We start from the raw sequence: 115,343 nt of genomic DNA on the forward strand, positions 1-115,343 counted from the left end.
TTGAGACGTATATGATTCTTCCTGTTTCAAGAATTCAATGCCGTAAAATTCACAAAGATATTCTAGTTTTTCTTTTATGTTACCGAGAGGAATATTGACAAAGTTTTGATTTGTCTTTTTTCCTAGATTATTCTTCCTGTTTCAAGAATTCAATGCCGTAAAATTCACAAAGATATTCTAGTTTTTCTTTTATGTTACCGAGAGGAATATTGACAAAGTTTTGATTTGTCTTTTTTCCTAGATTCATATTGCGTTGTAATGTTTCCGCATAGCCAATGACAAGTTTGCCAATTTGATTTTCAATACAGTAGTTAATGATGTAACGGCAAGTCTTGTTGATATAATCATTCACTTTATTATTGCGATTCATAGATTCTCTTTGATCTTCAGGCATTTCATATTTGTACTGAATCTCAAAGAACCTGGCATGATGCTTAGGAATGATTTCAATCTGCTTAATCTTTTTGTCCAGTAACACAGGCGGAATCGTTATCGTGATGGGCTTGTGAGTCTTTTTAAATAGGCGAGAATACGGTATCGTGAATTTGTTGCCGTCTATACGAATCTGGCCAATGATCAGTGAATGAAAGCCATCTTTTTATATTGCGTTGTAATGTTTCCGCATAGCCAATGACAAGTTTGCCAATTTGATTTTCAATACAGTAGTTAATGATGTAACGGCAAGTCTTGTTGATATAATCATTCACTTTATTATTGCGATTCATAGCAAGCAAGCCTGTTTACGAGTCGTGCCTTTGATTTTTTGCTTATCTTTCATGCTTTGAAGTCTGGCATTTTCTTTGTTAAACCATTGATTTATACTTTTTAATCTCCGCCCATCAATGATGAATGATCTGCCGTCTGATGTGACACAAGTGGCAAGATTGTTTAATCCTAAATCAAGCCAGTGCTTTTTGGTCATTTAATTCTCTTTGATCTTCAGGCATTTCATATTTGTACTGAATCTCAAAGAACCTGGCATGATGCTTAGGAATGATTTCAATCTGCTTAATCTTTTTGTCCAGTAACACAGGCGGAATCGTTATCGTGATATTCTCTTTGATCTTCAGGCATTTCATATTTGTACTGAATCTCAAAGAACCTGGCATGATGCTTAGGAATGATTTCAATCTGCTTAATCTTTTTGTCCAGCAACACAGGCGGAATCGTTATCGTGATAGGCTTGTGAGTCTTTTTAAATAGGCGAGAATACGGTATCGTGAATTTGTTGCCGTCTATACGAATCTGGCCAATGATCAGTGAATGAAAGCCATCTTTTTTAAGATATTTTGGAATACTGATAGCCTTGTGTCATATTTTCCTTGTTTGGCAAGACTGATCAAACCAAAGAAAGATTTAAAGGCTTCATTGACCTTTTTTAAAATTTGCTGTGCCATGTTGCTGTTTAACAGCTTATAGTTTTCGTTAGTTTTTGCAAGATGATCGTTTTTCTCATAATTAAGAAATTCCTTGTGTTCAAAATAGTATTGTCTGACATTGTACAATCCGACGTTGTACATGTTCTTGGCAATATGGCACAGTTCTCGAAGAGTCAAGTATTCTTCTTTGGTCAAACCATTTAGCTGTTGTTTGATACAAAAATACATTTTTTCACCTCCCATCTAACTATATTATACTATATTTTACTGAATCTATCCTATTTTCAGCAAAATATAGAGTCAGTCAAGACTTTGTGGAGAACATTTTTTCGGTTCACTACGGGCGTTGTCAATCACTAGTTAGCGAACCATTTTCAGGAGTTGATATCGTAAGCGCTTTCGGACTCTCATCCCTCATCTTGAGGTGATGATATTTTGTTCCATTTTTTTACACCCAACCAAAATCCCGAAGCGCCGACAACGCTTGATGGATCGGCGTCCCGGATGACCGCTGCAGACACGGTAGATTCTGACGCACCACATCTGCCCACAACCGTCCGGCCTTCCGTTTGGCCTGTTCGATCCGCTTGGACTTTGTTGAGGCCGAGACGGCCGACTGGGGCTCTTGCTCCTCCCACCGTCCCTTTCTCCACCCGATCCCGTCGATTCGGGCTGCCATCGCCCTCAGAAACGCCCGAAGCCCTTGGTCTTTCCAGCTGCGGCGGGATTTCACCCGATGCGCAAACCGGCTCATCACGCTCTCGGCGTGGCCCATCGGACGCATGCCGGTCGTCTCCACCCCTTGCTCCGACAGCCACTCCCGATAGTCCCGGATGCATCCCGGCATTGACTCGATCCGGCGGATTATGGCAGCCATCTGCTTCTCTTTCGCTTCGTCCTCCAACGTGCCGACCGCGCTGTTCAGCTCCACCAGAAGCCCCTCTTCGTCTTGTTTCGCCAGCTTCTTCCGCACCTCCCGCCAACGCGGATGGCCGGACAGACACTGACGCAGCTCCCGCGCCACATGAAATCGATCCAGCTGAAAGCAGGCTCGCTTTCCAAAATACTCCCGGCAGGCTGTGATCCACGACGCCGCGTCGCCGTTGATGATCAAAAGGTCCCGGCACGGGTCATAGGCATATTCGTTCATCAGCCACTCTTCAAACCGTTCCCACACGTCTCCCACCCCTTCATGGAGGTAGTGGCGCCGGTTCACGAGCTTGAGCTGCGAACCGTTTCGTTTCCATCCCTCGTGAACCGCCAGGATTTTCTCTTCTTTCGCCCGTTTCCCTTTCCCCTGGCGGGAAATGAACAGCCCATCCGCCTCCACAAACAGCACTCGGCCGTGCCGTTGGGAAACAGGGTGGTGCAGCGAGACAGGGGCCTCCAGCACCAGTTGGCGAATCGCCTCGTGGCTTAGGACCGCATACCCCACGATCGACTCCAACGTACGGGCCGCTTTGCGGTAGGAAGAGCACTCTACGGCCAACTCGACCGCCGTTTCCTCGAGGCAAGGGCTGATCGACTGCGCTCCATCAAAGCCCAGTTCGGCATCCAGCAAGAAGGTATACGCCCCCGCCTGCCGATCATAGTAGTAGTTCCGTCGAAACGTCACTTCTCCAAACAGCGTTTGGATCGTGGTCGGCCGTTTGTCTTTCAGCTGATACCGGCGCTTGTCCCGCGCTTCCGCCAGTTGTTGATCAATCTCCTCCAAAAGGGTCGCCAACAAGACAGCGAACACCTTTTGAAGAGTTCTGACTAATTGTTCCTCCAGCTCTTTTAATAAAGGCCATTCTGTGGTAAGATGTTTCATGGACTCTCTCCCTCCTGTTTTATGTTGATGTTGGTCATCACCATCATAGCAGGGAGAGAGTCCTTTTTGCATGACATTTGCTTTTTTCTACCGCGCTTCGCTTGGTGGCCCCGACGAGCGTCGCGAACAAAAGTTCGCAACCCTCGTCGGGGAAATCTAGGAAAAAAGACAAATCAAAACTTTGTCAATATTCCTCTCGGTAACATAAAAGAAAAATTAGAATATCTTTGTGAATTTTACGGCATTGAATTCTTGAAACAGGAAGAATCATATACGTCTCAAGCCAGCTTTTTTGACGGCGATGAGATTCCTGAATATAATGCCGACAATCCAAAAGAATATAAGATGTTGACAATCACCATCATAGCAGGGAGAGAGTCCTTTTTGCATGACATTTGCTTTTTTCTACCGCGCTTCGCTTGGTGGCCCCGACGAGCGTCGCGAACAAAAGTTCGCAACCCTCGTCGGGGAATCATTCCTGAATGTCACCCACAAATATTTTACTCACACCAAAATATAGTTAAGGCGATTCATCTCCCACTTACTCCGCTTCGCTTTGTTGAAGTGGGAGTCTTCTCGCCTAATTAAGATAAAGAGGGCCGTTTCTCGCATTTCATGAACCGCTCTCCCGGTTGTTTTTTGTATCCTGCGCGCCGGCTTGTCCTATTTTGTAACCGTTTGTTACTCCGAAGAAACAATTGTTTTTCGCGTTCGTGGCGTTACAAAAAGCCGCCGCGCCCTTTACTTTTTGCATGAAACGCGGTTTATTGGTGATAGATAAAACGATTCAATCGACGGGGTTTGCTTTGGGAAAGGAGACGATTTGAATGGAGCATCGCCATCTGAAACCGTTCCCGCCTGAGTTTTTATGGGGCGCAGCATCAGCTGCGTATCAAGTCGAAGGGGCGTGGAACGAAGATGGAAAAGGATTATCGGTATGGGATGTGTTTGCCAAACAGCCGGGCCGAACGTTTAAGGGAACCAACGGCGACGTCGCTGTCGATCATTATCATCGCTATCAAGAAGATGTAGCGTTGATGGCGGAAATGGGGTTGAAAGCGTATCGGTTTTCGGTGTCGTGGAGCCGCGTGTTTCCGGATGGAAACGGGGCTGTCAACGAAAAAGGGCTTGATTTTTACGATCGCTTGATTGAGGAGCTGCGAAACCATGGGATCGAGCCGATTGTGACGTTATACCATTGGGATGTGCCGCAAGCCTTGATGGATGCCTATGGGGCATGGGAATCACGGCGCATCATTGATGATTTTGACCGGTATGCCGTGACATTGTTTCAACGGTTTGGCGACCGGGTCAAATATTGGGTGACACTCAATGAACAAAACATTTTCATTTCTTTTGGCTATCGTCTTGGCTTGCATCCGCCGGGCGTAAAAGACATGAAACGCATGTATGAGGCAAACCATATCGCCAATTTGGCGAATGCGAAAGTGATTCAATCGTTCCGTCATTACGTGCCTGACGGAAAAATCGGGCCGAGCTTTGCCTACTCGCCAATATACCCGTACGACAGCCGTCCGGAAAATGTGCTCGCTTTTGAAAACGCAGAAGAATTTCAAAACCATTGGTGGATGGATGTGTATGCGTGGGGCATGTACCCACAGGCGGCTTGGAACTATCTTGAATCGCAAGGGCTGGAGCCGACGGTGGCGCCGGGCGATTGGGAGCTGCTCCAAGCGGCGAAACCGGACTTTATGGGAGTCAACTATTACCAAACTACGACTGTGGAGCATAATCCGCCAGATGGCGTCGGAGAAGGCGTGATGAATACGACGGGAAAAAAAGGGACATCCACTTCGAGCGGCATTCCGGGACTGTTTAAAACCGTGCGCAATCCGCATGTCGATACGACGAACTGGGATTGGGCGATTGATCCGGTTGGCTTGCGTATTGGCCTGCGCCGCATTGCGAACCGTTACCAGCTGCCGATTTTGATTACAGAAAACGGCTTAGGTGAGTTCGATACGCTGGAGCCAGGCGATATCGTGAATGACGATTATCGAATCGACTACTTGCGCCGCCATGTTCAAGAAATTCAACGCGCCATCACGGATGGGGTGGACGTGCTCGGTTACTGTGCTTGGTCGTTCACCGATTTGCTCAGCTGGCTGAATGGCTACCAAAAACGGTACGGATTTGTGTACGTCAACCGTGACGATGAATCGGAAAAAGATTTGCGCCGCATCAAAAAGAAAAGCTTTTATTGGTATCAGCGTGTGATTAAGACGAACGGTGCCGAGCTGTAGCCTTGTCACCGCCCGCTCGGCCCGCGGTCAGTCTGCGCCGGCAGCAGCCGATACATTTCCTTCGCCAGCCGCTCAAGCAAATAAACGACCGGCAGCTGCGTTGTCACGTCCGTCTGTCCGATCCGCTCGGCGGTGGCATAATACGTCAAATTGTAGTCCGAGATGTTCGCGAGCGAACAATGTTTTCGGTTGGTGATGCTGATGATCGTGCCGCCCTTTTCCTTAAAACGGTGCACCTGGGCGAGCGTGTGCGGCGTTTCGCCGGACACCGACAAAGCGATCACGGCGCAGTTGTGGAAATAATGGCCGTAAATCGGAAAAAACGGGTCCTTGATGTAGACGGAAAACTTTTGCAAGGCAGAAAAATAGCGCGATCCGTATTCAGCCAAAATGCCGGAGCTGCCGGAGCCGACAAAAATCACGTGATCCGCTTGGGCGATCGCGGCGGCGGCATCAACAATGGCCCGCTCGTAATCGGCCGTCAGCGTCCGTTCGAAAAATTCCTTAAGCACCTCTTGACTGCTGATGATCGCGGTTCGCTTTGTCTCGCGTAAATACAGCTTCCATTTCGTTTTAAATTCACTGAACCCTTCGCAGCCGACCTTTTTGCAAAAGCGGAGCACAGTCGGCGGCGAGACATGGACGGCTTCGGCGAGCTCGCGGATGCGCATGTACGCGACTTCATGCGGATGTTTCATCACATAGTCGTAAATGGCGTAGTCGAGTTCGGAGAACTGAGCGATTTGTTCGGGAGTGAACATCGGGATACCTCGCTTTCATGGGACAGAACATGCGATAGCCGGGAAAGGATGGCGCTTTCAAGCCCACTGGTTGATTCCTACATTGATTATACCATGCCCAACTGGGCGAAAGGGGAAGAGGAGTATGGGGAAACGATTGAAAATGGCGACGATCGGCGGCGGGTCAAGCTACACGCCGGAATTGGTCGAAGGGTTGATCAAGCGTTATCATGAATTGCCGGTCGGGGAACTGTGGCTTGTCGATATTCCGGAAGGCAAAGAAAAACTCGAAATCGTCGGCGCCCTTGCCAAACGGATGGTCGAAAAAGCCGGTGTGCCGATCGAGATTCATTTGACTTTGGATCGCCGTCGGGCGCTAGAAGGAGCTGATTTTGTCACGACGCAGTTTCGCGTCGGCGGTCTTGAGGCGCGGGCGAAAGACGAGCGCATCCCGCTCCAATACGGGGTGATCGGCCAAGAGACAAATGGTCCGGGTGGATTGTTTAAAGGGCTGCGCACCATTCCGGTCATTTTGGACATCATTCGCGATATGGAAGAGCTTTGCCCCGATGCATGGCTGATCAACTTCACAAACCCGGCTGGAATGGTGACGGAAGCCGTCTTGCGCTACACGAAGCAGGAAAAAGTCGTCGGTTTGTGCAACGTGCCGATCGGCATGCGCATGGGCGTCGCCAAGCTGCTTGGCGTTGATGCCGACCGCGTGCACATTGATTTTGCCGGCTTGAACCATATGGTGTTTGGCTTGCACGTCTATCTGGACGGCGTCCGGGTGACGGAAAAGGTGATCGACCTCCTTGCCCATCCGGATCGTTCCGGTGTGACGATGAAAAATATCGTCGACCTTGGCTGGGAGCCGGATTTCCTAAAAGGGCTGAAAGTGCTGCCATGCCCGTACCACCGGTATTACTACCAAACAGACAAAATGCTCGCCGAGGAACTGGAAGCGGCGAAAACGAAAGGAACCCGCGCCGAAGTCGTCCAACAGCTCGAAAAAGAGCTGTTTGAGCTGTACAAAGACCCGAACTTGGCCATCAAGCCGCCGCAGCTCGAACAGCGCGGCGGGGCGTACTACAGCGACGCCGCCTGCAGCTTGATCAGCTCCATCTACAACGACAAGCGCGACATTCAGCCGGTCAACACGAGAAACAACGGCGCTATTGCCAGCATTCCGTCAGAATCGGCTGTTGAGGTCAACTGCGTCATTACAAAAGATGGGCCGAAACCGATCGCTGTCGGCGACTTGCCGGTTGCGGTGCGCGGCCTCGTCCAGCAAATCAAGTCGTTCGAGCGCGTCGCAGCCGAAGCGGCCGTGACCGGCGACTACCAAACCGCGCTCGTCGCCATGACGATCAATCCGCTTGTGCCGTCTGACACCATCGCCAAACAAATTTTGGACGAAATGCTTGAAGCGCATAAAGAACATTTGCCGCAGTTTTTTAAACAGGCCAAAACAGTAGCTGGAAACTAAATCGTTTGGAAAAGCGATTGACAAAGCCGCCTGTCGCCGGGGCGGCTTTGTCATTTCATCGTGAAAAGCCGCACAACACAAGGGCTTTCTTCCCGTTCACGTTCCCCTTATTTTAGACAAAATCAATGCTTTTCACCAGCCTTTTCGGCAGGATTTTGCCTAAGGCGCGGCGAAGAAAATAAAGGAAGTTCAAATATCACAAGGAGGGAGACCGTGTCCGAAACGCGAATCGACCATGATCGGCTGTTTAAGGAGTTGTTGTCGACGTTTTTTGAAGAGTTTTTGCTTCTGTTTTTCCCGCATGTGTATGAACAAGTCGACTTCCGCCACATCTCCTTTTTGTCCGAAGAGGTGTTTACGGATGTGGCAGCCGGCGAAAAGCACCGTGTCGATCTATTGGTGGAAACAAAGTTGAAGGGGGAAGACGGGCTGATCATCGTCCATATCGAGCACCAAAGCTACACGCAGCCGGCGTTTCCCGAGCGCATGTTCCTTTATGTCAGCCGTTTGTTTCAAAAATACCGCCGCCGCATTCTGCCCGTTGCCATCTTCAGCTATGACGCCATCCGCGATGAACCGTCCTCGTTCACCATCCAGTTTTCGTTCCTAACCGTTGTCGATTTCCGCTTTCTTACCGTTGAACTGCGCAAGTTGCCATGGCGCGAGTACATTCGCCGCGATAACCCGGTCGCCGCCGCTCTGTTAAGCAAAATGGGGTATAATGAAAGTGAAAGAGTGGCCGTGAAAAGAGAATTTTTGCGCATGCTCGTCCGTTTGGAGCTTGATGAAGCGAAACAGCGGCTGTTGTTTGGCTTTTTTGAGACGTATTTGCGGTTGTCCGAACAAGAGGAACTCGAATTGCGAAACGAGGTGAACGAAATGGAAACGAAGGAAGCGAAAAAAGTGATGGATCTCATCGTGTCGTACGAGCAACGGGGGGTGGAAAAGGGGATGGAAAAAGGCAAGATGGACGTTGCGAAACGGATGTTAGGGAAAGGATATGATGTGCCAACGATTTGTGAGTTGACCGGACTGCCAGTGGAGGCGGTGGAAAAGTTGAAAGAGTAAAAAATGGGGAGACGCCGTTCCAATGCAGCCAATCTGTTTCGGAACGGCGTTTTTTTTTTTTTGCTCGTTCTGCACTTGATGATGGGCATGGCCACCGCCGCATGGCGAATGATGACGGCCAGACTGACCCCTATTTGTATTTCATATAGATGCAATTTGAAGATTGACCATTTGCAGCTTTTATCGACTGTCGGGCGACCGAACAACGCCGCTTCCAGACCCATAGATGGGTCTGTGAAGCAGGTGGTTGTTCGGTCTTCCGTCACGCCTTGGCGTGACGGGGCAAGCCTTTGGCTTGCCTTCGACAGTCGAAAATGGACAAACCGCTTTTCCGTCAAGGATCTGTTCACCTTCTTCGTTGCATCTATATCTATACAAGCTTTTGCTGTCATCGAGAAGCAGAGGAGAGCGATGTGCGGCCGCGGCAGGCGGGAAGAAAGGAGAGACACGGCATCCATTTTCTTTTTTCTAGGCTAGCGCCCCGACGTTCGTGTACAATGGCGGTAGGAGGAATCAAGATGTGCGATTGGTGGAAACGGCTGTTTTACGGGGGCGGCATCGCGGCGCTGCTTGCAAGCGCTTCCTTCACCGCCTATTGCGCTTGGAACGTGTATGCGTATCCGAAATCAGAGAAGGAACGGGTTCCGGAAAAAACAAAAGAGGCATATCATTTCGTGCTTGTGCCCGAGGAGCTTGATAATGATTATTGGCGGCTCGTGGAAAAAGGAGCGAAAGCGGCAGCGAAGGAACTCGGCGTTGACCTTGAATACATTGGGCCGCGGCAGGCGAATATTGATGAGCATTTGCGCATTTTGAAAAAAGCCGCAGCAGCGAAAGTCGATGGGATTATCACACAAGGGTTGACGGAAGCGGAATTTGTCCCAGTGATTAACGAAATCACGGACAAGAATATTCCTGTGGTGACGATCGATACGGATGCCCCGACGAGCCGACGCGTCGCCTATGTGGGAACGGATAATTATTATGCCGGTTTTCTCGCGGGACGGGCGTTGGCTGAGGATACGAAGGGCAAAGCGACGGTCGCGATTATTACCGGCAGTTTGACGGCGGCGCACCAACAGCTGCGAGTGCGCGGATTTGAGGATGCGGTGAGACAGGAAAAAGGCATCCGCATCGTTGCCATCGAGGAGTCGCACATTACACGTGTACAAGCAGCCGAAAAAGCGTACACCATTTTGAAAAAACACCCGGACGTGAACGCCTTTTACGGAACGAGTGCGCTTGATGCGATCGGTATTGCCAAAGTGGTCGAACAGTTTCACCGCGAGCGGGAAACATATATTATCGGCTTTGACACGCTGCCGGAGACGATCGGGTATTTGCAAAAAGGGACGATTGAAGCGACGGTCGTCCAAGAACCGTATGAAATGGGATACCGGGCGGTGAAACTGATGGCTGCTATTGTCGCTGGCCATGACGTGCCGGAAGTGACGAACACAGAGACGAAGGTCATTCGAAAAGAAGATTTGCCGCTGCGCCCGGCGCGCAATTATGAAGTCAAGACACCTTGATGCTGGCATTTGCAGCTCCTATAGAAAACGAGTAAAAAAGTGTTTTTCTTGATCGTTCCTTGTGTGCAAAGAGGAGTCAACGCGATGCGGGTTTGGGAAACAGCACGTTCTATTCGAACAACAGCTTGGCAGGGTGAACGGAAAGCGGCGGAAGATGGGGGAGCGCCGTCAAAACGGTGGGGTGTGCGATGAAAATATGGATGGCTGTCGCATTCAAGTACGCCCATTTGAACGCGGCGGCGCCTTCATCGGTTCGATCAGCTTGACGTTGGAATCCGTTTTCGCTTGAAACGGCACGGGGATGGTGCAGACAACAAAGCGCTGGGGACAGCGGGGGGGAAAGCCAGGATGAACATCCGCACGAAGATGCTGCTTTGTTTTACCGTTTTTTTGCTTTTGTTAAATGGAGCGGTGTTTCTTTTGTACCAAACGAGCGAAGAGATGATGAGCGATTACGATCGCCGGATGCGCCGCTTGTTGTTGCTGAATGAAGTGTCGCAACGGACGAACCGATTGATGGAGCAGCTTAATGCGTATGTATCGGAAAAAGAGGGGCGATACGCGCGCGCCTATGAGCGGGAATTCCGCTGGTTGCAGCAACATCGCCGCCAAGTCGGCGCCATTTCGCCTGCTTTGTCCGACCGGTTGGCGGCAGAAAACTATGAACATATGATTGAAAGTTTGTTAGAGGAAGCGGCGCTCACGGTCTATCATTTTCAGGCCGGAAATATTGGTTTGTACTCATCCCATCTGCATGAAATGATGAATATCGCCTTATTTTTGCAAGAAGAAACGTTAAATTTAATTGATGATGAGTTAACGGCTTATCAACAGCGGTATGATGAAGTCGAGCGGCGCAACCGCTATTTCCGGTATATGGGGATGGGTTTGTTTGTGACAACAATCTGCCTCGGCGTGCTGCTCGCTGTGTTTTTCTCTGGCAGTTTGACGAAGCCGATCATCCACCTCGCGCATGCAGCCCGGGCCATCGGTGCCGGACGGCTCGATGGACCGGATGTGAAGCCGACAACGAACGATGAACTGCGGCTGCTTACGATCACATTTAATGATATGCGCCGCAATTTAAGGCAGTTGATCGAAGAAATGAAACAAAAAGCGGAGCTTGACCGGCTCGTCAAAGAACTAGAACTGAAAAGCTTGCAAAGTCAAATCAATCCGCACTTTTTGTTCAATACGCTCAACACCGTTTCCAAGATGGCGTATTTAGAAGAGGCTGAGCAAACATCAAGGCTCATCGAGGCAGTGGCGGCGATTTTGCGTTACAACTTAGGGGAGTTGCAGCGGACGGTGGCACTTGCTGATGAGGTACGCATCGCTCGCGAATATTTTTTCATCCAACAAACGCGCTTTTTCGATCGGATTAAGTTTTCCATTGAGGCGGAATCGTCCTGTCTTGACCAACGGCTTCCGCCCCTTACATTGCAGCCGCTGATTGAAAATGCGTTCATTCATGGCATCGAATCGTACGAACGGGGAGCCGAATTGACCGTATCCATTTATGAAAAAAACCATCGGGTCATCATCGAAGTGAAGGATAATGGCGTCGGCATGGACGAACGGATGAAAGCGGAACTGGAAGCGTTTATTCGCGGCGAAGAGACGCCGGCGCGCCGCGAGCAAAGGCGCGGCCATTCGACCGGCATCGGTCTGCGCAATGTCATCCGTCGGCTGCAATTGTTTTACGGAGTGACGGACGTGGCGGAAATTGAATCAGCGCCGGAAAAGGGGACAACCATTCGGTTATTATTGCCGCGATGGCAAGGAGGGATGAGCAGTGAAAGTAGCGATCGTGGATGATGAGGCGCTCGAACGGAAAGCGTTGCGCAAAATGATCGGCAGCCATCTCCCGCATGCTGAAGTCATAGCGGAAGGCGCCAACGGGCGTGAGGCCGTTGAGATTGCCAAACAATATCGCCCCGATGTGATGCTCATTGACATTAAAATGCCTGGCCTCGACGGGCTCGGGGCGATCGAGGCCATTCGGCAAACGGGGCTCGATCTTCAGTTTATTATTGTTTCGGCGTTTGATTTGTTCGACTATGCGAAGCAGGCGATGCGCTTTGGCGTCAAAGAATATTTGTTAAAGCCGAGCCGGAAAGAAGAGGTCATTTCCGCGTTAGAACGCGTCGGTGAAGAACTGGAAGCCAAACGGAAAACCGAGGAAAAGCACCGTAAGCTGCAAGAACGGATCGAGCAGCTGCAGATGCTCGTGGAGAAAGAATGGTTATCCGTTTTGATGATTGAAGACGTACCGGCCGACGAGTGGGAACAGTGGCAGGAACTGTTGCCGTTTTCAGTCGCTTCGGGCATGTTTATCGTCGTCCAATTTCCTAATGGCGGGCGGACGGAGGAATGGAAGCGGTGGGTAGAAGAACGACTTGGCGAGCGGGCCCCCGCACGCTATATCGTTGGCCGTCTGGCGAACCGGCGCCTGCCGGTGCTGTTGTTCCGCAGCCGTGATGATGGGGAAATCGCTTGGAAACCAACCGTTCAATCGTTTGCGCTTGATATAGCCAGCCAGTTTGCTCTTCGGCACGGCGCTCCGCTGTATATCGGACTCGGCTCGCCGGTTTCACGCCTTCATGAGCTCCGATCGTCGTATTACGAAGCGCTGTCCGCTGTCCATTATTACGCCGAACGGGAAAAAGCACGAGTCGGTTTTTTGCCGGCCAAGCCGGCGCGTGCCGAACGGGAGAAACAGCTGCTTGAGGCAGTACGCCTCGGCGACATCGGGCAGGCGCGGGCGATTGGTCTTGCGTACATCGACGAGCTCATTGCTTCCCACTCGTTATCCGCTGCCGGACGCAAAGTGGACGGGATGTTTGTTTCGCTTGCTCGCCTTCTTTCCGAGCTTGGCGTTCGTTATGAACGGACGGTGTCGTTTTCCTCTTGCCGTTCAGGAGCGGAACTGAAACAGACCGCCTTCGACGAGCTCGGCCGCATCGCCGCAGATCTCGAAGCATGGCGCCAGCAGCAAGCCCACGGTAAAATCGGCAAGGCGAAGGACTACATTGACCGCCATTACGCCGAGCCGCTGACGCTTGAAGAAGTGGCCGAACACGTTGGGATGAGCCCGTACTACTTCAGCAAACTGTTCAAGGAACATTTCGGCATCACGTTTATCGACTACGTGACGAACGTGCGCATCGAGCGGGCCAAAGAAGCGCTCGTTCGCACCGATTGCAGTTTAAAAGAAATTTGTTTTTCCGTTGGTTACAATGACCCCAACTATTTCAGCCGCGTGTTTAAAAAACAAACGGGCTGGTCGCCGAGCGAATATCGGAAACAGTTGCAGGTGCGATAACTGAAGCAGTCCCGCCATCAACTGATAGGAAAACGAGCTCGCCCTCTGATCGGGCGGGCTTTTTGGCGTTGCACGCTCATAGGTGGGGCGGATTCATTCAGCCACTGTTTTTTATGAACGAATAGAAATTGGTAAGCAGATGTCCCTATTTGCCACGGGTCGACTATGACAAGACTCGCCTTCTTGTTTGCGTACGTACGGGCGCCCCAGGGCAAAAAAGTGAAGAAAAACGCAAAAAAGTGAAGAAGTCAAGCCGTAATCAGGCGAGTCGCGCATGATACAATCATCAATGAAAGGGTTTTCAAAAAGGGTGAAGGGGGAGAAACATGAGAAAGAAAGCAGCTGTGTGGCTTTCGCTCGCTCTTGGGTTCGGTATGGCACTATCAGGCTGCAGCTCGAATTCAGTGTCCGATGACGCCAAACAAGGCAACCAAAAAGCGGGAGAAAAGCTCGAGATTTTCAGCTGGTGGACAGGAGCTGGTGAGGAAGACGGTCTCAAAGCGCTGATCAAGCTGTTCCAAGAAAAATATCCGGACATTGAAATCGAAAACGCGGCCGTCGCCGGCGGAGCCGGGACGAACGCCAAGGCGGTCTTAGCGAGCCGCATGCAAGGGGACGACCCCCCATCAACGTTCCAAGTGCACGGTGGGGCGGAGCTGAATGAAGGCTGGGTCGCTGCCGGCAAAATGGAGCCGCTCAACGACTTGTATGAACAAGAAGGCTGGATGGACAAATTCCCGAAAGCGCTCATTGACATGGTCAGCAAAGACGGCAACATTTACTCTGTTCCGGTGAATATCCACCGCGGCAATGTGCTTTGGTATAACAAAAAAGTGTTTGCTGACAATGGACTTCAGCCGCCAAAAACATTTGACGAGTTTTTCCAAGTGGCGGATCAGCTGAAGGCAAAAGGCGTTACGCCGCTCGCGCTTGGCGATAAAGAACCATGGACTGCAACGCATTTGTTTGAAACCGTTTTATTAGGGACGCTCGGAGCGGACGGCTACAAAAAGCTTTGGACCGGGGAATTGTCGTTTGATGATCCGAAAGTGAAACAGGCGGCTGAAACGTTTAAGAAAATGCTCGGCTATATTAACGAAGACCATAGCTCGCGCAACTGGCAAGACGCAGCTCAGCTCGTCGCTGAAGGAAAAGCAGCCATGTACGTGATGGGCGACTGGGCCAAAGGCTACTTTGTGAACGACTTACAATTAAACGTGAATGAAGATTTCGGCTACGTGCCGACACCGAATACCGATGGCAAGTTTATGGTCATTACCGACACGTTCGGGCTGCCAAAAGGGGTGAAAAACCCGGACGATGTGAAGAAGTTTTTGGCTTTGCTTGGTTCGGTTGAGGGGCAAGATGCGTTCAACCCATTGAAAGGATCAATCCCCGCCCGCATCGATGCTGATCCGTCGAAGTACGACGAATACGGCAAACAAACGATGGAAGATTTCAAGAACGCAGAATTGGCGCCAAGCTTAGCGCACGGCTCAGCGGCACCGGAAGGTTTTGTCACGAAAGTGAACCAGGCCATCAACATTTTTGTTACGCAAAAAGATGTCAACTCGTTTATTGGCACCCTTGTTTCAGCAGCGGCGGAACTGAAGAAGTAATGAATGAAAGGGGGACGGGAGCCATTCTCTTCCCCTTTTCGCATTCATCGTAAGGAGGGATGATGATGGAAACGGTAAAAATCGCCCCAGCGAAGGAAACAGCAGCCGTTCCTGCGGTGCGGAAAAAGCGGAAATGGACGGCCGACCACTGGCTGGCCGCCGCGTTTTTGGCGCCGTCGGTTGCGCTCATTTTCCTATTTGTCTATGGATTTATCGGCTGGACAGGATATGTTTCGGTAAGCAATTGGAATTCGCTCGTCCCAGACTGGTCGTTTGCCGGGCTGAAAAACTATCAGTACTTGTTCCAAGATTTCCGTTTCCAAGCCGATTTGCGCAATACGCTCGTATTTACGGTGCTGTTTATCGCGGTCGTTATTGTGCTCGGCCAATTGCTTGCCATTTTGCTTGACCAAAAGCTGCGCGGGGAATCGCTGTTTCGCAACATTTTCTTTTTCCCGATGGCTTTGTCCTTTGTCGTGACCGGGGTCGTGTGGCAATGGTTGTTCAACCCGTCGACGGGCGTAAATTTATTTTTAAAGCCGTTCGGCCTTGATTCGAAATGGTATACCGATACGACGATCGCGGCCGGTTTTCATTGGGGAAAAATCGAATTTGGCATTCCAGTCGCCATGATTGCGGTCGTGGTGGCAGCAGTCTGGCAAATGACCGGCTTTGCCGTTGCTATGTATTTGGCTGGCTTGCGTGCGATTCCGGATGAGGTGCGCGAAGCGGCGCGGATGGATGGAGCAACCGAGTTTCAATTGTATTGGAAAATCATTTTGCCGCTGTTGCGGCCGATTACGGTCAGTGTCATCATCATTATGGCGCATATTTCGCTGAAAATTTTCGATTTGATCTACGCCATGACCGGACCGGGGGCGAACTTTGTCACCGATGTGCCCGGGGTGTATATGTTTGAAACGACGTTCCGCGGCAATTATTATGCGAACGGGGCGGCGATCGCCATTGTGATGTTGCTGTCGGTCGCGATATTTATCGTTCCGTATCTCATCTCAAGCCGCAAGGGGGGATCGTAATGGCGAAACCGCTATGGGCGCGGCCGTTTTTGTATATGCTCGCACTGGCGATGAGCGCGTTTTTCCTATTGCCCGTGTATGTGATGATCGTGACGAGCTTAAAACCGCTCGATGAAGTGACGTTGGCGGACATGTGGAAGTTGCCGTCAACGGTCGATTGGAGCAGCTATGCGACCGCATTTGAAAAGCTGGCCCCGAACTTTTGGAACTCGATTTTGCTCGTCGTGCCGGCGACGCTGCTATCCGCGCTGCTGGGGGCGCTCAACGGCTATGTGCTGTCGAAGTGGAAGTTTAAAGGGGCGGATGCGTTATTTACGCTTATTTTGTTTGGCATGTTCATCCCATATCAAAGCATCTTAATCCCGTTGATCCAATTTTTGCGCGAAATCGGGCTGTACAACACGATTCCGGGGCTCGTGTTCGTCCATGTCGTCTACGGCATTCCGATCACGACGCTGATGTTCCGCAATTTTTACGCCGCCATTCCGGATGAGATGATCGAATCAGCGAAAATCGACGGCGCCGGGTTTGTCCGCATTTTCCGTTACATCATGCTTCCGTTGTCCGTCACCGGGTTTGTCGTTGTCGCCATTTGGCAGTTTACGAACATTTGGAACGAGTTTTTGTTTGCTGTGACGATCACGACGTCGGACAAACAACCGATCATGGTTGCTCTACAAAACTTATCCGGGAGCCAAATTGTCCAGTGGAACGTGCAAATGGCAGGAGCTTTGCTCGCCGCCTTGCCGACGTTGCTCGTTTATATCTTCCTTGGTAAATATTTTGTCCGCGGACTGCTTGCCGGCTCGGTAAAAGGATGAACAGACGGAAAGAACAACTTGGGCGTGATCGGAGGAGCTGCTTTGTTAGCGGCTCTTTTTTATTTGGCACAACGTTTCTTGTTTGCCGATGATATGGCTCTCTTTGTCATCAGGGAATAGGAAGGGAGAAGGGGCGAAAGAATGGCCAGTCGTGTTGACCGATGATGGCGGAAAAAGTGCGACCGGTGCACGTTTTCCGCTTATCGTTGAGCCTTCTTCGTCTTTCGATTAAGATAAAAACAGAATAGGTAAAGAAAGTGAGGCGTACCGCATGATTTTAGGAGCCATTGAAGCTGGAGGAACAAAATTTGTCTGTGCCATCGGCGATGAACAAGGAAACATCCATGAACGGGCGGTGTTTCCGACGACCGTGCCGGAGGAGACGATGGCCCATGTGATCGATTTTTTCCGCCCCCACCGTATCGAGGCGATCGGCGTCGGATCGTTCGGCCCGGTCGATTTGCATCCTGACAGCCCGACGTACGGCTATATTACGAGCACGCCGAAACAGGCGTGGGCGAATTTCAACGTTGTCGGCACGCTAAAACAAGCGTTCCCGGTGCCGGTCGGGTTTGATACGGATGTCAACGCCGCGGCGCTTGGCGAGCTGCGCTGGGGGGCGGCGCGAGGATTGGATAGCTGCCTATATATGACGGTCGGCACCGGCATCGGCGTTGGCGCGGTCGTGGAAGGGCGGCTGCTTCATGGGCTGCTTCATCCAGAAATGGGACATATGTTCGTCCGCCGTCATCCGGACGATGCGTTTGCCGGCATCTGCCCGTACCATGGCGACTGCCTGGAAGGGATGGCGTCCGGCCCCGCGATTGAGCGGCGCTGGGGGAAAAAGGGGGCGGAGCTGGCCGAACGGAAGGAGGTCTGGGAGCTCGAGGCGTTTTATCTCGCCCAAGCCATCGCCAACTATATCCTCATTTTATCACCGAAAAAGGTGATCACGGGCGGGGGCGTCATGAAGCAGACGCACGTGTTGCCGCTTGTGCGCCGACATGTGCAGGAGCTACTCAATGGGTATGTTCAGCACGAAGCGATTCTTGAGAAGATCGATGCGTACATCGTTCTTCCAGGGCTTGGCGACAATGCCGGCATTTCGGGCGCCTTGGCGCTCGCAGCGGCGGCGCTGGAATAAATGGAGTGGACGGCGGTTCATAGCCTTTTGTCAGACTATGGACCGCCGTTTTTTGTTGGTAATTTACCTTTTTTGACTGTTCGGTCAAAAAAAATGCTTATATCCATGACTTTATAGTCGAAAAACATTATTTTTTAGTTGTATAAATTGATAATCGTTGTTTATAATGATATTGACTGTTTGGTCATATGTATATGGAGGCGAGGGCAATGGCCGATATCCGGCAATTGATTGAACGGTTGCGCCAGCGCGGGGTGCGGGCCGATTTAGTGAAGCCGCGCGCGTTGTTGCCATCGTACCCGCAATGGGAAGCAGTGAATGGGAAGGGGATGGACTAGTGCCATGGATGAACGGCGTGTTCAATTTATCGAAATTGCGATGAAGCTGTTTGCCGAAAAAGGGTATCATGCGACATCGATCCAAGATTTGGTGGAAGCATGGGGCATTTCGAAAGGAGCGTTTTATCATCATTTTTCTTCAAAAGAGGAACTGTTGCTGGCGGTGTTGCAGCATTACAGCGAGAACATGATGGCCGATTTGACAGCAGCGGCCGGCGGCGGGTCAGAAAAAGAACAGTTCATCCGCCAGCTGGCTGCTCATTTTTCTCATGTCCGCCAATACAAGGAGTTTTTGCATATAGTCATGTCGGAACAGCTGCCAAAAGTCAATCCGGAGATTGAGCGGTATATGTTCCGTCAGCACGGCCGTCTTTTTTTATGGTATTGCACCCGTCTTGAAGAAGTGTATGGGGAGGCGATTCGGCCGTATGTGTATGATGCGGCCATGATGGTGAACGGCATCGTGCGCCAATATTTGTTTTACTTTTTCTTTCACCAAGAGACGGTTAACGCGGAAGAAGCCGCTCGTTTCCTCATGCGCCGCTTCGACGCGATCATCGACAGCTTTGCGGCAGGCGAACGTCCGCTGTTGACGAAGGAGTCACTAGCCCCATGGATGGAGCTGGAAGAGCGCGAGCGGCAGAGACAACGGGAACGGCTGGCCTCGGCGTTTTCCGCTGTCCGGGAGGCGGCGAAGGAACTTGGCGCAAAGCAGGTGGATGATGTGCTTGAGGCGGTAGCTGCGCTCGAGGAGGAGCTGCTCGAACGCCATGAACCGCCGCGCGTCTATCTAGTCGAGGCGCTGCTTCTGTATTTGCGCCATCAACAAGCGCCTTCGCTTGCGTCGGCCTTGGCCGCGCTCAGTCAAGAAATGGAGACCTATCGACAATGGAATGGATGGGAGAGAGGAACATGGAAAAAGCATTAGCGGCGCCGGCCAGCACGATTCGGCATCGCCCGCTGCTCATTACAGGACTTATTATCGCCATGTTGTTTGCGGCGCTCGACGGAACGATCGTTGGCACCGCGATGCCGCGCATCGTCGGGGAGCTCGGCGGGCTTGGGGTGATGACATGGCTGACGACGGCGTACATGTTAACGTCGACAACCGTCGTGCCGATCGCCGGGAAGCTTGCCGACTTGCTTGGGCGGCGTCTCGTGTATGTAAGCGGACTTGTCATTTTTATGGCCGGCTCCGCACTGTGCGGCATGGCAAACGATATGACCCAGCTCATTATTTACCGCGGCATTCAAGGAATCGGCGGCGGCATTATGATGCCGCTGGCAATGATTGTTATTGGCGACGTGTTTACGGGGAAAGAGCGCGCCAAATGGCAAGGGGTGTTCGGCGGTCTGTACGGCCTCGCTTCGGTGCTGGGCCCGCAAATCGGCGGCTTTATCGTCGACCATTTGAACTGGCGTTGGGTGTTTTATATTAACTTGCCGGTCGGCATTTTAGCGACAGTGCTGATCGCGATGGGGTTAAGCAAGTACAAAGCCGAAGGGGCGGTGAAATTTGACATCGCCGGGATGACGACGCTGACGGTAGGTGTCGTCAGCTTATTGCTTGGGCTGACGTTTGGCGGCGACCGATATGGGTGGGGTTCATGGCAAATCATCTCGCTGTTTGCGGCGGCGGTGATCTTTTTCGCCTTGTTCATTTGGGCAGAGAAACGAGCCGGCGAACCCATCATTCCGCTTTGGCTGTTTCGCAACCGGACGTTTACGCTGCTGAACGGCATCGGCTTTTTCATGAGCATCGGCATGTTCGGAGCCATTATGTTTGTCCCGTTTTTTATGCAAGGCGTAGTTGGAGTGAGCGCCACAGAGTCAGGGACGATTATGACACCGATGATGGTGACGATGATGATCGGCAGCATCGTTGGCGGCCGACTCGTCTATCGAATTGGCGTGAAAACGCAGCTGATCATCGGTATGGCCATTATGTTGGCGGCGTTCGGTTTGCTTGACACGATGGATGTCGACACATCGAAAGGGACGGCAACGATGTATATGATCGTGCTCGGGCTCGGCACGGGGCTTGTGATGCCGATTTTAACGTTCGCTTTGCAAGAAAGCTTTCCAAAATCGGAGCTTGGCGTCGTGACGTCTTCAAGCCAATTTTTCCGCTCGATCGGCGGGACGTTCGGCATGACTGTGCTTGGCGCCATCATGAACCATCGCTCAAGCGCTTTGCTTGATGAACGGCTGATGCCAAAGCTTGAAGCGCTGCCGGCGCAGGCAAACGGGCTTGTTGATCGCTTTGCCGACATGATTCACTCTGATCCGCAAGGGCTGTACTCCGTCTTGCTCAGCCCGGAAGCGATGAAGAGCATTCCGGCTGCACTGCGCGACATGTTCGTGCCGGTGTTGAAGCAGTCGCTCGTTGATTCATTGCAATCTGTCTTTTTGTTTGCGCTTGTGTTTATCTTAATTAGGCGAGAAGACTCCCACTTCAACGAAGCGAAGCGGAGTAAGTGGGAGATGAATCGCCTTAACTATATTTTGCTGAAAATAGGATAGATTCAGTAAAATATAGTATCATATAGTTAGATGGGAGGTGAAAACATGTATTTTTGTATCAACAATGGCGCATTAAACATCTTAAAGAAAAGTAAAGCTGTAGACCTGAGTGTCTTATGCTCTAGCGGCGAAGTGGACACGCCTCAAAGAATAAGGATTGCTTGAAGCAGTCAAACTTCTTTGGAAGCCCCCACTTCAAATTTTCGCTAGAAAATTAAGTGGGGGTAGTTCACTGCGGTCGGCTTATTGTTTGTGTTCGGTTTGAGACGGATTGAATTGTCCGATCGGACGGGGGCGAAACCAAAAGTAGACATGGCCGAGTGACGGTCCTCATCATAAAAACCCGGTGGAACGCGCCTCACTCAAGGCGGATCCGCCGGGTTTTTTTCGATGAGCAGCACAGCCCTCCACGAGGCGGGTGACTTGCGAGCCGCTATGCGTCTTCCGTCCCGGCGCTCTGTCCGAAGACGCGCGAGCGGGTGAGAAAGCGGACGCCTTCCGGACCTTCAAGCGAAAACATGCCGCCGCGCCCGGGAACGACGTCGATGATCAGTTGCGTGTGCTTCCAATATTCGTATTGCGCCTTGGCGATGTAAAACGGGCAGCCGCCGATTTCGCCAAGCAGGACGTCGGAATCGCCGACAATCAGCTCGCCGAGCGGATAGCACATCGGCGAGCTGCCGTCGCAGCACCCGCCCGATTGGTGGAACATGAGCGGGCCGTACTTTGCTTTCAGCTTTTCGATTAATGCCAACGCCGCTTCGGTGGCGATTACTTTCGGTTCATCGCCCATTACGTCCCCTCCTTATGCATTCGATTTCCGTTTTCGATATTGACGCTCGCCCGGCGGTCTGCCGAAGCGGGACAACAGCGGTGTCGCCAAAGGCAAAAGAGGGTGTCCCGGACAGGTCGGGACACCTCGTCAAAACGGCGGGTGCTTCGCCTCGAAAGGAAGAGGCGGGGTGGGTGAATATTAGAACAAGCCGAGTTTTTTCGGCGAATAGCTGACGAGCAAGTTTTTCGTTTGCTGGTAATGGTCAAGCATCATTTTGTGCGTTTCGCGGCCGATGCCGGACATTTTGTAGCCGCCGAACGCCGCGTGAGCCGGGTAGACGTGGTAGCAGTTCGTCCAAACGCGGCCGGCTTGAATGCCGCGGCCGAACCGGTACGCCGTGTTGATGTCGCGCGTCCAGACGCCGGCGCCAAGGCCATACAGCGTCTCATTGGCGATGGCGAGCGCTTCATCGTTGTCTTTGAACGTCGTGACGGCCAACACCGGCCCGAAAATTTCTTCTTGGAAAATGCGCATTTTGTTATGTCCTTTGAAAATCGTCGGTTTGACGTAATACCCGCCGGCAAACTCGCCTTCAAGCATGTTCCGCTCACCGCCGATCAACAGCTCGGCGCCTTCCTGTTTGCCGATGTCGATGTACGATAAAATTTTCTCGAGCTGCTCCGACGACGCTTGGGCGCCGATCATCGTTTCCGTGTCAAGCGGGTTGCCTTGTTTAATTTGTTTGACGCGTTCAAGCGCCCGTTCCATAAACGCATCGTAAATCGATTCGTGGATGATCGCGCGCGACGGGCATGTGCACACTTCGCCTTGGTTTAAGGCGAACATCGTCAACCCTTCGAGCGCTTTATCGAGAAACTCGTCATCTTTGTCCATCACATCAGGGAAGAAAATGTTCGGTGACTTGCCGCCAAGTTCAAGCGTAACCGGAACGATGTTTTGTGAGGCGTATTGCATGATGAGCCGTCCGGTCGTCGTTTCGCCGGTGAACGCCACTTTCGCCACGCGCGGATTTGAAGCGAGCGGCTTGCCGGCTTCTAAGCCAAAGCCGTTCACAACGTTGACGACGCCAGGTGGAAGCAAATCTTCGATGAGTTCGATGAGAACGAGGATTGACGTCGGCGTTTGCTCCGCCGGTTTCAACACGACGCAGTTGCCGGCCGCAAGCGCTGGCGCGAGTTTCCAAGCCGCCATTAAAATCGGGAAGTTCCACGGGATGATTTGCCCGACGACGCCGAGCGGTTCTTTGAAGTGATAGGCGACCGTGTCGTGATCGATTTCCGAAATCGTCCCTTCTTGGGCGCGAATGCAGCTGGCAAAATAGCGGAAATGATCGATGGCAAGCGGAATGTCAGCTGCCAACGTTTCGCGGATCGGCTTGCCGTTTTCCCACGTCTCCGCGACCGCGAGCCGTTCCAAGTTTTCTTCCATCCGATCGGCGATTTTGTTCAACAGGCGGGCGCGCTTGGCGGGTGAGGTGCGTCCCCATTCCTCTTTTGCCGCATGGGCAGCGTCAAGCGCCAGTTCGATATCAGCGGCTTTCGAGCGCGGCACTTCGCAATACGGCTGCCCGGTGATCGGCGTGATGTTTTCAAAATACTCGCCGTCCACCGGCGGCACCCATTTGCCGCCAATAAAGTTTTCATAGCGCTTTTTGAACGTGACAAGCGACCCCGGCTGGCCTGGTTGTGCGTAAATCATCCCCGATTCCCCTTTCATTTGAATATCTGTATACGCTTTCAATAGAAGGAATATTAGAAAAATTCCTCCCGATGATTAGATTAGCATGGCTGGACAATATTGTCAAGCGAGAAGCGTGCTGGCGGCGGGAATCGTTTGGAGGGGAGCAGGCGTTTCGCTGTCCCGCTCCTAGAAGAATGGTGTTCGAAAGCTGTGAACTGCTCACCGCTTAGCTAGCGCTTGAAGTAAGAGGTTCTCAGTTCCGCGACGAAAGACGGCTTTCGTCTCCCTGAGCGTGACTTCGGGTTGTTCTAACCCGAGGCAGCCGATGATTCGGAGTCCTGTCGTGCCTTGGATAGTTTACGCATGGAAGGCTTCGCTCGGCTTTCGCATTGGATGTTCTCCACGCCCCCCCTGCGATCCAGTTCGCCAAGAACATGATATGCATTGATTTTATCAAGTGTTTTGGCTGACGCCAGCCGACCTTCATCTCCCGCCTCCTTACTGGGCTATGGCCCTGCCCATTCCTTGAGGCGGGAGGCTTCTTTCGGAAATTACGTGAAATCATCATCCCTCGAAACGGGATTAATCCACCTCAAGCCCTTCAAGCCAGCGGCTTGCGTATACGCCGCAAAGGTGATGGAACACCTCGAGCAGTTCGTTCGGATCGGCGGCGAAAAATGTACGGGCGGCTGATTCGTTTTCCTCCCGGCCGAATTCGATTAAAAAATCGGTGGCGATCCGGTTGAACAAGAGCAGCGCGCTGTAAGAGCGCTCCAGTTGGCGTTTCCGTTCTGCCGCATCAGCGATGTCTGCAAACGGGCGTCCGTACCGCTCGACAAGCTCCGGAAGGCGACGGCGGATCGCCTGCTGGGCGTCAGTCAGCATCGCCTCGATCGTGCCTGGCGATAAAAACGTCTGCTCGCGCAGCATATAGCCCCAAATTTGTTTTAACGCGTGCGCCGATTCACTTGCAAAAGCGATATTGCTAAGCAAATCGTTCATATACCGTTCCTCGTCGGCTGCTTGAATGCGCAGTTTCATAATGATTTCAAGCACATCGGAATGGACTTTTTCTTTCCGCCATGGCTTCGTCAGTTCATGAAGCAAGATGGAAAGCAAACGAGCCGCTTCGTCTTTTGTCATCATCAGCCAATCCTTTCGTCGCAAAGTCATCGCTTTCATTTTACCATGACCACTTATGCGTCTCCTACCCTTGAAACAGTCGGGGATGCGGGAATGACTGACAGAAGGAAAGAAAGGGCGATCGTGCCCTTGGCGAAGCGCGGGAAAGAAGAGGGTTCTGAAATCGGCATTGCTGAAAGACCATCGTTCACGTATGATGATAAAGAGGAACATCGTCCAGAAGACTGGTGATTTCGTGCAAAACACGGTCGATCCCAGCTGTTTGTCAATGAGAGAACGCTTGCGAAATTTTGGGCCAAATGCCGCCCATTTGTGCGCGGCAGCCGTTTTTCACCGGCCTTCTAGAATATCCGGGCGAAAGAGAGGCATATTCGAGCGCGCCCGGCGCATGCTCGAACAAAGGAGAGGGAAGGGGAGAGAGGCATGAAACCGTTGCGCCTGCGCGGCCATCATTTGCTTTGTGTGCACGGATTCCGTGGCATGGGCTACAGCCCGTCGTTTGTCGCAAAAATGTGGGAGATCGTCAGGCGAATTCGCGATGAAGAGGACGATTTTCCGATTGAGGTGGTGGCGGCGCTTGATGAGGCGTGCCTCGCCTGTCCGCACCATGGCGAAACGACATGCGAAGCCGGCCCGAATTCCGATGACCACGTGCGGTCACTTGATGGAAACGTCATTCGCCATTTAGGTTTGAAGGCAGGGAACGTATATCAGAAATCGGAATTGATCCGGCGGACGGCGGAAATGGTTGAACCGGACGATTTGGACCATTTATGCCGCCATTGTTCATGGCTTCCGTATGGCGTCTGCAAAGAAGGAATCGCCAATGTCCGCCGCGGGAACATTGCCCAAATATAAATGATTTCGGTTATCACCGGCGTCACTGCTCCGGATCGGCAGGGATTTGCAACGTTCGCGGAAATTTCTAAAAAATGAATGATTCCACGAGCTGAAAAATGTGATATGATAAACAATTATAAAGACTTTCGACAGAAAGGGTCATGGAACATGAAAGTAGCCAAGTTCGGTGGAAGCTCGGTGGCGAGCGCCGTGCAATTCCGCAAAGTGGCTGATATTGTCAGTTCGGATATCGAACGCCGCATCGTCGTCGTATCGGCGCCTGGAAAGCGATACAAAGACGATGTGAAAGTGACGGACATGCTGATTCGGCTGGCTGAGCAAGTGTTGGCCGGTGAACCGTACGAGGAAACGATGCAGACGATCGCGAAACGGTACGCTGACATTGCCGATGAGCTCGAACTGGAAGCTGACGGGTTTTTGGCTGAGCTTGCGGATGATTTGCAGTCAAAAATTAGCGCCTATCGGAACGAGCCGGCCCGCCTGCTTGATGCCATCAAAGCGAGCGGGGAAGATCATAATGCGCGGCTGATGGCGCTCTATTTGCAAGATGTTGGGCTCGAAGCGAGCTATGTCAGCCCGCTTGAGGCCGGCATTGTCGTGACGGATGAACCGGGCAACGCCCAAGTGCTTCCGGAGTCGTATGAAAAGCTGCGGCAGCTGCGCGAACGCCGCGGTGTGCTCGTGATCCCGGGCTTTTTCGGCTATTCCCCATCCGGTCATATCGTCACCTTCCCGCGCGGCGGGTCGGATATTACCGGTTCGATCGTTGCCGCGGGCGTAAAAGCTGATGTATACGAAAACTTTACTGACGTTGATTCGATTTATTGCGTCAACCCGTCGATCGTCGCCGATGCACGCAAACTGAAAGAAATTACGTATCGGGAAATGCGCGAGCTGTCGTATTCCGGCTTTTCTGTCTTTCATGACGAGGCGCTCGAGCCGGTATATCGGGCCGGCATTCCGGTTTGTGTAAAAAATACGAACAATCCGGCCGCCCCAGGCACATGGATCGTCGCCAAACGCAACCATATCGACGAACCGGTCGCCGGCATTGCCAGCGACACCGGCTTTTGCAGCATCAACATTAGCAAATACTTAATGAACCGCGAAATCGGCTTTGGCCGGCGCGTGCTGCAAATTTTAGAAGACGAAGGCATTTCATACGAACATACGCCGTCAGGTATTGACAACATGTCGGTCATTTTGCGGGCAAGCCAGCTTGCCGACGGGAAAGATGAGCGCATTTTAGCCCGCATCCGCGAGGAGCTCGCTGTCGATGAAGTGACGATTGAGTACGGATTGGCGCTCATCATGGTCGTTGGCGAAGGGATGGAAAAAACGGTCGGAATGGCCGCAAAAGCGGCAACGGCGCTCGCTAACGCCAACATTAACTTAGAGATGATCAACCAAGGGTCATCGGAAGTCAGCATGATGTTTGGCGTCAAAGAGGACGTCGTCAACGAGGCGGTTCGCGCGCTATATCACGCCTACTTTCAAGAGCTGACCGTCAGTCAGCCGTCATAAGGAAAAGGATGTCCGGGCTTGCGGGCATCCTTTTTTCATTGTGTTCGTACGTTTGTTTCCGCCGTTGCTGTTTTTCATACATAGGAAGGAGACGTTCGGAAAATACTACCAATGTACGGAAACGGCAACGGAAAGGAGGAAACAATGGTGAAAAAATGGGTTATTGTGGCTGCTTCTTTGGTGACATTGGCGTTGTCCCCGGCCGGCGCCACAGCTGCCATCAACCGAGCAGAACTCGAACAGTACGCGGAAAGCGTCGGCTGGACGGTAAGCAACTTGCTTACTTATTTAGATCGGTACGGGCTGACCGTCGCCGATTTTCGCTCAATGGAGGAGCTGCAACGATGGCTTGGCACGCCGCTGACCGACGAGCGGCTCCATGCGGTGTTGCGTCGGCACGGGCTGACTGTCGAGGAGCTCGATGCGCTGCTCGGGCAGTTTGGCGAAACAGTGCAAGATTATACGTTCGTGGAAGACTTGGATCGCGCCATTCGTTTTTACTCCAAGCATAACGCCGCCATGCAGCAAATGAACGATTTGCTTGGAGCATTAGGAATGACGGAAAAGGAAGTGCGCGAGCTCACCCGTCATATCGCCTCGCTTGGCGATCCGCAGCTGCCTAGGCAGCTAGCGGCGCTCAGCGGGCGGCTGCGCCCGTTTGAAGAGACAGAGGGGCCATGGACCAACGAAGCGCGCCGCGAACTGCGGGCGATTTGGGACGAAGCGCTCGCCTTGCTGCAGCTTGAGGCCAAGCTTTATGTGGATGGGCGGGAAACGGGATGGTCAGAAGCGGCTGCGGCAGCTGCTGCAGAGCCGATCGTCGTCAAATTGTATAACCGCCAAGGTGAGGAAATCGCCGATATTGCCGTCACGAGGGAAATGTTAACATCCGGCTATATCGTCCGCGCCGGGGAGAAAGGGATTGATGCCGGGTTGTTGGCGCTTGAGATGAAAGGGATGATGTACGGGGAAAAACTGCCGGATACCGCGTCACCATACGCGGCGCACGCTCTCGCCGGACTGCTGCTCGCCTCGGCCGGTTTCTTTCTTTATCGGCGGGTGGGGCGGCTCAACGGATGAGGGCGGTAAGGCATAAGCAACGTATGGCCCGGCTTCCTTGGCAACAACGGGCTGCTTGCTGCGCGGCGTTTCTGCTTATGACCATCGGAGTCGCGATGGCCGGCTGGAACGGGTATTGGTACACCGTTGGCTGGAAGGCGGCAAAGCAAGACGGCGAAGCCCCCGCCACGATGCGGCATGCGCCCGGGCCGGAAGCGAAAACGCCCCCTCAGGCCGCTCATTCTTCCGGAAGTGGCGAAGCCTCCTCGCCTCCGCCGCTTGGTGCCTACCTCGGCGAGCTTGCCATTCCGAAGCTCGGGGTGGCGATTCCGGTGTATGAAGGGGTCCGCGAACAAGAACTGCGCCGCGGTGTCGGCCATTACCCGGCGAGCGCCTGGCCGGGCGGCAACGGGCATGTCGTGTTGTCCGGCCACCGCGACACCGTGTTCCGCCGCTTCGGAGAAATCGGTATCGGCGATGCGCTCATCATTCGGACGAACAGCGCAGCCGTCCATTATCGCGTCGTCAACATCCGCATCGTCGACGACGACGACCGCACGGTTTTAGTCGATAAAGCACGGCCGACGTTGACCGTCACGACGTGCTACCCGTTTCATCTCATCGGCCCCGCCCCGAAACGCTACATCGTCACCGCCCGTCCAGTCCGGATTGACACCGCCGCCCGTGAGCTGTTACCGGGGCATGTCGGCATGTGACTTCGTTTCGAAAGAACCGATCCGTCGAGCGGAACAGTGAACGGAAAAAGGCCAGAACCCATGGTTCTCGCTCCTCTTTATTGAAAAAGGCTAGAGAGTGCGCTCCCTAGCCTTTTATCTTTCCCGGTTGCTATGTGTTCTCGCGCTATGCCGTTCGTCCATTTGCTGGCGAAATTCCTTGAGCAGCGCTTCGCCTTGCAGCCCTTTCTCGACGAGGCCGGCCAGCACGACTTCAGCCAAGTGGGTCCGCCTTGGGATCATCAGTCCTTCCATTAGGACGCTAATATGGCCGTTCATTTTTGTGATCGAGCGGACGGCGACAAGCATGTTCGCTGGATCGTTGCCCGGATTGGTGATCGTCACTTGCAGCTGAAATTCCCGTTGTTCTTTCAAGCCGGCAAACATCGGCTCATAGTCATCATCCAAATACGCTTCAACAAGCCAGCGGTTTTGGCCATCCTCTTTATTGATAATCAAGCCGTCAATAAACGGGATGTCCCGGCGGCGCATTTCCCCATCAATGACCGAGAGCCCGACAAGCTTGAACGTTTTCATCTCGCCCACCTCATTACCGTTGTCTTACCCATGATTATAGCATAGGCAGCTAGGAGAAGAAAAACCGGATGATGCACCCGCGTCTGCAAAAGCTACCCACATTTTTTGCCGTGGAATGACAAAAACACCATTTTGCCGCATCATTGTTGACGCAACCTTCGCCTTTTTCGACGATTGTATGGATAGATTGCGCAGAAAAATGCAAAAATCGCGATTTTACGGCAAAAAACGCGATCATTTATGATAAGGATGCGGTGGACAGAAAGGGGGAATGCAACGGAACATGATCAATCAAGTCGTACTTGTCGGCCGGTTGACGAAGGACCCGGAGCTTCGCTACACGGCCGAGGGGGCGGCCGTGACAACCGTTACGCTGGCGGTAGCGAGAAATTTTCGCAATGCGGAAGGGGGGGTTGATGCCGATTTCATTCCGTGTGTTTTATGGCGGAAAACGGCGGAACATACCGCCAATTACTGCCGAAAAGGATCAATGGTGGCGGTAACGGGAAGAATTCAGACGCGCCGCTATGACAATAAAGATGGCCAGCGCGTCTATGTGACCGAAGTCGTCGCCGATTCCGTTCAGTTTCTCCACTCCGGCAAAGCGCGGGAATGGCCGGAGCATGTCTAGCTGTTTCCCCATTCATGCCTTTCTTAGCGAATCCCCAAGAGAAAGAACGTTTCCTCACAACTTCCCCAATGATGGCGCTAGCAACCGATGTTAGCGCTTTTTTCTGCTGGGCATGGTTGGGCAAGAGGGTGTCAGCCGATGGCTTCGGCACACTCCTTAATGATCGTCATCAACATCGTTTCGACATGTTTTCGCTTTTTCTCAGGCAATTTCGTCAGCGTGTACATCGCTTCACTCATATCTTGGTTTTGCAGCAAATAGTCAATCGCGGCGAGCGTCTTTTCGTTTATTTCCGTTGTTCCGTAAAGCCTTTTGACCTCACGCAGCACTTCCTGCCGTTGCACCTCGCTGCCAATTAGAAAATCAGCACTGACATGAAACAAACGGCATAACTTTTCAAGCGATTGGATATCCGGGAGCAAGCTGCCGTTTTCCCACTTGCTGATTTGCGAGCGGGATACGTTTAACTGCTCAGCCAGCTGCTCTTGGGTCCAGCGTTGCTGTTTCCGCAGCCTTTTCAGCATCTCACCGAGGTTTTTCATCGTTTGTCACCACGCTTTACATCATTATCTTAAAGATAGGAAAGCGCGGTGGTGAATTTTGTTCCTTTCCAGACCATTAACTATATACGTTCGTGATTAGAACGATATTGCATTTTCTACCAACGGTCGACATCTTTTTTCCTTCGGTTAGACATAGTACAATAAGTAAAAAAGGGTAAATATTTACTATTACTGTAGGAAAAAGAGGGATCGAAGTGAATATTTATCTCGCCGATTTCATTGTCCGTGAACGGAACGAAGCCAAAAAAGGGAAAAACATGTACCGCATATTTATTAAGGAAATGAAGAATCCATTCTCCATCCGATTGAAAACGATCGTCCCCACCAATTTCACTGATTCGCTCCGTTGCCTGAGAAGCGAAGAGGAGCCAGGGCGTTTTTCATTCGAAGGCGAGGCGCTGTTCCGCACGGTTGCCTGCTCGGATGAGGCTCAGCTTTATTTTGTGTTTAAATGTGTCAGCCAGCTTTACATGTTTATCGTCAAGCTCGATCTCCGCCTAAAAAAATTAGCCGTTGCCCTCTACGAATGGAATCAGCTCCAACAAAAATACATGTTAATCCGCACCAATGAATGGCTGGCCATGGAACGGCAGCTCATTGATGAAATTTTACAGTCGATCTATATTTGTGATCACCGCCGCATTTCTTATTTGTTTACATGTCCAGCCCGGAACAACCGTGAAAAGCGATAAGGGATCGTTGAGCCATCATTCATCCCTCCATTTCCCAATGAAAAAAAATGTTTCCTCCCAAGGTATATGTTCGTTATACTTAAAGCAAAGGGAAAACGTCGGTTTTTGCCGGAAAGTGTGCTCGATTTGTCGGTTTTCGCCGCAAAGTGACGCACTGGGCCAACGCCGGCGGCAGAAAAAAACGATCGAAACCAGGGAAGGGAGAGGGAACGAAAGTGAAGTCAAGTCATATCGTGTTAGCCACCGCCTTTGCCTCTGCGCTCTTTTTGGCGCCGGACGACGGGGAAGCAGCGGAATGGAAAGAAGGCATGAGTTCCCCAAAGGTGAAAGAGTTGCAGCAATTATTAAAGGAAAAAGGATTTTTTTCTTATCCGCAAGCTACGGGCTATTTTGGGCCCATTACGGAGGAGGCGGTGCGGGCGTTCCAACAAGCTGTCCATCTGCCAACAACCGGCGTCGTCGATGATGCGACTTACGCGAAGCTGCGTGCGTTCGTTCCAACGGCTCGCCCGTTATCCGTCGGCATGCGCGGCGACGATGTGAAAGTGCTTCAACAGCAGCTCAAACAGCTCGGTTATTTCCAATACCCACAGATTACCGGCTATTTCGGGACGGTGACCGAAGCGGCCGTGAAGCAGTTTCAACAAGCGAATGGGCTTCCCGCCACTGGAAAAGCCGATGCCGTGACAATCGAGCGCCTTCGGCAAGCGGCCAGCCAACGGACAACCGCCACATCGTCTTCATCGGCGACGCTCAGCATCGGTTCACGCGGTTCCAAGGTTAGCGAGCTGCAAAACAACTTAAAGCGCCTCGGCTATTTTACCTACCCGAAGATTACTGGCTACTATGGAACAGTGACAGCGGACGCCGTCCGCCGTTTCCAAAAGGATAACGGCTTGCCAGCGACCGGTTCGGCTGATTCAACAACGCTCACACGCATTGCCGATGCGGTGAAGAAAAAAATCGCACCGCCGGCTGAAGAAAACCGCCCTTCCATTTATTTGACGATCGGCGCGCGCGGTGAAGAGGTGAAGCGGGTTCAGACCAATTTAAAACAGCTTGGCTATTTTACATACTCGGAGATTACCGGCTATTACGGAACCATTACCGCTGACGCCGTCCGCCGTTTCCAGAAGGATGCCAAACTTCAGGCGACGGGTATCGTGGATGACGCCACGTACGAGCGTCTCATCGGACAAGCTCCAGCACCTAAAGGACAAGCTCCGGCATCCAAACTCGACGTCATCGAACTGATTGCTGATGCGGCTGAGCTGCTCGGCACGCCGTACGTTTGGGGCGGCGAAACTCCGGAAGCCGGCTTTGACTGCAGCGGTTTTCTTACATACGTGTTCAAGCAACAAGGTGTTTCATTGCCGCGGACGGTGGCGGACATCTGGAGCGCTGGGAAACCGGTCTCTTCTCCAGCCGTCGGGGACATCGTGTTTTTTGAGACCTACAAAAAAGGCCCTTCCCATGCTGGCATTTACATCGGCAACGGTCAGTTCGTCCATAGCGGCGCTTCAACAGGTGTGACGACTAGCCAATTAAACAACCCGTATTGGAAAGCCCGCTACTTAGGGGCAAAGCGGTATTAGTGCACACTAGGGCTTCTTCAAGGGCTGTTCAAAGCGCTCATGGCTCGGAAAATGAATGATGGGACTGGCAAAAACGATTCGTGGTTTCTATAGCCATGAATCGTTGGCGCGGGCGGACAGCCTTTCCGGAGGAGAAAGCGCGGCGCACCTGCGGCTCCGGCTAGGGGCGGCAACGCGATATGGCAAGAGGGGGCACGAACCGCTTAAACGGGGTCGTGCTCTTTCATTTAGCGGCCAACGGTTGTCGAGAAAGCGAACATCGCCTGTTCTTGATGACGGTCGTTTGGGAGAATCTTCAACATCAACAGCCCTCCTTTTTGCCCACTGTTTTTGATTCCATCATCATTTTGCTAGCACGGTGGTGATGGAACGAAACATCCTGGCTCGCAGCAATCAATATTTCTTCAGTGGAGAAACGTCATTACTCTAGCTTTTTGGTTTGCTTGGGTTTACTCGCCATATAAGTTGAAATTTCGTTTTACACCCAGCTGATCACTAGCCACGTTATATCATATCAGCTTGTATGTCGATGAAAACCGAAACGAAAAATCGGAAATTTTTTATGGCAACTTATAGATAGAGACCATCTTTTTTCACCATCTTGATCAGGCGAAAGGGAAACGATAGTGTTTCACCAGTCCTTCAACTCATGCCGATAAAAGAAAGTACGTTTCTGGGCCGCGAGTTTTTGGAAATGGACAACCGAAAGTTGAGGAAGCGCTTCGATTATGGTAATGTAATTTGTTGAGGTTTTCTTTACCGCAGACGAATCGGAATAAGCAGGTGAAATGATGGGAACAAAACGGAAAGTGATGACGATTTTCGGCACAAGGCCCGAAGCGATCAAAATGGCGCCGCTTGTGTTGGAGTTGCAAAAACAATCCGAGTGGATCGAACCGATTGTCACCGTTACGGCGCAACATCGGCAAATGCTGGATCAAGTATTGGATCTATTCGGCATTCGCCCGGATTACGACTTGAACATTATGAAAGACCGTCAGACGCTCGCCGGTATTACGACCCGCGCCTTAGAAGGGCTCGATGACATTATGCGGAAAGTCAAGCCGGATTTAGTGCTTGTCCATGGCGATACGACGACGACGTTTGTCGCCAGCCTCGCCGCTTTTTATCATCAAATTGCGATCGGCCATGTTGAGGCGGGGTTGCGCACGTGGAACAAATATTCTCCATTTCCAGAAGAAATGAACCGGCAACTGACCGGGGTGATGGCTGATCTTCACTTCGCACCGACGAAAAAAGCGTACGACAATTTAATCCGGGAGAATAAAAAACCGGAGTCGATTTTTATCACCGGCAACACGGCGATCGATGCGTTACAAACAACGGTGAAAGACGATTATCGTCATGACATTCTCGACCAAATCGGCGATGACCGGATGATTTTGCTGACGGCCCATCGCCGCGAAAACCTTGGCGAGACGATGCGGGGCATGTTCCGGGCCATTAAGCGCCTTGTCGAAACCTATGACGACATCCAAGTCGTCTATCCTGTCCATCTGAACCCGGCAGTAAGGGAAGCGGCGGCCGAAGTGCTCGGTGATGATCCGCGCATTCACTTAATCGAACCGCTTGATGTTTTCGATTTCCATAACTTTGCTGCGCGGGCGTACTTAATTTTGACCGATTCCGGCGGCGTGCAGGAAGAAGCTCCGTCTCTTGGCGTGCCTGTTCTTGTGCTGCGCGACACGACCGAACGGCCGGAAGGCATCGAAGCCGGGACGCTGAAGCTGGCCGGGACGGACGAAGAGACGATTTACCGCATGGCGTCAGAGCTGCTAACGAACCGAAGCGAATACGAGGCCATGGCGAAAGCATCCAACCCGTACGGAGACGGCCAGGCTTCGAAACGGATTGTCGACGCGATTTTATACTATTTCGGCTACACCGCACAGCGACCGGAGGCGTTTCATTCATAAATCGTTGTATATGTCTGCCTATGAAGGGAAAAATAGTCAAGAAGAATTGCTGGGAGAGAGGAGGTCAAAAGGCGCAACGATGTTGAACCATCTCCCAAAAGAAGTGAAAATCAGCGTGACAAGGTCGATTTCCGCTGCGTTTGAGAAATATATGGAATCGATCCAATGGGATGAGCAAAAATATGAAATGGACAAGTTTTTAACTTATTGGCGAGAATACGCGGAAAAACATGCCTCATGGTTTCGCCAGCTAGACGATGCGGTCAAGCGTGATCCGCGTTTTCATGAGGAACTGGCTGATAAAATTAACGAAGTGATCGGAAAAATATTGCGTGAGCCGCCATCGGAGCAAGACATCAGGACGTTAAATGAGCTCATCGGCCGACGAGGACTGACCGATATTGATTATACGTGTAAAATGGAGGCAAAGTACCATATTCGTCGATTAACGGAACAAGAATATCTTCCGCACGATAAAAACCGGAAGTATTAGGGAATGGGCTTTTCTTTGATATGTCCTTGTTCAACGTTGTTTCGGGATGACGGCTGCAAAATAAAATTTAGGAAAAGAGCAGGTTGACACACTCGAGCGAGGGCCGAACGGATATGGCCGTCGCTTTTTTTCGTCAAAAAATGCGCTTCAGTATCTATTCATGACGTATGGCATTTATGGTAGAATGAGAGAAAAATGCATCGAAAAGGGAGAAAGAATGTATGAAAAGGAAGATACTTGTCGCTTTTTGTCTTGTATTGTTGGCAGTGTGGCCGATGCCGATGAGTCATCCGCAGGCTGCGCCATATTTTTACGACGTAGGCACGACGCACAGGGCAAAAAACGAAATTTATTACTTAGCCGAAGGGGAAATTGTGCTAGGGAGTGTATCGGGACATTTTTATCCAGCGAAATATGTAACAAGGGCGGAAGCGGCCGCTATTATTGGGCGAACGTTAAACTTTGACGGGGGACAGCGGGACACTCGCTTTAAGGATGTCGGAAAAGGAAATTTTGCCTCTGGGTACATACAAGAAGCAGCTGAACGCAACATCATCAACGGCTACCAAGATGGGACGTTCCGACCTGACCAGTTTGTGACGCGCGGGGAAATGGCGTTGCTCATTAATCGGGCGTATTCGCTTGGCGGAACTACGCTCTCAACGGCGGTGCAACAGTTGAAAATCAAGGGAATCGCGGAAGGGAAAGCGGATGGCACATTCGGCGAAGACGAGCCGATTATTCGGGCGGATTTTGCCGTATTTGTTGCAAGAGCCATCAATCCGCAATATCGCGTGAATGGCCAGCTGACATCCACCGGACAAGCAGTGGTCAATGCTTCGGCGTTGAATGTCCGCCGTGGTCCGTCTACCGGTTATAGTGCCATTGGTCTATTGTATAAAGGGCAGTCTGTCGATGTTGTGCATATTGTTGGCAACTGGGCGTATGTTCGTGCATCAGACTTAGAAGGGTTCGTGAGCCGCAGTTATTTAGTGGATGCGGGAGTTTCACAACCTGATGAAGGAGATGCACTATCAAACTATGTAAAAACGCAGACGCTCATTATTGACCCTGGGCATGGTGGCAGTGACCCTGGCGCGGCGGCGAACGGTCTTGTGGAAAAAAACATTAATTTGAATGTTGCGTTGAAAGTAAAATCGCTGTTTGAAAATACGGGCTTTAACATCGCCCTAACGAGAGAAACAGACGTATTTGTTCCGCTCAGCGGGCGCGTTTCCTTTGCGAAAGAGAAGGGAGGAAACGTATTTGTCAGCATCCATACGAATGCCGGGGGCGGAACGGGGACAGAGACGTATTATTACAGCGCCGCGGGAACCAATCCATATGTCGAACAAAGCAAAAAGCTGGCACAATGCATTCAAAAACGGCTCGTTGAGGCGTGGAATGCTGTTGACCGTGGAGCAAAAAGAGGCAATTTGCACGTATTGCGCGAAAACAATATGCCCGCTGTATTAGTGGAGCTCGGCTTTATTGATCGCGCCGAAGATGCGGAGAAGCTCGGGTCGTCGTATTGGCAAGAACAAGCGGCTAAAGCCATTTATCTCGGCATTCTTGACTACTACGCCTCGGAAACAGGTTTGGATTTTCAGCCGTTATATGATCGTGTTCAATAGCCGCAAAGACCATGCGTCTCCCGCTTCATCAAAGTAGTTGGGCTGTGGAAACATGTGGCTCCGTTTGGCTGATGCGGGAGTTGGGGAGAGGGTTCAGATGATCAAAAAGTGGTGGATGTTTTCCATCTGTATCGTGTTGATCGTCGCAGCGGCGGTGCCGGTTCGCGCGGCCGCTGCTTCTCATCCGCTGTTTGTCCATGTCATTGTCGCTTTTCAACAACAAGTGGATGAACAAGCGGTGACAACGCTGCAAGGAAATGTCACCAAACGGTTTGACGTGATTCCTGCGGTGGCAGCGACGGTCCCGATTACGGCGGTCGAGCTGTTGCGTCGTTGGCCGGGGGTTGACTACGTACAACAAGACACGACGGTGGCCATTGATCGCCAAGTCATTGACTGGGGAGTGGAAAAGACGAAAGCGTCCGTGATGCACCCCCAAGGTGTAACAGGAAAAGGGGTGAAAATCGCGATTTTGGATACGGGTGTTGATCCTAGTCACCCGGATTTGCGTGTAGCGGGCGGCGTTTGCTTGTTGTCCTCTTGCCCTCATTCTTATCAAGACGATAACGGGCATGGTACTCACGTTGCTGGAATTATCGCGGCAAAAGACAACGAGATCGGGACGGTCGGGGTGGCGCCTGATGCAAGCATTTATGCCGTGAAGGTATTGGATCGCTACGGAGAAGGAAATGTATCAGCCGTTTTATCAGGCATCGAATGGGCGATTGAGCACGATATAGATATTATTAATTTAAGCTTAGCCGCTCCAGAAGATGCCCCTGCCCTGAAAGCGGCCATTCAGAAAGCATATGAAAGCGGGGTTTTAGTCGTTGCTGCGGCTGGCAACAACGGCTATGCCAACGGCGCAGGGGATACGGTCGAATATCCGGCGAAGTATGATAGTGCCATCGCTGTCGCTGCGGTGAATAAAGAAAATGTTCGGTTGCCATACTCGGCGACGGGACCCGCGATCGAAGTAGCGGCTCCTGGGGAGGATGTGTACAGCACCGTGCCGGTTGCTCTTGACCGTGATGGCGTTCGTGACGGGTATACGCGCATGTCTGGAACGTCAATGGCAGCGCCGTTTGTGTCAGGAGTGCTCGCTTTGTATAAGCAACAATACCCGGAACGGACGAATCTCGAACTGCGTCAAATGTTAAGAGGCCGTGCCTTGGATTTGGGGGCGGCCGGGAAGGATCCGTGGTACGGCTATGGGCTCGTGCAGGCCGTGTCCAACCAGGCGCCCGAGCTGACAGTGAAGCTGTTGTCAGTGAAAAAAGGAGAAGTTGCTTTTTCCGTTACCCCAACAGGAAACGCCGTGAAAGGGTATCGTGTATACCGAAATGGGAAACGGCTCGAAACGTTGCAAACAGCGGCCACGTATACGGATTATGTCGTTAAAGGAATATACGAGTACGAATTTGCGTCCATACGCAATGATGGGACGGAGTCCGCGTTATCGGCCCCCATCACGGTAAACGTACCGGATCCCGATTATAAAGATTTGTCAGCAAGCGCTTGGTATATGCCGGAGATCGTCTACTTATCAAGCCAAGGGATTGTGTCCGGCTATAACAATGGAACGATTCAGCCTTATCAAACGATTACACGCGCCGAAGTCGCCGTGATGCTCGGCCGGGCGCTGCATCTTGACGGGACCAAGCGAGCGACAGTGTTTCGTGATGTTTCTTCTTCTGACTTCGCCTCTGGCTACATTCAAGCTGCCTATGAGCACGGACTGATCGCCGGGTATCCGGATGGAACGTTCCGCCCGCAGCAGCCGATTACGCGCGCCGAGACAGCCATCATGTTATCGCGAGCGTATCCGCTGCCGGACGGTTCGTCTATGATGTTTAAAGATGTGACGACAAGAGTGACCGGGCATGAGGCGATCGCCAAGTTGGCTGCTGCCCGAATCACAGAAGGGTATCCGGACGGCACGTTTCGGCCATATCAATTTGTTAAGCGACTCGAATTTTTCGTTTTTACAGCCCGTGCGGCGAACGAGCGGTTCCGGTAAAACGAAGAGGTTAGTTTGATGTCGTTTCTTCTCGAAAATCGCTGATCGTTCCACCGCCCTAGCTTAATGCTCATAGACAGGAAAAAGGTGCCCCAGCTGCTTGGGACACCTTTTCTTGTCCGTCAGGAAGTGGCTGACGGCCGCTCGCTTTCCTTGTCTGTTAACGCTGTTGGATCACCAATTTATATGGGCTGACGCTTGCGTTGCCAAATGCATCTTCCACTTTAATGAAATAATTTCCTTTCGACAATTTGATGGTTAGGTATTCGTTATCGCCTTTGGTGTAATAGTCCCCTTTGGCGATCAGCTTTCCGTTAGCGTTATAGACCGTCACTACCCCGTCAAGATCGGAAGGAACGCGCAACTGTATCGTATATGTGGCTGTTTCGCGGGCGGTCAACTTGTAATAGTCGACATCCCCTTGGGATGATGACACATTCATATACCCGGTGTTATACCAAGTGCCTTGCTTCGGAGTCCGAAGCGATAGCGGCTTGGACGGCACGTTGTGACGCACGGTGGAGTGGCGGTCTTCGTCTTGCTGATCAGCCAATGCCAAGGAGAACACGTATGGCGTCACAGTTGTGTTACCGTAAAAGTCAGCCGTGACGATAAAATATCCTTTCGTTTTCTCTGCTCTCAGCGCGCCGCGCTCTTCATCATTAGACAGCCCATTGTCGATGATCCACAGGCGTCCTTCTTCTTCCGGATCCAACTTCTTGTTTTTGTTTGTATCTTCCACAATAAGGAGGATCGGATCGATCGGCATCCGTAATTCTGACGGCAAGGACGCATATTTCGATGGAATAGACGCCGGGGTGACGGCTAGTCCGTACAGCCCGTTTTTGTCCGGTCGAAAGTAATACGTGTCGATATCTTGCGCTGATGCGAAATTGCCAGTAATGGCTTTTAAGCCGATTGGCGTCGCATGATCAAAGTCATCATTGTTTTCAAATCGATCATTGACGTTTCCTGCTAGCAAGACAGACGTCATGGCATATGCTTTTACCGAAGGGCGATACATTTTTTCATTGAGCTGGATATAGTACGTTGTTCCTTTCTTTAAACCGACCGGGTAGCGGGCATTTGGTTCGAAGGTAAAAAGATCGTAACCGGCGTTGGAACCGATATAGGTGAACGTTTTTTCTTTTTCGTCATAGACGAAAAGCGTTGCCAGCGGCACATCGTGTTGCTCATCGGCTGCAAATCGGAATTCGTAAATGCCGTCTTGTTTCGGCGTAAAGGCGAGCCAGTCTTCATCCCCGCCATATTGGAAATATCCGCTCGCGGTTTGGCCGCTTTCATACGGTTTGGCTGCTTTGCGTACGGCCTCGCTCCAGTCATCATCACCATCGAACACGACAATGCCGGATGCGGCTTGTTGCCAACGTTGCTGCCATTCCTCTTTTTTCTTCATATATTCTTCGATAGTTCCAGTCTTCAAACTTTCTTCTAGTTGTTCGCCTGTCATCGGAAATCCGTCTTCATCTGCAGGCAATGTTACCGCATCAACGGTTAGCCCATAAGGCAAGTGGGATGAGAAGTTTCTTGTTAGGTCGATGCCTAGTTCATTCGTTAACGACAGCATAAACGGATCCCGGACAGGTTTATTCGTGACTTCGATGATATACTGCATGCCTGGTACGGCGTTAAAGGTCAGTTCTTCTCCTTCACCATACCCGTTCATGTTGGCAGAATCGATCGGCCATGGACTCATGGCAGGTTTTGCTTCTGGCGTTGAGATGGCTCCGTCGGACGGATTTGGCATCTCTTCGCCATTTTCCGGAGAAGGCATTTGCGGCTCAACAATGTACAAGTTTAAAGCAGAGTCGATGCCGGCTACTCCTGTCAATGAGATACGGACGGTTTGTTCGGACGATGGGACTGAATCAGGAAGCGAGAAAGAAAAGTAATCGCTATCCCCTGGTAATGACGTCGCATTTCCCCCTTGATCATTTCCATCAGACTGCTCATCTCCGGAGTCTGTCTCCTCTGCTGTTGGTTGGTCCGAGGAGTTGCCTAGTTGCTCGTTTGTAAAGAAGAGCGGGCCGTGTTCTTGAAGAGAACGGTATGGCAACGAACGGATCACAAACGGCTGCTCGGCGGTGTTGCCATCATCAAGTGCAGATGTCTCCCGGCTGACAAACAGCGTGTATTTGGATGCTCCGTTCTCATGGTAGTTGCCAAGGGCGTCTTTGACACCAATCGCGACCGTTCCGTCTTCCGGTGCGGTGAACAAATAGCCTTCCTCTTTTCCTTGGACCGTATCGTTCACAGATAGACGGGTTGATGCGGACGATTGTCCGTTTTGGAAAAAGAGAATGTCAAACTTATAGTCGTAGTCTGCGGTTCCATTCACCCTCACTTGAACGTATTCGCCCTTTTGGACAGGGAGCGCATACCAATGGGTTTCGCCGAGTTTTGTAATCGTCCCAGTTTGTGTCGTCGCCCGGGTCATATCGAGCCGCTTCGCTTTTTTCAAAATCTCCTGTTCGGCTATGGACGGAAGCGGCGGAACGTTTTTCGGATTGAACCATAGGGCGGCGACCGGGTTGACAAGGCCGTGTCCGTATTGCAAGTCGTAGCCTTTTCGTCCCAGATCGCTGGCAGTTTCGTTTAAAATATAGTGAATGTCATACGGAGTCAGTTTCGGATTTTTGGATAATAACATCGCAACCGTGGCCGTCACCATTGGCGTGGCCATTGACGTTCCGCTGAGTTCGGCAAACGTGGATTGCTTATCTACGTCATACACAGAGCTATAAATGTTTTCGCCAGGTGCGACAACGTCTACAGACGGTCCATAAGTAGAGAAGTCAGTCAGCTTCCGGTCGACATTGACTGCCCCAACCCCGATAACCCCCTCGTATGCAGCTGGATATTCATACATAGACGTTCCTGAGTTGCCGGCAGCAGCCACAACCGTAATGTTGGCCGCTAACGCTTTTTGAACCGCCTCCTCAACAATCGGAGAAGGGACAGAAGAACCTAAACTTAAGTTAATGACTTGTGCTTTTTGGCGGATGGCTTCTAAAATCCCTTCGGCGACAATATAGTCCGAACTAAAAAATGAACGGTTGAACACATCAATCGAAATGATTTGGGCGCGCGGAAAGACGCCGTGCGCACCGATGCCGTTGTCTTTCTCACCGGTGATAATCCCGGCAACGTGGGTGCCATGGACATCGACCGCTCCTTTTTGCAGCGGGTTCATTACATTGTAGTTGGCGATGATTTTTCCTTTCAGCTCTGGGTGATTCGCATCGATCCCTGTATCAACAACCGCCACTTTGACCGGATGCGGGCCAGCAAGCGAGAGAGCACGCTCGACTTGTAACGTTGTTAAATAGTACGCGTTCACCTTCTTCGGATCATTGACGGGAGCAGAAAACGGGACGAAACGGGCGCTGCGCGAGACGGATACAACATGACGGTTTTCCGCATACCGACGCATCGCTTCTTTGACATTCGTTTTCCCTGTTAGTTTGACGACATCATAACGTAAGGAAGCAATACGTTTAACTAGTTTTCCCCCTGCTTGTTGATGTTCTTGAGCGGAAAGGGGATGACGGTACTTAATGACCAGTTCATCGTTACTAAAAGCGGAGGATGGCTGCCCTTTTTTTTGTGCAGCTGTTTTCAATTTGTCTGACCGTTCGGAAAGACCGAGGCGGTCAAGTAGTAGGGAGGCGTCGGCTGAATGTTTTGTCATGGCTGCCGATGCCATAGTTGGCGAGCCGCTCCCCAACAAGGCGAGCGAAAAAGCCATTCCCAGCGATAGAAGAGTTCGAGAACGGTGTCGTTTTTTCAAAACCCTCTCTCCTTTTTTAAAAAATTAGGAACCATATAAAATATTACTATAAAATTGAAAAAAATTCCTCTATTTTTTCTATATGTTTTCAAAAATATTACACAAGTAATAAAAATGTAATGATAATGTAATACATAAATCGCCAATATTTGCTAGAATATGACTATGTCTATGTCGGAACGTTGGTTTTTTTGTCGCTGTCCCACAGACACCTTTCCATCTATGAATCTATAAACAAAATAAATGGGGGAGGGGAAATGGTTGCGTCGAATCGCTAGTCTTGTTCTCGTATTGAGTTTGTTGTTTGTAAACAGTTCCGTTTCGTTTGCTGATGATATCACCGGTATCGCGTTGGAGCAGGAAATGCGGGCCATGGTGAACCAAGGGATTGTTCAAGGGTATCCGGACGGTCAATATCGACCGAATGAGCCAGTAACGCGCGGTCAGTTTGCGACGTTCCTTGCGCGGGCGCTGCAGTTGCCTAAGGCGACAGGAACCGTTTCATTTTCTGACGTTTCGCCATCGTCAAAGCTGGCCGATGGCATTTACAAAGCAAGTGCAGCTGGCCTTGTTGAAGGGTATTCCAACGGTGCCTTCGGTACGTATAAACAAGTTACAAGAGAAGAAATGGCACTGATGATTGACCGTGTGTTCGATTACTTGGAAATCGAGAAACAAAGAGCGGATTTTTCTTCGTTTACTGATCTCGATCATCTTTCATCCACATCGCGGTTGGCGATTGCTAACAACATTTATTACGGCATTATCCGCGGGATTCCGAATGAGGATGGTACATCGTTCCGCTTCGACCCGAAAGCAGAGGCGACGCGGGCGCATGCGGCGGCGTTTTTGTACCGCCTGCTCGAAGTATGGGCCGAGCAAATGCCGGAAATGGCCTATCAAATTGGAGCGGTCGAAAAAGGGGAGCTTGTTGTTTGGCCAAAGCGGTATGCCACGTTCGCCCAAGCTGAGGCAGCCTTAACCAACCCGGCTTCTCAAGTGATCGTCCAAGGAACGAAAATCGTGAAAATGGCAAACGGCTATGCTGTTGCCCAACCAGCTCCAGGCAAATCAACGACAACCATTTATAACGCTGATTTTAGCGCTTCACTCACTTATGTGGCTCCAAATACGGAAATGAAATATTTAGGAGCCGACGAGGAAAAAGTAAACGTACAAATCGCCGACACCATCGGATATGTGAAGCAGGAAGATGTGTTGCTCGTGCCGGCAGCGCTTTTGCAAGGGCGCTCGTATTACAAAGTAGAAAACGGCCATCTCGTTCATGTCATTTACAACACGACGAGCAATACGTATGTGAGCTACCTATACGGAAAAGCGCCGTCTTTTATGCAAGCGGGGCAGAGATATTACAGTTGGGATGGCGATACGTTTTATAATGAAGCTGGTCAGCTCGTTGGGACGGCTTATCAATATTTCAACGTCCTGTCGTTGCGGACAAAAACGAATTATACCGCCGATGAGCTGAATCGGTTTGTCGCCGCCTATCGCTCCGCCAGCCCGTTGAAAGAACTCGGCGCGGCGTTTAAACAGGCGGAGGAAAAGTATCAAGTCAACGCTCTGTATTTGTTGGCTCATGCGATCTTGGAAAGCAATTGGGGTTTAAGTGAATTGGCGAAGACAAAGAACAACTTGTTTGGTATTAAAGCGTATGACAGCGATCCGCTGAGAAGCGCGGATTCGTTTGCTTCGTTTGAAGAGTGCATCGATTACATGGCGAAAACGATTGTCGCGGAGCGATACGCGAATCCGAGCGATTGGCGCTATAACGGTGCATTGCTTGGAGACAAATCGTTTGGTTTTAACGTTCGCTATGCGTCTGACCCGTATTGGGGGCAAAAAATTGCGGGTTGGATGTATCAAGCCGACCAATTTTTAGGTGGAAAAGACTACGGTCACTATACGGTGATGGCGACGAACACGGCAAGTGTCAATGTTCGACTGCAGCCAGCCGTTGTTCCGCCAGTTTGGTATGAATATAAGCAGGCGAACACGCCGGTGACGGTGGCAGGAGCAACAGCGAAACAGCCTGACGGCTACGTTTGGTATCAAATCGTTCCGGACGCGCCAACAGAAAAAGCGTATATTCGCGGTGATTTATTGTCGCCTCTGACCTTCGTGAAGTAAAAAGAAAGGTGTCTCGAAACGTTCGGGACACCTTTTCCTATGTCAGGAGAGCTTCTTTCTTCGTTTCAAGCCGGGGAACAAAGGGACATTATGCCGACGGTTTCGGTTTCCGCTTTGAGCGAATTGTGCGCAGCAACCGATAAAATCCTTCCCGATACAGGGCGTATACGCTCGCGATATAAATGGCTGCACCAAGCGGGACGAGCACGGCAAGCGCAAGAAGTGCGGGCCACTGGTGGATGCCGGCTGCTTCTTTCAGCCCATAGAGCAATCCCGCCATGATGGCTGTTGCACTGCCGACGCGAATCAACAAGGACAGCAATTTTTTCGCTTCCCCGCGCTCAAACTCTTTATAGACGGCGATCGAGCAGGCAGTGACGTAGTAGAGAGAAACGAGCGAGCTCGACAACGCAATCCCGGCATACCCGAACGATTGAACGAACAGATAGTTAAGGATGATGTTTAACACAATCGTCGTGACGCTAATCCGAAGTACGACCGCCGTTTTCCCTTTCGCATACATCGACTTGGCGACAATATATTGCAGCCCTTGGGTGACGATGAGCGGCAAATAAAAGAGCAGGGCGACATACGTGCGGTGTGTGTCCGTCTCCGTAAACTGGCCGCGTTCATAGACGAACGCAATCGCGGCATCACCAACCACCCACAGCCCAGCCGCGACCGGCATTAACGTGATGAAGGAGAGTTCCATGCCAGTGAAAAACGTTTGCTGAAATTGGCGCGGTTTGTCGACTTGCTCGGACAACAATGTGAACAAAATGGCCGCGACGGTCGTGCCGTAAATCGTATGCGGGATGCTGACGAGCAGCGAGGCATTGTTCAAATACGTGACCGCTCCTTCAATCGTGCCCGAAGCGAAGATTTTATCAATAAACATGTTCATTTGCCCGACAAACGCGTTCAATAGCGAAGGAATGAGCAAGCGCAAAAACGTCTGCCGAAAATCGGGATCGATGGCCAGCGTCGGTGTCCATCGATAACCGCTCCGATACAAATAAACAAACATCAGGACAATCCCTAACACAATTCCAAAAACAAATCCGTAAGCGAGGCTATAAATGCCCCACACATCGGAAAACAACAGAGCAAACACTGCGCCCATCAAAGTAGCCAGCAGCTTCGAAATTTGCGATGGAACAAAGATGCGCCTCCCTTGCAAATATGAATCTAAAATGCCGTTTAAGGCGATGGCGCCCATAAATAAAAAGAACATTTGCGTGATGTGGACCGCCACTGATTCGGTAACCGCGGCCATTCGCCCGAAAATAGCGGGGACGAATGTAGGAGCCAGCAAATAACCAAAAACGGCAACGAACAAAAAAATGAGGACAGTGGCGTTCATAATACCGTTCGCGTTTCGTTCTGCGGCTTTAGGATCGTTTTGTTTCGCCTGAACGTACAACGGAAGAAAGACGTTATTGAATCCGACTGAAATGACGGCCAGCACGAGCGTAATAAACGAAAACGCCAACAAGTAGCCGTCCGTATATTCATTGGCGCCAAACTGCTTGGCGATGATGCTTTCCCGCAAAAAACCGGCTACTTTGACAACGAGGGCAAGCAGCGTAATCCAAATCGCCGTCTGTTTTAATGATGGCATGCATGTCACTTCCTTCATTCAAAATCGAAAAAGGCCGCCCCTGATGACAAAGAGACGGCCATGGTGTTATGGCGCCAGCGCGGCTCGATAAATGTCTTCGTACTTTTTCGCTGCTGATAAGTGGGAATATTCGTCTTCGATTTTCCGGCGCGCTGCTTGTGCCAGTTGTTGCCCAAACTCCGGATGATCGAGCAGCTCGATGATCGCTTGAGCGAGTTCATCCACATTTTTTTCCTCGACGAGCAGGCCGTCTTGCCGATGGTTGACGATCTCTTTCAAGCCCCCAACCGCCGAGGCGATGAGCGGTGATCCTGATCCCATGGCTTCTAAGGCGGAAATGGATGTCGCCTCTTCCACTCCGGCGGAGTGGACGCTTGGAACAAGCACAATGTCCGAGAGGGCATAATACTCGGTCATCGTCTCATGCGGAATGGCGCCGAGCAGTTTGGCCTTTTCACTCAGTCCTCGCTGTTCGATGAGCGATTTCAGCTCGTCGTACGCTTCCCCCATCCCGGCATAAATGAGCATGGCGTTTGGGTATTTTTCCAAGACGTGCGGCAACGCAAGCGCTGGATAAATGACCCCGTTTTTTTTCGTCAACCGTCTCGGTACAAAAATGACGGCCGCATTCTCCGGCACCCCGTGTTTTTTTCGGTAGGCGAGCCGATTCGCTTTCTCTGGTTTGAAACGGTCAACGTCGATAAAGTTGCGGATGGCGGTCGCTTCCACCCCGGCTTTTTCCCGTACATACTCTTTAATGCGCTGGTCAACGGTAATAATTTTCCGCGTTTTCGTGTATGCCTCAATTTCTTTCTCCAACAAGTGCTGCGCCTGCCGGCTTCCTTCCACCACCGCTCCGCGGCTGATGGCTTCGTATGTCATGTAGCCGTGCACCGTCGTCACCGTGGGGATGCCAGATGGCAGCGCGGCCAACGTCGCAAACACTTCCTGGGCGTTGATCACATCATACCGCCTGCTGGCGGCTTTGTCGGCGATGAGACGGGAAAGAAGCCGCTGTCTCACAGCATGGCTCCAAAGAATGCCTGTTCCTTTCGACACTTTGTTCAGCAAAAAACTCGGTCCCTTAGCGAGCATCATTTGCATGGATCGGGGAACGTCGCTGAACGAAACGACGTCTACACGATGTCCCCGCGCCTCAAGCCCGGCCTTCAATGTAGTTACATGGGTGGATAATCCGCCGGCATGCGGATAATCGAAGACGGTCGCTAGCAAAATATTCATCGGCGATCTTCTCCTTGCGGGAAAAATTTTTCTTTCAACAGCCGAATGTTTTCCATGGCCTCTTGCCGCATTTGTTTGGCGTTGTTTTGAACAATCGCACGGACGGTTTCACGCTCAGCGAGCATAAAACGGGCGTTGTTCACGAGCTGGTCGACGTCGATCTCCTCAAGACGGAACGAATAATCCCACATGCCGGAGCGCTTCAGCAAACTCTCCACTTTCGGGTCATAACTGAGGCCGATATGCGGGACGCCTGCCAAGGCAGAAAAAATGAGCGAATGCAAGCGCATGCCGATCGTCAAACGGCAGCGGCTAATAAAATGCAAATATTGGTTCGGCGTAAAATCCGGGCCGAGAATGTGGCAAGCGGATCGATGATTCATTTGTTCGACGACTCGATCGGACGCACGCACATCATGATGTCCTTCCATCGGCACGAAGACCGGCGTAATGCCCTCAAGTTCGATCAACTGATCGAGCGCACGGGCGATTTTTCCATAATAGTCGCGCTGGTCAAGCCACGGGCGAACCGATATCGCCACAAGCTGTTCGTCACCGCGAAGCGGAAGGCTTTCAAGACAAGCATTATCTTCCTTATGATGAAAGGCAAAGACAATATCAGCAGTAACGACCGTTTCCGGTTTTGTCACACCCAGCTCATGAAGCAACTGTTTCGAATACGCATCGCGGACAGTGATAAAATCAGCCATGTTGGCAAACACTTTCATTAAAATCTTTCCCCACGTCGTATTCACCGGTCCGATCCCTTGCGAGAAAAACATGACTTTCGTCCCGCAAAGCTTGGCCAAAAACACAACCAATAAATAATAAGGAAGCGGACCGAACAAAAAGCGGGTCGGATACGTATCTTGAAGCAATCCCCCGCCGCCGCTGATTAATAAATCCGCTTCACGCAGCGCCCGAATTTTTCCTTTATTATCGTGGCGCCATCCACGGTATACACTTTTCACACCGTGTGCTTTCGCCGTTTGCTCAGGAGACAGGGAAAACACGGTAATATCCGGGTTTGGCAATTCGGCGCGAAGATTGTCGATAATCGCCTCTAAAATGGCTTCATCCCCCGTATTGCCCAATCCATAAAAGCCAGAGATGACAATGTTCAACGGCATAACTCCTCCTCTAAACGACATCGTTCCACAAAAATCAACCTTAATTGTAGCATTTGCCTATAGTAGATTCAATGATGCAAAATGAATCGCGGTTTGTTATACTATAACGTGATTGGTCGAAAAAGCTCGAAAACAAAGCAAGTCTAGTTTACAAAAAGAGAGGTTGTCACGATGAAAAAAGTATGTGTCGTCGGGCTAGGCTATATCGGACTTCCGACGTCAGCGATATTTGCCTCCGCCGGATTTGACGTCATCGGCGTGGATGTGAACGAAACCGTCGTTGCGACGATCAACAGCGGCGATATTCATATTGAAGAAACGGGGTTAGCCGAACTGGTGAACCGAGTCGTCAAAGAGGGGAAATTCCGGGCCCAGCTTGCCCCGGAAGAGGCGGATGTGTTCATCATCGCCGTTCCGACACCGATTCACGACGATTACACCGCCAACATCGACTACGTCATTGAAGCAACGAAATCGGTGGCGCCGTATTTGCGGAAAGGAAACGTCGTCATCGTTGAATCAACGATTCCACCGCGAACGATGGACGATGTCGTTGCCCCGATCATTCGTGAGCACGGCTTTGACCCGGAGCGGGATGTGTATTTGGCCCATTGCCCGGAACGCGTCCTGCCTGGCCGCATTTTAATCGAGCTCGTCGAAAACACGAGAATCGTCGGCGGCGTCACGAAAGAGGCGGCGAAACAAGCGGCCGACGTCTATCGGGCGATCGTCAAAGGCGAAGTGATTGAGACGGAAGCGGTGACCGCCGAAATGGCAAAATTAATGGAAAATACGTTCCGCGATGTCAACATCGCTTTAGCGAATGAACTCGTGAAAATCGCACAACGCATTGGCGTCAATGCCCATAAAGTCATCGAACTGGCCAATAAACATCCGCGCGTCAATATCCATCTACCAGGTCCCGGCGTCGGCGGCCATTGCTTGGCGGTGGATCCGTATTTTATCGTTGAAAAGGCGAAAGAAGAGTCGCAGCTCATCCAAACGGCGCGGCGCATTAACAACTCCATGCCGCACTTTGTCGTCGAGCAAATCAAACGAATGACCGCGGAACTCGAAGCGCCGGTCATCGCCGTATTCGGATTGACATACAAAGGCAATACGGACGATGTGCGCGAGAGTCCGGCCATTGAAATCTATGAAGAGCTATGTCGGAACGAGCGGTTTGATGTCCGTGCTTATGACCCGCACGTCAAGCCGTCGCAAGTGCCGTTCCCGCTCGCTACAAAAGAGGAAGCGCTCGATGGAGCGCACCTTGTCGTTGTCTTAGCTGACCATAACGAATTCAAAACATTAACGGCTGAGGAATTGGCGCCGATGAAAACCAAGGTCATTTTCGATACGAAACATTGCGTCCGTCTTGACGATGAAGATGTGACGGTTTATCAAATCGGCCATTTATCGGTCGTCCGTGCCATTCAAGAACATCCATCGGAGAGAGTATGATCAGCGATGCAAAAAGAGCAATACTTAGGAGTGTACGTCTCCACCTTACCATATGACGACATTCTGGCGGATATCGAGAAGCGGATGGCAGCCGGCCAAAAGTCGACGATTATTGCCGTCAATCCGGAAAAAGTGATCGCCGCGGGCAAAAATGAGGAGCTGAAACAGCTGATTAACGCGGCGACATACCAAATCCCCGACGGCATCGGCGTCGTGCTCGCTTCAAAACTAAAAGGCGGGCGCCTCGCATCAAGGGTGACGGGCATCGACTTGATGGAGCGGCTCATCGCTCGGGCAGCGGAAAAAGGGTATCGCGTCTTTTTGTACGGCGCCAAAGAAGAGGTCGTCAAAAAAGCGAAAGAAAATCTCGAGGCGAAATACCCTCGTCTTTGCATTGCCGGTTATATGAACGGGTATGTGAACGACGACGAAGCGGTCGTCCGCGCCATTAATGAGGCCAACGCCGATATGCTGTTTGTCGCGCTCGGCAGCCCGAGGCAGGAGCTATGGATCCGAGCGCATATGGATCGGCTCAACGTAAAAGTGTTTCAAGGAGTTGGCGGGAGCTTCGACGTGTTTGCCGGCCATGTCAAACGGGCGCCAAAGCTGTTCCGAACGCTCGGCCTCGAATGGCTGTATCGGCTCGTCACCGACCCGAAACGGTTCAAACGGCAACTCGCCTTGCCGAAATTTCTCTGGAGAGTACTGACCGAAAAACGCACAGCCGGCAAGTCCGGCTGCTAAGGAGAGATGACGGTGAACGTGTTGCACGTCATTAGCGGCGGGGAAACAGGAGGGTCGCGCAAACATGTCGTCACCCTCTTGTCCAAATTTGCCCCAGGCACCGCGACGCTCGTCGTGTTCCAGGACGGGCCGCTTGCTGCGGAGGCGCGCCAGGCGGGGATCGATGTGCGCCTCCTTACCCAGTCATCCCGCTACGATTTGTCCGTGCTGTCGAAGCTTGTCGCGCTCATTCGCCACGAACGTTTCGATCTTTTGCATACGCACGGGCCGCGCGCCAATTTGTACGGCGCGCTCATCAAACGGAACATCACCATCCCATGGATGACCACCGTCCATAGCGACCCGCGCCTTGACTTTATGAAATCAGGGTGGAAAGGAAAATGGTTCACCCGCCTCAACGTATGGGCGCTTCGGAAGGTAGACTATTTTTTTGCCGTCTCGGAGCGGTTTAAAGAAAGCTTGGTGGAGCTTGGCATCGCCGCTGAACGGATTCAAACGATTTACAACGGCATCGACTTCGATGATGCCCCCCGTCCACATACGTTGCGGCGCGCTGATCTTGGGCTTCGGGAAGACGACGTGGTGATCACGATGGTCGCCCGCCTCCACCCGATCAAAGGACATGCTCTTGTCTTTGACGCCCTCGCCTCGCTTTCCGATCCCGATATGAAGCTGCTTGTTGTCGGCGATGGCCCGCTGGCGGCCGAACTGCGTGAAAAAGCAGCGCAAAGCGGCATCGGGCGCCAAGTGCAGTTTCTCGGGTTTCGTCGCGATGTGGCGGACATTTACGCGCTGTCGGATGTGGCCTTAATGGCTTCCTATAGCGAAAGTTTCCCGCTCGCCTTGCTTGAGGCGGCCAATGAACGCTTGCCCGTCATTTCCACCGATGTCGGTGGGGTAAGACAACTCATCGCCTCTAGCGACATGGGGTGGATCGTTCCGGTAGGCGATCGCGCAGCTCTCGCCCAAGCGATGCGCGAGGCGCGCAGCCGAAAGCAGGAGCTGAAAACGATGGGGGAGCGGCTGTACGAGCACGCTTCCACCCACTTTTCTTTGCAGCGTTTATATGAAGAAACGGTGGCCACGTACGAACGTGTCTTAGCCATCCACCCAACTAGGAAAAAAGGAGTTTAAACGATGCGAGTTAGACAACCGTTGACCTATTACGCCGTCTTATGGGCGCTTTTTCTCATTCCGCTCGTTTCGTACAAAACGTATATCGGTCCGCTGCCGCTTTCCGCCGAGGTCGTAATGATTCCGCTCATCACGCTGGCGGCGCTCATCGATTATCGGCAGCGGCGCATTCAGTTGAACGATTTTCCGCTCAAGCCAATCGCGCTGGCGTTCGCCGCTTTTTTCATCATCGCCATCGTCTCGTTAGTGAAAGCGGTCAGCCTCGCTCCAGCCATAATGGAGCTCGCCCGCTATTTGTCGTATGTCGTTTTGTTTTTCATTGTCGTCAAAGTCCAATTCACCCGCGAGCAATACGTGCGCTTTGCCCAGTCGTTCGGCCTTTCCGCCCTGTTTGTCGGCTTGTACGGAGTGATCCAATACATTTTCGGCATTTCGCTTAACACAGCGGGGCTGTACGCCTTGAAAGAGGCCAAAGGGCGCGTGGACTCGACGCTCGTCAACCCGAACTATTACGCGTCGTTTCTCAATCTTGTCATCCCGGCGCTCCTTTTGTTCGCCGTCGTCTATTGGCGCGATAAAAAGGCGCAGTTGCTGATGTTTGCCGTGTACAGTATTTACGTCATCAACCTTGTCTTGACCTATACGCGCGCCGCTTGGGTCGCCATGCTCGGCGGATTGGCACTGGTGATCTTGCTTATGCCAAAAACGTTCATCAAACATGCCATTCGCCCGCATATGTTGATCTCGTTTGTCGTGCTGCTTACGATCGTCTATTTCATGCCAGACGTACAGTCGCGCACGTATTCGGCCGTCTATGCGATGGAAAAAATCATTAGCCGCCACATGCCAGGCGGCTTGGCTGACCATTTCGCCGGCGACAACGGTGATGAGGGCGGGGGATTTTTAGATGGTGATGAGGCTGATGAGGAAACGACTGAAGACGAAGCGACAACAAACCGCGCCGTCGTCTCCCGCGTCACCCTTTGGAAAACGGGCTGGGCAATGATGAAAGAAAATCCGGTCATCGGCGTTGGCATCGGCAATTATTTAGTCCGCTACAAAGAGTATGTCACGAAATATCCGGAACTGTATATCGGCCATGACCAATATTCCGTCCATAACTCGTACTTAAAAGTCGGGGCGGAAACGGGCTTCCTTGGCTTAATCGCCTTTGTCGCCATTTATGTTGTTTACTATGTGTACTTGCTTCGCCTTTACTTCGCATCATCTGATCGCCTGGGCAAGCTCATTATCGTCGCCTTGATCGCGGGCAGCGCCACCTTCATGGTGCAAAATCTATCGAACAACTTAATTTTCATCCCGCAGCTCAACACGATCTTTTGGCTTGTCTCAGGCCTGGCCATGGCATTCGTCCATCAGACCAGCGCTCGGCCATCAACCACGCAGGCATAACGCCTGCGTGGTTTTTGAGTAACTATTCACCCCAGTGCTAGTGTATAAAAAAGCCCAGCACAAATAGGGCATTTCGGTCATAGAAAATGCCCTAGGTAGCGGAAAGAACTCGATCGATCGTTTCGCCTGCCAACAGAAGACATAAGTAACTATTCACCCCAGTGCTAGTGTATAAAAAAGCCCAGCACAAATAGGGCATTTCGGTCATAGAAAATGCCCTAGGTAGCGGAAAGAACTCGATCGATCGTTTCGCCTGCCAACAGAAGACATAACGAATCCCACACGTTTTTTTCGTGTTTCGTCAGTGTGGAAACGATGCTTCTTGCGATGCAAAACGACTGCGCGAATGTTTCTTCGCGAAACGTACCCGAAATGTTCTCTTTGACTTTGACCATGCGAAGATCGCGTTCGGCTTGGTTGTTATCAAAGGGAACATGTACTTCACGTAAGAAACGCAGCGCTTCTTCCTTTCGTTTTTGAAGGCGTCGAACAAAAGCGAGTGCTTTTTTCGGAAGAGGCGTCATCGTTTCTAATCGGTGTTGTGCTCTTTCTAGGATGCGATCATACACTCGTTCCCACCGTCTCGCTTCTTCTTCGGAAAGTGCACCGTGATGGGCTTCGACGGCTTGCTTGGCGGCTAACAGAAACGTGGTCATGCGCATCGCCCACGTATGCCCGACATCAAACACTTGACGGATATCGACTTTGAACGGTTTGACTTCACGCAAAGAAGCTCCACATCCTTGACACGTATGCACACGGTGGACGACACGATGATGTGGATGTTCCACTTGACGGAGCGTCTTCCCCTCATGTCCCTCTTGCCCACCAGGCTTTTTGCCAGACGGCTCGCGGGAGGAACGTACCGAACGCATCGTGCATCATCGTCCCTTCATATCGGGGAAGAATCCCGATATCATCGGTCGCTTTTTTTCCACGAGAAGCGTGAGGAGCCAAGTATGTATATCTCGATGTACACGCGACATGCACCCATGCGAGTTTCCCATTGATGCGCAAACTCGTTTCATCGACATGCAGGATGTTGGATTCAAGTAAGGCGTCTTCGATGATGTCCATATTTGATTCCAGCGCTTCGCGTCCTCGTTTCACCATATTGGCAAGGGTTCCTGTACTAATCGAGTGTTGATATAACGCTTCGATTGTATCACTTAAACGCTTGTACGGGATCAATTGGATATGATGTAAATAAACAACGAGCGCCGTGAGCCGTGGACCGTATTGCACATGATTCGTGACATGGGATGGGAATTCGGCTTGTTGCACGCATCGACAATGTGGACACGATTTCACTTCACGTTCATGTTGTGTCACCTCGATCGCCACAGGAGGGACATCAAACACTTGACGGATATCGACTTTGAACGGTTTGACTTCACGCAAAGAAGCTCCACATCCTTGACACGTATGCACACGGTGGACGACACGATGATGTGGATGTTCCACTTGACGGAGCGTCTCGTGCGTGCTTCCAGCTCTTGAACACGGTACTTCAGTTGTTCATTTTCTTTGCGTAGCTGTTTGTTTTCTTTCAACAGTTGCTCAATGACTTGTTGTTGGTGAGTAATGAGCTGCTTTTGTTGTTGAACTTTGCCGATTAAGCTCTCAACTGTAAATACAGCTTGTTGTACCATCAACATGCGATTCACCTCCTTGTCTATCAATATTCACATCATAGACAAGGAAAGAAGAAAATATTCAGCTCACTTTATGATGTGGCTGAATAGTTACGCCCAAATCTGTATCAAGCTTGATTTCAAATATATATTATGATTTTGAACCTATCATCAAGCCTCAATTCCTTTCGGGGAATTGAGGCTATTTCTATTTTAGGAGGGAAAAGGATGAGCAAGTATCAAACCAACAACCACCAGCAGCTAGAGTTGCTAGAAAGAGAGGTGTTCATCAAGCAGCCAGCGAAGCGCATCAATATTGTAAGCCTGAAGCTCGTTCGGGAATCTAGTGTTCTCTACAAGGAGCGGCAAATCAAATCTCCGGAAGATGCGTACAAGCTGCTGAATCCGTTTCTTGTGGAAGCAGACCGTGAGAAGTTTGTAGTTGTCTGCCTTGACACGAAAAACCAGCCGACTGCCATCAACGTTTGCCATGTCGGGAGCCTGAACGCTAGTATCGTGCATCCGAGGGAGGTGATGAAGGCTGCTATTCTGTCAAACTCTGCTTTCATCATTGTCGCCCATAATCATCCCAGCGGTCAGAGTTCTGCAACGAAAAGTGCAGGGCCTACGGCAAAGAAAAAAGTTTGTTAGCTTCCCGATTTTTGTCATGAGAGCACGAAATAGGTGTGAAAAAGAAGGGATATGGTGAAGAATGGAGAAATAAGGATGATAGAGGCGATGAATGATATGGTCGCCGGTTAGGTGAAAGAATGTGCTCTTATGCATCAATGCATAAGAAGAATCACGAGGGGTGAATAGTTGTAATGGATGGTCGGGCAATAGCGTCGGAAGAAAGGGAGGGAGAAAAGGTGAACGTGCTCGAGTACCGATTTGCCATTACCCCCGTTTTTCATTTCATTGCCGCGAAATCGATGGAGGCAGGCTTGTATTTATGTGGTGGCTATGCCAAGCAAACCGTACAGTTATGGTTGAAAGATCCGACTGTTGAAAACGGGAAGAGGCGGATTGGAGCGATCCAATATGAAGGATCGAACGATTACACAGTGAAAGAACCAAGTATGGTTAGTTGGCGGTTTGAACGAGCGTTGCTTCCCGATGGGCTCAAACAAGAATTGGAAGCGACCTCAGCGTTTCGCAGGGATCGAAACGACGGGCCGCCCGTCAATCCGAGTGCTCAATCCATTGCTTTTAAGTTTGAAACATTGACAGACGCTGCCAAAGAGACCATAGAGAGGATTGCGGCTGTTCTTCAGCGGTACGCGTGAACACGGTCGCGCTTTGGGGCGTTTTTCGATCGGTGCGACGAGTGATTCGATCCATGATTTTTTTGCTTTTCCGCTTGCGATGATCCCAAGGAAGTCGCGCGGTGTTGACCGCGCCCGATGCCGAAGGGACCGGGTGAGTAAAACGGCGATGTTGCCGTTGGTGAGACATGCTGCGTATATGGAGTCGCTTGTCGAGTGGAATTTGCCAATCGAATAGAACATGCGTGAACCGTTTTTAGGTAGCATTCAGGTGCCCATCATAGCCATCAAGTTAAGAAAACAGGAATAAATCTATGCCTCATTTGACCATCCTTTTGAAGACTTCATCATGTCTTAGAAAGGGTGGTTTTTTTGAAGACGTCCTCATCTCTCCAAGAGGAAGGGCATTGTTTTTTAGAGGGTTTACCAAGCGTGTTATCGTGCGAAGAACGGGAACAGATGGCCCAAGATCATCCATTTATTCAACGAAAGGGGAAGTTGCGCGCCCATGATTTCGTGGCACTTTGCACATTTCTCCAGGAAGGAGGCGGTCAAAAATCATTGGTGTGGCTCTGCAGTGCTCTAGCTCTTAAGCAAAACACCTCTCTGAGTGCGAAAGGGCTCAATCAACGGTTTCATGAAAAAGCAGTGAGTTTCCTCAAAGCGGTGTTCGAAAAACCGCTTATTCATCAGACGCAGGAGGCCCGTCACGTGTGTCAAAGACATTCGCTGTTTCGCCGGATTCGCATTCTCGATTCCACGTCGTTTCAACTGCCTCCAGAGGTCCAAGGGATTTACGAGGGATGTACGGGGCCTGGGGTGAAAATTCAGTTAGAATATGAATGGCTAGAAGGGAAGTTTCTCCATGTGGACGTCGGGGATGCTCGTCGTCATGACGCCGCCTACGGAGCGTCCCTTCGATCGACCATTCAAGAAGGAGACCTTTGTGTGAAAGACTTAGCATGACATTCATACGCTGTATTCTCTTCGCTGGCAAATTGAGGTGATCGTTAAAACATGGAAATCCCTGTTTCACATTCATCGATTCAAACGGATGAAAGGGACTCGCTTTCAGTGCCACTTGTATGGAACGTTGATTGCCTTATTGATCAGCTCTACGGTCATGTTTGCCATGCGAGAATGGCTCTATCGAAAACAGAAAAAGGAATTGAGCGAATAGAAGGCGATGAGTATGATCAAGGAGTGGGGGATGGATTGATTTCAAGCCTTATGGGGTTCTGAGACTTAGCTATCCATCTCCTTTTCAAACTGTGTGACATGATCGCTCAACACGGAAAAAAATCAAGGCGTTATACAAAAAAGTGTTTTTTGCAAGCAAAAAGTGCAGAGAATTGCAAGAAAAAATACATAGGCTCGCCTGCTCCATGAATTTATCGTTCAACCGAGTGAGAAGGGGGCGACTGAACGGCAGAAAGCGCGTGCCGCAAGCGGTAGCTCTCTCCCGTAAACGCGAGAATGTGGGCGTGATGGACCAAACACGATCCACTCAAAATACTGCATCATCGTGCCGTTCAAAGGAGCGGCATCAGCCGATGGCGTTGGGCCGCCGAAGAACGAAAGGGCGAGCCAGCAGGTGATGAGCCATACCATCGCTTTTCGGCCTAATTTTTGAAACGCTTTCATGACATACTCTCCTCCTTTTCCTTATTACATTGGCTTGGGGCATCTGTGGAATAACCATTAGGGAAACGATTGCGCAAAAAAGACAAGGAAGGTAGCGATGTATTCAAGTATGTCTAACATTATAGTGAATGTTGAAAGCGTTTTCTACAATAGAATTTCAACAAATAAGTCAGTATTTTTCTTTTTTAAAAAACATGTTGAAATATTTAGTCGATTCTTATAATATGAGGTTGAGGAAAACGTTTTCCTTAATCTATTTGTGCAAACGTTAGCATAAAACAGAAAGGGGAGAAGGGATTTGGGAAGAGAATGGGGAAAAAGCGAGGTGTCCCGGTTTTGAAAGCGTGGAGGAGAAGGAGGATAGGATGGATTTTGACGGCCGTGTGGCTGGTTCTTTCCCCGTTCTGTTCGGCTGCTGCTTACGGGAATGGGAAGGGGCAGCCAGTTGTCAGTGCGGCTGGCTCTCCTGAGCGAACGGTCACGCTTGTCGGGACGCTGCAGGATGAGTTGGGGCATACGAAGGAATGGGATCCGTCGGCTGCAGCGACCGTGATGCATGATGAAGGCGACGGCCTTTATACATTAACGGGAACGTTGCCGGCGGGGACGTATGAGTACAAAATCGCCATCAACGGCAGCTGGGATGAAAACTACGGTGCTGGTGGGCGCAACGGCGGGAATCTTACATTGACATTGAACGAGCCGACAAAGGTAACGTTTTACTACCATGACCGCACTCATGCCATCGCTGACTCGACTTGGTATGCGCTGATTCCAAAGGAAAAACAGCCACGTCTGGTCGGAACCGTATTGCCAGCCATCGGTTATGAGACAGACAATAATGGTTGGACTCCGGCCACATCGACGGCCTTCCTCAAGGATGATGATTTTGACTCCGTTTATGCGTTGACGGCGCAGGTGCCGAAAGGATCTTATGAGTACAAAATCGTGCTTGGAACCAATTGGGATGAAAACTATCCGCAAGACAATGCACGGTTAAACGTGTTGGAGCCTTCGACTATCACGTTCTTTTTCAATGCGAAGACGAAAGAGGTCTATACCGATTACCGCCCGCAAGGTTCAGATGGAATCGTTCAAAAAGAGCGGCTCAAGCATAACACATGGGATGCGCTGTACCGCCAGCCGTTTGGGGCGGTGAAAGCGGGAACGAAGGTGACGCTTCGCTTAGCGGCGAAAAAAGGCGATTTGACGAAAGCGGATGTGTATGTGAAAAATACGACGACCGGCACGGCTAACGTCTACACGATGGAAAAAGTCGGCGTGCTCGGGGACGATGAATATTGGGAGGTGGCGTTCACCCCTTCTGCCTCAGGGGTGTACGGGTATAAATTTATAGCGCAAGACGCCGGAACGAAAGTGGAATACGGCGAAGATACGCAAGAAGGGCAATGGGGGAAAGCGGTGGACAGCCGCGCGGAGCTGTTTCAACTGACGGTGTATGATCCGGATTACAGGACGCCCGACTGGATGAAAGAAGCGGTGGTGTATCAAATTTTCCCGGATCGGTTCTTCAACGGCAATCCTTCCAACGACAACAGCAAGCAGCGGGCGCGCGGCACACAGCCGATTGAACATCGCGCTTGGTCGGAGTTGCCCGATAATCCGCGCTTGAAAGGGACGAGCGGCTACGATGGCGACGGCGAATGGTCGAACGACTTTTTCGGCGGCGACATCGCCGGAATTAGACAGAAGTTGGATTATTTGCAGTCGCTTGGGGTGAACACGATTTACTTAAACCCGATCGCCACGGCGCCCTCGAACCATAAATACGACGCAAGCAATTACAAAGAACTCGATCCGATGTTCGGGTCGCCGGAAGAGTTTCAGGCATTTGTTCAGGAACTGGCGCAACGAGGGATGCATCTTATCTTAGACGGGGTGTTTAACCACGTCTCTGATGATTCGATTTACTTTGACCGCTATCACCGTTATCCGACGGTCGGCGCCTATGAATATTGGGAAGCGGTGTACGATTTGATGAACGAAAAAGGATTGAGCGAGGAGGAAGCGCGGAAACAGGCGGAAGAGAAGTTCAAACAACAAGGGCAAACGTTCAGCCCGTATGGGTTTCATCTTTGGTTCAATATTGAAAACGAAAAAGTCGATGGTCGTTATAAGTATCAGTCATGGTGGGGCTATGACAGCTTGCCTGAGTTTAAGTCCGTGATAGGGGAGAAGGTATCGTATCCGAGTGAATTAAACAACGATGAGCTCGCGAACTACATTTTCCGCGAATCGGATTCGGTCGCGAAAAGCTGGATGGCCCGCGGCGCCTCTGGGTGGCGGCTCGATGTGGCCAACGAGGTGGATGCGGCGTTTTGGCGCGAGTTTCGTCAAGAGCTGCTTCAAGGATCGTACGACCGCGGCCCGACGTTAAAAGAAGGGGAGCAGCCGCTCATTTTAGGGGAAATTTGGGATGACGCATCGAAATATTTTCTAGGCGATCAGTACGATTCCGTGATGAACTACCGGTTCCGCGGGGCGGTGCTTGACTTTTTGCGAAATGGGAATGCAGAAGAGGCCGATCAGCGACTGACGGCCATAAGGGAAGACTACCCGAGCGAAGCGTTTTATGCGCTGATGAATTTGATCGGTTCGCATGACACGGCGCGGGCGGTCTTTCTGCTTGGGAACGGAACGGATTCATTCGAGCGGGCGGAGTTTGATCCGAATTATAATGAAGAACTTGGAAAAAAGCGGCTCAAGCTAGCGGCGATTTTGCAGATGGGATATCCGGGGGCGCCGACGATTTATCTTAATTAGGCGAGAAGACTCCCACTTCAACGAAGCGAAGCGGAGTAAGTGGGAGATGAATCGCCTTAACTATATTTTGCTGAAAATAGGATAGATTCAGTAAAATATAGTATCATATATATAGGTTGTAATAAAGAAATTCCGACCTCCATGTCCGTCTTTACTTTATCACCTAACAAGCTGGCACGGTGGCAAGAAGAGCGAACAATGCCATGTAAAACAAAATTGCAACTTATATAGTTAGATGGGAGGTGAAAACATGTATTTTTGTATCAAACAACAGCTAAATGGTTTGACCAAAGAAGAATACTTGACTCTTCGAGAACTGTGCCATATTGCCAAGAACATGTACAACGTCGGATTGTACAATGTCAGACAATACTATTTTGAACACAAGGAATTTCTTAATTATGAGAAAAACGATCATCTTGCAAAAACTAACGAAAACTATAAGCTGTTAAACAGCAACATGGCACAGCAAATTTTAAAAAAGGTTAATGAAGCCTTTAAATCTTTCTTTGGTTTGATCAGTCTTGCCAAACAAGGAAAATATGACTGTTACTGGACAAAAAGATTAAGCAGATTGAAATCATTCCTAAGCATCATGCCAGGTTCTTTGAGATTCAGTACAAATATGAAATGCCTGAAGATCAAAGAGAATTAAATGACCAAAAAGCACTGGCCATTGATTTAGGATTAAACAATTTTGCCACTTGTGTCACATCAGACGGCAGATCATTCATCATTGATGGGCGGAGATTAAAAAGTATAAATCAATGGTTTAACAAAGAAAATGCCAGACTTCAAAGCATGAAAGATAAGCAAAAAATCAAAGGCACGACTCGTAAACAGGCGTTGCTTGCTATGAATCGCAATAATAAAGTGAATGATTATATCAACAAGACTTGCCGTTACATCATTAACTACTGTATTGAAAATCAAATTGGCAAACTTGTCATTGGCTATGCGGAAACATGGCAACGCAATATTAATCTAGGAAAAAAGACAAATCAAAACTTTGTCAATATTCCTCTCGGTAACATAAAAGAAAAACTATATAAGTTGAAACTTTGTTTTACATCCAGTAGAGCGCCCACCGCATTCTATCAAAATGACTTGTTATGAAGGAAAACAGAATCGAACAATCGGAAAATCTTTATTGCAACTTATATAGAATATCTTTGTGAATTTTACGGCATTGAATTCTTGAAACAGGAAGAATCATATACGTCTCAAGCCAGCTTTTTTGACGGCGATGAGATTCCTGAATATAATGCCGACAATCCAAAAGAATATAAGTTCAGCGGCAAACGTATTAAGCGCGGCTTGTATCGAACAAAGTCTGGCAAACTAATTAATGCTGATGTCAATGGCGCATTAAACATCTTAAAGAAAAGTAAAGCTGTAGACCTGAGTGTCTTATGCTCTAGCGGCGAAGTGGACACGCCTCAAAGAATAAGGATTGCTTGAAGCAGTCAAACTTCTTTGGAAGCCCCCACTTCAAATTTTCGCTAGAAAATTAAGTGGGGGTAGTTCACTACGGCGATGAAGCAGGGGTAAGCGGCTCCAAAGATCCGGACAACCGTCGTACGTATCCGTGGGGTAAAGAAGATCAAAATCTGTTGGCGCACTATCGGAAAGTCGGTCAAATTCGCCAGCACCATCAAACGCTGTTGGCCCATGGCGACATCAAGACGTTGTATGCGCAAGGGGATGTATACGTCTTTGCCCGCCAGTACGGAAAGGAAGTGTCGCTCATTGCCGTCAACCGCGGTGATGCGGACAAAACGGTGACATTGGATGTCGCTTCTTTGCTTCCGAACGGCACCGTGCTGACGGATGAGTTGCATGACGGCGTAACGGCCGCAGTCGCCGGCGGAACATTGAAGGTCACTGTTCCGGCGATGGATGGGCGGATGATGTTTGGAACGGTAACTGTGGAAAAACCGGCGGCGGTCACGAATTTGCAGGCGAGCGCCGTGGTTGGTTGCGTGACGCTTACTTGGGAAGGGCAAGCGTCGAAGTATCGGGTGTACCAATCAACCATTCAAGGGGCTGGTTATACGTTAGCGGCGGAAACGAACGGGACTTCCGTGACGATCGATTCGTTGGCGAACGGGACCGCGTATTACTTTGCCGTTACCGCCGTCGATGAGAACGGGAATGAGTCGCCAAAGGTGGAAACGAATCGCGTCGTTCCTCATTATCCGCTGACGAGCGACAATGTCCAGTTCGTGACCACGTTAAGCGATGCCACACTCGATTTGTCCCAGCCGCAACAAATCGATGTCAAAGTGAACATCGACGGTGTGACAAGCAAAGGAGCAGCCGATGGATTGCAAGCGGTGCTGCAAGTGAAAGGGCCGCATGACGAAGCATGGAAAGAATATAGAGCGGTTTACCAAGGGCAAGATGGCGACGCTAATGTGTTCCGTGCCGCCTTCACCCCGCTTGTGGCAGGGACGTATACGTATCGCTACGCGCTGACGACCAACCTTGGCGAGGATTGGGTGTATACGGAAGCCAAACAAGTGACGTTTGCGGCCGACTCCAGCGACCAAAAAGCGCCGGCCGAGGCGATTGAGCTGACGCCGCCGCCTGTTGAGTCAGGGCAAGTTCATTTGTCATGGCAGTTTGTCGGAAAAGATGATGCGGATGCATACTTGCTAGTCATCGAACGCAATGGAACAGTCATTCATATGACGACATCCATCAGCACATCGTTCGTTGATTACGGGGTCGAAAACGGCACCGAGTATGCGTACGTTGTCAAGCTGTATGACCGCGCTGGAAATGTCACCGCGTCCAACACGGTCAAAGTGAAGCCGGACATTGTGATGGTGAAAGTCATTTTTAAAGTCAAAGCCCCAGACTATACGCCGTTAGATGCCCGAATTACGATTCCGAACAGTTTGAATGGCTGGAACACAGGGGCATGGGAAATGTCGCGCAACGGAGCGGTGACGCCTGATTGGCAATTTACAACTGAAGTGCAAGAAGGGGAAACGATCACGTATAAGTATGTGAAAGGCGGGTCGTGGGATCAGGAAGGACTGGCTGATCATACGCCCGCAGACAATGGGGATGATGATGTCAGTTATTATGGATACGGCTCGATCGGCACGGATTTGAAAGTGACCGTTCACAATGAAGGAAACAATACGATGGTTGTGGAAGACCGCATTTTGCGCTGGATTGATATGCCGGTGGTCATCGAAGAGGTGCAAAAACAAGGGAGTCAAGTGACGATCAAGGGCAATGCCATTAAAAACGGTGTTTTGACGATCAATGGCGAGCGGGTGCCGATCAATGATCAGATGGCATTTGTCTACACCTTTACGCCGGCTCCGCAGCAAAAAGAAGTGGCGATCCATATCGAACCGTCAGCGGAAAGCAAAGCAGCCGTGTTCAAAAACGACGGTGGAGCCATTGCGAAAAATACGAAAGATTACGTGCTAAATTTGGAGACGAAGCAGTTGCGTGAAGGAACGCTGTCGTTGCCGCCTTCCAACGGGGGAATGCCTGGAAGTGGAACGACACCGGGGGGCACAGCACCTGAAAACGGAGTGCCGACGGATGGAGAAGGGGTGCCGGTGAAAGTGGAAGACGGCAAAGTGATTGTGAAGCCCGCTATCGAAACGAAAGAGCAGAGTGGCAAAGTGACTGAAAAAACAGCATCGATTTCAGCTCGGGATGTCGACAATATGATTCGTCACTTATCAGAGCGGGAAAAAGAAATCGTCGTCTCAGTCGGCAAGATCGAAAAAGGGGAGAACGTGAACATTGTTGTCCCTGCGTCCTTCTTCCAACAGGCGAGCAAAAAAGTGAGCCGTGCGGTGATTGTAGCTGAAACGGACAAGGTGACGTATAAACTTCCAGTTGCCGAGATCCCAACACTGCTTTCAGATGTGGCCAAAGACTTTGGTGTTGATATCGGGAAGATCAATATTACAATAGGAATGACGGTCACTGAAGCGCCGACTTTGCCGTTTAATGTTGTATCCGATGCCGTGATATTTCATGTAATAGCCTCTGCAGGAGGAAAGGAAAAAAATATTGACCGATTTACCCAATATGTAGAGCGTGAAGTGACAGTGCAAAAGGCGTTCCAGCCAACGCGGGCAGTTGCCGTTCGTCTGCATGAAGATGGAACAGTAACCGCTGTGCCAACCTTGTTTGCTGGTAATAAAGCGGTCATAAAATCGCTGACGAACTCCACGTACGTCGTAGTAGAGGGGTCCGCGTCATTTAGGGACACGACAACCCACTGGGCAAGGCAATACATCGAAACGTTAGCCGCCAAACAAATGGTTAAAGGAATTTCGGTTACCACTTATGCACCAAATGCTGAGATGACACGTGCCCAGTTCGCCGTGCTCCTTGCCCGCGCACTCGGTTTACCTAGCGGCGTCTATGATGGGCGGTTTAAAGATGTAAAAGGGGAAGAATGGTTTGCCCGCACCGGGGAATGGATGGCAGCCGTACAATACGGCATTATTCAAGGAAAAAGAAATGGCACGTTTGGGCCGGATGAACCAATTACTCGGGCACAGGCGGCAGTGATGATTGAACGAGCGATGAAGCTCCCGTTTGTCCAATACGATTTTGCCCAACTCGATCGGAAGAAAACACTAGCTGACTTTAAAGATCAAGGACGAATCGGAGACTGGGCGAAAGAGGCCGTTGAAACAATCTATCAAGCAGGCATCGTCCATGGAAAAGGGAGTGGAGATTTTGGGCCAAATGAGAGTGTCACAAGGGGACAAATGGCGAAAATTCTTTACGGATTTTTGAAAAATGCCAAACTAATTCCATAAAGGGGCCTAAATCCATGGCAGTGTTGCGTGTTCTGATTTCTAAAATACAATAGCTCCATGCGATTTTTTCAAAACAAGGACCCGAGAGCGCTCACCTCGCTCTCGGGTCTGGTTTGTCTTTGTCCACTTAAAACGCCCTGAAAACCCCTTCTAAAAAATACTTCGCCATGTCCCGTTTCCGCACTTGTTGGATCGTTTCTTTCGATAGCTTGGTGATCTCGAGCGGCATCCATACGTTCATTCCTTGTTTGAGGTCGCGGCTCGAGCGGGTGATGACGTATTCCTCTCCTGTCAAACCTTGTTCGATCTCTTGGCGGTTGCCTTGTTTCATTCCTAAGGTGACGCGCCGCTTGTCAAGCTGGCCGTTGCGGATGAGATAGACGAATGCTTGGTTGTTTTCGCGCCATACGGCTTTAGTAGGAATGGTGATCGCCCCATTTTTTTCTTTTGTCACGATCGTGATGTCGACATGGTAGCCGAATGGCATCGATGGTTGCGGCTTAGGAGCACGTTCGGCTTGTTCAATCAGTTTTACAGTGAACGGATATTCGCTTTGTTGCCGGAAGCTTGGCTCGTTGATCGGAAATGGGCCGATATCGCTCACGGTGCCGCTTAGTTCGTTCGCTTCGTTCGGAAGGCGGATCGTGGCGGTTTGGTCGATGGCGAGCTTCCCGACGAGCGACTCGGTGATTTTTCCTTGAATGACGATCGTATGAGATGCGATCGTGATCAGCGGGCGGGACGGGTTCGATGGATTCGGATCGATGGCTTCGACGATGCCGTCCATCGTGCTTTCGACTGTTTGTTCCTCTTTTTGTTTAAGCAGTTCGGTCCGTTCTTGTTCATATTGTTGTTGCTGCCACTGTAATTCGGTTTTTTCGCGTTCCGCTTCTGTTGCTTTTTCTTCCCATTGCTGTTTTTCGAAGCTGTTTTCTGGCGCGGCAGCGGCCATGGACTGATAGTTTTGGATCTCTTCGGACAGTTGGCTAAGCCGCATGCTTAGTTGTTGTTGCTTCGACGTGAGCTGGGCCAGCTCACGGTCGATGGCGTCTGTGCGGTAGCGCAACAGCGGGGTGCCGGGCTGGACGGTTTGCCCTTTTTTCACGAGAATGTCATCGATGGCGCCGCGCTGCGGGTCGTAATAGATGAATGTCCGCTCTGCTGGGGCGGTAAAGCCCGTTGTTTTGATCGTTTCTTGCACGTTTTGTTGTGTTGGTTTCGTCCATTCGTTCGCGTAAGCCGATTTGGGCACACGGCTGTCATCGGCGAACGCTACGTAAAACTGGACGCCGATGAGGCCGATGGCCAAGACGGTGGTCAACGCTCGTTTCATGGTGACCTCTCCTTTCACGATGGGAACCATTCAAATGGAAATTCCGTACAGACGGCCGCGAAAAAGGCGAGCACGAGATCAACGGCGATGACTGTCGCAGTGATGCGGCCGATCGATTGGTCTGTGAGGATGCGCAAGGCAACCACTTGGATATAGACAGCCCAAACGGAAAACAGTGAGACGGATCGCAGCAGCGCCCATACGAGTCGGTCGTCCGTCAAATAAGGTCCCCAGACGCCGAGCGAAAACGGCGAGACCAGCGGATCAAGGCCAAACGCCCACTCTAATAGAAGCAACGCCGTTTCTCCTATGAGAAAAATGAGCCAAACAGGAAGCTGGGCGGCGATCAGTTTCGCCAAATCGGTTTCCTCAAACAAGGCGTAAAACACAAGCGAACTGATGAAGAAAAAGAGCAGTGGAACGACCATCCCGCCTACGATGTGTCCGGCAGCAAACAACAAGTGCAGCAGCGTCCGCTGCTCATCGGTATACTGGGGAAGATGTTTGGCCAACTCTTCTGTCCCGACGCCGATATAAGCGCGGACAAAGGAAAGAACAGCAGAGAAGAACAGAAAAAGCAAAAGGATCGGGATGATGCGTTTCACCCGTTCCGCTTCTTTTAGCTGCCAAAAAGCGATGTTCGGGTGAAGCAATTCCTTCCACGGATGACTTCGGTAAATCATTTCGTCTATTCCTCCATCAATCGTTGTAGGCATAATCATATTTTAGTATAAATAAAGTCGATATGTCACGATTGGACATTTTTTGCTAGATTGGTTTTTTCAGTGGGAAATTTGGTGATAAAATGGTAGGGACAGAGTCATAGTCAAATAGAAATAATAGAGAAATGGAGGGATGGATCTTTGAGGTATCGGTTCGTTTGGCTTGCTTTTTTTCTTTTTCTGCTTTTCGGATGGGAAAAAAGCGGGCAAGCGGCAACGACGGTCCCCTTATTTATTCAATCCAAAGGAGCATCGGCGCCGGTATACGCCTATGTGGCGAATGAGGTGCAACGAGTTGGAACGATGTATAGCGACAGGGTATTTGAAGTCATTGATGAAAATGAACACTATTTTTTCATCCAATACGGGTTTGTCAAAGGGATGGTTAAAAAGGACGAAGCGAAGCTTGGGCGCCCGTATGCGTTCACCCGCGGACCGGATCGGCTGCGAAAAAGTGTGATAACGACGCGAGAAGCGCAAGTGTATAGTTTTCAAAACGGAAAGAAACAGGCGATCGGTTCCATCCAGCCTGGAGTCCGTTATCCGATCAAAGCCGAGACCGCCTTGTTTTATTTGATTGAATTCGGCGGGCGGGACGGATACATTTATAAGCATGTGACGGAAAAGGATCACGGTGTGCCGGTGTTGTTGTATCATCATATATTGGATGATTCCGATGAACCGCTGTTTCGTTCGACAACAACGGTTCTGTTCAGCCAGTTTTTCAACGAAATGACATACTTAAAAGAGAACGGCTATACGGCGATTACTCCGGATCTGCTGCTTGCGTATGTGCGAAAGGAACGATTGCTGCCGCCGAAGTCGGTGCTCATTACGTTTGATGACGGGTTGAAGTCAACGTACATATATGCGTATCCATTGCTTAAGCAGTACGGCTTTCGGGCAACGGTGTTTATGATTACAGGGAGAATGCGTCCATCCCCGCAACCGTTCGACCCGACAGGCTTGCAGTTTTTAAGCAAACAAGAAATCGCCCAAATGCGCGATATCATTACGTTTGAAAGCCATACGAGCCATTTTCACTTGTCGGATAAAAAATATGGCCCGTATTTACTGTTTAAGCCGTATGAAGAAGTGATGGCTGATTTACTGGCAAGCAAAGAAAAAATCGGGGCGACGGCCCTCGCATATCCGTTTGGCGCTTATAACGAACGAGTCGTCGATATGGTGCAACAAGCGGGGTTTACCATGGCGTTTACGACGAAAAAAGGGACCGTTTATCCTGGAGATCCAGTGTTTGAGTTAAAACGGCAATGGGTGTATCCACGGATTTCGCTTCGTCAGTTTGAACAGTTATTGCAGCCGTAATCAAAAGCTGCCTCTTCCGCTGTTACGGAGAGGCAGCTTTTTTGCGGTTTGGACGCCATGCGATCGAAGAGAGAAACAGCCCGATCCATAAAAACAAAATCGGCATTAAGGGGAGATTGTATCTCGGGTAGGCGAAAAAGACATTGTTTAATGCCGTAAAGTAAGCGATGAGCAAAAGGAAAAACAATAGCTCGCGCCGCTGCCGTTTCAAGGTAAACAGGGCGAACAAAGCAGAGGCAAACGCCAGACGGATGATGCGCTGGTGCCAGGCGGTCATTTCTTGCTTCGAAACGCCGAAAATTTCGATCCAATAGAATGGCTGTTCCCATTGTGTTTTTGCTTTTTTGATCGTATAGCTCTCCCACCATTGTTTCGGGTTGGCGCGATACCACGTTTTGATTCGCTCGATGGCGATCGCTTTTTTCACCTTTTCTTTTTCATAATGGGTCATGGTAGGATGTTGTGTTTCGATCGTATTGACGACTTCTTTATACGATGGGCCGTACCGATAGCCGTACCCTTGATATGTACCAAGCAAGAGCGGGTCGCCGGAGCTTCCGGTCAGCGGGATGAACTCCCCGTAATGCATGTAGTTTCGCACCCACCATGGACTTAACGCGAGAACGACAAGTACGGCCGCTATGGCCGCTTGCTTGATTGCGAGCCGAAGCGGGTAGCGAATGAGCAAAAAATACGCGAGCAGCGCGAACGGAACGAGGGCGATCGTCGGCCGGAAAAACAGACAAAACAAATAGGCGGCCAACAGCTTATAAAAATCGGCCATGTGCCGATGGCGGCCAAGGCGAATGGCGAAACGGATGAACAACAGGAAGCCGAACAAAAACGGCGCCTCGGTCAGCGTTAAATTGTCGGTTTCGATCAAAGGGATAAACAACGCGGTGCCGAGGGCGGCGATCACACCCGCCCACGGGCGGCCGAGGTCGTTCCCGAGCAAATAAATCAAATAGACGCTTCCGGTGCCAAAGGCGATCATAACGAGTTTCGCTGCATACAGGCCGACATCTCCTGTACCGAATACGAAAAACAACGCCGCCAGCAACAGCGGCATGCCCGGCATAATGTGGACGGTCGGCTCATCGGGGCGATGATACGTAAGCATGCCCGTCTCAAGCAGCTGTTTCGCACTGCGGACATATCCCATATCGTCGCTGTCAAGCGTCAAATGCAGCCCGTACGTCCATAAAGCGAAAAGGCGCAAAGTGAAAGCAAGGAACACCACGAGCCAAGCGGCGATTTTTGGATGAAAGCGAAACGACATCGTTGCCACTCCTTCATTTGATCGTTACGAGCCATTGGCGGAAAAACCGATGAACGAGACCCCAAGCATAATGAGGATCACACCAATGAGTTTCGGGACAGAAAGCGGCTCGTGAAAGAACACATAGGCGCCGAACACCGCCAACACGTAGGCGATGCTTTGCAGCGGGTAGGCGACGCTAAGCGGAACGCGCGACAAAATGAACAGCCAAAGGATGGTTGCCGCTCCGTAAATGACCAATCCGAGCAAAATCCATGGCGAGAGCAATAGCTTGACGACGGAGATCACGTCTAGCTCGAACTTGTGTCGCGTCATGCCGTATTTCCATAAAAACTGGCCGGTGACAAGAAGAACGGTGTTGAGTCCGAGCCATAGCCAATTACTGATGTTCATCCTTTTCTTCCCCACGTTCATTTGTTTTCTGTTCATGGTCGATCCGGTGATGTCATGCCAAGCGCCGAAACCGAAAGGCAGGCTGATACGGTAGTATGGCTTAAACATGCAGAAATTATGCTTTTGACTATGGGATATAAAAAAATTGGATGGCAGAAATGACTGATCATTGTACAGAGAGCATCTAGAGATTTTCCTATTTTTCGATTACAATGGAAGCGATTAGGATTAACATCGGATGTACTAGAGGGGGAATGGACTTGGAAAGGAAGAGGAGACGGAGAAAGGCGGCGGCTGTTTGGTTATCCGCGCTGCTTGTTTTTGTTTGGGTTTGGGGGCCGTACGCCGGTCCGGCGCAGGCGGTGGAAAGCCGCGGCTTGTTTCCCGATGTGTCGACGGGGCGCGCGGAGGTGGAATATTTAGCAAATCTCGGCATCATTCAAGGTTATAAAGATGGGAAATTTCATCCTGAAGCGGTCTTGACTCGTGTGCAAGCGGTGCTAATGATCATCCGCCAACTTGGTCTTGACACGGAAGAAGAGCTGCCGATGCCATTTATGGATGTGAAACCAGGCAGCACTGGGTACAAGGAGATTGCGTTAGCGGCGAATCTTGGCATCGTCAGCGGGAAAACTGCGCAGTCGTTTGACCCATACGGGAAACTCACTCGAGCGCAAATGGCGAAAATTTTCGCTAATGCGTATCACTTAAGCGGAAGGATGGCAACCGATTTTACTGATGTCAGGCCGGACCATTGGGCGTATCCGTATGTGCACGCCTTAGCGGCCAACGAGGTAACGCTCGGTTACCCAGACGGCACCTTTCGGCCGAACGCGTCGCTGACCCGGCTGCAATTCGCCTTATTTATGGCGCGGTATATGAACGATGAGTTTAAACCGCCTTTGACGAAACAGCTTTCCCGTAAAGAGATTATTGCTAAAAAGGAAAGTGTCGTTACTGTCTATGTTTACGATGAAAACGGGAAAGAGCTGGCTCAAGGAAGCGGTTTTGCGGTTGCGAATGGGCTCATTGTCACCAATTTTCATGTCGTCAGCGGCGGATCCGCCTTTACCGTGTTAACAAGCGATGGGGAAGAGTATGAAATCGAAGGGGTCGTCGATTATGACCTCGATTTGGATGTGGCGCTGTTAAAGCCGACCGATTTATTGCCGTTGAAACCGTTGCGGCTTGGTTCGGTCGATATGGTAGAAGCGGGAGACGATATCGTGGCGATCGGGAGTCCGCTCGGGTTTTCTGATTCTGTCTCGACAGGGGTCGTGAGCGCCATTCGCACGTTGGAACTTGAGGAAGGGTACGCTGATTTCATTCAATTTACCGCCCCGGTGACAAACGGCAGTTCGGGCGGTCCTCTGCTCAATATGTACGGATATGTTGTTGGTCTTGTGTCGTTCGGCTTTGACCAAGGGGAATTAAACTTTGCATTGGCGGCTGACTATTTTAAAGAGGTGGTGCAGGCGTATGCGCAAGTGCCGTTTTATCAATTGCCGGTCATTCCAACTGATGAACTGCCGGTGTATGAGGACGATGAAGGCGATCCGGTGGCAACGGAGACATTTCGTCTTGAAGAGCCGCTTGTGGACGTTGTCGCTCATCCATCGCTGCCGATTTTATATGGAATTGATTATTCAAACCATGCGGTTGAAATCAACTATGAAACTCGCAATATAAGAAAAATTTCCTTGCCGCTTCCGGCCGAGCGGTTATCTTTCGCCAATGATGAGCTGTATATTACATTATTGAAAGGCGAACATAATCATTACTGGTGGAGCGAAGAGCAACAAGGGGCCATTGCGATCGTTGACACGAAAGAATTCAGACTGAAAGAAACGTTTGATATTGCCTTGGATCCATTTGATATTGCGGCCGATCAACGTTATATTTACGTTTCATCCGGATCCGGGCAACATACGTACATTAAAAGCTACGACCGTTTTACGAAACAGGAAGTCGCATCGGAGCGCATTTATGAAGCCAGCCGGATTGAAATGCATCCTAGCCAATCGATGATTTATGCCATTACGACGAATACCATTCCGATCACCATGTCCGTTTATCGGGTGGCTGACGGGCGGTTTGTCGAAACGTATCCATCTCCATATCATTCCGATTATGATTTGGAACCGGACCTGACGATTTCACCAGATGGAAAATACATTTTTAACGATGCTGGTTTTGTCTTTTATGCCGCAGCGCAAAAAGGCGTGAATATGACGTACGCGGCGACGATCGAGCCGTTTTCTGCCATCGCTTTCGATTTGCCGCGGGGCCGCGTGTATACGGCGCAAGGCCATCAAGTCACCGCGTACAATAGCACATCACTCAAAAAAGAGAAGCGGTGGGCCATCAGTGGCGAGATTGAGGCGATGATGGTACACAACGGAAACATCGTGTTGGTCACGAGACAATCACTCGATGACAGCGGAGTGAAGGTGCCGACGATTCAAATCTTCACTCCCATCTAAACAAAAAACCGGGCTTTATGCCCGGTTTTTTAGCAAAAAAAAGCGCCAGCCTTCTGCGAGAGAGACTGGCTTATCAACCTCAACCCTATCGACATCATTCTACATCTTTCGACAAAATCTGTCGACAAGTAATTTATTCATCGCGAGGATCACAATGGTGTAAGAGGGGGAACTTGGTGGCCACTGTTTTCATATTTTCATGAAAAGCTCATAACATTGGATGGATACCCAAAAACTAACATATCGGTGACTCGTTTCGTATAGATTCTAAATTTGGTATAATAAATAAGAATTCGTCATAGAGGAGCGAAATACGGATGCTTTCACTCTTAAAGAGAGCGATAGGGTATACCCATGAACGGCAGTTAAAAAAATATATGCAAGTGGTGGAGCAAATTAACCGGTTGGAATCACAAATAGAAAAACTGACCGATGCCGAGTTGCGTGGGAAGACGGATGAGTTGAAAGAACAGCTTGCTTCCGGCAAGTCGGTGAAGGACATTCAAGTGGAAGCGTTCGCGGTGGTCCGCGAAGCAGCGAAACGAGTGCTCGGGATGCGCCATTTTGACGTTCAGCTGATCGGCGGCCTCGTTTTAGCCGAGGGAAACATTGCGGAAATGGCAACAGGTGAGGGGAAAACGCTCGTCGCTTCCCTCCCAAGCTACTTGCGGGCGCTAGAAGGAAAAGGGGTACATGTCATTACCGTGAACGACTATTTGGCGAAGCGCGACCGGAATTTAATTGGCCAAATTCACGAGTTTCTCGGCCTCACTGTCGGGCTCAATTTGCCGCTCATGTCACCGCAGGAAAAAAAACGGGCGTATCAAGCCGACATTACATACGGCATCGGCACGGAGTTTGGGTTTGACTATTTGCGCGATCATATGGTGTACGATGCTTCAGACAAAGTGCAACGGCCATACCATTATGCGATCATCGACGAAATTGACAGCGTGTTAATCGATGAGGCAAAAACGCCGCTCATTATCGCCGGAAAAACGCGTTCAAACGCCGAGCTCCACTATATCGCGGCGCGATTAGTCAAGCGGTTTGAGCGGGAGGTCGATTACATATATGAAGGGGAGACGAAGACGGTTAACTTGACAGATGAAGGCATTGAAAAGGTAGAGAAAGCGTTTGGCGTTGATAACTTGTATGATATAGAGCATCAAGTGTTATATCACTATGTCATTCAGGCGTTGCGGGCGCACGTTTTATTTAAACGTGACGTGGATTACATCATCCGCGATGGAAAAGTATTGCTTGTTGACGCATTTACCGGACGCGTGATGGAAGGCCGCTCGTTAAGCGACGGCCTTCATCAAGCGATTGAAGCGAAAGAAGGGCTCGAGATTACGGAAGAGAACAAAACATACGCTTCCATTACGATTCAAAACTATTTTCGCATGTACCCGATTTTATCAGGAATGACGGGAACAGCGAAAACAGAAGAAAAAGAATTCCAACGCATTTATGGGATGGATGTCATTCCGATCCCGACTAACAAACCGAAAATCCGCATCGACCTGCCTGATCGGGTGTACATGACCCGCCACGATAAGTACGTTGCCGTAGCGAAAGAAGTGAAGCGCCGCCATGGGAGCGGGCAACCGGTGTTAATCGGGACTACGTCGATTTTGCAGTCAGAAGAAGTGGCGAAGTATTTAGATCAAGAGCAAGTTCCGTACGAATTGCTCAATGCGAAAACGGTTGAACAAGAGGCAGAAGTGATCGCCCGAGCCGGGCAACGCGGGCGGGTGACGATTGCCACGAACATCGCCGGCCGCGGGACGGACATTTTGCTTGGCGAAGGAGTCGATGAGCTTGGCGGGCTTCATGTTCTTGGCACAGAGCGGCATGAAAGCCGACGGATTGACAACCAATTGAAAGGGCGGGCCGGCCGCCAAGGGGACCCAGGGTCAAGCCAGTTTTTCATTTCCCTTGAGGATGACATGTTCCGGCGCTTTGCGGCCGAGGAAACGGAAAAGTTAAAGGCGAAGCTGAAAACGGATGAGACGGGATGCATTTTGAATAACGACGTTCATGAGTTTGTCGATAAAGTGCAGCGAATCGTGGAAGGAATCAATTTCTCGATCAGGGAGTATAACTTAAAGCTCGATGACGTGATGAATGAACAGCGCCATGTCATTTACCAAATCCGTGATCGGGTGCTCGAGGAAAGCGACCGCGTGGCGCTTGTCATTCCGATGATTCGCTCTGCTTGTGACCGAATGGTAGATGCGTACGCCTTGCGGGAACAAATCCCTGAGGAATGGGATATCGAACGTATGGCGGAAGAGTTGAACCGAATCGTATACCGAACGCCGATCCAATTTGACCGCCCACCGGCCGATGTGGAAGATGTCAAACGACAAGTTGCAGCAGCCGTTGATTCGTATATAGCGTTTCTTGAGAAGAAAAAAGCGCACGCCCAGCTGCAAACGTTGCTGAGAAGCGTTATGTTGACCGTCATTGATGATCATTGGATGCGCCATTTGGATCAGATGGCGCTGTTAAAAGAAGGAATCGGGTTGCGCCATTACCAACAAGAAGACCCTATTCGTCTATACCAAAAAGAGGGATTTGAGATGTTTCGAGCCATGTATGAAGTGATCGAAAAAGAGATCAGTGTTCATACGGCGCGATTGCTTCAATCGTTAGAGCAAGAAGAAAACCACGCATAAGGGGGAATGTTCGTTGTTTCCATTTTTTAAAAAAAAGAAAAAAAGCGGCGGTGATACAACCGTAGCGGCTCAAGAAATCATGGAAGAAGCAGGGGAAGTCACGAGCACGGAAGACGTATATCCCGAATTGTCGCTTCATCCATCTTGGAACGTGCCAGCCGAAGAGCAATACGTGCTTCGTTTTTTAAACAATGAACTGCCGCCGTTACAGCCTAACCAAATTTCGTTGTCGGGCATCAGCTGGTCAAAAGAAGTAGATGGAATCATCGTATCGGCGTTTGTGCGCCATAGCTTGCCGAAATCGATTCAAATCGGCCGTGTTCCTTTATTATTGCTTCGGGAGGATGGAAGCATTTTAGCCCGAAAAGAGTTTGATCTGCAGGAACTCGGAAGCCTTCCGCCAAAAACGAGCCGTCCGTGGCGCTTTATATTCGGCTATGAGACGTTGCGGACCGATGAGATCCCGAGGGAAGGGTGGAAGCTGGCGTTTGAACTGAAGCCGAAACATCGGCTTGAACTGGAGAAGAGTTGGGAAGAGGCGCTGCCGGAAGAAGAAAAAGAGAAGTTGCGGCGCATCGTCGACGAGCTAGGAGCGCCAAAAAGTGGCGAAGTGAACGTTTTTGGCCTCCAAGCCGCGATGAACGACGGGGAGTTGCGGGTGACGGTGCTGATTCGTAACGGCAGTGACAAAACGATTTATCTGGAGCAGCTGCCGCTTCAAGTAGAAGATGCGACAGGGGACGTTGTTGCTCGGGGAGGCTTTACGTTGGATCGCCTAGAGATCAAAGCGAACACAACCAAACCGTGGACATTCATTTTTCCCCCATCGCTCGTTCAAAAAGCAGAGCCGGATTTCAGTAGTTGGAAACTCAGCATTATCCAATCGTAATTTGCCGCTGATCCGCTATATATACGTTGCAATTTTGTTTTACATGGCATTGTTTACTCTTCCTGTCACCTTGTCAGGAGGTAAAGACTGGAGATCGCAAATTCTTTATTACAACCTATATAGATGCAAAAAGAACGTTCTGCCGCCTGGCAGAACGTTCTTTATTATGGAAAAAGGAAGATACCCGCATCAGCACGCAGATATCTTCCTCGGCCTCAACCCGTCCATCGCCCCTTCGACTATACCCATGCAAAACGGAGGACGGTCCTCATTATTTATTGTACCATAACCGACGTAGTAGACAAGCCAAAATGTGAAAATATTATACAAAATGCATGAATTATCCTCTATATCCATTCCTTTCATCCTAAAAAATGTAAATTAACTCCCCTTTTTTCATACGTTTTTGCGAACGATTATAAAAGAGAAGGCGGTTAACTAGTGAAAATTAAATATTTCATAGTTTTGTTGTCTATGATATAATCCTCAATGGTATGACTCTATTTTTTATAGTATTTTCTCTGTTCACCGCTTTTATGCACACGATTTGTTGTCGGTAGCCCAACATATTGCCAAACAATGAAAAAATCGATGGACAAGAAAATGAAATGAGTGGTTATGATAAGATTAAGGAGGATTTTTTATGGGTTACTTTTTGACCTTGTTGCTTTGCTTCTTTGCCTCCGTGACCATTACACCGCTGGTGAAAAAGCTGGCCTTTATCGTTGGCGCCACGGATCGGCCGAATCAGCGGAAAGTACATCAAAAAATTATGCCGCGTTTGGGCGGATTAGCCATATATATTGCCTTTGTGATCGGTGTGCTGGTTTTGGACCCAGATAACGCTGTAGAAATTCCCATTTTGTTAGGGAGTGTCATTATTATTATTACCGGTATGCTTGACGATTTAATCGAACTTTCCCCGAAACTCAAGCTGGCCGGTCAGCTGTTCGCCGCGTTTGTCGTTGTCGTATTTGGCGGGATTCAAGTGGAGTACATCAACTTGCCGTTTGGTTCCCAGTTGCACTTTGGCGTGCTTAGCATTCCGCTTACGATCCTTTGGATCGTTGGCATTACAAACGCCATTAACTTAATCGATGGCTTGGATGGCTTAGCGGCTGGCGTCTCTGCCATCGCTTTAGTCACCGTCACGTGGATGGCGTTTTTAAAAGGCGATTTGTTTGTCGCTGGCATGAGCATCATTTTAATTGGCAGCATCTTAGGGTTTTTAGTTTATAATTTCCATCCTGCCAAAATTTTCATGGGCGATACAGGGGCGCTCTTTTTAGGGTACATGATCTCTGTGTTGTCGTTGTTAGGGTTTAAAAACGTCACAGCGATTTCCTTTATTATCCCGGTGATCATTTTAGGCGTACCGATTTCCGATACGTTTTTCGCGATCATCCGCCGCTTGCTGAAACGGCAGCCGCTATCTGCGCCAGACAAGTCACACTTGCACCATTGCCTGCTGCGGCTCGGATACAGCCACCGCCAAACGGTGCTCATTATTTACGGTGTGAGCGCCTTGTTTGGATTGATCGCCGTCATTTTATCCAAAGCCGCCGCTTGGGTATCACTTATTATTTTGACCATTGTCGTGTTGGCGCTTGAGGTAATGGCAGAAAAAATTGGCTTAGTCGGCCATGATTACCGCCCAATTTTACGAATTGTCCAAGGCATTCGTTATGTAAACGGAAAAATGAAATAAACAGGCTGTCCCAAGAGGTGGGACAGCTATTTTTATACACAAGGAGGGAGTCAACGGGGCCAATCGTTGATAAGGAAGGCGGAGCGGAGCGATGGTCTTCCTTGAATAGGGAATATGATATAGTGTACCTAAAATAGGGGAATGTGAACTACTCCCACTTAGCTTCGCTTGAAGTGGGAGACTTCTTTCGGAATTATGTTAAAAAAAGGTGTCCCGCTGCGTCCGAGACACCCACTACACGTTTCAATTCCTCTCTTCGTTTCGTTGTTGTTCGGCTGATGCATGCAACTGGGAGCGAAGGGCATCGGATACTTCTTGCACCGATTCTTCATCCAACCGATAGTAATAAACCCCATCATTATCATCCGTTCCTTGTAAGACAAGCGATTCGGTTTGAAGCGGGTTGCCGGTTGATACATAGTAAATCAAGGCTTTGATGTCATCGAAGGTGAAGTTTGTTTTCATATTGTTTCCGATCGCTTCAATGACATCATCATATTTTGAAATGGAACCAGTGTGGCTCGCCTTTCTCAAGATGGCCTGCAAAATTTGCTGCTGTCGCTTGCCGCGTTCAATGTCGTTATCTTTTTTGCGCGTCCGCGCCAATGCTAAAGCTTCTTCCCCATTTAAGTGTTGGTATCCTTTTTTAAGGACAATGGCGTTTCGATGGTCTTCAGCATCTTTTTCCCGAATATCATATGGCACTTCCACTTCAATGCCGCCGAGTGCATCGACAACATCGATAAAGGCGTAAAAGTTCATCTTCACGTAATAATCAATCGGGACATCAAACAAATGTTCGACTGATTCAATGGTACATTTCGTCCCTCCGTAAGCATGGGCGTGAGTAATTTTATCGTACTGATCCTCGCAAGGAATGTATACATATGAATCGCGCGGGATGCTCACCATTTTGACTGATTGCGTATCAGCGTTAAACGCAGCCAAAATTAACGCATCAGACCGCGTATCACTCTGGAAGTTGCGCGTTTTGCTATCGTCAATGCCAATAAACAACACGGTGAAACTATCCTTTTTTGGGTCAAGGTGGTCGCCCATCGTTTCCTTTGTTCCAATTTCCTCATATGCCTCATTCATGGCTGTCTTCATTTTATGCATTAAAAAAGAAGCATAACCAAGACCACTGGCGACCAATACTAGAAAAAGCAACAGGCACCCGAACGCGAGACGTCGTCTTCGCTTTTTTTTCCTCATTTTCTTTCGATGAAGTTTTCGTTCGTTAGTCATCATGGAAGAGAGCTCCTTTTCAATCGTTTTCGTTCTTACGAACCCGAGGGAAGGGTAAATTCAACGTATTCCGTTTCCCCGGCTTGAATGTCCGCCCTTCCGTTCGTCAGTTCGGTCATCCATTCACTGAACGGGAGCTGGCTGTCCTCGGGAACGAGGACAGCAAAGGTGACGCGGTCGGCATAATGGATAGTTTTTATAGTATATACGGAAGAGCGCAATTCATTTTCCACTTTCCCAAGCCATGTATAGTCAATCGTCACGTTCATGATGCGCATGAGACGGCGTTCGACGATGCCCGCGGCGTTCAAGCCTTCGGAGACGGCGCGGCTGTAAGCGCGCACCAATCCGCCCGCACCGAGCTTAATGCCGCCGAAGTAGCGGGTGACGACCGCGACGGTGTCTTTCAACCCTTTTTTCTTCAGCACCTCAAGCATCGGCACACCTGCAGTGCCGCTCGGTTCGCCGTCGTCATTTGCCTTTTGGATTTGATCATGCTCGCCGATCAAATAGGCGGAGCAGTTGTGCGTCGCATCCCAATGTTTCTTTTTGATTTGTTGAATAAACGCGACCGCTTCCTCTTCCGTTTCAGCGCGGTTGATGTAGCAAATAAACCGTGATTTTTCGATCACGATTTCCCGCTCACCGTATCCTTTGACGGTGTAATATTTTTGTAACAAAGCAAAACACCTCGATCATTAAAAACGTGGAAACGGTTTACATTTGTTTATTTTTTGCATAAACAGCTAGCACTTTACCCTGACTATGGTAAACTGAAGGTAAAAGATTTATAGATAGGGCATGCTTTTACTATTATAAATCGACAACTTTTTTCCTTCAAATAAATTTTGTTGGCGCCCATGCATACTGCTTGGCAGCGCTGCTGGAGGTTGGCAAATGGCAGGGGAAAAACGTTGGGATGTGAAGCAGTTGGATGAAATTGTCGAAAAAATGATCGACACGGTTCAACATAGCAAAGATGAAATTTTCCATATCGGTGAGCAGTCGCGCCAGGAGCAAGACCGTTTGTTGCGCGAGTTAGAAGAGGTGAAGCGGCTGACCGTGCAGACGATTGAAGAGGCGGATCGGCTCGAAGCGCAAGCACGTCAGGCGCGCCGCCGCCTGTCGGAAGTGAGCCAAAACTTTTCGTCCCACTCGGAACAAGATATTCGCGAGGCGTATGAAGCAGCGCATGAACTGCACATGAAGCTGACGATGGTGCGCGAGCGCGAAAAGCAGCTGCGCCTGCGCCGCGACGAGCTTGAGCGGCGGCTGGCGAGCCTGCTGCAAATCATCGAGCGCGCCGATCATTTGGTCGGGCAAATTACGGTTGTGCTCAACTATTTAAACAGCGATTTCCGCCAAGTCAGCGAGATCATTGAAGGGGCAAAACAAAAACAAGAATTCGGTCTCAAAATCATTGAAGCCCAAGAAGAAGAGCGGCGTCGGCTGTCGCGGGAAATTCATGACGGCCCAGCGCAACTGCTCGCCCATGTGCTCCTTCGGTCAGATCTTGTGGAAAAGGTGATGAAAGACCGGGGGACTGAGGCGGCGATTGCCGAAATTCGCGATTTTCGCAAAATGGTGCGCTCCGCGTTGTCCGAGGTGCGCCGCATTATTTACGACTTGCGGCCGATGGCGCTTGATGATTTAGGATTAGTTCCGACACTTAAAAAATACTTGCAAACGACCGAAGAATATAATAAGGGAGTCCATATTTCCTTTGTACATATCGGGGAGGAAATTCGACTGCCGTCGCGGATGGAGGCGGCGGTGTTTCGGCTTGTCCAAGAGTCGGTGCAAAACGCCTTAAAACACGCCGAAGCGCGCCACATTGACGTCAAGATGGAAGTGACGTGCCGCCAGTTGCTTGTCAGTGTAAAAGACGACGGCAAAGGGTTCGACCCATCCATCAAAAAGGAAAATGCGTTCGGCTTGATCGGGATGCGGGAGCGGGTCGAGCTGCTCGGCGGCACGTTGGCGATCCGCTCGAAACCTGGCGGCGGCACAACCGTGTTCATCCGCGTCCCGCTTGACCGTTCAGCTCTAGAAACGAACAAGGAGGAGAGGAAATGATGAAAACACGCATCGCCATTATTGATGACCACCAGCTGTTCCGCGAAGGCATTAAGCGCATTTTAGAGTTTGAGGGCGATTTTGAAGTCGTGGCCGAAGGGAGCGATGGGTGCGAAGCGCTTTCGATCGTCGAAGAGCACCGGCCGGATCTGGTGCTGATGGATATTAACATGCCCGACACGAACGGGGTCGAGGCGACAAAACAGCTGATTGAGGCGTATCCCGATACGAAAGTCGTCGTCCTATCGATCCATGACGATGAAAACTATGTCATGCGCGCCTTGCAGACGGGGGCTACTGGATATTTGCTCAAAGAAATGGATGCCGACACACTCATTGAAGCGGTGAAAATCGTCGCTGAAGGCGGCTCGTACTTGCATCCGAAAGTGACGCACAATTTGATCCGCGAATACCGACGCCTGACGTCGGAAAGAGGCGGCGGCGTAGCGGTCAAACAAGAAGTGCGCCGTCCGCTCCATTTATTGACGCGGCGCGAATGCGAAGTGCTCCAGCTGCTGGCTGACGGCAAAAGCAACCGCGCCATCGGCGAAACGCTCTACATTAGCGAAAAAACGGTGAAAAACCATGTCAGCAGCATCCTGCAAAAGTTAAACGTTAACGACCGGACGCAAGCGGTTGTTGTGGCGATCAAAAACGGCTGGGTCGAAGTGCGCTAATGGCAATGCCCCTTCGTTTCCGCCTATTGTCGGCGGATTGGATGGGCGTCTGGCGGCTGGTGTTGAGGGGATCGAGGCAGCGATGCTTCGTTGTTGGTGTGTCCGTGGTGAGGACAAGCTGTTTTGTAGTTGGCGGCAAGCGGCTTTGTTTAGGTCCTTGCGGTGCGCTATCCTCCATTTGGATTCGTAAGTGGTGGGCGGTTTGTCTTTTTGGTATAATGGAAGAAAATTTGAAATCAGGAAGGAATGGCGTTCGTGAAAACGGCAATTGTCACCGACAGCACGGCCTACTTGCCGAAAGAGGTGCGCGAGAGGTTGGGCATTCGCCTGATTCCGCTCAGCGTCATTTTCGGGAATGAGACGTACCGCGAAGAGATTGATATGACGGCCGATGAATTTTTTGCCAAAATCAAGCAGCATCCGACGTTGCCGACGACGTCCCAACCGTCGGTCGGTGAGTTTGTTGACTTGTTCACCGCCATTCGCGAGGAAGGATACGAGGCGGTCGTCAGCATCCACCTCTCAAGCGGCATCAGCGGCACGTACCAAGGGGCGGTCACGGCAGGGACGATGGTGGACGGATTGCGTGTTTACGCATACGACTCGGAAATCAGCTGCATGGCACAAGGGTTTTACGCCATCGAAGCCGCCGAGATGGCGCAGGCGGGGAGGTCTCCTGAGGATATCATCGCTCGCTTGGATGAAATGAAACAAACGCTGCGCGCCTACTTTATGGTCGATGACTTGGCCCATCTGCAGCGGGGCGGACGGCTGACCGGGGCGCAGGCGTTCATCGGCGGCCTCCTGCAAATCAAGCCGCTTCTTCGCTTTGAAAACAAAGTGATCGTGCCGTTTGAAAAAATCCGCACGCGCAAAAAAGCGATCCACCGCATCGAAGAACTGTTCGCCGAAGACGCGGAAAAAGGCGTGCCGCTGAAAGCCGCCATCATCCATGCCAATCAGCCGGATGAAGCGAGCCGCTGGCGCGACGAGCTGTCCGCTCGCTATCCGCACGTCGAGTTTTGGATCAGCTATTTCGGCCCCGTCATCGCCACCCACGTCGGCGAAGGCGCGCTCGGACTCACTTGGTACCAACCGTAATGGCCGCAGGTTTAGCGGGCTTCGTCCGCATGCAGTCGTTCGTCAAAACAACCGCAAGGCGGTGCGGTTCCCGAGGTAGTTCATCGTGCACCGCCTTGCGTGGCGGCGAATGGCTATGATTCCATTTGTTGTGTTTGGCTTTTTTGTTTTGTCATGCTTCTAGAAGGCTGTTGAAAAACAGCGCTCGCCCCCTAACTAACGTCAGATGACGTGAAACGAGAAGCTGATGCCACAGGGTTTCTCCATTTGAGAAACAAGGCGGTAAAGCAACTTGCTCCTTTAATCACCAGCCTTCTAGGATTGTGTAGGAAAGATCCTCATCATGATCCGCAATTTTCTTCACTTGGATTGCCGCAATTTGTCGAGCTGTTTTCGTTCCTCGGAAACATTGTCAATATTTCCTCGGGAATTTTGTCGAAAAAGGCCAATTGCCGCAAGAATACGCCCCATATGTCGAACGAAAAGGAGGGATCGTGATTGTCTGTTTCCTCACCGCTTATGGCATGGCTATACGGCCAGCGGCTTCCGCGAGAACAACTCCCGTTTTCCTATGACGATATTGAGGCTGCCTTGCACGCCAGCTGGCTTCACGAACAGCCTGGACTCATCAAAATATCCCGTGGCTGGCGCTGTGTGCGCTGCGGAAATGACGATCAGGCATGGTTCGCTTCCTTTCCGTGCGCTCGCTGCGGGACGGATTGTTGCTATTGCCGCAAATGTTTAACGATGGGGCGCATCAGTTCCTGCACGCGCTTCGTGCATGTGACGAAGCCGCTTCCGTCAGAACGGTATGCGGCGCCGCTCGCTTGGAGCGGAACGCTGTCCGCCGCTCAGGAGGAGGCGGCGACGGAGATCAAACAGGCGGTTCTGAATGGAAGGGAGCTGCTTGTTTGGGCCGTATGCGGGGCGGGAAAAACAGAGATGTTGTTTCCTGCCATCGCCGCCGCATTGGAGGAAGGGTGGCGCATCTGCCTCGCCACGCCAAGAGTGGACGTCGTCCGCGAGCTCGCCCCCCGCTTTCGCCAGGCGTTTCCTCGCGTTCCGCTCGCGGTTTGGTACGGAGGAAGCGAGGAGCGCGGGCGAATCGCCCCGCTCGTTCTTTCCACTACCCACCAACTGTTGCGCGCGTACCGCGCGTTTGATGTCATGATCATCGATGAAGTCGATGCGTTTCCGTACTCGGTTGAACCGATGCTCGAATATGCCGTCAGTCAGGCACGAAAAGAACAATCGAGCCTCATTTATTTAACCGCCACTCCCTCCCGCGCTTGGCAACTCGACATTCAGCGCGGCAAGCGGCAAGCCGCTGTCATCCCCGCCCGCTACCACGGCCACCCCCTTCCCGTTCCGTCATTCGAATGGTGCGGGAACTGGCGCAAACGGCTCGAGCGCGGCCGTTTGCCCGAAAACGTCCTTGCTTGGGTTCTTCATCGTTTGGAACAAGGAAAACAAGCGTTTTTGTTCGTCCCGCACATTGATGAGCTAGAGGCGGTCACCCGCCTGTTGCAGCGGATGGACGCCCGCATCGTCGGCGTTCACGCCGAAGCTCCCTCTCGCGCTGAATATGTGCAGGCGTTTCGCGATGGGGACGTGCCGCTGTTAGTGACAACGACGATCCTTGAACGGGGGGTGACGGTGCCGAACATCGATGTCGCCGTCCTTGGCGCGGACGACCGCATTTTCACGGAAAGCGCCCTCGTCCAAATCGCGGGCCGTGTCGGAAGAAGCGCTGCGTTTCCTGACGGGGATGTCCGCTTTTTCCACCACGGAAAAACAACAGAGATGGTACGGGCGCGCCGCCACATTGTCCGCATGAATGAGACAGCGAAGAAAAGGGGGCTGCTGCATCGATGAACTGTCTTCTTTGCCATTCGCCGTACAACCCGATCGCCAGCTGGCGCCAGCTTCTTTTCCTCGAGGACGTGGACGTCCTTTGCCCGCGTTGCCGCAGTTCGTTTCTGTTCATTGACGGCCGCCTTTGCGAGACGTGTGGCCGCCCGCTCGACGAGGCGGCATCCTCGCCATGCACCGATTGCCTCCGCTGGCAAGAAGATGAGCAGTGGGGCGGAGTGGCTGTCAAAAACCGTTCCGTATACGTATACAACGACTGGATGAAAGAGGTCGTCGCCTTATGGAAGTTTCGCGGCGATTACGCCATCGTCAATGCATTCCGCCGCCCGTTTGTCCGTGCGTTTCACCGATCGTTCGGGCGCGAGTGGCACATCGTGCCGATTCCGCTCAGCCCCGAGCGCCTGTATGAGCGCGGGTTCAACCAAGCCGAAGCGCTCGCCCGCCTGCTTCCGTTCCCGTCTTTTCCTTGGCTTGCCCGCAAACACTCTGAAAAACAATCGAAAAAATCGCGCCGCGAGCGGCTTGAGACCGACAACCCGTTTTTTCTCTCCGCACATCCGCCCATCAATGGGAAACGAATCGTCCTCGTCGATGACATTTACACGACGGGCATCACCGTTCGCCACGCGGCCCGCGTGTTGCTTGAAGCGGGGGCGGCTGAAGTGGGGGCGTTGACGCTGGTGAGGGCGTGAGTGGGCTAAACATTTGCCTGAGGGATGCCGATATAAACAGTAGCAACCGATCGAGCGGAGAGTGAACGGAGATGGAAATTCGTAACATTTTTATGAAGCAAGCGATGATCGCACCTGACCAGCCAGTTGTGCTGCAAAAAGGTGAAACGTATGACGGGGTGGTCAAGGAGAAAAAAGGTGACGAAGCGGTCGTCCATCTCAAAGGAACGGATGTGCGGGTTCGGACAGAAGGAGAGTGGCCACAGGAAGGGCGTGTGACGATCAAGATCGTCGGTGAACAAGAGGGGGTCCCTGTGGCGCGGATCGTTCCCCGCCCGCCACAAGAGGCGAATGAACAGGCGGTTCGTTTTTCTGCCTCTGAACCGTTACCGACCGAGCTAAGGCAGGTCGACGCTTGGCTGCAAAAACAAGGGCAACCGCTCACGAAAGAGACCGTTTCTACCTTGCGAACGTTTTTCGCCGAAGCTTCAGGCACCGTCGAGCAAAAATTAGAAGCCGTTCGTGCTGTCATCAATAAAAAACTGGAACTCACGAGCACTCACCTTGCCGCTGTTCATGAGGCGCTGCACGGGAAACCGTTAGGGGAGCAATTCACTGAGATTGCCAACAGCCTCGATCCGACCTTTACGCTGGCTAAACGGGAAGAACAGAGCGCGACGAAAAAGGCACCGCAGAACCTAACCGTTGCGGCGGATCGATTCGACCGCCAAGCGGGACGGACGGGAAGAACGGGAGAATTGTCCAACGCTCCTCCTTCATTGGCAGCCGACCAGTCCGCCAAAGCGGGATCAACAGAAGGAACGAAGTCCTCAGAAATCAGCGGACGTAAAGCATTGGGGCACCGTCCCCTCGTACCGACATGGGATCATCTAGAACGCACGGTTCGGATGGAAACGGCACCAACTACCGGAACATCCACCCGCCTTCAACAAGTACGCGAACAAATCGCTCGTGAGCCGAACTTGTCGAAGGCGGTGGAATACGTCCGCCAACAAGTCGTTCACACGCCGAATGTAGACCGGGATGTGGCGGAACAAGTGGAACGCGCATTGCGCGAGGTTGCTCAACTGCAGCGTCAAGGGCGTGAAGGGGAAGCCCGAGCGCGGTTGAGTGAGGTGCTGGTAAAGGCGGAACAAGCGGCTCGCGCTTCGGAAACGGTCGTTCGATCCGTGAATGATATCTTCCAACCGTCACCAGAGTTAATGAAGCAACTTCGGGCCATCCGAACGGAAGTCGCTCGCACACCAAATTTGTCGAATACGCTGTCCCAAGTTCAAACACTGCTCGCTGAACACAGCGAGTTGCCAGGGGATGTCCGGCAAAAAATAGAAGCGGTGTTAAAAGAAACAATGCGGCTGCAACAAGCTGGCCAACATGCGGCAGCGAGAACCCATCTTGTCCGTCAACTCGATCAAATCGAGTCGATAGCAGCTAATACACGATCGTCAGTGGTCCAACCGCCGTCTCCTGTTAATGAGACGACAGCTCCATTCAAGATGCCAGCGGTTAACCATATATCGGTTTTATCGGGGATAACAGAAGCAGCAGGACAGGGAGGAATTTCACAGCGTTCCACCGCTCCAGTGGTCGAGCAGTCAGGTGATGACGGGATTGGAAACGGGGCGCGGCAGGTTATCTCTCCGGCGGACGGTCAAAACGAAGTGACAGCTGATGCGGCGAACGACAATCAACCGACCGAACAGCTGCGTGAGGCCATGCGCCGAGCAATCAAATCGTTGCAGCAAGAGCCCCGCTTGGAAAAAGCGTTGGACGCCGTTAGAGCGGATATCGCGGAAGCATTCCGCGCCCACCCTCACTGGGAACAAGCATGGGCCGACTCGCTTGCCAGTGCGCAAACGCTGATGGAAAAAGGGCGGGAGCTCGCTGCAAGGCAGACGGTGTTGAAAACGTTAAATGAGATCGAAGCGTCACTCCCGTCTGTGCCAACTGATCGCTCGCTGGATGTCGACAGCCTATTTGATGGGGCATGGCAAGCGGCTTTGTCGCTTGAATCCAAACAATTTCTCGTGCAAACGGTCACGAAAAAAATGGCGCAGGCTGCGCTTGATTTCAAAACGGTGAAGCGCGATGTGATGCGCCAGTTAGAGACGGTAGCGCAGTTGGCGGAAAACAAAAGCCCCGCCGCCCGCTTGCAAGCCACATCGATGTTGGAAATGGCGATCAAACAATTGGACAACGCCATTTTAAAAAGCGACATCATGCTGTTTACCGATATGGTGACGGAAAAACAGTTGATGAAAGCCAGCTCCGCGCTCGCTGAGGCAAAAAAACGGCTTCGCCAAGGTGACGCGGCTGGGGCGCGGAACATCGTGAACGAAGTGAAGAACATGCTAGCGAATATCGTGTTCAAACCGTCCAAGGCGAAGGTGAAACATTTTGTGAGGATGCACGGTGAAACAACAGCCGATTCATCCAAAGCGTTTCTTGAGCAAGTGAACCAGGTGATGCAACCGCCAGTGGATGGGCCATCAGCAAGGCACATGTTTGACACGATTCGCCGCCTCGGCTTAACGCATGATCATGAAGCCGCCGAATGGCTCGTATTGAAGGGAAACCAAGAAGAATCGGCGTTACAAAATATGAAGGAAGTGCTTTTGCGCCTAGCGCAAGGCGGAAGTGAATCGGTTGCTAGGCAAGCAGAGCAGGCGTTAACGAATTTGACCGGACAGCAGCTGCTAAACAAATGGGATGGCACGGCGGGGTGGCAAAGCTTTTTCTTCACCTTGCCGCTGTTATGGCAAAGCGAAGTGCAGAACGTTAACGTCTATATCAACGCCCGCCAACATGGTGAGCGAATCGACTGGGAAAACTGTCAATTGTATTTCCTGCTAGAAACGAGAAAGTTAGGAGATCTGGGCATTTTGCTTCACGCGAATGAGCGGAATTTATCGATTACGCTTCGCAACGACCGTGACGATTTTGCCGACAAAGCGAAGCCATTTATCGACAAGGCAAAAGAGAAATTGGAAGAGATCGGCTATCGGGTGGCAGCGGTGAACGTGACGAAGCTGACAAACGATGCCCAGCGGAAAGACGAACAACCTTCGCCAGCTCCATCGGCTCGCCCGTATCGACGATTTGCTGAAAGAGGGTATGATGTGACCATATGATGTCAGCCTATTTTAACCAAAAAAAGCGAAAACAAATGAACGGTCCAACGGCGGCGGTTGTTCGCTATGACGAAACGAACAGCCAGGCGCCGACTGTCGTTGCCCAAGGAAGCGGGCATGTGGCGCAAAAGATTATTGAACTCGCCAAACAACACCACGTTCATATTCAAGAAGATCCGCTGCTTGTACAACATTTAGTGCAGCTTGATCTCGGGGATCGCATCCCTCCGCAGCTGTACGCGGTCATTGCAGAAATTTTGATTTTGATTGGAGAAATTGAAAAAAACCATTAAACACTGGCTGATCGATGACCGATATAAATGACAGAGAGCCAATGGGGGTGCAGGGTGTTGGACTTTTTAACCGAGGAATGGATTTACCAGAAAAACTCGCAGCAACTGACGGCGTTGTTATATGAAGGACTGATGGAATGTTTGGAAGAGGCCATCGCGGCCATGAAACAAAAAGACCATTGGAAAGCGAACAAACAGCTGCAAAAAGGAAACGACATCCTTCGCCGCCTTGGCGCTGGACTGCGCTATGACGCTGGCATCATCGCCCATCAGTTGGATGCGCTCTATAACTATATGGCGGAGCGCCTCATTGAGGCCAATATGAAAAAAGACGTCACAGTTGCCCAAGAAGTGCTGCAACTGACGACCACGATCGCCACGGCGTGGAACGAAGCGCTAAAAAGCGGCGTTTCGCCAGTGCAGCCAGCGCACAAACAAAAAGCAGCGGCCTACGAACAATTCATTACCTATGAGAAATAAAAAACAAAGGAGCGAATGTCCATGCGAATCAACCATAACATTCAAGCGCTCAACGCCTACCGCAATTTGGCGGCCAATCAATCGAGCATTTCGAAAAACTTGGAGCGCCTCTCCTCCGGTTTGCGCATTAACCGTGCGGCTGACGACGCAGCGGGGCTTGCCATTTCGGAAAAAATGCGCTCGCAAATTCGCGGCCTGCAAATGGCAGAACGCAACGCGCTGGATGCCATCTCATTGATCCAAACGGCGGAAGGGGCGTTAAACGAAGTCCACAGCATCTTGCAGCGGATGCGCGAATTGGCGGTACAGGCGGCGAATGATACGAACACGGCCGAAGACCGAGAAGCCATCCAAAAAGAAATCAATCAGTTGACGTCTGAAATTAACCGGATTGCCAATTCTACCGAATACAACACGAAAAAATTACTCAATGAGTCGGTTTCCAGCCAAGCAAGAAGTGTACAAATTGCCGCGGGCAGCTTCTCAGCAGGCAGCACAGCCATCGATGGCACAAGTCTGCAGCTAGACCCAGAAAGCACGATCGTAGCTGGGAACTATAAAGTGAAAATTGAGGACGTTGCCACGAAATCCCTTCAAAGCACAGGACCGGTGGCCGGGGGCGTGCAACAAATCACGTTAGACCCGACATCCAACTTAACTGTCGGGGATACATATGGGATCAAAATCGATCAGCAAGATGTGAAAGTCATTACGAATAATCCGGAAACATCATCCGCCATTGATGCGGTATCGATTGCGCCGAACTCTCCCTTACTCGATGGCACAGTGAATTTATTGATTCGCCGCACGAACGATGTGAGTAGCTTCCAAGCAGGTGGGACTGGTTTAACGGGTGTACAACTGGCTACACCTAATGCGGATTTAAGTCCGTCAGATGCGTTTACCGTCCGGACAACGGCCGAAGCTTCTAATGTGCAAAATGGAACAGCCAATAGTGTATATATTACCAACGTTAATATTGATTCAAGCACGTTTTCGTCAACAGGGGAAGATTTCCGTCTCGTCTATGCAGAAACGTCACCATCGTCTGGCCAGTTTACCGTAACGTTACAAGATAAAAACGGAACTGCTTTATCTCAAGCGGTTATCCTTGACAATAACCAGCAAAACTACGAGTTTTATGATTTATCCGGCAACAAACTCGGCGTTTCCTTTACTACGATTTCCGGCATTAACGGAGCACTAGCTGGAGCTAGTGACGGTGGAAACTACAACGAGTTCGATGTCAACGTGGCGTTAGCGTTAGAGAAAAATGGCTCACAAATCGGAACCGCCACCATTACACCGACGGATGCGACCGCCGGCAACGTTACGATTAGTGGATCGGATGGGATTAATTACACAATCAGCCACAACGGATATGCCAACACGAACGTCAATCAAACGGCAACGTTCGGTGTGCAAAGCACGCTTGCGTATTCCACTGATGGAAGCAATTTTACAACATTTAACGCCGGTGACAATATTACGTTGAATGGCGGCATTTTCGTTGATACAGCCGACAATATCACCGACTATGCAACAGGAGATGCGACGGTACAGATCAACGTCGGCACAACGTCATCGTATACAGCCACACTGGTCGATGCATCAGGGAATGCCCTGTCTGGCGTACCGACGTTAATTGTGGGCAATAACGGTACGTACTCATTTGGCAGCGGCACAGGCGTTTCGTTTACGACGGATACACTTTCGGCTGGAACACGGACGTTTACGGTAGGGGCGACGGTCACAACGAAAGCAACGTTGAGCACGAACGGTGTCGATGTGGAAACATTAAACAACATTGCCCCGAATACGACATTGCGCTTCCATAACGGCGATCTCACGATGAACATTGGCGCGCTGACAAATGGCGAAGCTTCCTTTACGATCACAGGCGGAACGAATGACCAGTCGCTCAAAATTCAGATCGGAGCGAACGAAGGGCAAATGTTAAGCATTGGGATTGACGATATGCGGGCGTTCGCTCTGAAGCTTTCAAGCAACACCGCTGGTTCTTCGGTTTCATTTACGAACCATTTGGGGGAAACGATCACTGCCTATTACACGACTACAGCGAATGTCAATAATGGGGACGTTACGGAATACGGACTGGATGTAACGACCCATGAAAAGGCGACGGCAGCGGTGAAAGTTTATGACTATGCCATCGCCCAGGTATCGGCGCAACGTTCGAGCTTAGGTGCTGTGCAAAACCGCCTCGAACACACGATCAACAACTTAAAGACAGCTGAAGAAAACTTAACGTCATCCGAATCCCGCATCCGCGATACGGATATGGCGATGGAGATGGCGGAATTTACGAAAAACAACATCTTGACGCAAGCGGCGCAGGCGATGCTCGCGCAATCAAACCAGTTGCCGCAAGGGATTTTGCAGCTGCTGAAAAGCTAATTGAATCCGCGTTGGGCGGGGCAGGAACGCCTCGCCCTTTTGCTATGATTGTGCGATAATGGTGGTAACAAGAGGTGATGACGATGGAAGTGCAAAAAGTAACGCGCACGGGCATGACGAACGTCAGCCGCAAGGACGACAAGGCGATGGAATCGGTGTCGTTTACAGAAGTGATGGCGAAGACGCGTCGCGATGTCGTATGGGAGCGGATCAACGAGCAAGTCCGTCAAATCGAAGAACAAGGGAAAAAGCTCGCCGACTCGCGGACGGTGGAAGATTTGCGCAAATATAAGCAGCTCGTTCGGTCGTTTTTGGATGACGCGGTGAAACACGGTCTCCAGCTTGAGGAGCAGCGTGGGTTCAGCCGCGGCGGACGGGCGCGCATCTATAAACTAGTGAAAGAAGTCGACCAAAAGCTGATCGAATTGACGAATGAGGTGCTGAAACACGAACAAAAAGGGTTGGACATTTTGCGGCTTGTCGGCGAGATCCAAGGGCTCATTATTAATATTTATACGTAACCGTTTGATCGGGCAATCGGGAGGGGAAGACGGTGGCGGAATTGGCGAACTGTGCCAAATGCGGGCGGTTGTTTGTCAAACTATCGACGCGTGATGTTTGTGAATCGTGTTACCAAGAGGAAGAGCGGCAGTTTGAGCGTGTCTACGCCTTTTTGCGCAAGCGGGAAAACCGTACGGCGACGATGGCGCAAGTCGTTGACGCTACGGGGGTGGAAGAAAAGTTGATCATCCAATGGATTCGCGCGGGGCGGCTGCAGCTCGTTCATTTTCCAAATCTCGGCTACCCTTGCGACTCATGCGGGACGATGATCCGTGAAGGGCGGCTGTGCGCCAACTGCTTAGGCAAGCTGCAGGCGGATTTGCGCCAAGCGGAGGCGGAAAAGGAACGAAACATCCGTTCCCGCCGCGCCACTTATTACAGCCAAGATCATAAAGAGCGCTAAACATTTTCACCAATGTTCCGATATAAACAGTAGCACGATGGACGATGTGAACAGCGTCGGTCAAGCGAGGTGAACGCGATGAAAATCCATCATATCGGTCCGATGAACGTTAACCCGTATCAACGCCAGCTTGCCAAAACGGAGCGGCTAGCGGCGGGGAAGGCGTCTGGCGACCAAGTGGAAATTTCCAAAGAAGCAAAAGAGCTGCAAGAAGCGGCGAGCTGGGAACAGGCGCGGCAGGCGAAATTGGATGAGTTGCGCCAACAAATCGAAAACGGCACGTACACGGTCGACCCGAAGGAGGTTGCGAAACGGATGATCGACTATTACCGAAATCACCGATAAAGGAAGCGGTTCGCGATGACATTTGCGGAACTTATTCACCTATTGCGGGCGCAGGCCGAGCTGCATGAAAGCTTGGTAGCGCTGGCGCGGCGGAAAACGGAAGCGTTGAAGAAAAACGACATCGGGGCGCTGTCCGCGCTCTTGGCCGATGAACAAAAGCATCTTTTTGCCATCCGTCAACTCGAAGAACGGCGGCGGCGCTGGCTGAAGGAGAAGCTTGGTGACGAAACGGTGACAATCGCCGCGTGCCAAGCGATGGCGAAGGGAGAAGAGCGCCAACCGTTGCGCGAATGCGGGGAGCGGCTGATGGCAGCGGTCCACGCGCTGGCCGAGGCGAATGACTTAAACCGTCAGCTCATTGAGCAGTCGCTCCAGTTTGTCACGGCGATGATCGAGACGTTCGCCCCAACGCCGTCCACGTACAGCCGCACGCAAGAGTACGCACCATCGCCAGACCGCCCGCTGTTTGAATCGAAAGCGTAAGGGGGAGAACGATGCTTTCTACATTCCACGGACTAGAAGCCGCTCGGCGCGCCATGATGGCCCAGCAGGCGGCGTTGTATACAACAGGACATAACATCGCCAACGCCAATACGGAAGGGTACACACGCCAGCGCGTCCAACTCGAGGCGACGCCGCCGTTTCCGATACCTGGGCTCAATCGCCCGAACATCCCGGGACAAATGGGGACAGGGGTGGAAGCGAAATCGGTCGAACGGGTGCGGGAATATTTTCTCGACGTCCAATACCGCGGCGAAAACAGCAAGCTCGGCTATTGGGAAGCGCGCGCCGACGCGGTGGCGAAAATGGAAGATATAATGAACGAACCGTCCGACAGCGGACTCGCGAAAACGATGGACCAGTTTTGGCAAGCCCTCCAGGACTTAAGCACCCATCCGGAAAACGAAGGGGCGCGCTCTGTCGTCCGCCAACGCGGCTTGGCGGTCACCGAGACGTTTCATTATTTATCAAATTCACTCACGCAAATCCGCACGGACCTTGGCACGCAAATCGGGGTGACGGTGACGGAGGTCAATTCGCTTTTGAAGCAAATTAGCGATATCAACGCCCGAATCGCCGAGATCGAACCGAACGGCTATTTGCCGAACGACTTGTATGACGAGCGCGATCGGTTGGTGGATGAACTCTCGAAGTTCATCGACATTCAAGTGGAGAACCGCCCTGTTGGCGGCAACGCCTCGAAAGCGGCAGAAGGTATGTACGATGTATATATCCGCAACGGCAACGAAAAAGTGTATCTCGTCCAAGGGCGAAACGCTTCGTCCATTTCCTTCCCGGACGGAAGCGACGTGGATGGTGATAACGTAAACGAAGTGCCGCCTGATACAGGCGTTGGGGCGCTTGACATGGGTGGAACGACCGTTTCGGTTTCCTCCCTTCCGAACGGCAATCTGCGCGGGCTTGTGGAAGGGTACGGACATAAGGACGGAACCGATGCCAATGGCCAGCCGATCGTAAAAGGGTTATATCCGGGGATGCTCGCCAATTTGGACAAGCTCGCATATACGTTTGGCACGTTGTTTAACGCCGTGCATGAACAAGGCCATGGATTGAACGGAAACACGGGGATTGCGTTTTTTTCCGGACTCAATCAAGTGAACGGTGCGGCGAAAATGATCGATCTCGCTTCCGATATCGATGATTTGGCCAACATCGCCGCGGCGACAAAAGCAGGACAATCCGGAAACGGCAACAACGCCATCAACCTCGCCAACGTCCGCAGCTTGCTTTTATCCAACACGACCGTTTCACTGCAAGATGGGATCATGGTGAATCTCGCCTCGCTTCGGTTGCCGCTTACCTCAGGAACGGTCGAAACGAACTACCAAGGCTGGATCGGGCAGCTTGGCGTCGCTGGCGAGCAGGCAAACCGGATGAAAAGCAATAGTGAAATTCTGCGCCAGTCGGTGGAAGAAAAACGGCAATCGGTCAGTTCGGTGTCGCTGGACGAAGAGATGATGAACATGATCAAATTCCAGCACGCGTATAACGCCGCGGCTCGCCAAATTACGGTGATTGACGAGATGCTCGATAAAATCATCAACGGCATGGGTGTAGTCGGAAGGTAGGTGATGAGGATGCGCATTACACAAAGCATGTTAGCGAATAATATGTTGAAACAAATCACCCGCAGCTACGAAAAGTTAGATCAATATCAAACCCAATTGTCGACTGGGAAAAAAATCACCCGCCCGTCCGACGATCCGGTCGTGGCGATGAAAGGGATCGCCTACCGCTCGAATTTGGCCGAAGTCGAGCAGTTTAAACGCAATTTCTCGGAAGCGTACAACTGGGTCGAAAACTCCGACTCGGCCCTTGATAAGGCGACACAGGCGCTGCAGCGCATCCGTGAGCTCGTCGTCCAAGCAAGCAACGATACGTACGAAGAGACGCAGCGCCAGGCGATCGCCAAAGAAGTGCGTCAGCTGACCGAACATTTGGTGACGATCGCCAATACGAAAGTTGGCGACAAATACATTTTCAACGGCGCCCAAACGACCGAACCGCCCGTCACGGTGAACGCGGATGGAACGATCGCTGTGTCAACGAATGACCAACAATTGAACATCGAGCTGGCCAAAGGCGTTTACATCCCTGTCAACATTCCGCCCAGCACGGCGTTTGGGGCGGGCAACGGATTGTTTTCCGACTTGCAGGATCTGGCTGCTTCTTTAGAAAATCCGAGTACGACAGGGGATGAATTGACGGGCTATTTGGACAAGCTCGACAACCATTTGACCCATTTGCTTGGCGTCCGCGCCGAGCTTGGCGCGCGCATGAACCGGATCGAGCTGATGGAAGACCGCATCGACAGCCAACAAGTGATCGCGGAAAAAATGTTGTCGGACAATGAAGACGTCGACCTCGAGAAAGTGATCACCGACTTAAAAACGCAAGAAAGCGTCCATCGTGCGGCGCTGGCGGTCGGCGCGCGCGTCATTCAGCCGACGCTGGTCGACTTTTTGCGCTAAGCGAGCGGTTCGCTCGCTTTTTCACCCGACGGGCTGCCTAGTTAGGTCAGTCTAGCGGCCACCGTTTCTTTTCGTGCCGTGGTGTCCATCCCCCCTTCGAAAGGAGGAACGACATGCGCATCCCGCAACTAAGGATGGAAGCGACGTATGCGAGGCTAGCGATCTCGACGACACCCGCGCGGCTTGACATCACCCAACCGCCCGCCGAGCTGACGATCGAACAGCCGCCTGCGGAAATGAATATCACTCCCGTTCCTGCGCGCTTGACGATCGACCAGTCGCGGGCGTGGGCGGCGATGAACAATAAGCACGTGTTTGAGCTCATTCGCGATGGCGCCGAAGACGGGCGGCAAGCTGTGCTCGATGTGATCGCCCGCACCGCCATCCAAGGCGATGAGCTGATGCGCATTGAAAACGGCGGCAACCCGCTCGCCGACCAAGCCGCAGCCAACAGCGAAGGCCCGCCGCTTGAGTTCAATGTCGCCCTCGTTCCGCCGCCGTTTAGTGTCAAGATGGACTACGAACCTGGGCGGCTTGACATCGACTGGTACACCCAACCGCCGCGCATCGACGTGAGAACGCATGAACCGATCATCCGCTACCAGCGGGGAGCGGTCCGAATCGATCTCGCCCAACGTCCGTCGCTTCGCATTGACGTCGTCATTTGACAAAGCAGGAGGAACGATTCATGAACATCGACACCAAATATCACGGAACCGTGACGGTGAAGGAAGAAGACATCATCCGCTTTCCCCACGGCCTGCCCGGATTCGCAAACGAGAAGCGGTTCGTCCTTCTCCCGCTCGCCGACGCGCCGTTTGTCATCTTGCAGTCGGTCGACACGCCCGCGCTCGGATTTGTGCTGATCGAGCCGTTTTCCTACTTTCCGTCGTACGAGTTTGAACTCGACGAAGCAACGGTCGAACAGCTTGAGATCGAAAGCGAACGCGACATCGCGGTGTATGTCATCCTTACCGTCGCCGACCCGTTTGACAATACGACTGCCAACTTGCAGGCGCCTGTCGTCATCCACGTTCGCCAACGAACCGGCAAGCAAGTGATCTTAACGAACACCGCGTACAAAACGAAACATCGCCTCTTCCCGGATCAAGTGGCGACATAAAGGGGGCGGCCCGATGCTTGTCTTAACGCGCAAATTGAAAGAAGCGATCCAAATCGGCGATGACATCGAAATCACCGTTCTCGCCATCCAAGGTGATCAAGTAAAGCTTGGCATCAATGCGCCGAAACATGTCGAAATTCATCGGAAAGAAGTCTATCTCGCCATCCAAGCCGAAAATAACGCCGCCTCCCGCGCCTCCAAATCATCGATCGAGCGGTTGAATGAACAGCTGAAACAATGGAAAGGGGGGAAACAAGCATGAGCGTCAGCATCGGCGGAGTGCCAGTTCAAGGCGTCGTCGCACGCATTGTGCAAGATAATAAGGCCATTGCCGAACAAGCCTTAAACGAAATGATCAACAAACATAAAGACGACCCAGCGCGCATCATCAAAGAAATTCAGCAACCTTCGCCATTTTCCCAATTTCTCGACATCGAAATCTAAAAAAATTTGCACAACCTATTAAACTTCTAAAAAACAAACCGATATAAAAAGTGAATGCGGCATAGCGAAGAAAGGCGGCCGACTTTCTTCCTATCCGCGAATTGATCATTCCACAAGGACGTGGAAGAAAAAAATTTCAAGGAGGAAAAGAAGATGAGAATCAACCACAACATTGCGGCGTTGAATACGTATCGGCAACTGACGATCGGTCAAGGCGCCGCAGCGAAAAACATGGAAAAACTGTCTTCCGGTCTGCGCATCAACCGCGCGGGCGACGACGCGGCAGGTCTGGCCATCTCCGAAAAAATGCGCGGCCAAATTCGTGGGTTGGAGATGGCTGCTAAGAACTCGCAAGACGCGATCTCGTTGATCCAAACAGCAGAAGGGGCTTTAAATGAAACACATGCAATCCTTCAACGTATGCGCGAGTTAGCAGTGCAAGGTGCGAATGACACAAATACAACAATTGACCGCGATCAAATTCAAAAAGAATTAAACCAATTAATCTCTGAAATTGATCGTATTTCATCTACAACGCAATTTAACACAAAAAACTTGCTTGACGGTTCCCTAAACGCGACGTTCCAAGTAGGAGCGAATAGCAATCAAATTATTAACTTGACTATCAGTACAATGAGCTCTACCGCATTGACGTTGAATGGGACGAACATCTCTGTTGCTGATAACGCAAAGGCAAGTGATTCTATCTCTAAAATTGATGCTGCGATCAACGCTGTATCGCAAGAGCGTTCAAAACTCGGGGCGTTACAAAACCGCTTAGAGTATACAATTAACAATTTGTCGACTTCTGCAGAAAACTTAACAGCTGCAGAATCTCGTATTCGCGACGTAGATATGGCCAAAGAAATGATGGAGTTTACGAAAAACAACATTCTTACTCAAGCAGCACAGGCGATGTTGGCTCAATCAAACCAACTGCCGCAGGCGGTGTTGCAGCTGCTTCGGTAGGCTGGTTTGGCGGGCGTCTTAGCTGGAAACGGCTAAGAGGATGACTGGGTGAATTGCTGGGAAGCCCTGAGAGCCTTTGGCGCCACAACGGGGCTGGAAACGGCAGACGTGAGGGCGGAAAAAGCCGAAGGATTGGGCAATCAGCAGCCAAGCTCCTGTCCCGAAAGGGTGGAGAAGGTTCAACGACTAGGGCATACCACCTACGGCGAGTGCTATGGTGATGAAGCCCGTAGGGGAGGCCGAGGCCGACCCGAAGCGCCCAGCCCCTAACAGGTCAAGCTGAGGGTGAAGAGGTAGTCTACACAACGGTCGAAAGACGTTGCGGCATGGCAAGCCAACCAACAACCGCAAGGGGTATTGCAATTACTCCGTTAATAAAGCGAAAAGAGGTCTTAGGTTTTCTAAGGCCTCTTTTTTCGCTCTTTACATTTATAAACAACTGGCCAATCGCTACATTGAATCATATGACATATTGCTTTTTACCTTCCCCCTTCACATCCTTACCCTTTCATCCGATATAAACAGTAGATGAATACATGAATGAAGAAAGAAGGAAGAATGTGATGAAGCCATTTTTATCATTATGTATGATCGTGAAAAATGAAGAAAAAGTGTTACAACGTTGTTTAGATTCTGTATATGGAATTGTTGATGAAATTGTAATCGTTGATACAGGTTCAACTGATTCAACAAAAGAAATTGCGTTAAAATATACGGACAAAGTATATCATTTTGAGTGGACGAACAGCTTTGCCGCTGCGCGCAACTTTGCTCAACAACATGCGACAGGGAAGTGGATTCTCGTATTAGATGCAGATGAGTATGTTGATCGTACGAATTTGCAAGAAATGATACAAGTATTAAAACAGGCTGATAATGGTGTTGAAGCGTATGACGTGAACATCTATAACTTTATGGGGACATACGGTGAGCGTGTGCTTCAACATCGCCATACGCGTATTTATCGCAATTTGCCACATTTACAGTACGATCGTTCCATTCATGAGCAGTTGCGAAAGACGAATGGTGAATATGTTCAAGCTGAGCAAGGTATTTTAACCGTTTATCATACGGGGTATATGTCTCATGTAGTGACAGAGAAGAAAAAACATGATCGAAATGCTCCACTGATTGAGCGTGAAATACAAGCAGGTGACAGCGTTGCTTTCGATTACTTCAACTTGGGAAATGAACATCTTTCAAAAGGTGAAATAGAACAAGCGCTACAATCATTTATTCAGGCGTATCAACATAAAAAAGATATTCGGTTAAGTTGGGTTTCGTACTGTCTTGTGCAAATTATTTTATGCTTGAAATATTTGCAACGGTTTGATGACGCTTTGCGGGTTATTGCTGACGCTGAAAACTTATATAGCGAAACCGCTGATTTTCAATTTTTACGTGGGGAAATTTACTATTTGCAACATCGCTATGACGATGCTGTACAACAACTAGAGTACTTGCTTGAAAATAAAAACAAATATCCTTACACGATTAAAACAGTTGAATACGTCGAGTACGATCCGCATATGTTACTGGGTCATATTTACAAACATAAAGGAAATTCACAAAAAGCAATATACCATTTTTCTTGTGCGCTTTCATTTAATCGAAAAAGCTATGAAGCGCTTTACCACATATTGCAATTGCTCGCTCGCGCTCATAGTGAAGAGGAGATTGTCCAATTTATCAAAAGTAAACAATTAGCAAACGATTTATTCGCCGTTTCGCTAATTGCCCGCATTGCCTCGAATTTACATTTAGAAAAAGTGATGTGCTCGCTTGCAGCAAAACTAGGTGATGAGGTCATTCAGCGCGGGTTCGAAATTAAAGTCAATATATTACAAAAACGATATGACGAAGCGTTGCAGCAAATATTGAAAAGCTCTGTAGCTGATCTGCAGACATATGTTCGTTCAGGGAGTTTAGACTCGTATGATCTATTAGTAGCCGCGTTTAAAACGAATCAGCTCGATGTTGTTCGCCTCTTATTTCATCTTGTTTCTGAACACAGAGAAAAAGAGTTTTTATTGTTTATGATGAACGAGTATGAGGAAACGCCTGAACCGACGTTTTACCTGCTTTTACTTGAGAGGACGATTCAGTTAAAAGAGTATGAGCTATTTGAACAGCTTCTTGCCTTAAAAGGTAAATTTCCTGAGAATATTCATATTCAAATTGCCCATTTACTCCATCGTTATGAATTTATGGAGCTGGCGTTTCAATTGTACCGTTCAGTTGAGAATATGAACGAGTGGGATGCGGAGTCGTTTGTGAATGTGATCGAGGCTTTGGCAGTAAAAAATGAAGCCATAGAGGCAATGCAATATGGACTGTTAGCCATTAGCCTTGGTCATCACGATTTTCGGCTGTACAAATATGTTATTGAGTTAATGACCATATGTGGAATGGATGAGGAAAAAAAGAAAATGGTCCAACAAGCGAAACAGTCGTATCCAGATAGCGAATGGTTAAAGGAAAAAGAAAGATAAAAGGAAGAGGACAATGAAAACAAGTATCGTTATACTAACTCACAATAAGCTAGACTATACAAAACAATGTATAGAAAGCATTCGCCAATATACAAGAGAAGGTACGTACGAAATTATCGTTGTTGATAACCGTTCTACGGACGGAACGGTGGAATGGTTGCAGTCACAAAAAGATATACGAACAATTTTTAATGCTAAAAATGTTGGTTTCCCTAAAGGATGCAACCAGGGAATACAGATTGCAGAAGGGGAAAACATTCTTTTACTAAATAACGATGTGGTTGTGACAAAACATTGGCTTGATCATTTGTTAGCTTGTTTATACAGCGCTGATGATATTGGAGCGGTCGGGCCAGTTACAAATTCTGCGGCTTATTATTCAACCATTCCCGTTCGTTATACGTCGATCGATGAAATGCATGAGTTTGCTTCCCAACATAATGTTTTAGATCCAAATAAATGGGAAGAACGATTAAAGTTAATTGGATTCTGTTTGCTCATTAAAAAAGAGGCAATAGAGAAAGTCGGGTTGTTGGACGAGCGCTTTACCCCAGGAAACTTTGAAGATGACGATTATTCTGTTCGTTTGCGACAGGCCGGTTATCGCTTAATGCTTTGTAACGATACGTTTGTCCACCATTACGGTAGTGTATCATGGAAAGACGACAGTAGCGGTTATTCGAAGTTGTTGCGAGAAAATCAAAAGAAGTTTGAAAAGAAATGGGGTGTTGATATTGATGCGTACACTATCGATTTGGAGATGTTGAGTCGAGTTGGGATGGATCATCACCGTGCTATCAATGTGTTACACATCGGCTGTGGGGCAGGGGCAACGTTGTTAAAAATAAAACATGAATATCCTCAAGCAGCGCTGTATGGCGTAGAACAAAATGCATTTGCTATCAAAGAAGCACAGCGATATGCATATGTAGCTTGCGATTTAGACGATACTCAAATAAAAAAACAGATGTTTGATCTTATTTTATATAGTAGCCGCACGATCCCGTTAGATGATCATTTACTTTGTTTCGTTGTTGAACATTTAAAACAGGATGGACAGTTTTTGGCACATGTACAAAATACCGGATACGTTCAGTTGCTTGAACAATTGATTGTTGGACGAAATCCTTTTACGGGTGGGGATTTTTATAGTTTAGGCCAATTAGAGGATTTGTTTAAGTCGCATTCATTATCCATGTCTATTACAGGTTTACTTTCTCCGGAAAATGACATGAAACATCGGTTAGTTGATCATTTAAAAGTATTGTACGGAGAAAAAGTGCAATTTTTACTTGCTGCAAAATCGTTTCTCGTATGTGCCAATAAACAAAAAACAAATATAAGGGAACTCATTGGGGATTTTGTTTCTAAAAAAGATCGTCACCAAATCTTGGAGCAGTTAAATGATATTTCTATCACTGAAGTTGTCGCTACAATAAGGAATATGAACGAAGCAGTCGAACTGCTGAATGAACTGGCGATTGAAAATTTTGCACAAGGCAATCACGAACATGTTTTGCCGTACTTGCAAGCGGCGTTCGAGTTGTGTTCAGATGATACAGATACGTTATACAATCTAGCATTTGTGTTGAACTCCTATGGCGAAAAAGAGCTAGCGAATCACTATTTATCATTGATTCGTCAACCGGATGGCGAAGTGAAAAAACTGTTTGAGGAGATCAATGAACAATCGTTGAAAAAAGCACAACAACTTGCCTTTTTGTTGCGCCGCCTCGAATTTGATATTGACGTTGAAGAGACAAAGCAATCGCTTGTTAATCAGTTGGCTCGTGGCGAAATTAATGAGCAACTCATCAAGGAAGTTATTGAGACAAGCATTATTCATAAAGTAAAAGTACTTCAAGCAATTGCGATCACTTGTTTCGAACAAGGACTGCATGAACAGGTATTGCCGTATTTACAACTTGCTTATGTGCAAGAACCAGAGAACATAGATACGTTATACAATCTAGGTTATGTGCTTCTTACTTACGGAGAGTACGGATTAGCCAAAGTATTTTTGGAAAAAATTCGGCATCCGGATAAGGAAGTGTTACAACTACTCGAAATTGCAAAAGAGGAGAGTCTTCGTCATGAATGACAAAAAAGTCGCCTTTATTTATTGTGTGAATAACAGGCAAATGTATGAAGAATCTGTCCGTTACGTCGGATCGCTTCATGTTCCGGAAGGATATGAAATTGAAATTATTTCTATTGAAGGAGCGAAAAGCATCACGTCCGGATATAATGAAGCAATGAAAAGGATAGATGCAAAGTATAAAGTGTATTTGCATCAAGATGTGTTCATAGTTAACAAAAATTTCTTATATGATATTATTGCTCTTTTTGAAAAGTATCCTAAATTAGGGATGATTGGAGTAGTTGGAGCGAAAACAATTCCGAGAAATGGAATTTGGTGGGAGAGCACGCAACGATTTGGAAAGGTTTATGACAGTCATACTGGAGAAATGAAGTTATTAAGTTTTAAGGAAACAGAACTAGAATATGAACCCGTTCAAGCTATCAACGGGTTAATCATGATTACTCAATACGATATCCCATGGCGAGAAGATTTGTTTACGGGTTGGCATTTTTATGATCTCTCCGAGTGTCAAGAATTTTTATTAGCGGGTTACGATGTAGGGGTTGTGCGCCAAAACGTGCCATGGTGTGTTCATGACTGCGGTATAGCGAGTGCGGAAAACGGATTTGATAATGATCGAAAAAAATTTGTTGATGTTTATGGGGAAAATGTTCAGAGATTAAACAAGACATTTCTTCCCCTTGTAAGCATACTAATTCCTACTTACAATCGTCCGCATTATTTTGAGCTTGCTTTACAAAGCGCTTTAAATCAAACATATGAAAATATTGAAGTTATTGTATGTGATGATAGCACGAATGATGAAACAGAAAAGTTAGTCAAAAAATATACTGCTAAATATAATAATTTAACTTATATCAAAAATCCAACTAGATTGGGACAATTTGAAAATGATATTAAGTTATTTAACCTTGCCAATGGAGAATATATTAACTATTTAATGGATGATGATTTATTCCATCCTCAAAAAATTGAAAAGATGATGAACTACTACCTTAATGATCAAAAAAATGAAATAACGTTAGTTACATCTCATAGGCAATTGATAGATGGAAATGGGAATTTATTGAAAGATTTTACGAGTACTAAAAGGCTTTTTGAAACGGACGCTATTATAGATGGGAAAGTATTAGGGGAATATATATTAAAAACGTTAATAAATTGTATTGGTGAACCCACTACTGTATTGTTTAGAAAGCGTGATTTGGATGAGCCGTTCGGTACTTTTGGTGGAAGAAAATATTTATGTAATGTAGACTTAGCATCATGGTTTAACCTTTTATTTAAAGGAAAAGCAGTTTATATTAGTGAAACACTAAGTTATTTTAGAATCCACGACAATCAACAGCTTCAGTCAGCTGAAATGTTGTTAAATGGAACAATAGATTATGCGCATATGATTATGGAATCTAGAAAAAAAGGCTTATTGCAAAAAGATAGAAACTATGAATTAACGTTAAAGCATTGGTTCAATTATACAAAAACAATTGCAAATAAAATAATAAATTCAAATGATTTAGACATAATTAGTGAATTGCAAAATTATCATTTACTAATGGAAGAAGAATATAATAAATTTGTTCAACCTAAGATATCTGTAGCTCTTGAAACACTAAAGAATACGTATGATCCAAAGGAAAAAAATTTAATCATCTTTTTTGTGCCAGGAGAAGACGGAATAACAGGTGGAATATTATCCATTTATTCAATATACGAGGAAACTAAAAAATTAAAGCACATTCACAATTGTGAAACGATTATGTGCACACTGCCTAATGATACGATTTTACTAAAAAATACAAATTTCAAAAATGACGTACCTATCTATCCGTTTGAACTAGTTATGAGTTATTTTAAACAACTTGAAAAGTGTATAATTCATATTCCTGAATGTTATACTGACTTTTTCTTAGATAATATTTCAGATTATGATAAGAAGACGCTAAAACAAATTTCGGAATTACAAATTAATTTATTAATACAAAATATTGATTTAGCCCCTTCTAGAAATACAATTGCTAAACTTTTTGATTATACAAGGGATGTTACTTGTACAACTGCACATAGACAGTATTCAACTAGAGAATATAGGGAAAAATTCGGAATACCTTTACATTATTTATCAGTTTGGGTAAGTCAAGAACAGTATAAATTTAAGAACTACGAGGATAAAGAAAACTTAATGGTTGTCTCTCCAGATCCGCATCCTTTAAAAGAAGAGATACTGAATAGAATCAAAAAAAGGTTTCCTTCATTAGAAATAGTTATAATAAAAAATTTAAAATATGAGGAATATAAGGATATTATTTCGCGAGCAAAATGGGCTTTAACTTTTGGTGAAGGATTAGATGGATATTTTGTTGAAACTGTATTTAGTGGAGGCATAAGTTTTGCCGTATATAATTCAAGCTTTTTTACGAGTGAGTTTAAATATCTGAAAACCGTTTATCAAGATTATATTGATTTATTAAATAAAATATGTAGAGATATAGAAAATTTAGATAATAAAAGGGAATTTAAGAAATATCATGAACAACAATTAGATATTGTAAAAGACTTGTATAGTTACGATGTATATGTCCGAAATGTAGCTTCTTTTTATAAAAAGCAATATACTTTTAAATGATATTTCAATAATTACTGTAGATGAGCGAATTTCATTATTTACCATAATGAATAAAGGTACTCTTATGCCACTTGGATCTGTTTTTGAATGGAGTCTAGTGACATTCCTTGTTGGGTCTCATGATAAATAAATTTAATGAGGTGATGAATTTTTCTGGATCTTGCCTTGGCCATGCCTTTCAAAAAATCACTGAAATGCTTCATTATGCGATAGGCATAGGTAAACTGAACGATGATCCAATATCGTTTGACGTCTCGTTAGTGGTGAATTTGATATCGGTTCAGGCCCAACGTTCCTTTCGTTTACCAAAAATAACTTTTCATCTACCAACGTTTAGCGTAATCGTCTAGGATTTCTTTATCGCTGAGTACCGTGTCTGTTACTCTAAAAACAGCGCAAATGTTCCGTGGTCATCGGCTGATCGCTTTTCTAATCAAACAATACCATCACATTGGGAATGTCTTGAGTGCCCATTCATACGAATAAAACGTTAATCAGAGAGAAGTAGATATGGTTATCTTTCTGTTTATTATGTCCATTATATATGATAAATTAAAGAATTCTACTCGTTGGGTTTTACAAAAGTTATATTAATATGTTTGCTAAATTTCTTTATAAAAGTAATAAATTATTTGTTTGTTATCGGTTACGCTATTATTGAAATAGTGAATTAACATTCCATGAATCAAAGCCTATATATTACTACATAATTGAATTTTGTCCATTAAAAAATTGGAAGGTATTGGGGTATGAGTCGAAAAAATGTTCTTGTATTTCCAGGAGCTACTGAGATTGGTTTAGAGATTTGGAGAGCCTTAAAAGATTGTAAAGATATAATGCTTTTCTCTGCTGGTAGTGAAATTCCTAATCATGCACCATATGTTTATTATAATCATTTTATTGTTCCTGACGTTAATAGCAATAGTGATTGGATATCTACTTTAAACAAAATTATATTGGAGCATCAAGTAGATTATATTTATCCAGCTCATGATGATGTAATTGTGGCGTTAGCTCTAAATAAAGACAAGATCAAAACTAAGATAATCTCATCTCCACTTGAGACTTGCTTAATATGTAGATCTAAAACCAAAACATATAAAAGGTTCGCAAAGTTATTACCGGTTCCTAAAATGTATAAAAATATAGATGAAATCGAGAATTATCCAGTGTTTGTTAAGCCAGATAAAGGACAGGGTGCCAAGGATGCACAAAAAGTTAATGATAAAAAGAGTTTGCAGCTTTTGTTAGAGAAAATACCTGATCTTGTGGTTTTAGAATATTTAAGTGGTAAAGAATACACTGTAGATTGTTTTACGGATAGGGAGAAAGGACTATTATTCTGTAGTGGAAGAGAGAGAGTTAGAACAAAAAGTGGCATATCAATGAATAGCAAACCAGTTAGTGAAGAACTTAACAAAAAGTTTCGTGAATATGCAAACATTATTTGTAAAGAGTTAGATATTTATGGTGCTTGGTTTTTCCAGCTCAAATTGGATAGTATGGGAGTATTCAAATTACTCGAAATTGCTCCAAGGATTAGTGGAACGATGTGTACACATAGAGTGTTAGGGATTAATTTTCCGTTACTAAGTATCTATGAAGAGGAACGAGTAGACCTAAAAATTTTGAAAAATGAATATCAAGTAGAAGTTGATAGAGCGTTAGTTAATAGATATAAACATAATATTAATTTTAATAAAGTATATGTAGATTTAGATGATACAATTATTATAAATGATAAACTTAATATACAATTAATAAGTTTTTTGTTTCAATGTTTAAACAACGGATGCAAAATTATCTTAATTACAAAAACAAATAGCAATCTGAATGATGTTTTGAGTAAATGGAGAATAGCAGATATATTTGATGAAGTTATTTGGATAAAAAAGGATCAATCAAAGGCAGACTTTATAAATCCAGAAGATGCAATTTTCATAGATGATAGTTTTGCTGAAAGAAAATCTGTTTTTGATAGGCATAAAATACCTACTTTTGATTGCAATATGATTGAACTATTAACAGATGAAAGGGTATAAACGTATGGAATTTAGGAAAATAGAAAATGTAGTTGTTAGTGAATTTGACAAGAGTTGCTATAAATTAATTAGGGAAAATATTAAAAGTTTTTTAGAAGAAAGTGCAGCTCAATACGATAAACCAACAATACGTGTATTAGATATAGCACCGCAAATTCATGAAGGCGCTAAAGCGTATTTTAAAAAAGCGTTAGTTGAAACACTTGACATTGATGATTCCTCTGGAGCAACTTATATAGCTGATATTACAAAATATAATGAGTTTTTACCTAATGAATATTTTGACATAATTGTTTGTACAGAGGTTTTAGAACATACTTTGAATCCATTTAAAGCAATAGAAGAAATTTATAGGTTATTAAAACCTTCTGGCATTTTACTTTTGAGTGTACCATTCAATTTTAGAATTCATGGTCCGTTACCGGATTGTTGGCGTTTTACGGAATTTGGACTAAATGTTCTGCTAAAAGATTTTACTCAGGTAGAAATTACTTCTCTTGATACAGAAAAACGCGATTTAATGCCAATACACTATACAGTTAAAGCTATAAAATAAATGTTATTTTATTAATGAGGAATTAAGCCAGTCGAAAGAGTTTTTCTTAAGTTTTTATGTTATTAACTGTAGATGAGTATTTTTCATTACAGTAATTTCCATTCCCTAAGAGACAAACAGGGGACCCCTTAGGCGACATGGAGCTGTTTTTTGATCACATCAATGGGAATATCTTGCTTTGCGGCGTCATAGATGCCGGCGGAAAACAGCGAATGTTTTCTTTACGGGCTCACTCAGCTGTTTCGCCAAGCCGGAGGCGTCCCGAGAAAACTGCGCATCGACAATTTGGCGGCGGCGGTGGTTTCGATTCGAAAAGGAGGTACCGTCAAGAATTTTGTGTAATGTAAGATAGATAGAGGGATCTCTGAATAGATAGGGTACTCCTTTCTCTGGAATGTGTTATGGCTAAATCAGAGAATACCCTACCTTTTTTCTTTTGGTCTAGCAAAATGCTTTACACAAACTTTTATACATCATCGGGCTTTGTATACCAAAAAGAAATAGGAGCTGTAATTCAGGTTGAAGATTATGAAATATTTCTAAAATTATGAACTGTATTTTATTGTAAGAAAAAATGCAAACCCATAAAGACAGTTTTGCTTACTAGTTTTATAATTTGTCTGTCGGGCAATGTACGCCATCGATCATTTATGAAATATTTTATTTCCACATATAAAACTAAACAGTAGGGTGTTTGACGTGATGATTTATAAAAAATGGCTCTACCATATCACCCACTATAGCAACCTTCCATCGATCCTTTGTCACGGTGGATTAGTGGCAAATAACGTGGCGAAGGTGAAAAGTGTATCGTATGTCAATATTGCGCATACACGTATACAAGATAGAAGGTTAACCACATTGGTTCCGCTTCCTCCTTATGGCACCTTGCATTATTATGTTCCTTTTTACTTTGCACCTAGGTCACCGATGTTATATGCTATTAACAAAGGACGTGTAGACGGGTACACAAAAGGACAAGATGAGATTATTTATCTTGTGTCTAGGACAGATGTGATCCATCATAGAGGATTAGGTTATGTGTTTACGGATGGGCATGCCATTATGAAATTTACTGATTTTTATAACGATTTAAAGAATTTGGACAAAATCGACTGGAACGTCATGCACTCTCAATTTTGGTTTGAAACGGAAGAGGACCCCGATCGGGAAAGAAGAAGGCAAGCGGAGTTTTTAGTGTATCAATTTGTTCCTATTGATATGATTTTAGGCATCGGGGTTAAAAATGATAAAATGAAGCAAAAAGTTGAAGAGATTATGTACCAATGTCATTGCCATAAACCGATAGCTGTCCGGCCGCATTGGTACTACTGAAGGAGGTGACGCAATGATCATCCTAAAACAAGGTAACCTCTTAGAAGATGAAGCAGAAGCTTTAGTGAATACAGTAAATTGTGTCGGTGTGATGGGGAAAGGAATCGCACTGCAATTTAAGCAAGCTTATCCGGAAATGTTTTCAGAGTATGAAAAGGCTTGCCGCCGCAAGGAAGTGCAACCAGGCAAAATGCATGTCGTTTCCACTAAATCGTTGTTGAACCCAAAATATATTATTAATTTTCCTACAAAACGCCATTGGAAAAATAAATCCCGGATGGAAGATATTGAACTAGGGTTGGCGGATTTGATAAAGGTGGTTAAGGAGCTTAATATAAAATCGATTGCGCTTCCGCCGCTTGGCTGTGGAAATGGCGGGCTTAGATGGGATGAAGTACGTCCTAAAATTGAAGCGGCTTTTAAGCATTTAAAAGAGGTGGAAGTGCATTTGTATGAGCCTGCAGGGAGCCCTAACCCTGATCAAATCAAAATACGTACAAAACCTCCAAAGATGACAAGATCTCGAGCGTTATTGCTAATGTTAATGAATGATTATTCCATTCCGGGGTATAAGTTGTCATTGCTGGAAGTTCAGAAGTTGGCTTATTTTCTTCAGGTTGTCGGCGAACCAATGAGATTGCGATTTGAGAAAGGGAAATACGGTCCGTATGCGGACAACTTAAATCATGTGCTACTGCGTTTGGACGGTCATTTTATTCGAGGTTTTGGAGACCGCAATCGGGATGCGGAAATTTATTTGCTACCGAATGCGGTACAAGAAGCTGAACAGTATTTGCAGGGTGATTCCGAAGCTGATGAACATTTAGAAAAAGTGCGGAATGTCATTCAAGGGTTTGAAACTCCATATGGGCTGGAATTGCTTTCGACCGTACATTGGGTTGTGAAAGAAAATCCGGATATAAAAGACGATGTTCGTTCCATTATTGAAGAAATTCACAACTGGAACGAACGAAAGCGGAAGATATTTAAAGAAAAGCATATTACAAAAGCTTGGCAACATTTGAAGGGAATAGGGATGCTTAATTAATAAAAAAATGCTTGTAGATAAGCCTTGCTCATTTAGGGAGTGAGGCTTTTATTATCAGTGTAAACCTTAATTTTTAAGAGTTTTTCGTTTTTTGATTTTCCCTACAAAACTGCATTCTAAACCTTTTGACATCCTATTGTTAAAATGAAATTATCATAATCCCCTGATTTTTATATGGAGTGCTTTTATTTTTCTCTTCCCCTTCACAACTCCCCATCTCCATCCGATATAAAACATAGATAGTGTTCATGCAAAGGAGCGGACGTAATGACGGTAGAGCGCGTTTCTTCTCATTCACTTTCTTATTTGTATGAAAATATTCGCAATGAAAAAGCCAGCAGCATGATCGAACCCCAGCAGCAACATCATACGAACAATTCGGAAACAACAGCGCAAGACATTCCAAAAGAAAAACTAGAAGAAGTAGTGAAAGGCTTAAACGAATTCCTTCAGCCAAGCCATACGTCGTTAAAGTTTGAGCTGCATGACGAGCTGCAGGAATATTACGTACAAATCATTGATGAGCGAACGGATGAGGTTATTCGCGAAATTCCGCCGAAGAAGCTGTTGGATATGTACGCGGCGATGATGGAATTTGTCGGGTTGATTGTCGATAAAAAAATTTAATGGTGGTGAGTGAATTTGGCAAGCAACATGCGCATTAGCGGTTTGGCAAGCGGGATGGATATTGATCAAATCGTCAAAGATTTGATGAAAGCAGAGCGGATGCCGCTGGATAAGCTCCAGCAAAAAAAGCAGCTGCTCGAGTGGCAGCGCGATGATTACCGGGCGATGAACACGCTGCTGCAAGGGCTGGATGATTACCTGTTTTCCAACATCACCCTCCAAAGCAGCATGCTCAAAAAAACGGTCTCAAGCTCGAATGAAGCGGCCGTGACGGCGACCGCGAGCTCCAGCGCGGCGAACGTGGCGACGACGATTCAGGTGAGTCAAGTGGCCACCTCGGCCGTCTGGCTGTCCGATGCCGCGGTGAGGGTGGACAAGGCGAGTTTTTCCGTTGCCGCTGATACGACGTTGACGATCAATGTGACGAACGGGGATGGAAGCACGAAGCAGGCGACGATCACGGTAAAACAAGGAACGACGTTAGACGGGTTGATCGCCCAGCTCAACAACAATGCCGATCTTGGCGTCAGCGCGTTTTACGATGAGCAAACCGGGCGGATTTCGATCATGAAAAAAGAGACGGGGGCGCAGGCGAGCTTGGTGCTCGCTGATCAGACGACGGCTGACTTTTTCGCGCAAAAGCTTGGGTTTACGGGAGCTGCGGCAGGGCAGGATTTGACAGGAAAAACAGCAGGGCAAGACGCGCAAGTGACGTTGAACGGCTTGACGACGACCCGTTCGTCGAACACGTTTACGATTAATGGCGTGACGTATACCGTGAAGGGAACGGGGACAGCGACGGTGTCGGTTTCGACCGATGTCGACGCGATGGTGAACGCGATAAAAGGGTTTGTCGATAAATACAATGAAGTGATCGCCAAAATCAACGCCGAGTTGAAAGAAGAGCGCTACCGCGATTATCCGCCGCTCACCGATGAGCAAAAAGAAGCGATGACGGAAAAACAAGTGGAGCTGTGGGAAGAAAAGGCGCGGAGCGGGATGCTTCGCGGCGATTCGATTTTGTCGAGCGCCCTCAGCCAAATGCGGATGGACTTGTACACGAAAGTGGAAGGGGCGAATATCCCGAGCGGGTTTTCACAGCTGGCGCAGCTTGGCATCACGACGTCATCGAACTACCTTGATGGCGGGAAATTGATCATTGACGAGACGAAGCTGCGGGAGAAAATCAAAGAAAACCCGGAAGCGGTGTATCAGCTGTTTAACCAAGATAGCACGAATGAGGCCGAGAAAGGCCTTGCCCGCCGCTTGCGTGATACAATTAAAGAAACGATCGGAAAGATTGAGCAAAAGGCGGGGAAGACGATTTGGACGAACCAGCAGTTTGCGATCGGGCGCGATCTCATCCAAATTAATGACCAAATTGACCGGTTTGAGGACCGGCTGAAATTGATCGAAGACCGCTACTACCGGCAGTTTACAGCGATGGAAGAGGCGATTCAGCGCGCCAATCAGCAAAGCATGTATTTAATGAACGCCTTCTTCGGCGGCGGGCAATAACGAGTGAAGGAGTGAAAAGACATGGCAACGAACAACCCGTATCAACAATATCAAACGAACGCCGTGCAGACAGCGTCGCCCGGTGAGCTGACGCTCATGTTGTATAACGGCTGTTTGAAGTTTATCAAACTCGCGCGCCAGGCGATCGAGACGGGCGATGTGGCGGCGCGCAATGAGAACTTGATTAAAGCGCAAAACATCATTTTGGAACTGATGAAGACATTGAAGATGGAGTATGACGTCGCGAAATCGATGATGATGATGTATGACTACATCTACCGCCGCTTGGTTGAGGCGAATGTGAAACACGATGCGGCGATTTTGGATGAGGTGGAAGGGTATGTCACGGAGTTTCGCGATACGTGGAAGCAAGTGATTCAGCTGAATCGGCAGCGGCAATACGCGGAAGGCGGACAGGTGTAATGGGCGTGGTGCACGATGTTTGGTTGGTGACGAAGCAGCTGCTTGAAGCGACCGCGCTGCCGTGGCCAGCCGAGGAGCGCGAGGCGCGGCTTGTGCAAGTCGATGAGCTGCTTCGGCGGCGTGGGGAGTGGCTTCGGGAGTTGCGGCCGCCATACAGTGAGGAAGAGCAGCGGCTTGGCTGCGAGATCGTCGCCTGGAATCAGGAGATTGAGGCGCGGCTTCGTCAAGTGCGCGATGAGATTCGCGGCGACTTGCGGATGGCGGGGGCGAAACGGCAGGCGAACGCCCGCTATGTTCACCCGTACGAGCAGCCGCTTTCGTTTGACGGGATGTTTTACGATAAACGGCGATAGGTGGGATTTCAGATGGCGGAATTGACAAGCGCGGCGCTGAATATCATCCGCCAATACGCGGCGCTGCTTGAGACGATCGAAGAAGGGCTCGATTATGTGGAGGCGAGTTTTTCCGACCCGCAGCGGATGCATGCGGACGTGCTGCTTTCGGATGTGTTGCTGGCGCTTGGGAAAATCGGCGAGACGAACGTGTATCTAGAGCAGCTGTTCGCTGAGGAGAACGATTTCGTCCGTCATCTTGAACGGTTTGTCGATGTGCTCGACGCGGCCGCGGCACTTGACGGGCAGTTTTCTGATGCAGCGGCAAAGGAGCGGATTGTTTGCGGACGGTTGTCACCGGCGTTTCAAGCTTGGAAGGCGGCGGTTTCCGGCCGGTTGCGGCGGTATGTCGTGCAGTGAAGAACGAACGGCGGCGCTTTGGCAGCCATTCAAGCGAAAGCGGGTGTCCTCTTGATGGGTCGAGGGCACCCGCTTTTGTGCGGCAGGGCGAATGAGACAAAGCGTTCGTTCGCCTGTTTTTGCTGTGGGCGGCAAGGGGGTCAAATGGCCTTGACAATGGTGATGTTCATTTCTTTTCGCAAGTCAATCTCATAAGGGCTTTTCAGCTCCTCGCCCGCAGGGTTTTTGATGACACGGACGATCGGGCGGAGCGGAAAGCCTGGAAACACTTGCGAGACGACGCCGACGTACCCGGTGTTGAGCAGGACGGTTGTGGCGACCGGGTAAATGGCGATGTAGGAAAGAAAGAGCTTAATGAGTTC

88 protein-coding genes and 12 pseudogenes are annotated in these 115,343 nt (G+C 49.4%); 77 read left to right on the top strand and 23 right to left on the bottom strand.

The features are described from left to right. The 5 genes and pseudogenes from B9L21_RS18220 to B9L21_RS00025 all read right to left on the bottom strand — a co-directional run. Positions 1 to 129 (bottom strand): annotated as a pseudogene (locus tag B9L21_RS18220) (RNA-guided endonuclease TnpB family protein); the annotation flags it as partial. A 1-nt stretch (position 130) separates the two neighbouring features. Beyond that, a pseudogene (locus B9L21_RS00010) lies at positions 131 to 598 on the bottom strand (IS200/IS605 family accessory protein TnpB-related protein); the annotation flags it as partial. Position 599: 1 nt separating this feature from the next. Next, positions 600 to 1,052 (bottom strand): annotated as a pseudogene (locus B9L21_RS17775) (transposase); the annotation flags it as partial. Between the two features lie 13 nt (positions 1,053 to 1,065). Further along, positions 1,066 to 1,607, bottom strand: a pseudogene (locus tag B9L21_RS00020) (RNA-guided endonuclease TnpB family protein); the annotation flags it as partial. Positions 1,608 to 1,827: 220 nt separating this feature from the next. Then, positions 1,828 to 3,192, bottom strand: coding sequence for an ISLre2 family transposase (locus B9L21_RS00025; protein WP_089134969.1), 1,365 nt, complete (start codon positions 3,190 to 3,192; stop codon positions 1,828 to 1,830). A 144-nt stretch (positions 3,193 to 3,336) separates the two neighbouring features. On the opposite strand from B9L21_RS00025, the pseudogene B9L21_RS17780 reads away from it, so the two are divergent. Next, positions 3,337 to 3,537 (top strand): annotated as a pseudogene (locus B9L21_RS17780) (RNA-guided endonuclease TnpB family protein); the annotation flags it as partial. Between the two features lie 482 nt (positions 3,538 to 4,019). Continuing rightward, complete coding sequence (locus tag B9L21_RS00035) at positions 4,020 to 5,456, top strand: glycoside hydrolase family 1 protein (protein WP_063164674.1); 1,437 nt, start codon at positions 4,020 to 4,022, stop codon at positions 5,454 to 5,456. A gap of 5 nt (positions 5,457 to 5,461) precedes the next feature. Here the strand turns inward: B9L21_RS00035 and B9L21_RS00040 are convergent, their stop codons facing one another. Continuing rightward, positions 5,462 to 6,217, bottom strand: coding sequence for a MurR/RpiR family transcriptional regulator (locus B9L21_RS00040; protein WP_063164675.1), 756 nt, complete (start codon positions 6,215 to 6,217; stop codon positions 5,462 to 5,464). 124 nt (positions 6,218 to 6,341) lie between these two features. On the opposite strand from B9L21_RS00040, the gene B9L21_RS00045 reads away from it, so the two are divergent. From B9L21_RS00045 to B9L21_RS00095, 14 genes are all read left to right on the top strand, one after another. Continuing rightward, entirely contained in the window at positions 6,342 to 7,685 is a 1,344-nt protein-coding gene (locus B9L21_RS00045) for a 6-phospho-beta-glucosidase (protein WP_063164676.1), read from the top strand. Between the two features lie 213 nt (positions 7,686 to 7,898). Beyond that, the gene (locus B9L21_RS00050) at positions 7,899 to 8,753 is read left to right on the top strand and encodes an Rpn family recombination-promoting nuclease/putative transposase (RefSeq protein WP_063164677.1); all 855 of its coding nucleotides are present in this window, start codon (positions 7,899 to 7,901) and stop codon (positions 8,751 to 8,753) included. Between the two features lie 3 nt (positions 8,754 to 8,756). Further along, positions 8,757 to 9,230, top strand: coding sequence for a hypothetical protein (locus B9L21_RS17480; RefSeq protein WP_172796432.1), 474 nt, complete (start codon positions 8,757 to 8,759; stop codon positions 9,228 to 9,230). Positions 9,231 to 9,271: 41 nt separating this feature from the next. Then, positions 9,272 to 10,285: a sugar-binding protein gene (locus B9L21_RS00055; protein ID WP_063164678.1), complete on the top strand. Its 1,014-nt coding sequence runs from the start codon at positions 9,272 to 9,274 to the stop codon at positions 10,283 to 10,285. Between the two features lie 154 nt (positions 10,286 to 10,439). Beyond that, positions 10,440 to 10,574, top strand: coding sequence for a hypothetical protein (locus B9L21_RS18010; protein ID WP_257722314.1), 135 nt, complete (start codon positions 10,440 to 10,442; stop codon positions 10,572 to 10,574). A gap of 59 nt (positions 10,575 to 10,633) precedes the next feature. Beyond that, a complete protein-coding gene (locus B9L21_RS00060) occupies positions 10,634 to 12,103 on the top strand; it encodes a sensor histidine kinase (protein WP_063164679.1) in 1,470 nt (489 codons plus the stop codon). Beyond that, the gene (locus B9L21_RS00065; RefSeq protein ID WP_063164680.1) at positions 12,081 to 13,610 is read left to right on the top strand and encodes a response regulator transcription factor; all 1,530 of its coding nucleotides are present in this window, start codon (positions 12,081 to 12,083) and stop codon (positions 13,608 to 13,610) included. Before B9L21_RS00060 ends, B9L21_RS00065 begins: the two co-directional genes overlap by 23 nt. A 326-nt stretch (positions 13,611 to 13,936) precedes the next feature. After that, positions 13,937 to 15,229 (top strand): ABC transporter substrate-binding protein, encoded by a 1,293-nt coding sequence (locus tag B9L21_RS00070; RefSeq protein WP_063164681.1) that lies wholly within the window; start codon positions 13,937 to 13,939, stop codon positions 15,227 to 15,229. 65 nt (positions 15,230 to 15,294) lie between these two features. Further along, the gene (locus B9L21_RS00075) at positions 15,295 to 16,266 is read left to right on the top strand and encodes a carbohydrate ABC transporter permease (protein WP_063164682.1); all 972 of its coding nucleotides are present in this window, start codon (positions 15,295 to 15,297) and stop codon (positions 16,264 to 16,266) included. After that, entirely contained in the window at positions 16,266 to 17,087 is an 822-nt protein-coding gene (locus B9L21_RS00080) for a carbohydrate ABC transporter permease (protein ID WP_063164683.1), read from the top strand. The genes B9L21_RS00075 and B9L21_RS00080 overlap by 1 nt, the downstream gene beginning before the upstream one ends. Before the next feature lie 271 nt (positions 17,088 to 17,358). After that, positions 17,359 to 18,231, top strand: a complete 873-nt coding sequence (locus tag B9L21_RS00085) for an ROK family protein (protein ID WP_063164684.1) — start codon at positions 17,359 to 17,361, stop codon at positions 18,229 to 18,231. A gap of 209 nt (positions 18,232 to 18,440) precedes the next feature. Next, on the top strand, positions 18,441 to 18,569 hold the full coding sequence (locus tag B9L21_RS18015) for a hypothetical protein (protein ID WP_257722315.1): 129 nt from the start codon (positions 18,441 to 18,443) through the stop codon (positions 18,567 to 18,569). Positions 18,570 to 18,573: 4 nt separating this feature from the next. Further along, complete coding sequence (locus B9L21_RS00090) at positions 18,574 to 19,497, top strand: TetR/AcrR family transcriptional regulator (RefSeq protein WP_063164685.1); 924 nt, start codon at positions 18,574 to 18,576, stop codon at positions 19,495 to 19,497. Then, positions 19,482 to 21,092 (top strand): MDR family MFS transporter, encoded by a 1,611-nt coding sequence (locus B9L21_RS00095; RefSeq protein ID WP_269465520.1) that lies wholly within the window; start codon positions 19,482 to 19,484, stop codon positions 21,090 to 21,092. Before B9L21_RS00090 ends, B9L21_RS00095 begins: the two co-directional genes overlap by 16 nt. A gap of 433 nt (positions 21,093 to 21,525) precedes the next feature. On the opposite strand, the gene B9L21_RS00100 is transcribed toward B9L21_RS00095, so the two are convergent. The 3 genes from B9L21_RS00100 to B9L21_RS00110 all read right to left on the bottom strand — a co-directional run bounded on the left by B9L21_RS00100 (position 21,526) and on the right by B9L21_RS00110 (position 24,750). After that, positions 21,526 to 21,885, bottom strand: coding sequence for a DUF779 domain-containing protein (locus B9L21_RS00100; protein WP_063164686.1), 360 nt, complete (start codon positions 21,883 to 21,885; stop codon positions 21,526 to 21,528). A gap of 180 nt (positions 21,886 to 22,065) precedes the next feature. Beyond that, positions 22,066 to 23,586: an aldehyde dehydrogenase gene (adh, locus tag B9L21_RS00105; RefSeq protein ID WP_063164687.1), complete on the bottom strand. Its 1,521-nt coding sequence runs from the start codon at positions 23,584 to 23,586 to the stop codon at positions 22,066 to 22,068. A gap of 564 nt (positions 23,587 to 24,150) precedes the next feature. Continuing rightward, positions 24,151 to 24,750, bottom strand: coding sequence for a hypothetical protein (locus B9L21_RS00110; RefSeq protein ID WP_082816503.1), 600 nt, complete (start codon positions 24,748 to 24,750; stop codon positions 24,151 to 24,153). Positions 24,751 to 24,804: 54 nt separating this feature from the next. On the opposite strand from B9L21_RS00110, the gene B9L21_RS17485 reads away from it, so the two are divergent. From B9L21_RS17485 to B9L21_RS00130, 5 genes are all read left to right on the top strand, one after another. After that, positions 24,805 to 24,942 (top strand): hypothetical protein, encoded by a 138-nt coding sequence (locus B9L21_RS17485; RefSeq protein WP_156485815.1) that lies wholly within the window; start codon positions 24,805 to 24,807, stop codon positions 24,940 to 24,942. Positions 24,943 to 25,134: 192 nt separating this feature from the next. Continuing rightward, the gene (locus B9L21_RS00115; protein ID WP_063164688.1) at positions 25,135 to 25,569 is read left to right on the top strand and encodes a DUF1284 domain-containing protein; all 435 of its coding nucleotides are present in this window, start codon (positions 25,135 to 25,137) and stop codon (positions 25,567 to 25,569) included. 150 nt (positions 25,570 to 25,719) lie between these two features. Next, a complete protein-coding gene (locus B9L21_RS00120; RefSeq protein ID WP_063164689.1) occupies positions 25,720 to 27,096 on the top strand; it encodes an aspartate kinase in 1,377 nt (458 codons plus the stop codon). Positions 27,097 to 27,240: 144 nt separating this feature from the next. Next, positions 27,241 to 28,176, top strand: coding sequence for a processed acidic surface protein (locus B9L21_RS00125; RefSeq protein WP_413229262.1), 936 nt, complete (start codon positions 27,241 to 27,243; stop codon positions 28,174 to 28,176). 23 nt (positions 28,177 to 28,199) lie between these two features. Further along, the gene (locus B9L21_RS00130) at positions 28,200 to 28,871 is read left to right on the top strand and encodes a class D sortase (protein ID WP_063164691.1); all 672 of its coding nucleotides are present in this window, start codon (positions 28,200 to 28,202) and stop codon (positions 28,869 to 28,871) included. Between the two features lie 114 nt (positions 28,872 to 28,985). Here B9L21_RS00130 and B9L21_RS00135 read toward each other — a convergent pair whose 3' ends face one another. Beyond that, the gene (locus tag B9L21_RS00135; RefSeq protein WP_063164692.1) at positions 28,986 to 29,426 is read right to left on the bottom strand and encodes a YwpF-like family protein; all 441 of its coding nucleotides are present in this window, start codon (positions 29,424 to 29,426) and stop codon (positions 28,986 to 28,988) included. A 283-nt stretch (positions 29,427 to 29,709) separates the two neighbouring features. Between B9L21_RS00135 and ssb the strand changes: the two genes are divergently transcribed. Further along, on the top strand, positions 29,710 to 30,057 hold the full coding sequence (gene ssb, locus B9L21_RS00140; protein ID WP_063167257.1) for a single-stranded DNA-binding protein: 348 nt from the start codon (positions 29,710 to 29,712) through the stop codon (positions 30,055 to 30,057). Positions 30,058 to 30,188: 131 nt separating this feature from the next. On the opposite strand, the gene B9L21_RS00145 is transcribed toward ssb, so the two are convergent. Further along, positions 30,189 to 30,599, bottom strand: a complete 411-nt coding sequence (locus tag B9L21_RS00145; protein ID WP_063164693.1) for a helix-turn-helix domain-containing protein — start codon at positions 30,597 to 30,599, stop codon at positions 30,189 to 30,191. A gap of 215 nt (positions 30,600 to 30,814) precedes the next feature. Between B9L21_RS00145 and B9L21_RS00150 the strand changes: the two genes are divergently transcribed. From B9L21_RS00150 to B9L21_RS00175, 6 genes are all read left to right on the top strand, one after another. Next, a complete protein-coding gene (locus B9L21_RS00150; protein WP_082816505.1) occupies positions 30,815 to 31,312 on the top strand; it encodes a hypothetical protein in 498 nt (165 codons plus the stop codon). Positions 31,313 to 31,527: 215 nt separating this feature from the next. Continuing rightward, the gene (locus B9L21_RS00155; RefSeq protein WP_063164695.1) at positions 31,528 to 32,907 is read left to right on the top strand and encodes a peptidoglycan-binding protein; all 1,380 of its coding nucleotides are present in this window, start codon (positions 31,528 to 31,530) and stop codon (positions 32,905 to 32,907) included. 791 nt (positions 32,908 to 33,698) lie between these two features. After that, positions 33,699 to 34,844, top strand: coding sequence for a non-hydrolyzing UDP-N-acetylglucosamine 2-epimerase (gene wecB, locus B9L21_RS00160; protein WP_063164696.1), 1,146 nt, complete (start codon positions 33,699 to 33,701; stop codon positions 34,842 to 34,844). 79 nt (positions 34,845 to 34,923) lie between these two features. After that, positions 34,924 to 35,337 (top strand): hypothetical protein, encoded by a 414-nt coding sequence (locus tag B9L21_RS00165; RefSeq protein WP_063164697.1) that lies wholly within the window; start codon positions 34,924 to 34,926, stop codon positions 35,335 to 35,337. 221 nt (positions 35,338 to 35,558) lie between these two features. Continuing rightward, a complete protein-coding gene (locus tag B9L21_RS00170) occupies positions 35,559 to 36,971 on the top strand; it encodes an N-acetylmuramoyl-L-alanine amidase (protein WP_063164698.1) in 1,413 nt (470 codons plus the stop codon). Between the two features lie 97 nt (positions 36,972 to 37,068). Further along, complete coding sequence (locus B9L21_RS00175) at positions 37,069 to 38,991, top strand: S8 family peptidase (RefSeq protein WP_168157864.1); 1,923 nt, start codon at positions 37,069 to 37,071, stop codon at positions 38,989 to 38,991. Positions 38,992 to 39,151: 160 nt separating this feature from the next. On the opposite strand, the gene B9L21_RS00180 is transcribed toward B9L21_RS00175, so the two are convergent. Then, the gene (locus B9L21_RS00180) at positions 39,152 to 42,802 is read right to left on the bottom strand and encodes a S8 family serine peptidase (RefSeq protein ID WP_063164699.1); all 3,651 of its coding nucleotides are present in this window, start codon (positions 42,800 to 42,802) and stop codon (positions 39,152 to 39,154) included. Positions 42,803 to 43,063: 261 nt separating this feature from the next. On the opposite strand from B9L21_RS00180, the gene B9L21_RS18175 reads away from it, so the two are divergent. Beyond that, positions 43,064 to 44,950: an S-layer homology domain-containing protein gene (locus B9L21_RS18175; protein WP_063164700.1), complete on the top strand. Its 1,887-nt coding sequence runs from the start codon at positions 43,064 to 43,066 to the stop codon at positions 44,948 to 44,950. An 88-nt stretch (positions 44,951 to 45,038) separates the two neighbouring features. Here B9L21_RS18175 and murJ read toward each other — a convergent pair whose 3' ends face one another. The 3 genes from murJ to csaB form a co-directional block, all read right to left on the bottom strand. Further along, a complete protein-coding gene (gene murJ / locus B9L21_RS00190) occupies positions 45,039 to 46,571 on the bottom strand; it encodes a murein biosynthesis integral membrane protein MurJ (RefSeq protein WP_063164701.1) in 1,533 nt (510 codons plus the stop codon). 66 nt (positions 46,572 to 46,637) lie between these two features. Next, positions 46,638 to 47,813 carry a glycosyltransferase family 4 protein gene (locus B9L21_RS00195; protein ID WP_063164702.1) on the bottom strand — a complete coding sequence of 392 codons (1,176 nt, stop codon included), beginning with the start codon at positions 47,811 to 47,813 and terminating at the stop codon, positions 46,638 to 46,640. Then, entirely contained in the window at positions 47,810 to 48,943 is a 1,134-nt protein-coding gene (gene csaB, locus B9L21_RS00200; protein WP_063857317.1) for a polysaccharide pyruvyl transferase CsaB, read from the bottom strand. Before csaB ends, B9L21_RS00195 begins: the two co-directional genes overlap by 4 nt. A gap of 171 nt (positions 48,944 to 49,114) precedes the next feature. Between csaB and B9L21_RS00205 the strand changes: the two genes are divergently transcribed. Genes B9L21_RS00205 through B9L21_RS00220 form a run of 4 tightly spaced genes read left to right on the top strand, consistent with a single transcriptional unit; the run spans position 49,115 to position 53,698 of the window. Then, complete coding sequence (locus B9L21_RS00205) at positions 49,115 to 50,407, top strand: nucleotide sugar dehydrogenase (RefSeq protein WP_063164703.1); 1,293 nt, start codon at positions 49,115 to 49,117, stop codon at positions 50,405 to 50,407. Between the two features lie 6 nt (positions 50,408 to 50,413). Continuing rightward, positions 50,414 to 51,151 (top strand): WecB/TagA/CpsF family glycosyltransferase, encoded by a 738-nt coding sequence (locus B9L21_RS00210; RefSeq protein WP_063164704.1) that lies wholly within the window; start codon positions 50,414 to 50,416, stop codon positions 51,149 to 51,151. Positions 51,152 to 51,163: 12 nt separating this feature from the next. After that, entirely contained in the window at positions 51,164 to 52,285 is a 1,122-nt protein-coding gene (locus tag B9L21_RS00215; RefSeq protein WP_063164705.1) for a glycosyltransferase family 4 protein, read from the top strand. Between the two features lie 3 nt (positions 52,286 to 52,288). Next, complete coding sequence (locus tag B9L21_RS00220; RefSeq protein WP_063164706.1) at positions 52,289 to 53,698, top strand: O-antigen ligase family protein; 1,410 nt, start codon at positions 52,289 to 52,291, stop codon at positions 53,696 to 53,698. 218 nt (positions 53,699 to 53,916) lie between these two features. Here B9L21_RS00220 and tnpC read toward each other — a convergent pair. Continuing rightward, a pseudogene (gene tnpC, locus B9L21_RS00225) lies at positions 53,917 to 55,356 on the bottom strand (IS66 family transposase). 204 nt (positions 55,357 to 55,560) lie between these two features. On the opposite strand from tnpC, the pseudogene B9L21_RS00230 reads away from it, so the two are divergent. The 3 genes and pseudogenes from B9L21_RS00230 to B9L21_RS00245 all read left to right on the top strand — a co-directional run. Next, positions 55,561 to 55,971: pseudogene (locus tag B9L21_RS00230) on the top strand (JAB domain-containing protein); the annotation flags it as partial. 230 nt (positions 55,972 to 56,201) lie between these two features. After that, a complete protein-coding gene (locus tag B9L21_RS00235; protein WP_063167260.1) occupies positions 56,202 to 56,618 on the top strand; it encodes a hypothetical protein in 417 nt (138 codons plus the stop codon). 351 nt (positions 56,619 to 56,969) lie between these two features. Beyond that, a pseudogene (locus B9L21_RS00245) lies at positions 56,970 to 57,986 on the top strand (IS4 family transposase). 2 nt (positions 57,987 to 57,988) lie between these two features. Here the strand turns inward: B9L21_RS00245 and B9L21_RS17795 are convergent. Next, a pseudogene (locus tag B9L21_RS17795) lies at positions 57,989 to 58,093 on the bottom strand (ATP-binding protein); the annotation flags it as partial. Between the two features lie 520 nt (positions 58,094 to 58,613). Between B9L21_RS17795 and B9L21_RS00250 the strand changes: the two are divergent. From B9L21_RS00250 to B9L21_RS00265, 4 genes and pseudogenes are all read left to right on the top strand, one after another. Next, complete coding sequence (locus tag B9L21_RS00250) at positions 58,614 to 61,025, top strand: alpha-amylase family glycosyl hydrolase (RefSeq protein ID WP_413229263.1); 2,412 nt, start codon at positions 58,614 to 58,616, stop codon at positions 61,023 to 61,025. Between the two features lie 250 nt (positions 61,026 to 61,275). Then, positions 61,276 to 62,072, top strand: a pseudogene (locus B9L21_RS00255) (RNA-guided endonuclease InsQ/TnpB family protein); the annotation flags it as partial. A gap of 117 nt (positions 62,073 to 62,189) precedes the next feature. Further along, positions 62,190 to 62,486 (top strand): annotated as a pseudogene (locus tag B9L21_RS00260) (zinc ribbon domain-containing protein); the annotation flags it as partial. A 62-nt stretch (positions 62,487 to 62,548) separates the two neighbouring features. Beyond that, positions 62,549 to 65,833 (top strand): annotated as a pseudogene (locus B9L21_RS00265) (S-layer homology domain-containing protein); the annotation flags it as partial. A gap of 127 nt (positions 65,834 to 65,960) precedes the next feature. Here the strand turns inward: B9L21_RS00265 and B9L21_RS00270 are convergent. Next, on the bottom strand, positions 65,961 to 67,166 hold the full coding sequence (locus tag B9L21_RS00270) for an efflux RND transporter periplasmic adaptor subunit (RefSeq protein WP_063164710.1): 1,206 nt from the start codon (positions 67,164 to 67,166) through the stop codon (positions 65,961 to 65,963). Positions 67,167 to 67,180: 14 nt separating this feature from the next. After that, entirely contained in the window at positions 67,181 to 67,849 is a 669-nt protein-coding gene (locus B9L21_RS00275; protein WP_063164711.1) for a hypothetical protein, read from the bottom strand. Positions 67,850 to 68,029: 180 nt separating this feature from the next. Between B9L21_RS00275 and B9L21_RS00280 the strand changes: the two genes are divergently transcribed. Beyond that, the gene (locus B9L21_RS00280) at positions 68,030 to 69,217 is read left to right on the top strand and encodes a polysaccharide deacetylase family protein (protein ID WP_082816508.1); all 1,188 of its coding nucleotides are present in this window, start codon (positions 68,030 to 68,032) and stop codon (positions 69,215 to 69,217) included. Positions 69,218 to 69,239: 22 nt separating this feature from the next. Here the strand turns inward: B9L21_RS00280 and B9L21_RS00285 are convergent, their stop codons facing one another. Together B9L21_RS00285 and B9L21_RS00290 are read right to left on the bottom strand one after the other, a co-directional pair. Next, entirely contained in the window at positions 69,240 to 70,496 is a 1,257-nt protein-coding gene (locus B9L21_RS00285; RefSeq protein ID WP_063164712.1) for an ArnT family glycosyltransferase, read from the bottom strand. A gap of 24 nt (positions 70,497 to 70,520) precedes the next feature. Beyond that, positions 70,521 to 70,889 carry an SMR family transporter gene (locus B9L21_RS00290; protein ID WP_063164713.1) on the bottom strand — a complete coding sequence of 123 codons (369 nt, stop codon included), beginning with the start codon at positions 70,887 to 70,889 and terminating at the stop codon, positions 70,521 to 70,523. Between the two features lie 260 nt (positions 70,890 to 71,149). Between B9L21_RS00290 and B9L21_RS00295 the strand changes: the two genes are divergently transcribed. From B9L21_RS00295 to B9L21_RS00310, 4 genes are all read left to right on the top strand, one after another. Then, positions 71,150 to 73,372 carry an S-layer homology domain-containing protein gene (locus tag B9L21_RS00295; RefSeq protein ID WP_063164714.1) on the top strand — a complete coding sequence of 741 codons (2,223 nt, stop codon included), beginning with the start codon at positions 71,150 to 71,152 and terminating at the stop codon, positions 73,370 to 73,372. 317 nt (positions 73,373 to 73,689) lie between these two features. Then, positions 73,690 to 76,056 (top strand): accessory Sec system translocase SecA2, encoded by a 2,367-nt coding sequence (gene secA2, locus B9L21_RS00300; RefSeq protein WP_063164715.1) that lies wholly within the window; start codon positions 73,690 to 73,692, stop codon positions 76,054 to 76,056. A gap of 13 nt (positions 76,057 to 76,069) precedes the next feature. Further along, positions 76,070 to 76,945 carry an accessory Sec system S-layer assembly protein gene (locus B9L21_RS00305; protein WP_063164716.1) on the top strand — a complete coding sequence of 292 codons (876 nt, stop codon included), beginning with the start codon at positions 76,070 to 76,072 and terminating at the stop codon, positions 76,943 to 76,945. A 643-nt stretch (positions 76,946 to 77,588) separates the two neighbouring features. Next, complete coding sequence (locus B9L21_RS00310; protein WP_063164717.1) at positions 77,589 to 78,653, top strand: glycosyltransferase family 4 protein; 1,065 nt, start codon at positions 77,589 to 77,591, stop codon at positions 78,651 to 78,653. Positions 78,654 to 78,896: 243 nt separating this feature from the next. Here B9L21_RS00310 and B9L21_RS00315 read toward each other — a convergent pair whose 3' ends face one another. Continuing rightward, on the bottom strand, positions 78,897 to 79,901 hold the full coding sequence (locus B9L21_RS00315; RefSeq protein ID WP_063167262.1) for an LCP family protein: 1,005 nt from the start codon (positions 79,899 to 79,901) through the stop codon (positions 78,897 to 78,899). A gap of 35 nt (positions 79,902 to 79,936) precedes the next feature. Further along, positions 79,937 to 80,581, bottom strand: coding sequence for a YigZ family protein (locus tag B9L21_RS00320; RefSeq protein ID WP_063164718.1), 645 nt, complete (start codon positions 80,579 to 80,581; stop codon positions 79,937 to 79,939). Between the two features lie 217 nt (positions 80,582 to 80,798). On the opposite strand from B9L21_RS00320, the gene B9L21_RS00325 reads away from it, so the two are divergent. The 32 genes from B9L21_RS00325 (at position 80,799) to B9L21_RS00480 (ending at position 114,981) form a co-directional block, all read left to right on the top strand. Continuing rightward, positions 80,799 to 81,977 carry a sensor histidine kinase gene (locus B9L21_RS00325; protein WP_063164719.1) on the top strand — a complete coding sequence of 393 codons (1,179 nt, stop codon included), beginning with the start codon at positions 80,799 to 80,801 and terminating at the stop codon, positions 81,975 to 81,977. Next, a complete protein-coding gene (locus tag B9L21_RS00330) occupies positions 81,977 to 82,654 on the top strand; it encodes a response regulator (RefSeq protein WP_063167263.1) in 678 nt (225 codons plus the stop codon). Before B9L21_RS00325 ends, B9L21_RS00330 begins: the two co-directional genes overlap by 1 nt. A 255-nt stretch (positions 82,655 to 82,909) precedes the next feature. Beyond that, the gene (locus B9L21_RS00335; RefSeq protein WP_063167264.1) at positions 82,910 to 83,755 is read left to right on the top strand and encodes a DegV family protein; all 846 of its coding nucleotides are present in this window, start codon (positions 82,910 to 82,912) and stop codon (positions 83,753 to 83,755) included. A gap of 498 nt (positions 83,756 to 84,253) precedes the next feature. Next, positions 84,254 to 85,609, top strand: a complete 1,356-nt coding sequence (locus B9L21_RS00340) for a DEAD/DEAH box helicase (protein ID WP_063164720.1) — start codon at positions 84,254 to 84,256, stop codon at positions 85,607 to 85,609. Beyond that, on the top strand, positions 85,606 to 86,298 hold the full coding sequence (locus B9L21_RS00345; protein ID WP_063164721.1) for a ComF family protein: 693 nt from the start codon (positions 85,606 to 85,608) through the stop codon (positions 86,296 to 86,298). Before B9L21_RS00340 ends, B9L21_RS00345 begins: the two co-directional genes overlap by 4 nt. Before the next feature lie 71 nt (positions 86,299 to 86,369). Then, a complete protein-coding gene (locus B9L21_RS17800) occupies positions 86,370 to 89,429 on the top strand; it encodes a hypothetical protein (RefSeq protein WP_063164722.1) in 3,060 nt (1,019 codons plus the stop codon). Further along, positions 89,426 to 89,722: an EscU/YscU/HrcU family type III secretion system export apparatus switch protein gene (locus tag B9L21_RS00355; RefSeq protein ID WP_063164723.1), complete on the top strand. Its 297-nt coding sequence runs from the start codon at positions 89,426 to 89,428 to the stop codon at positions 89,720 to 89,722. Before B9L21_RS17800 ends, B9L21_RS00355 begins: the two co-directional genes overlap by 4 nt. Positions 89,723 to 89,779: 57 nt before the next feature. After that, the gene (fliS, locus tag B9L21_RS00360) at positions 89,780 to 90,202 is read left to right on the top strand and encodes a flagellar export chaperone FliS (protein WP_063167265.1); all 423 of its coding nucleotides are present in this window, start codon (positions 89,780 to 89,782) and stop codon (positions 90,200 to 90,202) included. A 21-nt stretch (positions 90,203 to 90,223) separates the two neighbouring features. Then, a complete protein-coding gene (locus tag B9L21_RS00365; protein WP_063164724.1) occupies positions 90,224 to 92,620 on the top strand; it encodes a flagellin in 2,397 nt (798 codons plus the stop codon). An 83-nt stretch (positions 92,621 to 92,703) separates the two neighbouring features. Then, positions 92,704 to 93,141, top strand: coding sequence for a YaaR family protein (locus B9L21_RS00370; protein ID WP_063164725.1), 438 nt, complete (start codon positions 92,704 to 92,706; stop codon positions 93,139 to 93,141). 32 nt (positions 93,142 to 93,173) lie between these two features. Next, the gene (locus B9L21_RS00375) at positions 93,174 to 93,584 is read left to right on the top strand and encodes a TIGR03826 family flagellar region protein (protein WP_063164726.1); all 411 of its coding nucleotides are present in this window, start codon (positions 93,174 to 93,176) and stop codon (positions 93,582 to 93,584) included. A 78-nt stretch (positions 93,585 to 93,662) separates the two neighbouring features. Then, a complete protein-coding gene (flgM, locus tag B9L21_RS00380; RefSeq protein WP_063164727.1) occupies positions 93,663 to 93,929 on the top strand; it encodes a flagellar biosynthesis anti-sigma factor FlgM in 267 nt (88 codons plus the stop codon). 15 nt (positions 93,930 to 93,944) lie between these two features. Further along, positions 93,945 to 94,412, top strand: a complete 468-nt coding sequence (locus tag B9L21_RS00385; protein ID WP_063164728.1) for a flagellar protein FlgN — start codon at positions 93,945 to 93,947, stop codon at positions 94,410 to 94,412. Between the two features lie 11 nt (positions 94,413 to 94,423). Further along, positions 94,424 to 96,019, top strand: coding sequence for a flagellar hook-associated protein FlgK (gene flgK / locus B9L21_RS00390; RefSeq protein WP_063164729.1), 1,596 nt, complete (start codon positions 94,424 to 94,426; stop codon positions 96,017 to 96,019). 9 nt (positions 96,020 to 96,028) lie between these two features. Beyond that, positions 96,029 to 96,922, top strand: a complete 894-nt coding sequence (gene flgL / locus B9L21_RS00395) for a flagellar hook-associated protein FlgL (protein ID WP_063164730.1) — start codon at positions 96,029 to 96,031, stop codon at positions 96,920 to 96,922. Positions 96,923 to 97,035: 113 nt separating this feature from the next. Continuing rightward, positions 97,036 to 97,590, top strand: a complete 555-nt coding sequence (locus B9L21_RS00400; RefSeq protein WP_063164731.1) for a DUF6470 family protein — start codon at positions 97,036 to 97,038, stop codon at positions 97,588 to 97,590. Positions 97,591 to 97,610: 20 nt separating this feature from the next. Beyond that, positions 97,611 to 98,045: a flagellar assembly protein FliW gene (gene fliW / locus B9L21_RS00405; RefSeq protein ID WP_063164732.1), complete on the top strand. Its 435-nt coding sequence runs from the start codon at positions 97,611 to 97,613 to the stop codon at positions 98,043 to 98,045. Between the two features lie 13 nt (positions 98,046 to 98,058). After that, entirely contained in the window at positions 98,059 to 98,307 is a 249-nt protein-coding gene (gene csrA, locus B9L21_RS00410) for a carbon storage regulator CsrA (protein ID WP_063164733.1), read from the top strand. Beyond that, positions 98,304 to 98,489 carry a hypothetical protein gene (locus B9L21_RS00415; protein WP_063164734.1) on the top strand — a complete coding sequence of 62 codons (186 nt, stop codon included), beginning with the start codon at positions 98,304 to 98,306 and terminating at the stop codon, positions 98,487 to 98,489. The genes csrA and B9L21_RS00415 overlap by 4 nt, the downstream gene beginning before the upstream one ends. Positions 98,490 to 98,642: 153 nt before the next feature. After that, complete coding sequence (gene hag / locus B9L21_RS00420) at positions 98,643 to 99,458, top strand: flagellin Hag (RefSeq protein WP_063164735.1); 816 nt, start codon at positions 98,643 to 98,645, stop codon at positions 99,456 to 99,458. 563 nt (positions 99,459 to 100,021) lie between these two features. After that, positions 100,022 to 101,950, top strand: coding sequence for a glycosyltransferase (locus tag B9L21_RS00425; protein ID WP_225995599.1), 1,929 nt, complete (start codon positions 100,022 to 100,024; stop codon positions 101,948 to 101,950). Positions 101,951 to 101,963: 13 nt separating this feature from the next. After that, complete coding sequence (locus tag B9L21_RS00430) at positions 101,964 to 104,051, top strand: glycosyltransferase (RefSeq protein WP_063164738.1); 2,088 nt, start codon at positions 101,964 to 101,966, stop codon at positions 104,049 to 104,051. Beyond that, positions 104,044 to 106,680 (top strand): glycosyltransferase, encoded by a 2,637-nt coding sequence (locus tag B9L21_RS00435; RefSeq protein WP_063164739.1) that lies wholly within the window; start codon positions 104,044 to 104,046, stop codon positions 106,678 to 106,680. The genes B9L21_RS00430 and B9L21_RS00435 overlap by 8 nt, the downstream gene beginning before the upstream one ends. A gap of 749 nt (positions 106,681 to 107,429) precedes the next feature. Continuing rightward, a complete protein-coding gene (locus B9L21_RS00440) occupies positions 107,430 to 108,722 on the top strand; it encodes an ATP-grasp domain-containing protein (RefSeq protein ID WP_063164740.1) in 1,293 nt (430 codons plus the stop codon). A 4-nt stretch (positions 108,723 to 108,726) separates the two neighbouring features. Continuing rightward, positions 108,727 to 109,278 (top strand): class I SAM-dependent methyltransferase, encoded by a 552-nt coding sequence (locus tag B9L21_RS00445; RefSeq protein WP_063857325.1) that lies wholly within the window; start codon positions 108,727 to 108,729, stop codon positions 109,276 to 109,278. Positions 109,279 to 109,980: 702 nt separating this feature from the next. After that, complete coding sequence (locus tag B9L21_RS00450; protein ID WP_063164748.1) at positions 109,981 to 110,613, top strand: DUF4433 domain-containing protein; 633 nt, start codon at positions 109,981 to 109,983, stop codon at positions 110,611 to 110,613. A 13-nt stretch (positions 110,614 to 110,626) separates the two neighbouring features. Next, positions 110,627 to 111,661 (top strand): macro domain-containing protein, encoded by a 1,035-nt coding sequence (locus B9L21_RS00455; protein WP_011232587.1) that lies wholly within the window; start codon positions 110,627 to 110,629, stop codon positions 111,659 to 111,661. Between the two features lie 267 nt (positions 111,662 to 111,928). Then, positions 111,929 to 112,288 (top strand): flagellar protein FlaG, encoded by a 360-nt coding sequence (gene flaG, locus B9L21_RS00460; RefSeq protein ID WP_050367809.1) that lies wholly within the window; start codon positions 111,929 to 111,931, stop codon positions 112,286 to 112,288. 15 nt (positions 112,289 to 112,303) lie between these two features. Next, the gene (locus B9L21_RS00465) at positions 112,304 to 113,806 is read left to right on the top strand and encodes a flagellar hook-associated protein 2 (RefSeq protein ID WP_063164749.1); all 1,503 of its coding nucleotides are present in this window, start codon (positions 112,304 to 112,306) and stop codon (positions 113,804 to 113,806) included. A 21-nt stretch (positions 113,807 to 113,827) separates the two neighbouring features. Beyond that, entirely contained in the window at positions 113,828 to 114,229 is a 402-nt protein-coding gene (gene fliS / locus B9L21_RS00470; protein ID WP_063164750.1) for a flagellar export chaperone FliS, read from the top strand. Further along, entirely contained in the window at positions 114,229 to 114,582 is a 354-nt protein-coding gene (locus B9L21_RS00475; RefSeq protein ID WP_063164751.1) for a flagellar protein FliT, read from the top strand. Before fliS (B9L21_RS00470) ends, B9L21_RS00475 begins: the two co-directional genes overlap by 1 nt. A 12-nt stretch (positions 114,583 to 114,594) precedes the next feature. Further along, positions 114,595 to 114,981 (top strand): hypothetical protein, encoded by a 387-nt coding sequence (locus B9L21_RS00480; RefSeq protein ID WP_063164752.1) that lies wholly within the window; start codon positions 114,595 to 114,597, stop codon positions 114,979 to 114,981. Positions 114,982 to 115,343: the final 362 nt, after the last annotated feature.

This window comes from Geobacillus uzenensis (assembly GCF_002217665.1).
GTDB classification, from domain to species: Bacteria; Bacillota; Bacilli; order Bacillales; family Anoxybacillaceae; genus Geobacillus; species Geobacillus subterraneus.

What these genes read in the sequence shown, in the direction of transcription:
- B9L21_RS00475 (WP_063164751.1), top strand. Translation starts at nt 114,229, where the DNA reads ATGGGCGTGGTGCACGATGTTTGGTTGGTGACGAAGCAGCTGCTTGAA.
- B9L21_RS00270 (WP_063164710.1), bottom strand. Translation starts at nt 67,166, where the DNA reads ATGAAACGAGCGTTGACCACCGTCTTGGCCATCGGCCTCATCGGCGTC.
- B9L21_RS00450 (WP_063164748.1), top strand. Translation starts at nt 109,981, where the DNA reads ATGATTTATAAAAAATGGCTCTACCATATCACCCACTATAGCAACCTT.
- flgK (WP_063164729.1), top strand. Translation starts at nt 94,424, where the DNA reads ATGCTTTCTACATTCCACGGACTAGAAGCCGCTCGGCGCGCCATGATG.
- B9L21_RS00035 (WP_063164674.1), top strand. Translation starts at nt 4,020, where the DNA reads ATGGAGCATCGCCATCTGAAACCGTTCCCGCCTGAGTTTTTATGGGGC.
- B9L21_RS00355 (WP_063164723.1), top strand. Translation starts at nt 89,426, where the DNA reads ATGATGTCAGCCTATTTTAACCAAAAAAAGCGAAAACAAATGAACGGT.
- B9L21_RS00175 (WP_168157864.1), top strand. Translation starts at nt 37,069, where the DNA reads ATGATCAAAAAGTGGTGGATGTTTTCCATCTGTATCGTGTTGATCGTC.
- B9L21_RS00110 (WP_082816503.1), bottom strand. Translation starts at nt 24,750, where the DNA reads ATGAAAGCGATGACTTTGCGACGAAAGGATTGGCTGATGATGACAAAA.
- B9L21_RS00040 (WP_063164675.1), bottom strand. Translation starts at nt 6,217, where the DNA reads ATGTTCACTCCCGAACAAATCGCTCAGTTCTCCGAACTCGACTACGCC.
- B9L21_RS00290 (WP_063164713.1), bottom strand. Translation starts at nt 70,889, where the DNA reads ATGAACATCAGTAATTGGCTATGGCTCGGACTCAACACCGTTCTTCTT.
- B9L21_RS00385 (WP_063164728.1), top strand. Translation starts at nt 93,945, where the DNA reads ATGACATTTGCGGAACTTATTCACCTATTGCGGGCGCAGGCCGAGCTG.
- B9L21_RS00165 (WP_063164697.1), top strand. Translation starts at nt 34,924, where the DNA reads ATGTTGAACCATCTCCCAAAAGAAGTGAAAATCAGCGTGACAAGGTCG.
- B9L21_RS00210 (WP_063164704.1), top strand. Translation starts at nt 50,414, where the DNA reads ATGCAAAAAGAGCAATACTTAGGAGTGTACGTCTCCACCTTACCATAT.
- B9L21_RS00130 (WP_063164691.1), top strand. Translation starts at nt 28,200, where the DNA reads ATGGCCCGGCTTCCTTGGCAACAACGGGCTGCTTGCTGCGCGGCGTTT.
- wecB (WP_063164696.1), top strand. Translation starts at nt 33,699, where the DNA reads ATGGGAACAAAACGGAAAGTGATGACGATTTTCGGCACAAGGCCCGAA.
- B9L21_RS00315 (WP_063167262.1), bottom strand. Translation starts at nt 79,901, where the DNA reads ATGACTAACGAACGAAAACTTCATCGAAAGAAAATGAGGAAAAAAAAG.
- flaG (WP_050367809.1), top strand. Translation starts at nt 111,929, where the DNA reads ATGACGGTAGAGCGCGTTTCTTCTCATTCACTTTCTTATTTGTATGAA.
- B9L21_RS00330 (WP_063167263.1), top strand. Translation starts at nt 81,977, where the DNA reads ATGAAAACACGCATCGCCATTATTGATGACCACCAGCTGTTCCGCGAA.
- B9L21_RS00325 (WP_063164719.1), top strand. Translation starts at nt 80,799, where the DNA reads ATGGCAGGGGAAAAACGTTGGGATGTGAAGCAGTTGGATGAAATTGTC.
- B9L21_RS00075 (WP_063164682.1), top strand. Translation starts at nt 15,295, where the DNA reads ATGGAAACGGTAAAAATCGCCCCAGCGAAGGAAACAGCAGCCGTTCCT.
- B9L21_RS00070 (WP_063164681.1), top strand. Translation starts at nt 13,937, where the DNA reads ATGAGAAAGAAAGCAGCTGTGTGGCTTTCGCTCGCTCTTGGGTTCGGT.
- csrA (WP_063164733.1), top strand. Translation starts at nt 98,059, where the DNA reads ATGCTTGTCTTAACGCGCAAATTGAAAGAAGCGATCCAAATCGGCGAT.
- hag (WP_063164735.1), top strand. Translation starts at nt 98,643, where the DNA reads ATGAGAATCAACCACAACATTGCGGCGTTGAATACGTATCGGCAACTG.
- B9L21_RS00085 (WP_063164684.1), top strand. Translation starts at nt 17,359, where the DNA reads ATGATTTTAGGAGCCATTGAAGCTGGAGGAACAAAATTTGTCTGTGCC.
- B9L21_RS00115 (WP_063164688.1), top strand. Translation starts at nt 25,135, where the DNA reads ATGAAACCGTTGCGCCTGCGCGGCCATCATTTGCTTTGTGTGCACGGA.
- B9L21_RS00205 (WP_063164703.1), top strand. Translation starts at nt 49,115, where the DNA reads ATGAAAAAAGTATGTGTCGTCGGGCTAGGCTATATCGGACTTCCGACG.
- murJ (WP_063164701.1), bottom strand. Translation starts at nt 46,571, where the DNA reads ATGCCATCATTAAAACAGACGGCGATTTGGATTACGCTGCTTGCCCTC.
- B9L21_RS00275 (WP_063164711.1), bottom strand. Translation starts at nt 67,849, where the DNA reads ATGATTTACCGAAGTCATCCGTGGAAGGAATTGCTTCACCCGAACATC.
- B9L21_RS00090 (WP_063164685.1), top strand. Translation starts at nt 18,574, where the DNA reads ATGGATGAACGGCGTGTTCAATTTATCGAAATTGCGATGAAGCTGTTT.
- B9L21_RS00125 (WP_413229262.1), top strand. Translation starts at nt 27,241, where the DNA reads ATGGTGAAAAAATGGGTTATTGTGGCTGCTTCTTTGGTGACATTGGCG.
- secA2 (WP_063164715.1), top strand. Translation starts at nt 73,690, where the DNA reads ATGCTTTCACTCTTAAAGAGAGCGATAGGGTATACCCATGAACGGCAG.
- B9L21_RS00345 (WP_063164721.1), top strand. Translation starts at nt 85,606, where the DNA reads ATGAACTGTCTTCTTTGCCATTCGCCGTACAACCCGATCGCCAGCTGG.
- B9L21_RS18015 (WP_257722315.1), top strand. Translation starts at nt 18,441, where the DNA reads ATGGCCGATATCCGGCAATTGATTGAACGGTTGCGCCAGCGCGGGGTG.
- flgM (WP_063164727.1), top strand. Translation starts at nt 93,663, where the DNA reads ATGAAAATCCATCATATCGGTCCGATGAACGTTAACCCGTATCAACGC.
- B9L21_RS00120 (WP_063164689.1), top strand. Translation starts at nt 25,720, where the DNA reads ATGAAAGTAGCCAAGTTCGGTGGAAGCTCGGTGGCGAGCGCCGTGCAA.
- flgL (WP_063164730.1), top strand. Translation starts at nt 96,029, where the DNA reads ATGCGCATTACACAAAGCATGTTAGCGAATAATATGTTGAAACAAATC.
- B9L21_RS00445 (WP_063857325.1), top strand. Translation starts at nt 108,727, where the DNA reads ATGGAATTTAGGAAAATAGAAAATGTAGTTGTTAGTGAATTTGACAAG.
- B9L21_RS17480 (WP_172796432.1), top strand. Translation starts at nt 8,757, where the DNA reads ATGGGGAGACGCCGTTCCAATGCAGCCAATCTGTTTCGGAACGGCGTT.
- B9L21_RS00365 (WP_063164724.1), top strand. Translation starts at nt 90,224, where the DNA reads ATGCGAATCAACCATAACATTCAAGCGCTCAACGCCTACCGCAATTTG.
- B9L21_RS00435 (WP_063164739.1), top strand. Translation starts at nt 104,044, where the DNA reads ATGAATGACAAAAAAGTCGCCTTTATTTATTGTGTGAATAACAGGCAA.
- B9L21_RS00095 (WP_269465520.1), top strand. Translation starts at nt 19,482, where the DNA reads ATGGAAAAAGCATTAGCGGCGCCGGCCAGCACGATTCGGCATCGCCCG.
- B9L21_RS00080 (WP_063164683.1), top strand. Translation starts at nt 16,266, where the DNA reads ATGGCGAAACCGCTATGGGCGCGGCCGTTTTTGTATATGCTCGCACTG.
- B9L21_RS00310 (WP_063164717.1), top strand. Translation starts at nt 77,589, where the DNA reads ATGGGTTACTTTTTGACCTTGTTGCTTTGCTTCTTTGCCTCCGTGACC.
- B9L21_RS00480 (WP_063164752.1), top strand. Translation starts at nt 114,595, where the DNA reads ATGGCGGAATTGACAAGCGCGGCGCTGAATATCATCCGCCAATACGCG.
- csaB (WP_063857317.1), bottom strand. Translation starts at nt 48,943, where the DNA reads ATGCCGTTGAACATTGTCATCTCTGGCTTTTATGGATTGGGCAATACG.
- B9L21_RS00170 (WP_063164698.1), top strand. Translation starts at nt 35,559, where the DNA reads ATGAAAAGGAAGATACTTGTCGCTTTTTGTCTTGTATTGTTGGCAGTG.
- ssb (WP_063167257.1), top strand. Translation starts at nt 29,710, where the DNA reads ATGATCAATCAAGTCGTACTTGTCGGCCGGTTGACGAAGGACCCGGAG.
- fliS (WP_063164750.1), top strand. Translation starts at nt 113,828, where the DNA reads ATGGCAACGAACAACCCGTATCAACAATATCAAACGAACGCCGTGCAG.
- B9L21_RS00195 (WP_063164702.1), bottom strand. Translation starts at nt 47,813, where the DNA reads ATGAATATTTTGCTAGCGACCGTCTTCGATTATCCGCATGCCGGCGGA.
- B9L21_RS00430 (WP_063164738.1), top strand. Translation starts at nt 101,964, where the DNA reads ATGAAAACAAGTATCGTTATACTAACTCACAATAAGCTAGACTATACA.
- adh (WP_063164687.1), bottom strand. Translation starts at nt 23,586, where the DNA reads ATGATTTACGCACAACCAGGCCAGCCGGGGTCGCTTGTCACGTTCAAA.
- B9L21_RS00425 (WP_225995599.1), top strand. Translation starts at nt 100,022, where the DNA reads ATGAAGCCATTTTTATCATTATGTATGATCGTGAAAAATGAAGAAAAA.
- fliW (WP_063164732.1), top strand. Translation starts at nt 97,611, where the DNA reads ATGAACATCGACACCAAATATCACGGAACCGTGACGGTGAAGGAAGAA.
- B9L21_RS00440 (WP_063164740.1), top strand. Translation starts at nt 107,430, where the DNA reads ATGAGTCGAAAAAATGTTCTTGTATTTCCAGGAGCTACTGAGATTGGT.
- B9L21_RS00415 (WP_063164734.1), top strand. Translation starts at nt 98,304, where the DNA reads ATGAGCGTCAGCATCGGCGGAGTGCCAGTTCAAGGCGTCGTCGCACGC.
- B9L21_RS18010 (WP_257722314.1), top strand. Translation starts at nt 10,440, where the DNA reads ATGGGGGAGCGCCGTCAAAACGGTGGGGTGTGCGATGAAAATATGGAT.
- B9L21_RS00055 (WP_063164678.1), top strand. Translation starts at nt 9,272, where the DNA reads ATGTGCGATTGGTGGAAACGGCTGTTTTACGGGGGCGGCATCGCGGCG.
- B9L21_RS00340 (WP_063164720.1), top strand. Translation starts at nt 84,254, where the DNA reads ATGGCATGGCTATACGGCCAGCGGCTTCCGCGAGAACAACTCCCGTTT.
- B9L21_RS00060 (WP_063164679.1), top strand. Translation starts at nt 10,634, where the DNA reads ATGAACATCCGCACGAAGATGCTGCTTTGTTTTACCGTTTTTTTGCTT.
- B9L21_RS00370 (WP_063164725.1), top strand. Translation starts at nt 92,704, where the DNA reads ATGGAAGTGCAAAAAGTAACGCGCACGGGCATGACGAACGTCAGCCGC.
- B9L21_RS00045 (WP_063164676.1), top strand. Translation starts at nt 6,342, where the DNA reads ATGGGGAAACGATTGAAAATGGCGACGATCGGCGGCGGGTCAAGCTAC.
- B9L21_RS00220 (WP_063164706.1), top strand. Translation starts at nt 52,289, where the DNA reads ATGCGAGTTAGACAACCGTTGACCTATTACGCCGTCTTATGGGCGCTT.
- B9L21_RS17800 (WP_063164722.1), top strand. Translation starts at nt 86,370, where the DNA reads ATGGAAATTCGTAACATTTTTATGAAGCAAGCGATGATCGCACCTGAC.
- B9L21_RS00400 (WP_063164731.1), top strand. Translation starts at nt 97,036, where the DNA reads ATGCGCATCCCGCAACTAAGGATGGAAGCGACGTATGCGAGGCTAGCG.
- B9L21_RS00285 (WP_063164712.1), bottom strand. Translation starts at nt 70,496, where the DNA reads ATGTCGTTTCGCTTTCATCCAAAAATCGCCGCTTGGCTCGTGGTGTTC.
- B9L21_RS00025 (WP_089134969.1), bottom strand. Translation starts at nt 3,192, where the DNA reads ATGAAACATCTTACCACAGAATGGCCTTTATTAAAAGAGCTGGAGGAA.
- B9L21_RS00100 (WP_063164686.1), bottom strand. Translation starts at nt 21,885, where the DNA reads ATGGGCGATGAACCGAAAGTAATCGCCACCGAAGCGGCGTTGGCATTA.
- B9L21_RS00145 (WP_063164693.1), bottom strand. Translation starts at nt 30,599, where the DNA reads ATGAAAAACCTCGGTGAGATGCTGAAAAGGCTGCGGAAACAGCAACGC.
- B9L21_RS00135 (WP_063164692.1), bottom strand. Translation starts at nt 29,426, where the DNA reads ATGAAAACGTTCAAGCTTGTCGGGCTCTCGGTCATTGATGGGGAAATG.
- B9L21_RS00455 (WP_011232587.1), top strand. Translation starts at nt 110,627, where the DNA reads ATGATCATCCTAAAACAAGGTAACCTCTTAGAAGATGAAGCAGAAGCT.
- B9L21_RS17485 (WP_156485815.1), top strand. Translation starts at nt 24,805, where the DNA reads ATGACTGACAGAAGGAAAGAAAGGGCGATCGTGCCCTTGGCGAAGCGC.